Below are 115343 nucleotides of genomic sequence, written 5' to 3' on the forward strand. Positions count from 1 at the left end.
CGATCGACGGAGGGGTACCGGCAGCGTTTAGCAGATAAGAGAGAAAGAAGCGGGACGGGAGATGAGGAATATGAAAGACCTGGCCTATACCATTTTTGAGCAGCAGCAGCAAGCTCGCGGCATCGATCTGGAGCAGGTGAAGACGAAGCTCAAAGCGCTCCAGATCGAGACTCCCTCCTGGGGATACGGGGACTCCGGGACGCGATTCAAAGTGTTTCAAAAGGTCGGCGTGCCGCGCAATCCCTATGAAAAGCTGGAGGATGCAGCCCAAGTCCATCGTCTGACTGGGCTGTGCCCTTCCGTCGCCATTCATATCCCTTGGGATAAAGTAGACGATTATGGCAAATTGAAAGCGCATGCAGAAAATCTCGGGTTGAAAATCGGTGCGGTTAACCCCAACCTGTTTCAGGATGAGGATTACATGCTTGGCAGTGTGTGCAATGCAGACGCGGCTATCCGCCAAAAGGCAACGGAGCATCTGCTCGAATGCGTAGACATCGCCAAGGAGACGGGCTCACGCGACTTGAGCCTGTGGATCGCGGACGGTACAAACTATCCGGGGCAGGCTGATCTGCGCAAACGGAAAGGCTGGCTGCTGGAAGCGTTCCAAGCGATGTACAAAGCCATGACGCCGCAGATGCGCATGCTGATTGAGTACAAATGTTTCGAACCCGCATTTTATCATACCGATCTGGCGGACTGGGGGATGGCCTTCAATCTGGCGAACAAGCTGGGGCCGCAGGCGCAAGTGCTGGTCGATACCGGGCATCATGCTCCCGGTACGAACGTCGAGCATATCGTCGCCTATCTGATTGATGAACAGAAGCTGGGCGGTTTCCACTTCAACAGCCGCAAGTATGCCGATGACGACTTGATCGTTGGCGCGATCAATCCGTATGAGCTGTTTCTCATCTTCTACCAGATCATCAGCGCATCGGAGGATCAGGTGGAGGGCGTGCGTGAGACGGTACGAAATATCGCCTACATGATCGACCAATCGCACAATATCGAGCCGAAAATCCCAGCGATGATCCGCTCGGTGCTGAATGTCCAGACCCAGTATGCCAAAGCGCTGCTGATCAATCTGGAAGAGGTGGCGGCTGCGCAGGAAGCACAGGATGTGCTGGCGGCGGAAGATGCGGTGCGACGGGCGTTTGAGTGTGATGTGACGCCGCTGCTCCATGCCGTTCGTGAAGAGCAGGGCCTGCCGCTCGATCCGATGAAGGCGTATCTGGACAGCAGCTATCCGCAGGAGATTCTTGCGCGGGGCAAGGGTGGTGCCAGCTGGTGACAAGCGTGCTTGCATTCGATCTGGGAGCAAGCAGCGGGAGAGCCTTGATCGGGACGCTGCAGGGTCGACACCTGGTGGTCGAGGAGATTCACCGTTTTGCAAATGAGCCGGTGCAGGTCGGCAATCGCCTGCATTGGGATATCCTGCGCCTGTACCATTCCCTCAAGCAGGGGATCCTCAAAGCCAAGCACCTCGGCTACACGCCTGCCAGCATCGGAATCGATTCGTGGGCGGTTGATTACGGTCTTTTGGACAGCAGCGGGGAGCTTTTGGGCAATCCTTATCATTACCGCGATACACGGACGGATGGTGTCATGGAGCAAGTGCTTTCGCTCCTCCCACGTGAAGAGATTTTTCAGCATACCGGCATTCAGTTTTTGCCGTTCAATACGCTCTATCAGCTCGTGGCGGAGAAACAGCATAATCCGCAAAGACTTGCCCAGGCACAGCATCTGTTGATGATCCCGGATTTGCTGCGCTACTTTTTGACGGGTGAGATCAAAAGCGAATTTACCAACGCCACGACGACGCAGCTGTACAATCCTGCTCTGGGAGATTGGGATCCTCACCTGTTGACGAAGCTGGGGCTTCCCCGGCATCTATTCGCAGAAATTGTGCAGCCCGGTACGATTGTAGGCCGGCTGCAAGCACCCATCTGCGCAGAACTGGAAGTGCCAAGCGTGCCGGTCATTGCCGTGGCTGAACACGATACGGGTTCGGCAGTCGCTGCCATACCTGCCGATAACGATGATTTTGTCTATTTAATCTGCGGGACCTGGTCTTTGCTGGGCACGGAAATCCGGGATGCATTGACCCATGAGCAGGTGCTGCAAGAGAATTTTACAAATGAAGGCGGAGTGGATGGCACCTACCGTCTGCTGAAAAACATCATGGGTTTGTGGATCGTGCAGGAATGCCGCAGCCATTGGGAAAAGCGGGGAGTTACCCTGTCCTTTGAACAGATGGTCCAAGAAGCAAGCAGCGCAAGCGGATTCGTCAGCTTTATCGACCCGGATCATTTGATGTTTCTCCACCCCTCTGATATGCCAGCCCTCGTACAAGCGTACTGCTCGCAAACAGGGCAACCGGTGCCGCAGGAGCGAGGAGAGATATTGCGCTGTGTATTTGAAAGTCTCGCTTTGAAATACCGCTATGTGTACGAACGGATAGAAGCCCTGTCGGGGAAACGTTTTTCCGGCATGCACATGGCAGGAGGCGGGATTCATAACCGGTTGCTGTGCCAGTTCACCGCCAATGCCCTTTCCCGACCGGTATGGGCTGGTCCGAGTGAAGCAAGCGCGATTGGCAATATCTTGGTACAATATAGGACGCTGGGCCAGATCGCAGGAATCGGCGAAGCAAGGCAAATCGTTCGCGAGTCCTTTCCGCTGGAGACGTATGTTCCCGAGGAGCAGGGGCAATGGACAGAGGCGTATAAACGATTCCTGCAGGTGACGGGTCTGGGAAAACGATGAGAGCAAGGGAATGAGAAAAAAGATGCTAGTAATCGAGCGGCATGAAATGATCGTACGACTCGTGAATGAAAAAGGGAGCATGCGTGTATCGGAGCTTAGCGAGATCTGCAATGTGACGGAAGAGACGATCCGCCGCGATCTGGATCGGCTGGAGCAGGCGGGCCGCTTGCTGCGAAGCCATGGCGGCGCCGTCAGCGTGGCGGAGCAGCAGCCCGAGGATCCATATATGGAGCGGGAAATCACCCGTATGGAGGAGAAGAAGCGGATCGCGCAGGAGGCTATCAAGTACATCGAACCGCGGGATCGGATCATCCTGGACGCGAGCACGACGGCATGGTATATGGCTTCCATCCTGCCTGATATTCCGTTGACGGTCCTGACCAATTCGCTCAAAGTCGCGATGGAGCTGAGCACCAAGGAAAAAATCGAGGTCATATCGACAGGCGGGATCATGTCGGCGCGCTCCCTTTCCTTTGTCGGGCCAAGTGCGGAGCGGTCGCTGGATGCTTATCATGTCAACAAGGCGTTCCTCTCCTGCAAAGGGGTTCATCTCGGCAGGGGAATCAGTGAATCCAATGAAATGCAAGCGCTGGTTAAGCGAAAAATGATCAGTATCGCTGACCGTGTCCTGCTGCTGGCCGATCATAGCAAATTTGGGGTGCAGGCATTTACCTATTTCGCGGAGCTTAGCCAAATCGACGAGATCATTACCGATGACAAGATTGATCCGCAATATGTACAGCAGCTCGAGGAAATGGCTGTTAAACTGACGGTCGCCCTCGCGTAGCCGAACTCGAGTGGACAGTGTATCCGCAGGCACGCATCTCCAGCGTGTCTGGGTAACCGCAAACAGCAATGTCAGAATCATGGGAATTTTCCATTACGATACGGATGGGAGCAGGCGTATGTCTGAGTATGTACTGGAGTTAAGAGGAATTACGAAGACCTTTCCCGGCGTAAGGGCCCTTGACCACGTCCATTTCCAGCTGAAAAAAGGGCAAATCCATGCCTTGATGGGGGAAAACGGCGCGGGAAAATCGACGTTCATCAAGATCATCACCGGTGTCCATCGTCCTGACGAGGGAGAGATCTATTTTCAAGGCGAACGCGTGGACATCAATCATCCGAAAGACGCTCAGCAGCTCGGGATCGCGGCCATTTATCAGCATGTTACCTGCTTTCCGGATCTGAGCGTCACGGAAAACATTTTCATGGGGCATGAAAAGATTGATAAGGGGACAAAGCGTCTCCTCTGGAAGCAGATGCACCAAGAAGCCCAAGTGTTATTGACCGAGCTGGGGGCTGATTTTGATCCGAAAACGCAAATGGGCGCATTGAGCGTGGCCCAGCAGCAGATCGTGGAAATTGCCAAGGCGCTGTCCACCAATGCCAAAATCATCATCATGGACGAACCGACCGCCGCCTTGACGAAGCGAGAAAGCGAGGAGCTGTACAGGATCACCGAGCAATTGCGCGACAGAGGCGTGTCAGTCATTTTCATCTCCCACCGCTTTGAAGATATGTACCGCCTGGCCAGTCAAGTGACGGTCTTTCGCGACTCCCGTTATATCGGCTCGTGGGCGATCAATGAGATTTCACAGGAAGATTTGATCGTAGCGATGGTGGGGCGTGAAATCACCCAGCTGTTTCCGAAAAAAGCGGCGCAGATCGGGGAAGAAGTGCTGCGCGTCGATGGATTGGGAAGAACGGGTTATTTCAAGAATGTTTCCTTCACGCTGCATCGCGGGGAGATTTTAGGGCTGACCGGCCTTGTTGGAGCGGGCAGAAGCGAAGTGTGCCAGGCCATTTTCGGTTTGGATGCGCTTGATGCAGGCAAGGTGTTTCTAAAAGGAAAAGAGATTCACATCGACAATCCGCTGCAAGCGATGGAGCTGGGGATCGGCTATTTGCCCGAAGATAGGCAGAAGCAGGGCTTGGTCCTGCCTTGGAGCATCTCCAGCAATATTACGCTGCCGGCGATCGGCAAGTATGCGAAAAAGGGTTGGCTGAGCAGGCATAAAGAAGATGAGGCGGCGAAAACATTGGCCCAGAAGCTGCAGGTGAAAGCACGCAGCATCTATGATCCTGTCAGCTCCTTATCCGGCGGGAATCAGCAGAAAGTCGTATTCGCCAAGCTGCTGACCGCCCAATTGGATGTGATTATCCTCGACGAGCCGACCAAAGGGGTGGATGTAGGGGCGAAGTCAGCCATTTACGAAATTATCAGTGATCTGGCCAGCCAAGGATACGGCATTTTGCTCGTTTCTTCAGAGATGCCGGAAGTGATCGGGATGAGCGACCGGATCGTGGTCATGCGCGAGGGGCGGGTAACCGCAGTGCTTGATCGCGAGGAGGCGACGCAGGAAGCGATCCTGGAAGCGTCCATGGTCAGCATCTCCCCAAGGAACAGAGAACAAATCGCGGAGGCTCGTATGATATGACGCAAAAGGATCGAAACTCATCGACGTGGAGTGCGAAGATAGCCAGATTCAGGGAGGCAGGACTGCTTGGTTTTATTCTTGTGCTGTCTGTCATCGTACAGTTTCGCAATCCCAGCTTTTTGACCATTGAAAACATTTCGGACATGGTGACGAATACGGCCATTCTCAGCATCCTTGCTGTAGGGATGATGCTGGTGATCGTGACCAGGGGCATTGATCTTTCCATCGGGGCCACGCTGGCCTTGTCGGGGATGATCGCGGCACAGACAGTCGTCGCCAATCCAGAGCTTCATCCTGTACTTGCGATCCTTTTGGGCACGTGCATCGGTCTGATCTGCGGCATGGTCCTGGGCTGGCTGGTGGCACGCTTTGGCATTCTGCCGATCATCGCCTCCCTGGGCATGATGAACGTGTTTCGCGGGTTGACTTTTATGGTGAGCGATGGGAAATGGGTGAGCGCCCACCAGATGCCGGCCAGCTTCAAGGCCATCGCGACCAGCTCCTTACTGGGGATCAATACGCTGATCATGATCGCGATCATCATCTATGTCGTATCCTACTATTTCATCAACCATACACGTACCGGCCGACAGATCTATGCGGTAGGCAGCAATCCGGACTCTGCACAGATCAGCGGGATCAACAATGGACGGATTCTTTGGCTGGTCTATTCCATCATGGGCGGATTGTCCGGGTTGTCAGGAGTCCTCTGGGTTTCCAAGTTCGCCTCGGCGCAAGGAGATACCGCGATGGGCTATGAGCTGAGCGTCATCGCTGCCTGCGTACTTGGCGGGGTCAGCATTGCCGGCGGCTCGGGGAAAATCTCCGGCGTCATTCTTGGGTCCATCCTGCTAGGCATTCTGAACAATGCGCTTCCCCTCATCAATGTGTCGCCCTTTTGGCAGATGGGCATCCAAGGCGGCATTATTCTAATCGCCGTGCTCATTAATGCGGTCGTCAAAAGAGGCGTCGACCGGAATCATCTCATGAGGAGGAATGTGTAGCTTATGGATCTGCTTAGGCGAGACAACGAAAAAGGCTTCTCCTGGAAAGGTTTTTTCCTGCAATGGGAATGGATGCTGATCCTGATCTTCCTTCTTGTAACCGCTATCAATAGCTATTTGTCCCCTTATTACTTGAACTACGATAATCTTCGTGACGCCACGATGACGTTTCTCGACAAGGCCTTTATTGTGCTCCCCATGGTCTTGATCATCATCTTGGCCGATATCGATATCTCCGTTGCTTCTACGGTTGCCTTATCGGCTGTCGTCATGGCCGATCTGTATGCCATGGGCGTACCGATGGAGGTGGCCATCCTCATCTGTCTGGCAGTCGGTGCCTTATGCGGGTTCATCAATGGTTGGCTGATCGTCCGGTTCAAGGAATTGTCTGCGGTGATCGTGACGTTGGCGACAATGATCATTTATCGCGGCATCGCCTATATGATGCTGGAGGATCAGGCGGTCGGCCAATTTCCCGAATGGTTCAAGTTTCTGGGTTGGGGCTATGTGTTCGGCATTCCGTTCATCCTGATCGCGTTTGTGGTCTGTGCGATTGCCTTTGCGCTGCTGCTGCACAAGACGACTTTTGGCCGACGCATTTACGCCATTGGCAATAACCCTACAGCCAGCCGCTTTTCGGGTGTGCAGGTGGACCGGATCAAGATCATCGTCTTTACTCTGGCAGGGTTGATGGCGGCGGTAACGGCACTCTTTCTTACCTCGCGGATGGGGAGCACACGCCCGAATGTCGCGACTGGCTATGAGCTGGATGTGATCGCGATGGTGGTCTTGGGCGGAATCAGTACGGCTGGAGGAAAAGGCAGGATGATCGGGGCCGTGATCGCTGTCTTTTTGATCGGGTATTTGCGGTATGGCTTGGGGCTGATCAATATCCCGGCACAGGCGCTGCTCATCATCATCGGCCTGCTGCTCATCGGAGCGGTCATGGTGCCCAAGCTGAAAATCCGGGGGAGCGGCTGGCGAAAAGCGAAGCCTGCCGACGCACCGGTCAAACGCGCCTTGTAGATACTCGACAGTCTTGGACTGTTTGGTATAGATGAAAAATAGTAGGGGGAGGTCAACTCAATGAGAAAATGGTTCATGTCATGTTTCTCTCTTTTTCTGGTCTTTACCATGCTGGTCGGCTGCAGCATGCAGGCTCCCACTTCATCGTCAGACAATACAGGCAACGCAGGCAATGCCCAAAGCGGCGGCAAGAAACGATTCGCTATCATTTTTAAAAACACAGGCAATCCGTATGGAGAAAAACAGATGGAGGGCTTTAAAATCGCGATCGAGGAGCTGGGCGGTGAAGCGATCCTGAAAGCGCCAGACCAGCCGACTGCCGAAGCGCAAATCCAAATGATTGAAGAGCTGATCTCGCAAAAGGTCGATGCGATCGCGATCGTCGGCAATGATCCGGATGCCCTCCAACCCGCGTTGAAAAAGGCGATGGATGCAGGCATCAAGGTGCTTTCGCTGGATTCCGCAGTGAACGCGCAAAGCCGGATGGTCCACGTGAACCAGGCAGATCCCGAGCGAATCGGCCGGGTGCAGGTACAGGCGATCACCGAAATGATTGGAGGAAGCGGGGAGATTGCAGTGTTGAGCGCCACCTCGCAAGCGACCAACCAGAACACATGGATCGAGTGGATGAAAAAAGAGCTGGAAGATCCGAAGTATAAGGATGTTAAGCTGGTGAAGGTAGCTTATGGCGACGATTTGCGCGACAAGAGCGTATCCGAGACGGAAGCTTTGCTCAAATCGTACCCCAATCTGAAGGGGATTATCGCGCCCACCACTGTCGGGATTGCGGCAGCTGGCAAGGTACTGACAGACAAGGGCTTGAAAGGAAAAGTACAGCTCACTGGGCTTGGTCTGCCAAGCGAGATGGCTGAATATATCGAAAGCGGCGTATCCCCGTGGATGTACCTGTGGAACCCGGTCGATGTCGGCTATTTGGCTGGCTACGCAGCAGATGCTCTCGTCAAAGGGACGATCACCGGAAAAGTCGGCGACAAATTCACTGCTGGCAGACTAGGCGAAAAAGAAGTGATTCAGGATGGAGACGGCACCCAGATCATGCTGGGCGATCCGTTCAAATTTGACCCAAGCAATATCGGGGAATGGAAGACGGTTTACTAGAAACGGCTGAAGGCTCCTTCGATCATATGAAAATGGTCGGAGGGTCTTTTGTGTGGAGGGGCTGCGGTGGGGAGAGCATGTTTCGAAACTCCGCTTCATTCCACGCCCTGCTGTTTTTTTTTGCCCGACTGAAGCAACTGCCACGTGAAGAAGGGAAGAGAGGGACGGGCGGAGTCTTTGTCACACCGACCAAGGTGGAGCTTCCAAAAACGGGACACGCTTGTCGCGCAACCTCTACGTATGAATACGCTTCCTCGAACCTTTTGCGTGACGTACCGTTTTTGGAAGCGGAACCGGCCAGTCTCCACTTCCTTGCGGGTGTGGCAAGAACGCAGCACGCCCTCTCTTCCCTTCCCCCACCACAATGTAGGCACAAACTCTTAAACAAAACTGGAGGAATAGTCATGGAAAAAAGCAATAAATTCGCCTGGACCTGGACGATTAAACCGGAATGCCTGGAGGAGTATGTACAAATGCATCTGGAGCCGTGGGCCGATGTGTTGGAGGAGCATAGGAGGGCGGGTATTCGCAATTACTCGATCTTCCAAAACGGTACGCAATTTTTCTACTGCTTTGAATGTGACGATGTAGAGGCAGCTTGTGCCTATATTGACAAGAGTGAAGCGTGCAATCGCTGGAATGCGATCACCTCAAAGATGGTAGAAGGATCTTTTGATTTTGGGGAAGCGCAGCCGATCAAGCCGATGCGTGAGGTGTTTTATCTGAAATAATGGCATAAATAACCGGTTCGCCTCGGAGCTTCATGAAGGTCCGTTTATTTCATTTTGGAAAGCAAATCCGTCAGTTTATTCTCAATCCTAGTCAGTTTACGGTCATAGTGCTTATATGTTTTGTATCCAATATAGGCCTGGATGGCAAAAAACAAGACGCCTCCGATGGTAAGGAGCAAGTAATCGTGAGAAAGATCATAAAAAAAATGATTTAATTTTTCCCATTTCGGACCCATTTTTTCACCTCATTACAGGTATCTGTGGCTTATATTCCCATATTGTGAGTGACTCTATTCCAGATTTTGAAGGGGCCCAGCCAACGGAAGACCAGATGGAGAAGTCTGGCGCATGGCAAGCAGCTGCTTTGCGTGTGCCGACGAACGAGGGTATTCATGCTTCGGCCGCAAACGAAATATTTCTCGCTTATACTGAGGGGGAATCAGGGATGACTTGAATCTTTCGCAGGATAAAGGAGGAATTTATGAAGCCGTTGCTATTTGGCTTGCTTGTGGTATTGACTACCTCGCTGATGGGCTCTTCGTTTGCCATTGGAAAAATGGGACTCTCCTATTTTTCACCGCTTTTATTGGTTGGCTTGCGTTTTACGATTGCCGGGATTCTCATGACCGCCTGGGTCTGGATGAAGAAAGAGCCGCTGCCGGCTTCGAGGCAGGAGTGGGGAAGAATCGGGCTCGTCGGTCTTTTTCAAACGGCAGGTGTCATGGGGTGCATATTTCTCAGCCTGCGCACGATATCTGCGGGCGAGACCTCGATCCTGACCTTTGTCAATCCACTTTTGGTCGTGATCCTGGGTACGATATTCCTCAGAATGCGGTATAAGCTCACCCAATGGCTCGGTGTCTTGGCCGGATTTCTCGGGGTGGCGATCACGCTTGGGTATCACATGCAGTGGAAGGCAGGTACGGCGTTTGGGTTCGCATCGGCTGTCAGCTGGGCCATTGCGACCTTATTGGTGAAAAGGTGGGGCAAAGGGTACTCGGTATGGGTGATGACAGCTTTCCAGATGCTGGTTGGCGGGCTGCTTTTGCTCGGAATGAGCGTTATGCTGGAGACTCCCCGAATAATCCTCAATCCTGCCTCGGTGTGTATCGTGTTGTGGCTGGCTGTGATGGCCTCCATCGTACAGTTCGCCTCGTGGTTTTATTTGCTGAACCAAGGAGATCCGGGAAAAACGAGCGCGTTTTTGTTTTTGGCCCCGTTCTTTGGCGTGTTAACAGGCTGGCTGATGCTGGGTGAGAGGGTCGACTGGTATGTCTATGGAGGGGGAGTGCTTATTTTTATCGGAATCTTCCTCGTGAATTGGAGCCCAGCTGGCAGGAAAGAGAAGCTCGGGGTACAAAACGTGAAAGCATAAAAAAGAAGACCAGATGGCGAAAATCTGGTCTTCTTTTCGTGTGCAGTTTTGGCTTTCCGTGATTAGTCGCGGGAAACCGAGATGACTGCTTCGTTGCCGCGGCTGCTTACTTTTTCTACCTCGATTTTGAGGCCGTATTGAGGCAGGATTTTTCCGCTGTCCGGCAGGTAATCCTTCGCGGAATAATCTTCTTCGTCGGAGAAGGTGTCAATGCCTGGCAATCCCTCGTACTTCATTGCGAAGTCAGGATAGATGACTTCCAGATCGGAGGTTTCGTTCTTTTTCAGGTTGAAGGCAGCGTCCACCAATTGATAACGCGTGCTTGCTACCGCTCCGTCATCCCAGAAATGGCCGCGTTGGTGAGCGTCCACTACGCCAAGGAAGCCGTGGCCTGGATGCAGACCTGTCCAGTTGTCTTCGCCCCATTGAGCATCATAGAACCAGACGAGCATACCTGGATCGTAGGAGAGGAGGCTGTTGTTGCGACGGTAGTGAGCCAATGCTTGGTCCACACCGTTGTGAGTGCGCCATTCGACCAGGTAGTATTGCGGGTAAGGGATCTTGGAACCATCGAACAATTCAAAGCCTTTCAGCTCGAATTTTGGCTCTTCTTCCGCATTGTCAAAGAAGACCACATTACCGTCTGCACGCACTTCGATGTTGTCTACGTAGAAGGCGTTCATTGCCAAGCCTACGTCTGTTTTGTAATTGAATTCCACTACGATTTTTTGACCAGCGAATTGGCTCAAATCGATATCGCTGTGTTTCCATTCGCCTTCCGTCGTATCGGTGAAGGTTTCTACGGTCACAGGCTCGCTGCTGCCGTTTGCATAGACGTTGACATAAAGATAGTCGTAGTCTGTTTCGATTTCGCGCCACGATTCGAAGCTGAGGGACGCGCTGCTTGCAGTTGTCAAATCAATTTCCTCGGAAATCAATTTGGTATTGAGGCTGTTGCCCTTCGTAGAGAAGTAGGAATGCTCCTCAATCGGTTGGGTTGGCGGTGCAACCTGCACTTCAGGGAGATTGATCTTCAGCAGCTTGTTGCGGCTGGTATTCGCTACTGCCTCTTTCAAAGGATAGTTGTACTTTCTTCCATCTTTCAATTTATCGATGTCGATTTCTTCCGGGATCGGCCAAGTGCCGCCATAGGTTTCTTGGAAGAAGAGCTTCGCCCATGGGCTGAATCCAGTAGGCTCGGTTCCAGGGATTTTTCCTGCCCAGCTGCCGCCGGACATGATGGACCATACTTCTACAGGTGAACCACCGCCGGAATAGAGCGTATCGTATTCATCCGGCAAGCCGAGGTTGTGGCCGTACTCGTGGGCAAACACGCCAGCAGCGCCTTCTTCGCCTTGAATGATGTAGTCATACGCTTTCAGGCTGGTGCCCGGGATACGGGTTGGTTCTTTCAACGTGCTGCGGTGTGCCCAGATCGCATCATCCCCGAGAGGGCCGCCGCCGGAATCTTCACCAACACCTGCGTGAGCAACGAAGAGGTTGTCCAACAAGCCGTCCGGCTCCATGATATTGCCGTCCATATCGAGATCGTATGGGTCGCGTTGGTCATATTTTTCTTCATTGCCTTCGATTTGATCACCGATCGTTTCCAGTGTTTCTTCGACGAGCTTGTCCGGATTGGCGTCATTTGCGCCGCCTTCATGTCTGCCGTAGTATGCGGCATCATGCTCAGCTTCAATCCAAGGGGTAACCGTTCCATCTACAGCCCAGCTGCCAGCGGATTGCTGCTTGTAGAATTGGTTCAGGGTCAGCAGTTTTTTGCCTTCTGGCGTTTTGTACTCATCCTTGCCGAACAACAGTTTTTCGTAGTGCTCTTCATTGAAATCGGCTGTCCAGAGATATTCGTCATTCTCCGGTTTTTCGATCTCATTGTGCTTCAGGTCTGGAAACTCGATCAACGCGAGTACGGCGTTGTCCGTAAAGGTTTTACTAGCGGACATGGTTTTCATTTTTCGTGCGCCTTTTTCGCCGTTAATCAGAGCGGCGGTGTTTTGCTGCAGTCCTTTGCGCGCTTTGTACGCTTTTTTCCCGAACTTGCTGGACGTATCGATACCTTCTGTGTCACTGCCCGGATTGGTCCCGCGCGTTACATACTTCTGTACCGCTTTTTCCATCGTTTTGGGAGAGGCGTCCTCGTCCAGTTCGCCTTGTTCGATCAAGGCTTGGATGATGCGGTCCTGGTTCACTACCCCCCAATCAATATGCTTGGCATCTTGATCATTTTTGGATTTTGCCTTGGCTTCTCCCGTAAGCGGTGCGCCTACAATTGCCCCCATCAAGAGAGCGGAAGAGAGAAGACTAGCCATGACCTTGCTTACTCTCAAGTGACTCATCCTTTCTTAAATGGAAAATTTATAAAATTCATGAAACGTAAGACAAGTGTAATCAATCAGACTTGGAAAATGTTGTCGGAAGGCGCAAAAAATATTGTCGGAATAAATTTTTTTTGCGGAGAAATGGTGAGAAAAATGAGAACAGAATCAAAGGAGAATGGGGGATAAAGGAACTAACGAAACGTTTTTCTAAGAAATCCTAACTTGGCCTGCTAGTTCAAAATAACTAGTAAGTTTGCAAGTAAAGATTGTCAATTCCCTACTTTTCTTATAAAATCCATTTATATGATGATTTTCAGTCGTATACGCTCAGGTCTTTATGCCTGCTCAAATCGAATAGAGAATGAAAAAGGTAAACCCATTGAAAGGTGGGGACACAAAGCTGCGGGCCTAAGGTTGAAGCGATTCAACTATGGCAGCCGGGTTGCCATGAGTATGAAAGGGAAACTCTGCTTTTGGCATTCCAGTCCGAAGCAGGGTTTTTTTAATGAATGGACTGTTTGGAGGGTGTAATGGATCGTGCGGAAATAGCTTTGATGGCGATCGCTTTCATATCATGTACATTGCTAATCCTGGGAATAGCCCTGATCGTGATGTATGTTGAACGGAAGAAGGCCTATCAACAAGCGAAACGAAACTTCAATCAATATCGTTCGTTATTCGCGTACAATCCGGACATCGTGCTGCAGCTGGATCGTACAGGAATGATCATCGAAGCGAATCTTGCCTATGAAAAAATAACCGGATGGTCACAAAACTTGAAAAAGTCAATTATCGACTTTTTGCCGGCCCACGATGCGAAAATTGTCGAAAATCACTTGGCAGCTGTATCCCAGGGAGAGGTGCGTCATTATGAAACGGTGTTGATCGGAGAAGGAAGCCGGCATATCCATGTGCAAGTTTCGAATGTTCCGATCATGCTGGAAAAGGAGATCACCGGCATTTATTGGATCGCATCAGATATCACGGAACGCAAGAAAGCGGAAGAAACCATTCAGCATATGGCGTACCATGATGAGCTGACAGGGATCCCCAACCCCCGGATGTTTCAAAAGCGTCTCGAGGAGGCACTGGCCGAGGCGAAAGAGAAGCAAACCGAGCTGGCCATCTTTTTTATCGATTTGGATCGATTCACGATGATCAATGATCGTTTCGGGCATATTTTTGGCGACCGGGTCATCAAAGTGCTCTCGAAGCGCTTGCAGGCATGCCTGGCGGAAGGAGAACTGATCGCACGTCTTGGCGGCGATGAATTTGCCTTTTTGCTGCCAACGGTTACGGATCATAGCCAAATCTCTGCTTTTTCGGAAAAAGTCCTGAAACAATTTGAACAGGCGTTGATCGTGGATGAGATGGAATTTCATCTGACGCCCACGATGGGGATAGCCGTATTCCCGCAGGATGGGGAAGACGTCGAATCGCTGACCAAACATGCGGATAAAGCGATGTTTCGTGCCAAGGAATTAGGGAATGAGCGGGTGCAATTTTTCAACCGGGAGATGGAGGATGACGGGTTCCAGCAGTTCCAGCTGGAAAATGCCCTGCGAAAGGCGCTGGAGCATAAGGAATTGGTGAACTACTATCAGCCAAAGGTCGATATCCATACCAATCAGATCGTGGGCATGGAAGCCTTGATTCGTTGGATCAAGCCCGATGGCACCATGGTTTCACCGGCTGATTTCATTCCTGTGGCGGAGGAGACGGGTTTGATCCTGCCCATTGGCAAGCACGTACTGCGCGAAGCGTGCATGCAAAATAAAAAATGGCATGATGAAGGAAAGCCGCCGTTGATTGTATCAGTCAATATCTCCTACGTGCAATTCAGGCAGCCGGATTTTTTGGATACGATCCGGGAAGTACTGGAGGAAAGCAAGCTGCCGCCGCAGTATCTGGAGCTGGAGATTACCGAAGGCATCGCGATGTATGATATCCCTTCGGTGATTCAGACCTTGCGAGAGCTGCAGCAGCTCGGGATCAAAATTTCGATCGATGATTTTGGCACAGGTTATTCTTCGCTAGCGTACTTGAGCCAATTTCCGATTCAAGCCTTGAAGATCGACAAGACGTTCATTCAAGGAGCGGAAAACAATCCGACCAACCAGGCGATTATTTTGGCAATCATGGCGATGGCCAAAAGCTTGGGGATCAATATCATTGCGGAAGGCGTTGAAGAAAGCAAGCAGCTTTCCTTTTTGCGCGAGCATGGCTGCCATGTCGTGCAAGGCTATTATTTTAGTCCGCCGATTTCCCCACAAAAATTTGAAGACTTCCTGGCCACTTTTTTGGCTGGGTATCATAGATGAAAGTAAAAGCCCCCATGCAGCCATGGGGGCTTTGTCGTCGTGCGTGTCAAGAAAAGTCAAGCGGATCGCTATCCCGCGATTGTTTCACCAGGCGCTTGGCCTCATTGCGGTCGACCACCTGCAGCTTGTTTAAAATGGTGGACACATAGTTGGCGACCGTTTTCGTGCTGAGATGGAGCCGGGTCGCGATTCTGGCGTTGCTATCGCCTTCCGCGATGAGCTCCAGAATCTCCCGTTCGCGCTTCGTCAGCTCCGAGAGGGTATCATCGAGCATGGGTTCGGATGGAGTGGAAGCTTTGAAATAATGAATCATCCGTGAGGCGATATCAGAGCCGAAGACAGCGCCGCCGCTGCCAACCATGCGGATGGATTGCAGCAGCTCGGCTTCATCGGCGTCCTTCAATATATAGCCGCGTGCACCTACGCGCATGGCGGTAAATACAGATTGATCGTCTTTAAACATCGTCAATATGACAATCTGAATATGCGGATGCTTTTCCTTGATCATCCGGGTGGCTTCAATTCCATTCAGTCCAGGCATGCGAATATCCATCAAAATGAGGTCAGGCTGCAGGCGGGAAGCAAGCTCGATCGCTTCCTCTCCCGTCGAGGCTTCCCCGACGATGCGCAAATCCTCTGTCGTGCACAGCAGATTGCGGACGCCGCTGCGAAAAAGCGGGTGATCATCAGCAACAACAATATTCATAGGGTTCGCTCCTTTTCGAATGCTTGTGTAGTGGTAAAGGGCAAGAGGGCGGTGACACGAGTGCCGGCTCCCTCGATACGTTCAATGGAGCATTGGCCGCCGAGTTCGGCAGCTCTCTCCCGGATGGACACCAGGCCGATCCCGCCTTTTTTGGAAGGGGTCGGGACGGGCATGATTCCTTTGCCGTTGTCGGTAACCGTGATGCAAAGCAGGTCGGAAGAGGCCAGTTCCAGATTGACCAGACAATAGGAGGCTTTTGCATGCCTGACCACATTGACGAGCGATTCCGTAATAATCCGAAAAGCGGCTACCTCGACTGCTGCCGGCAAGGGTGGCAGCCGCTCAGGCGCTACCAGCTCGATGCGCAGCAGCTGGATGTCGTCCGCATGAGAAGCCGGGATGATCGCTTGTGTAAGCTCGCGGATGCGTTCCCGGACCGCACCGATCAGCCCCAGCTCATCCAGGGTAGGCGGCCGCAGATCATGGACGAGGGTGCGAATTTCATCGACCGTCGAGCGGATCACCTTGCGAAAATCGGAAAGGATCCCCACCGCCAGATCCGGATCCTGTTTGACATACTTCTCGGCGGCCGCCGCATTCAATGCAAGCGCAGCCAAGCGGGGGGCCAGATCATCATGCAGATTGTGGCGAATTTGCCGTCGCTCTTCTTCGCGGGCGAGCACCAATTTTTCCCTCGATTCCTGGAGATCATCAGCGAGCAGGCGCATCCCGAACGTCATATGTACGTTCTGCACAATCGGTCCAGCCTGCTGAAGGAGTATGGATAATAATTTCAAATCCTCGGCGCTGAAGGCTTCGCCGGGGGAACGCGGACTGACATACAAGGTGCCAAGCGTTTCCCCTTTATGAATGATCGGAAAGGACAATGCTTCCTCGACCGATTCGCCCGATACCGTCGCCAGCTTGTCACGACCATTAATCTCAATGGAGATGCCAGCATATGGCAAACGCAAAGCATCCTTGATCGTCTGTACGACCACATACAGCATGGCATCCGGCTCGATCGGTTTGACCAATTGGTTTCCCAGCTCGGATAAGATGGCGTAGGGATCGTCGTGTCTTCCCTTCATGACCCGGTTGACCTGGCGCTGCAGCCATTCTTTTAAGGGAGAAAAGATCACTGCCACAAAGGAGGTGGCGACGAGTGAAATGAAAAAGTTGTCTTTTGTCTGAAACAGACGGCTCAAATACCATACCGTCAATGTATAGACGGCGACAATCGCAGCGGAAAGTCCGAGATAGACCAGTGTGCGATTGACGATCGGATCGATATCCCAGAGTCGGTGCCGCAGGATCGCCATGGTCAATGTGAGCGGGATCATCAGCATAAAGACATGCAAGATGGCATTGATATAAACGTACCATAAGGGCCCGTGAGAAAATGGAGGTTCATAGATCGCACTGATCCCGACCAACCCCGCCAAGGCGATGGTGACTCCATAGACAACCCATTTGGTCTGCTGTTTCTCCTCTGGTGTTGAAATTTTTCGATAACGATAAATTTGCGTAACGATCATCAGCGCCAAAGGAATGACCAATAAGATCAGTTGCAGGATGATCGGCCATTCATTTTTGTTGTTGTCGTAGGGAACAATGTGCACAACGACATAAAGCAGGCAGGACAGATAGGTAAGCTTCGCCAACTTTTTCGAGATCAGCCGACCATTGGGGAACAGGAAAAAGAATAAGAAAAAAGTAGTCCAGCCCACCACGCTCTCCACACTCGTCCATGTTTCCAAAAAGGGATGTCCCTCAGAGCCGAGCGGAAAGAGGGAAGGGAACACGGTACCGAATGAGACCAGCATGAGGGCCGCCAAAAGCCCCAGCGGTTCCCGGAAGCACTTGATCAGGATGAGTAACGCTGCGAGATAGTACAAAAAGATTAGCGTGCAATCAATGATGACGAACAACATGGCAAACGACTGCGGGGTAAATCCATAAATGGCTAATTCGGCCTCCGAAACAGGGGGGGAAGGCCCCATGTAACAAGGCTCTGCAAGGCATCGTTCCGTAATCGTGTGATAGTAGAGCGGGATGCAGCTGATGAGAATGACCACCGTCAACATGCTGAAGAGAATGACTAAGCCTTGGAAAAAAATAAGATTCCGATAAATGAATTGGCGAAACAAAGGAGGAGAATGGGATTTCCCCGGTTCCGGACCTGCCATACGCTAGACCGCCTTTCTGGCTGCAGGGTGATTGCGTAACTCATTATAGCAAGCTTGTAAATATTTGAATATTGGTTGTCATGATGATTCCTAAGGAAACGGTTCATTTCCCGAATCATCCCGGATGCCATTCCTGGAAAAGCAGGAACCCCATGCCCTACTCCGTGGGAACCGATGCTTGGTACGATACAGCCAAGAATGAAATCAACCGACAGGAGAGGTTCAAACATGGAATGGAAAACGGTAGTAAGAGGGCTGGGGATGATCTGCCTGTTGGCAGGAGTCGCGCGGATGGGCATGACGCCGAGCGCGCTGATTTGGGGGACGGACAGCGATCAGGAATTGACATTTGGCTTTATCGCTTGTGTCCTGATGTCCGTGGGAACGATCGGGACGTATATGGTGCAGTCTCGCGAGACAGGAATCTTGGGATATATGGCGACGCTGTTGGTCACAGTGGGCAATATCATCATCACCTGCTTGGTATGGAGCATATTCGCCTTGGGGGATACGGTGACGGAGCACACAGGTTTATTCATCACCATTACACGGATGATCGGGATGTATGGCACCATGCTGGGCTCATTGCTGTTTGCGATTGTCACGTTTCGTGCGAGGGTATTTCCGCGATGGATCGTTGTCCTTCAAGTCTTGATGATGGTCTCGATTGTCCTGGATGAATGGTTTGCCTTTTTCTGGGGATTGTCGTACGTATGCATGGGTTACCTGATCTGGACCGGCAAGTATGCGCAGCCTTCAGCCATTCATCGAAAGGCGGAGGTATTCGGCATCAACAGCCGCTTGTGATCACCCTTTGAAACGCAGCGGCTGCTCAATCGTATAGATAACCAGGAAATGGTTACAGGAGATGATGGAATGGTGGCAGCCGCGGAAACAAGAGCGTTTTACCTGCAGGAATTGAAAAAGCAGGAGAAGTGGGAGGCGGAGCAAAAGGATCTCTGGTTTTGGGAAAAGCTCGGACGCTTGCCCTTTGTCCTGCTGGATAAGCTGACCCCTGCTTTTATCCAAGAAAAATTAGCCGTGGCGATCAATGAATTGGGCAGCTACATTCAAAGCGGCGGACAGTATTTGATCTCGGACAAAGAGATCCTGCAACGATTTCAGGCGCAGGGAACGGTAGTCGAAGAAGGACAAGAGATGACGGTGGCGCAGATCAAGGAGCTTCCGCTGCTGAAAATGGATGAGGTCGCCACGGAGATTCGCTCTTCCCGGGTCAATTTCGCCACCTTCCAAGGAGCGACGACGGGAATTGGCGGGATTTTCACGCTGGCGATCGATGTGCCGATGCTGTTGGGGTTGTCTTTGAAGGTGCTGCAGGAGATCGCCCTATGCTATGGCTATGACCCGCGAGACAAAGCAGAACGGATATTTATCGTGAAATGCCTGCAATTCTCCTCCTCGGATATTGTCGGGAAGAAAGCGATTCTCGACGAGCTGACGGCCTTTCAGGACCAAGCCTCGAGCAATCAGATGATCTCCCAGCTGCAAGGATGGCGCGAAGTCGTCGTGACCTATCGGGATAATTTTGGCTGGAAGAAGCTGTTTCAAATCATTCCGGTCGCGGGCATGCTCTTTGGCGCCTGGCTGAATCGCTCGACCGTGGAGGATGTCGCGGAAGCAGGGATGATGCTGTACCGGAAAAGACGGATATTGGAACGGCTGAAGGAAGAGCCCCGTGAATAAGCGGGATGACTTTTGCCATGCATGGCATTTGGAGGGATATGAGCGAGATCGTTGGAGACGATAAGAAAGATTTCTTTTCCGAGGAGTTGTCACCAACGATGCAAACGACCAAAGAACGCTACGCCAATATTATCCCGATGAAGGAAATGGATACGCGGGAAAAGCGGCTCCTGCCCTTTCCGATCTATGATGAGCTGCGCAGCAAGAGCCCGGTACGCTACGATGCGGATCGGGAATGTTGGGATTTGTTCCGTTATGAGGATGTTCACTATGTCTTGAAAAATCCGACCCTGTTTTCCTCGCGCAGAATGATGGGAGTCGGTGATCGGGTGGAAAACCTGTTGGTCATGGACCCGCCAAAGCACACACAGATGCGCAATCTGGTGAATAAAGCCTTTACACCGAAAGCGATCAATGATCTGGCTCCGCACATCAAGGAGATTACCGAATCCTTGCTGGCCGAGGCGAAAAACAGCGGCAGGATCGACATCGTGCATGATCTGGCTACTCCCTTGCCTGTCATTGTCATTGCCGAGCTGTTGGGCGTTCCTGCCGAAGACCGCCAATTATTCAAAGAGTGGTCCGATGTGCTGGTGAAGGGACCGGCCAATAACTCGGATGAGGCTTATGCGGCGGTGATCGCGGAAAGGGAGCAGGTAGTCGGCAAGCTGACGCATTATTTTGCAGACATCCTGAAAGTGCGCAGTCAAAAGCGGGAAAATGATCTGGTCTCGCTTTTGCTGGATGCGGAGATTGAGGGGGACAAGCTGTCTGCGGATGATGTCATCAGCTTTTGCATCTTGCTGTTGGTCGCAGGGAATGAAACCACGACCAATCTGATCGCCAATGGCGTGCGCCTGCTGATCGAGGATCCGCAACGGCAAGAGGTGCTGCGTGCCCACCGGGAGTGGATGCCGGAAGCCGTAGAGGAGGTTCTGCGCTTTTATCCGCCGATCCAGGCCATCGGGCGCATCGCCGTCAACGATATCGAGATCGGAGGCCAAAAAATCGCAGCGGGCTCACAGATAGTCAGCTGGGTCGCCTCCGCGAACCGGGACGAACAGAAATTTGAGCAACCATCGACGTTCATTCCCAATCGGAAGCCGAATCCGCATCTTTCCTTTGGCTTTGGCATTCACTTTTGCCTCGGCGCACCGCTGGCTCGGCTGGAAGGGCGGATCGCTTTTGAAACCCTGCTCGACACATTCCGCTCCATGCAAAAAGACGGGGATTATGGGGACCCGATTCAAAGTCCCTTCGTCTTTGGCATCAAGAAGCTCCCCATCCAGGTACAGTAAGGCGGGAATTCAAGATGCACTGGCGGATATCTTTATTCCTCGTCGTCCTTCTTGGGCTTTCTGCACCCATGGCTGCGGCGGACGCAACCCCCGATCCGGTGAACAAGCCCAAAGGAGAAGTAGCGATTCTGGTTGATCCGGTAAGGAATGAATTGATCGTCCTGATCAACCAGAAACCATACAAGAAATACCCGATCGCTCTAGGCAAGCCGCAAACCCCGACCCCTGTAGGAGAATTGCATGTGATTAACAAATACAAGAACTGGGGACGAGGCTTCGGGACCAGATGGATCGGCCTGAATGTCCCGTGGGGAACTTACGGGATCCACGGGACGAACCGACCGCATTCCATCGGAAAAGATGTCAGCCATGGCTGTATCCGCATGCTAAACCGGCACGTGGAAGAAATCTATGAGCTGGTCGATGTGGGCACAAAAGTAATGATTCGCGGGCATGTGCTGGGCGAACCCCAGCTTTCCCCACGCCGGCTCGCGAAAGGCGACAGCGGCGGCGATGTGCAATTGGTGCAATACCGGTTGAAGAGCGCCGGGTACTTCCATGGGGAATGCAACGGGCGTTTTGGCAATCTCACCGAGCAGGCGTTGAAGGCATATGAGCGGGCAAATCAGCTGCCTGTGGATGGGGTGCTTAGTATCCATGATTATATTTCGCTCGGCTTGGTGGAGTAGGGAAGATTTGCGAACATAGTTAGAGGATGGGAAGACTGCCTTTGCGGGCGGTCTTTTTTAAATATAATTAATCATTAATCACACAAGGGTTGGTGGAGGGTAAATTAAATAATAAGAGAATCGAATCATTTAAATTAGATATTTCTTCGCCGAGATTCAAGACGTACATTTTCATTTTTATTGATGCGTTTGGCTATGAATTTGAAGTAGAAACAAAGGATAAAAGTACATTTAAGAAAATACACGAAGGTGATGAGGGTTACTTAACGTATTCAGAAAATCATTTCATTTCTTTTAATAAGGTTGAAAACTATGATATGAAGTAGCAACGATTTATGTGTGAATGTATTTTCCTTAATTGACTAAACACCCTTCGACTACGGATTCTTTTCTTTTGGGAGACAAATTTTATGGATGGTGACCACATGGATGTATCAGACGATTCAATCAAAACAAGAGACTATAATCTAATAGGTGGATGGCTAATCTTATTTGGATTGAGCTTATTATTCTCTATTTTAAGTTCTATTGGATATATAAAATCGACTGCTTTACTTTTGATATTTGGAGAGTTACTAAAATATAAATCTGAACATAGCTTATATGTGAGAGAAATGATGATTTATGAATCCATACTACATCTAGTGAATATTTCATTTATTATTTCGATTATTATTAATTGGGTTAAGCGAAAAAGAAAAATGAAAAAAATAGCAATATACTATATACTTTTTGCAATTTTCTTTGCTTTGTCCGAATTAGTGTATTCAATAATAATTGACTTAATAAGTGTAAATTATCTCCTTTCAACCCTATTTCAGGTTATTTTAATGACCATTTGGATAATATACTTTGCTAGGTCTAAACGAGTTAATGGGACATTTGTAAATTAGCGGCCCATTCGAAAGAAGTTGCTAAAACTTTATACACTTGGGATAAATTCACTTACGGATATTCATGATAAGACTTTAAAAAGCTATGAAGAAATACATGAAGGCTTGAAATCTTGAACTTTCATAAAATTGTTTCACCAAAACCCCAAACGGGTATCAACTACTCGTATGGGGTTTTTTGTATTTATTACGCAACTATCTCTGATCATGATATAATTTTCAATGTTATTTTACCAATTACATTCTATGTGAAATTTAGTGAAGTACACCGATACATGTAAGGTAGAGTATTGGTTTGAAAAGTTAATGAGCCTAAAGTCCTATATGTAATGTGACTAAAGCACCATATATAATAGAGTGAGAAGCTTACAACCAAGAAAATGACACATCAAGAGCTTAGGAGAAATCGGTATGAGAAAAAGAAAAGCTCCGATTCATGCTGATGAATCTTCCATTTTACGGGGAAAAGTAGAGGCGGTGCTTCAGCGCTTCCAAGACGATGCTTTCCTGTCGGACCGAAGCAATCGTGAAGCGTTATATCATCTGCTGAAGCAAGTGCGAGATTGGAGTATCGTGTTCGGCCGTAAAGACGTATACGGGTTCACGCTTCTCCTGCTGAGGCAGTTTCTTACCGACGATACGGAATACACAGTCGTTGTGGCGAACGCCATGATCATTCGCTCGCTTTTGGAGGGGTTGCTCCGTGCCATGCGCGGTGTCGTGACGGCAAATCCGGAGGTAGCGGCGACGGTCGAGTCCTCCGTCTCAAGTGTATCCACACGGACGAAAGCGATCGTATTGGACGAGGGTTGGTTTGATGTCGAAGCAGTGTTCGGAGAGCTGACGCATTACACGGCAACCACGATTCCCGCTGAGGATCTGGACAGCAGCGTGAGCCGGGAGATCCTGTCGGAAAGAGAGTTTGTCCTGATCGTGAACCTGGCGCCGGGTGCCCATGGGGAGCAGGCTGTTCGAGAGCTGAAGGCCAGTGAGTGGGGGCGGGAGGTTCTCGTCATCGGGATCGTTCCGGGAACGGAAGCGCGCTTGTGGAATGACCGGGCGGTGAGCGAGGCGGATCTGGTGCTGGCCGATCCATTCGCCCCGCATCAATTGGATGCAGCCATCCGGCAATTGCTGGCTCGAAAACGGAAAGTGGCTACCGTGAGCCGGGATGTCGAGCGGGAAGAAATGATCAAGCTTCTGCAAAAGGAATGGCTCCGTTTTGTGCGATTTGAGACACACTTTTCTTTGGTGTATATCATGCTGGACCAATTTACTCATCTGGTCCAATCGTTAGGCAGCAAAGAAGTTTTGGCTTTCTACGAGAATATGTACGGTTTATGCCAGCGGACGATCCGCAACTATGATGAAATCAAGCGCTGGAAGGCCAATGCGTTTGTCATCATGCTGCCGATGTCCAAGAGCGCGGGTGCGTTGATGGCGGTGGAGCGAATGCTCGGGATGATGGCGAGCACGGCGAAAGCGGAGCATTTCCTGCCGTTCGTCAAGATTGGTGTCCTGGAAAGCGAGCACGGCTACACCAGTGCGGAGGAATTGCTAGTCAGACTGGAGGAGCAGCTCGCGGCCGCTCCGCCCAATGCCCGGGTTTTCCAGATTCCGCCCCTTCATGAAGCGTCCAAGCGGCAATCCAGCCGCATCAAGCTGCTGATCGTGGATGATGATCTGGCGGCACCTACGATTATCAACAACCATTTGAGCGCGGATGAATGGGAAGTCGAAATCTGCTCGGATGGAGCGGAAGCGTTGGAGCGTGCAGCAGCATTCCGGCCGGATGTCATCCTGTCGGAGACCAGCAGTTCAGGGATGAACGGTTTTGCGTTTTGCCTGAACGTACGCCAGGTCTTAAGCGCCAAGCAGACGGCCTTTCTATTTTTATCCAAGCAAGGAACCTCCAGCAACATCTTGCGGGGGCTGCAGGTAGGGGCGGACGATTATATCACGAAGCCTTTTTCCGTTGCCGTGCTGGAGGCGAAAATGCGCAGACTCGTTCACTTGCGGTCTTAAAGGGAAAGAGAGGGGAGAGATAGGATGTCGACCATTTTTATCATTTATATGCTGACCTTGCTGTTTTCCTTGTTTCTGGCAGGTCTCTTCCTCTTTCTCCTTGTGCGGAAACTCGTTTTGCTCTATGTCGAATCGCGGGACAAGTCTTACGAGGACCACATCTTTCCGAAGCTCTGCCGTTTTGTGACACAGGAAGACAACCAGCAGCAGCGGCTGTTTCGTCACGCCAAATCGTGGCAGCGTCGGATCGTCCTGCGCCTCTTGGTGGATATCGCTGCAAACGCGAAGGATCAAAGTGAGTGGGAGCAAATCAGGGCCGTTTGCGAGCAAATTGAACTAGGCAAACGACTCGCCGCGTCATTGCAGGACAAGCGGTGGTGGAAGGTAGCCGAGGCGATCCGCTACGTCGGGATCCTCAGGCTTGATGAGTTTGCATCGATCGTCGCCAAGCATCTCGATGCGGAGGAGTACGATGTGTGGACGGCGGCGGCCAGGACCTTGACCCGATTGGGACGAAATGAAGTGCTGATCCAATACTTGATCGATCATCACGAAAAGCTGAAACGGGAAGCCGTGATTCGGATCGTGGACATGCTGCGCAATATCACGGACAGCGATGTAGAAAAAATGATGGCGCATTTCGAGCAAGTGCCGCCATTGCTGCAGGGTCTGTTCTTCGATCTTTTCGGCCAAGCCAAGGCAATCAAGGCGCTCCCGGTGCTGGAAGAATATCTAACGTCTGCAGACGGAGAGCATCGCGTCAAAGCCATGAAAGCGATCGCGGACATCGGGATCACATCCAAGCAAGACGAAGTGCTCACCGGCTTTCAGAGCCAGAACTGGGTCGAGCGCATGCAGACGATTCGGATCGTTCGCGCTTGCTCGATGCATATTGCGATTCCCCATCTTGTAGATGCGCTGGCTGACCCGGAGTGGTGGGTACGGTACCACGCGGCAGAAACGCTTCACAGCTTTGGGACCATTGGCAAGGAACGACTCCGCGAGGCGAGACTTCATCATCAGGATTCCTATGCGAGAGATATGGCTGCACAAATTTTAAGCAGATGGAGCGCGTAAACGAAAGGGGGAACGTCGGGTGGAAAGCTTCCAAACCATTTTTACGTTGTTTAATGGATTTATCATGTTTTATGTGGTGCTAATCAATTGTTTTTACTTGACGTTGTTTCTCCTTTCGTTTGGCAAGATTAGGGATTATATGAAGCGGAGCAGATACGGCGAGTACCTGGAGATCAACTCCTCCGATCTGACGCCGCCGGTATCGGTCCTTGTCCCGGCGTACAACGAGGAACTGACGCTTCGGGACAGCCTGGAATCCTTGCTGCAGCTGAATTATCCGGAATACGAGATCATCGTTGTAAACGACGGCAGCAAGGACCGTACCTTGGAAGTGCTGCAGGAGCATTTTCATTTGGTGGAAATGACCCAGATCGTCCGCTACCAAATCCCCACAAAGAAAATCAAAGGGCTGTACCGCTCGACGCTGTACCCCAATCTGATCGTCGTGGACAAAGAAAATGGCGGGAAGGCCGATGCTTTGAACACGGGCATCAATATCTCGAGTTATCCGTATTTTTGCGGGATCGACGCAGATTCCTTGCTTGAACGCGACGCCCTGATCAAGGCGATGCGCCCCTTTGTCGAGGGACACGACGAAATCGTCGCATGCGGCGGCATTATTCGGATCGCAAACGGCTGCAAAATCAGAAACGGCAGAGTGGAAGAGGTCAATATCCCGAAAAACATCCTTGCTTTGCATCAGGTGATTGAGTATTTGCGTTCATTCCTCATGGGGCGCATCGGCATGAGCAGCTTGAACAGCCTGTTGATCATTTCCGGGGCGTTCGGGATTTTCCGCAAGCGGGATGTGATCCAGATCGGCGGATACGATACCGGGACTGTCGGGGAGGATATGGAGCTTGTCATCCGATTGCAGAAGCATATGTATGAGACCAAAAGCAGCGGGAAAGTGCTGTTCGTGCCGGATCCTGTCTGCTGGACGGAAGCACCCGAGAACATTTCTGTACTGCGCAAGCAGCGGACACGCTGGGCGCTTGGCCTGATCGAAAGCATGTATAAGCATCGGAAGATCATCTTCAATCCGCAATACCGCACGATGGGACTGTTTACGATGCCCTATTTTTTTCTGGTGGAGATGCTGGGACCGCCCATTGAGCTGCTGGGCCTGATCCTGTTCGGCTTCGGATTGGCGTATGGGCTGGTCAGCATCCATTTTGCGATGCTGTTCTTGATCGCGACACTGGTATTCGGGATCTTCTTGTCCATGACGGCAGTGCTTTTGGAAGAATACAGCTTCCGCAAATATACGAAGGTGAGTCATTTCATCAAGCTTTTTCTCTTCAGCATCGTCGAAAATTTTTGGTATCGGCAAGTCAATGCCGTATGGAGAACGTATGCCTTCCTGCGCTTTTTCCGCAAGGACCATAACTGGGGAGCCATGGAGCGGAAAGGCTTGACTGGCAGCAACAATGTCCCCACTGTTCCGAAAGATACGGCAGGGTTGTGATGCCCTGCAGCGAAAGGGGGTAGCTCGTAATGGTATACCGAATTGTATTTCGATTTCTCTTATTGGTCGCGGTACTGATTATCGCCTGGCCCTTTCTATCCTGGCAATGGAAAGAAGAAAGACAGCTTGATGTCGCAGTGATTGATAAAACGGTGCCCGTGGAAGATTACCGCGAACATCTGGGCTTGTTCTGGATCTTGGAGAACGCCAAGATCGCGAAGCCCGATGGCGAATGGTATCGGGCGGAAGCCGACTACTACGGCAACCATCCGGTAGAAGGGGTGGCGGAGCGAAACCTGTCGCTCAACCGGCAGCCGGATCTCATCTACATCACGGATACGTATGGTGTTTATCGAGCGGATCTGGGGGAAAAGCAGACAGGGGAGCGTTCCGAGATGCTCTACGGAGGTTTGACGTCGTACGAATGGGAGCAGCTGATGGGCGCCAAGGGGGAGCGGACTTCGTTGATTCTGGAGTTCAACTCGATCGCCTCTCCGACGTCCAATAGCGTCAGACGCAGTGTCGAGAAGAGCATGGGCTTCGCGTGGACGGGGTGGATCGGACGTCATTTCCCCGATTTGCAGAGCGAGGAAGTCCCGGTATGGCTGCAGAAAAATTACGAAGCCCAGACAGGGAAGCCATGGACAATGGAAGGCGAAGGGATTGCCTTTGTGGATGAGGCTGACCAGGTGATCCTGCTGCAGCCAGGCGACTACGAAGGGCAGGTACGCTTCGAGCTGACGGAAGAGGGAAGACGGCAGTACCCGACTGCCGCAGACAGCGAGTACGGGTATTGGTTCGACGTGATGATCCCCGATGAAAAGCTTGCGATCGATGCTACCTACAAGCTCGATTTATCGGAAAAAGGGAAGACGAAGCTTCGCGAAAACGGCATCCCGGATGAGTTTCCTGCCGTCCTGCGCGACCCTGACCAGCATACCTATTATTTCTCCGGGGATTACGCGGATATCGGGGTGAAATATTTCGGCAAAATGGACCCGCCGGAATCGTATTATGACGTTTTGGCTTTGATCCGCGAAGACGAACGCTTTTATTGGCAGAGCTATGTACCGATGATAAGGCATATTTTGGACCGAATCGAAGAAGGGAAACGCTAGAAAAAAGCGGCCTTGCAACCCGATGGATGATCGACGGGTGCAAGGCCGCTTTTGTCATATGTGCTTACGGAAGTGGCGCCTCGTAGGTTTTATAGACTTTTTGAATCTCCGTAAAGCCTAGCTTTTTTCGCTCGTGATAATGCGGGGATGTCCAGTTATCCCATTGATAGGTGAGCGATTGGACAGGCGCGTTCGCTTCCTGAGGAGTGAGGATCGGCATGACGCCGATGTGATCGATGGAGACTTCCTCGAAGCGTCCTGCTTTGTACAGGTAGTTCCATACTTTTTTGCTGCTAGGGTCGGTAAAGCCGAGCAGCATCCACGGGATGCGAATCTCCAAGACGTTCCCTTTCGCATACCAATCCGCCAGGGAGTTGAAAGACGGGTGCTTCGGATCCGCGATGCCGTTGATCATTTTTCCGACTTCAACAGCGTGGAACGGCTTTTTCTCTTTTGTTTGCGGCAGATAGAAGCCCAGATCGGTTGGAAGCCGCCATGACAGCATGAAGCCAGCCGAATCGTTTGCATACCGGGGATCGACATCAATCAGGCGATTGTTGACACCGTATGTCCATGTGAGCAGATCATATGCACTGTTGATCCGTATTTCCGCTTCCCCGTTTTGGAGGAGGAACATCGTCTCGGCGCCAGCTGGGAACTTGCTGCCTTTGTTGGCATCGGTTGATTGGGCGCCGCCTGCAATCGTATCGAAGCCGATCAACAGGTTGTCCTTCTTCAGATCCCAATCTCCCGCTTTTTTCTCCAGGATCAGGTGCAGGTCCGATTCATCATGGGAGACCTTGATGCTGTAGTCATTCTTGGTTAATGCAGCAACGTGATCCTGCTGGTCCCAATCCCCTTTTTCCCCGTCGACGATGAGCGCTTCGCCTTTCCATGGAGAAGGCTCTACCGCGATCACGCCAAAATGCTCTTCATTGGTCAGGCGGTTTCGCCACATGGCCCGATTGGTTTCCATATCGTAGGTGTTCCAAGTGAACTTGAACCATTCATCGTGCCATTCAAACAGCATGGCGCCGTCCAGCTCTTCGTCATGGATGCTTTGGAGAAGATCGACGAGCATGCGCCCTTGCTCTTGCTCCGTATGCATCCCTTGGTTATATCCGTTTGGCGCAAAGTGCGCGATGCCGCGAGAGCTGGGCAAGCCAAACTCGGCTACGATCAGCGGAATTCCTTTGTGATGCTCACGCAGATCATGCAAATACCCTGCGTATGGATTCTTGTTCCCGTGCTTGTCCACGTAGTTCAGGTATTCCGGTTGAAAGCGCAGGAAATCAGGGTAGTACGGATAGACGTGATAGGCCGCGAAATATCCGGCTTTCCAGGCATCTGTCGGTTCGACATGCATCGGGTCTACTGAGACGAGGTCCTCTTGCTCGAGAGGCTCGTTCGGGTGGTGCAGCGGGTCGGTCGTGAGCCAGTTCGTAAAGGATACCGGGCGCTGCCAGCCGTATTTCATTTCCTCTTGGGCAACGGTGTCCAGCATCCGGGCCAGCCAATTTTCAAACGGTGTGGCAGAGGCATTTCCGCGGAAATAAGTGCCTTGATAAGCGGGCATATTGGCATGGGCTTGGTCCGTTACCTGCACCGCCAAAGGGAACCATTCCGTACCTACCACCCAACCCAAGACGTAGGGGGAGATATCGGCGGTATAGGTCCCGGATGCATGTCCCGGTTTCGGCTCGATCGTCATTTTTCCGTGAATCGCACCTACAGCACGGTGGATTTCCGATTCGAAGGCGGCTGTGATGTCTTTGTTGTAGGCGTCTCTTCCAAGGGAATCGGCTCCGATCAATTCCTCTTCAGGAGACCAGATTCCATGAAGCACCATGAGCGGCTTCGTTTGGCGGGCATTGAATTCGGCCAACGCCTCATAGAAGTAGGGAGGCATGATCGTATAAATCCGGATCACGCGGTTATTCATCTCGACCATTTGCTCAAACCAGCGCAGATAGTCTTCCCGCGTCGGGGAAAGCTCGCCGGGGAAATGGCCGGGAGTCGTAGATCCGAGGTTCACGCCGGCCCAGAAAAAGCGATCCCACCCTTTTCCGTTGTAGACAGCAAGCTTCTGGTCGACGACGGTAGATACTTGGGAAAACCCTTGCGGATCGTGATAAACCGCGACAGGCGTAGTAGCTTTCGCGGGAGTACCGGCACCTCGCGGGAACCATTGAAAATAAGCGATGATGGCGGCACAAACGACGATGAGTAAGATACCGATGGATAGATAACGGTTACGCATGAAACCTCCCAGGAAGATCTAAGTTGTCAACCATACTAGTGTACTAATTTTTTGGGGTTATTCCTAGCTGGGAATCCCTAGTTTTCGTCACTTTTTCTAGTTACATCAAGAAAGGAGGGAAAGGGTCACAATAAGGGAAAAGAGGTGAGGATATGGTAGATGTATTCACAGAAACGATCATTCACCGTCCGCGTGACATCGTTTCTGATTACGCTGCGAACCCTGATAACGCGCCTGAATGGTACGCAAATATTCAATCCGCAGATTGGCGAACGCCAAAACCGCTAGCTGTCGGGTCGCGAATCGCGTTTGTCGCACAGTTTTTAGGAAGAGAGCTTGCTTACGTATACGAAATCGTTTCCTATTCACCGGGGCAACAGCTTGTGATGCGCACGGTTGACGGTCCTTTTCCTATGGAAACCATCTACACGTGGGAATCGGTAGGGGGCCACTCAACCCGAATGACATTGCGTAACAAGGGCAACCCGACCGGTTTTTCCAAGTGGCTGACTCCATTCATGTCCGCAGCGATGAAAAGAGCGAATCAGAAAGATTTGAAAAAAATAAAGGACATCCTTGAAAATACGTAGCATCCGCTCTTGCATGAAAGCCTGAAAGAAGACAAGAAAAAGCGCGGCCTTGACTATCCAGACCGCGCGGATTTGGTGAGGGGAAAACGACTTGTGATGTCCAGCTTGCTTCCTCCCGGTTACTGGCAAGTATGCCGGGCTTGCGATACTGCCACGTTCCCATCATTTGTTTTTACGAAAATGCTCCATCACAAACGACTTAAAATGCAAGGCTGCCGGCGACAAGTACCGTTCCTCGATAAAAGCCATCCCGATCACACGGGAGCACTTTGGGTGCTGCAGATGGATCTGTACGGTTTTCGTCTTATCCAATCCCACATCGGGGAGGAGCGATACACCCAGTCCAGCGGCTACCAGCCCGGCTGCCGTCGCGACTTCCTCGCCCTCAAACGTGATTTTCGGGGTAATTCCCAACTGCCGGAAAGCGCGGTCCGTTGTCTCACGCAGCGCATATCCCTTCTTTAAACAGATGAAGGATTCATCCGCGATATGCTCCAGCATGATGCTTTCAGATCCGGCCAGAGGATGCCAAGGGGGGAGTACGGCAAAGATCTCTTCACTCCACAGGGGGAGCCATTGGATTTGCATTTTGGTTTCTGTCGGCTCAGCAATCAGACAAAGATCTAACTCTCCCGCGTGCAAATGCTCCAATAGCGAATAACTGTGATTTTGACTGAGCTGAAAGCGGATATTCGGAGAAATCGCACGAAAAGTGCCAATCAAATCAGGGATGATGCTGGTGCCCAGTGTATGCAAGAATCCTAAGGCTACCTCTCCGTGTTCCGGGTGGACGAGATCGTGAAGCTCTTGTGTTCCATTATGAAATTCGCTCAATATTCTCTCTACTCTTTGCAAAAATAGCTGGCCATAACGGTTCAGTATAATCGTGCGGCCTTGGCGATGAAAGAGCGGGACACCCAGCTCTTCTTCCAGTCTGGCGATAGAACGACTTAAAGCGGGTTGGGAAATAGACAGGAACTCAGCCGCACGCGTGACGTGCTGCAGACGTGCCAGGGTTTGAAAGTATTCAAGCTGCTGCCACTCCATGGAAGAACCCTCCGACCTTTGTATCATCCGATCATTCATTACCGTTGTGCATGAAAAACATACTTATAATCAATTATACATCATGAAAAGCCGGTGATAGTATGAGAGTGTGAATGAAGCGTACGGGAGGTTCCGTCAACATGGGGTATATCAAACAAGGTTCACTCGCTTTTCGGAAATCAAATGTAGCCTTCTTTGCAGCGGGGTTCAACACGTTTGCCATTTTGTACAGTACACAACCGCTAATGCCGGAATTTACGGATGAATTCCACATTTCACCGACAGCGGCAAGCCTGTCACTCTCCATGACCACCATCTCGCTTGCAATCAGTATGCTGCTGTTCAGTTCCGTATCCGAAATATGGGGCCGCAAACCAGTCATGATGATTTCCATGATGGCCGCCTCGGTCTTGTCCATTTTGACGGCATGCAGCACTACGTATGAATTCATGCTGGTTTTCCGAGTCATTCAGGGATTTGCCTTGGGCGGACTTCCTTCCATTGCGATGGCGTATCTCAGTGAGGAAATGGAGCCAGACAGTCTAGGGATGGCGATGGGGCTCTATATTAGTGGCAATTCTCTTGGAGCCGTATCGGGCCGAATCATTTCCGGTGTGCTGACGGACATGTTCAACTGGCACGCTGCCTTGGGCACGATTAGCTTCATCAGCATACTGGCATGCCTGATATTTTTTGTCAATTTGCCGAATTCCAAAAATTTCGTTCCTCGTTCTCCGAAGATTGGCTTGCTGTTTACATCCTTGGTCAGTCACTTGAAGGATCCTGTACTGCTGATCTTGTTTAGTCTGGGCTTTCTCCTCCTGGGCAGCAATGTTGCTTTGTTTAATTACGTGGGGTATGTATTCATCGCTCCGCCGTACTCACTCAGTCAGACCCTAGTAGGCTGGATCTTCCTTGTATACCTGGTGGGGATGTACAGTTCGGTATGGGTTGCGAAAATGGCAAAGAAACATGGACAGCAAAAAGTATTGATACTTTCTCTGCTCATTACGTTGGCAGGCGCCTGTCTGACGCTGGAATCCAATCTATGGATTAAGATATTGGGGCTGCCGTTGGCGACATTTGGCTTCTTCGGGGGTCATTCCATCGCCAGCGGCTGGGTGGGTCGACGCGCGCTTCAAAACAAGGCGCAGGCCTCCTCGCTCTATCTTTTCTTTTACTATGCGGGCTCCAGCATTGGCGGAACCACAGCTGGCGTGTTTTGGTCATCGCTTGGCTGGGGCGGCGTCGTGGGAATCATCGCCGGATTTTTAGGGATCGCATTATTCCTCGCGTTGCTTTTGGGCAAATGGGGCACTGTCCATCAGCCAAGCTCAGCTGCAGTAGGCAAATAAAGCGCGCGATTGATTCGAGCGGGGAGCGATTGACTGGCATGCCTTCGATACAGGGGCGTCTTCGGCAATCATGCGCTGAATCATGCGTAAATCGGCTAACGAGATCAAGAGAAGCACACTTTGCCACGTGGCGGCAGGTGTGTTTTTTTCATCGATAAGAATGTATTAAATTCTCATCGACATAAGGGCAACTAGGCTACGCCAAAGACTTGACTTGGCACAGCCTAGTTTATCCAATTGTTCCCGCAAGCAAATGCAAGAACATTCGGAAGCGTTTTCATCATCGGCACGATCTGTGCGTAAAGATATGGTATGTACACCATCAAAAACGGAAATGGGGAGTATGCGTGAAAAAACTGGTGAATCATCCGGAAGCAGTCGTGAGGGAAATGCTGGAAGGAATGGTGTTGGCGCATCCGCACATCGTCAAACAGGTGGAAGGAACGACGGTACTCGTCCGCACCCATGCCCCGATTCAGGGGAAAGTAGGGTTGGTCAGCGGAGGCGGAAGCGGACACGAGCCTTCTCACGCTGGCTTCGTAGGAACCGGGATGCTGGATGGGGCAGTGGCTGGCGAAGTATTCACCTCGCCTACACCCGATCAAGTATTGGAAGCCATCAAAGCGGTCAATGGCGGCAAAGGCGTCCTGCTGATCATCAAAAACTATTCCGGTGATCTGATGAACTTCGAGATGGCGGGAGAGTTGGCGGAAGCGGAAGGAATTCCTGTGCGAAAAGTGATTGTCAACGATGATGTAGCCGTGGAAGACAGCCTCTATACGACGGGGCGCCGCGGGATCGCAGGGACCATTTTTGTACACAAGATCGCGGGCGCATTGGCCGAAAGCGGAGCGTCCCTTGAAGAAGTCGAGCGGGTAGCAAACAAGGTGATTCAGCAGGTCAGAAGCATGGGGATGGCCCTTACGCCTTGCACCATTCCCGCAGCAGGAACACCTGGATTCTCTATCGGTGAAAACGAAATGGAGATCGGCATGGGCATTCATGGCGAACCGGGCATCGAGCGTATCGCGATTGCGCCCGCAGATGATGTTGCCACAACGCTAGTCAACCATGTGCTCGAGGATATGAAGCTGACATCCGGGGATCGCGTCGCAGTCCTCATTAACGGTTTGGGCGGGACGCCGCTGATGGAGCTGTACATTGTGAATCGGAAGGTAGCGGCCCTCCTGCAGGATCAAGGCATCCAGATTCATGATACATATGTTGGCGAGTATATGACGTCTCTGGAAATGGCTGGTTGCTCGGTGACTTTGTTAAAACTGGATGACGAACTGACGGAGCTGTTGGATGCACCCGCACAAACCATCGCGTGGAAAAAGGAGAGGAGGAATCCGAGTGGGGATACACGTGAATGATGTGAAGCAGTGGCTTTTCAAAACAAATAGTCGCATGCAAGAGGAAAAAGCGTACTTGACGGCTTTGGATCAGGCGATTGGCGATGGAGACCACGGCATCAACATGGCCCGTGGCTTTCAGGAAGTGGCGATCAAACTGGAGAAAACAGCCTATACAGATATCGGTTCTCTTCTCCAGGATACCGGAATGGTGCTGCTATCGAAGGTCGGCGGGGCGTCCGGTCCTCTATTCGGCACAGCTTTTATGAAAGCAGCAATGGTATGCAAAGGGAAAACGGAAGCGACCACAGCCGATTTGGGCGCTGCTTTGCAAGAGGCGGTCAACGGGATCAAACTTCGGGGGAAGGCGGAAGTCGGCAGCAAGACGATGCTCGATGTGTGGGAGCCGGTTGCGCAATACGTCCAGGAGCACGCGGAGCAGCTATCCTGGTCTGCGCTAAACGACCTCGCCCGACTCAGCATGGAAAAGACGAAAGAGATGGAAGCCAAAAAAGGCAGAGCGGCATATCTGGGACCACGGTCGGTAGGACACTTGGATCCGGGATCGGTTTCTACCTATTACTTGATGGAAGCCCTCTGCACAACCATGAATAGAAGCGGGGAACCAGCATGAACAATGTCGGAATCGTCTTGGTCTCTCACAGCAAAGAGCTGGTCAGCGGCTTGCTTGCTGTGCTCAAACAGGTGCAGCCTCATGTTCCCATTGCCATAGCCGGGGGAACGGATGACGATGAGATCGGAACCAGCGCGCAAAAAATCCGGCAAGCGATCGAATCCGTGTACTCGGATGCCGGTGTTGTCCTCTTTTTTGACCTTGGCAGCGCTCTGATGAATACAGAGCTGGCGATGGAATGGTTGGAAGGCATGGACAAGATCAGAATTGCAGACGCTCCATTGGTGGAAGGCTCTTATGCAGCCGTCGTGGAATCCGGCTGCGGAAGTACACTAGATGAAGTGGTAAAAACGGCGGAAGATGCCAAGCTGATCGAAAAACGATAATGGGAGCGGCTTGCTTATGCGGATCGAAAAGGAGTTAATCGTACATCGCGCAGATGGCTTGCATGCGAGGCCAGCCGGGGAAATAGCGAAAACGATGAGAACATTTCAGAGCAGTGTAGAGATGGAATATGGCGGCAAAACGATCAATGCAAAAAGCATCGTCAGCCTGATGACACTGGTCGCCAAGCAAGGAGCGATGCTGCGGGTGATCATTGATGGGGAGGACGCGCAAGAAGCTTTGGTAGCACTGGAGCTCATGTTGCGTTAGTTCAATAAAAAAGCAGCGGTAGGCTAGGACGTGATAGCTTGTCCCAGGTTACCGCTGACTCATTTTTGCGTTGCTTTTTTCTGAGTTTCTGATTCGCAAAGCTGCGTAGGATGAACACCGCCAGGAGTCAAAAGGGCATCCGTCCTTTTGAGCGTTTGGGTTAGCGATGTTGCTCGTACCGGTTCGCTTTGCTGAAGCTGCGGATCGCCGCAATTTCTTCCTTGGTCAACGGTGGTACGTTCGCCGCCTCGATATTTTGCAGGAGCTGCTCTCGGGAGCTGGCTCCGGGAATAACGGTCGCGACTGCAGGATGGCTAAGCGAATAACGGATAGCCAGCTGCGACATGCTGCGCGTATTGTCCACCATCGATGCCAGCTTCTCTCGAACAGCTGCGATCTCTTCCACACTGTGGTCCAAGTATCCTTTTGTCACATTCTTATTCTCCGCCAGCGCTCCGCTGGCCACCGGCCCTCGAGCAATGACACTGATGCCCTGTTCCAGGAGCAATGGCAGCACTTCCTCTTCTGCACGGCGGTCCAGGATGCTGTACTGGTTCATCACGCTGACGATGGAGGAGCGTGCCGCATATTCCCGGATCACGTTGGGGCGGATGGAAGAGATGCCGTAATGCCGGATCACCCCTTCGCGCTTCAGCTGCTCGAACGCTTCAATCGTCTCGTCAATCGGATCATCCAAGGTTCCCCCATGCAGCTGATAGAGGTCGATGTAATCCGTCTGAAGTCTTCTCAAGCTGTCCTTCACCGCGGATAAAATGTACGCTTTCGACGGATCCCACACCCAGCCTTCCTGCCCGGGAATGCGCCGGTTGCCCACTTTGGTCGCCAGAATGACTTTGTCACGGCGCCCCTGAATCGCTTTTCCTACCAGTTCCTCATTACGTCCCGCATCATATAAATCGGAAGTATCCAAAAAATTAATGCCTAGATCTAACGCCTCTTGAATGAGAGGGACAGCTTTCGCCTCATCCGTCCCTACGGTCATACATCCGAAGCCGATTTCAGTGACCATGAGATCGGAAGCACCTAAACGGTTGGTTTGCAATGGAAATTCCGCTCCTTTCGGTGGTATGATGACATTGATTATACAGATCCCATCCAATGAAATCCAAGGGGGTATTTTTCATGAGCAACTCAATCTTGAGCACCATGAACATCGCTCGCCAAATGACGCTCGGCAAAATCGTCAGTATCAGTGAAGATCTGTTCTCCGTTCAGCCGCAGCCATTCAACAACACGATTGCCTGGAACCTGGGGCATATCGCTGCGACGTTCGACGGATTGGTTTTTCGGGCGATAACCGGCAGCAACAGACTTCCCCAAGATTTTATCGCCATGTTCAAAGGCGGAACCCGCCCCTCCGATTGGACACAGACTCCGCCATCGAAGGCCGAGCTGGTAGATATCCTGAAGCAGCAGATGAACGAAGCCAATGAATATTTCGCGGGGAACATGGACCAGGTACTGGAGAAGCCTTTGCAAATCCGCGACTTCAAGCTAGAAACCGCCGGCGATGTCATCGGCTTCGCCGCAATCCACGAAATGATGCATAACACGACGATTCTCGATCTGGTGAAAGTGATTCAGCATCAGAACAGCTGATACATACAAATACAAACATACTAAGAAAAGACGATGAAGGGGAAAAGCTTCATCGTCTTTTTGTCAGGCACTTGTCCTTAATCGGAAGAGGGTTTCGCAGGATAAGCTTCTCATTAGAATAAGATCGAATGAGGGGATTTTTTATGTAAGCCGGGAGAAGAAGTGAAAAATGAAACGAAAAGGCCGGGACAAACGTAAAAGGTATCATGAAGAATTACTTGTTCCAAAGTGAAAGATCATGTACATGGGGGATGATATTGTGATGAAACAATGGTTCGGCAAAATTGCAATTTTGCTAGGGATGGTTCTCTTGGTTGCGAAATACTATTTTTTTCAAACATCTGAATACAGCTATATTCTGACAGGTCTTGTGGTTGTTCTTTGCCTGATGGGCGGCTTTTTGGCTTCGGGTGATTCTCCCAAGAAGGCGTCATAGTGGAGCAGTATGGCTTGGAAATGGGGCTGATAACCCAACAGCAAAGGGATTGCAGGAAAATTACCACCCAATTGTTGACGACACTGTCATCATGAATGCTTGCGTATCCATAGACGGATGTGAATAGACGGGTGGCACAAGCAGAAGAATATGTGTGGAAAATTAACAAATTGGCAGTTGACTTGTTCTTTTGTTGTAAGTATTATAATTACAACGAGAGGGTGGTCAGTTGAAAATCAGTAGCCGGTTCACAATCGCTGTACATATGGTATCGTTAATTCACGTTCGAACCGATCATTTAACGTCTGAGCAAATTGCGGATAGCGTGAATACGAATCCGGTATTCATTCGGCAAATCAGCAGCTTGCTAAAAAAAGCGGGGATAATCGGGGTGAAACGTGGTTCAGGTGGAGCTTATTTATTGAAGGATCCTTCAGAGATTACATTATACGATATCTATCTAGCCGTAGATGTTGTTGGAGACAATGGATTATTTCACTCCCACGAAAATCCGAATCCCAATTGTTGGATCGGAGCAAATATCCATGAGATTCTAGGGTTTTTTTTAGTAAAGGCACAACAGGCTATGGAAGGTGTTTTGCGTGAAGTTTCCATTCAGGAACTCATTCATCTCATCGCTGAAAAAAAGAATGCTTCTTCGGGAGCATAATTTTTTTGGGACTGTTGTAATTGGTTTACTTACAACAATTCTCCACTCTCTCCCTCTCGTTGAAAAAATGTTGTCATATTTAAGGAGGATTTTACATGACTGTTGATTTTGAATCTGAAATAAAAGAACTTCATTGGGACCGAGAGATAAACTCATATGTTCAGCTAATACCTAATCTGATCTATTCCCAAAAAGCCAATAACCCGTTAGCACTTAACTTATTGGTGTATCGAAACCCGATGGATGCTTTATTCAATAGAGAGGGTAACAAAGAAGTGTATCCACTCATTATTTACCTGCAAGGGTGCGGGTGGGGATGGAGCGAACAGGATATATTCGCTTTTATCCCACAGCTATCTGAATTTGCGAAAAACGGGTTCGTCGTTGCCAGTGTGCAATACCGTCTAACATCAGAAGCCATTTTTCCTGCTCAACTGGAAGACGTGAAGGACGCGATACACTTCCTTAAAACGAATGCTTCAAACTATAATATAGATCCGAACAAAGTAGGTCTATGGGGAGATTCCTCTGGTGCGCATTTAGCTCTATTGGCAGGCTTGGAAGCATTGGGGGCTGGGGGAAATCCGTGTGATGTGCAAGCAGTTGTGGATTGGTTTGGGCCAACCGAATTATTGTCGATGAGCAAATATCCTTCTGTATTTGATCACGATTCTCCTCATTCGCCGGAGTCCAAACTAGTTGGAGGTGCGATCCAAGAGAACAAATCCAGGGCAAAAGAAGCCAGTCCCATCGAGTATGTTCGTCCTGGTGCTCCCCCTATCTTGATCATGCACGGCGATGCAGATGATGTTGTTCCCTATGAGCAAAGCGTTGAATTTTTTCGTGCACTGCGCGAAGCAGGAAACGACGCAAGCATGTACAGAATAAAAGGAGCAGGACACGACGCCTTTACGCAGCGTCAAACGATGGATGTTGTTAAAGCATTTTTCAATCTCCATTTAAAATAAACGTAACAGAGGTAGTGGAACAATCAAGGAGCAGCATGCTGCGGCTACTGTTCGGTAACGATAGTTGGAACCATGGAGCAGCTGCAATTGGCAGCTGCTCCATCAGTCATTACGCGCTATCGGGCAGTCTAGGTTTTTTTCGGGTCCATGGCTGCCGCACAGCTAACCGACTTGAACCGATGGTTACCTTTGGTCGGATTGATACTTCGAGTTATCGGCATCGCTGTTTTCACCGGAATCATTTGCATGTTTCGCAAGATTGTTTGCTGCTATGTCGCCAAGTGGATTGGAAGAGGAACCTAGCGCAGCATCGGCTATTCCGCTGCCCATAGTCCCTACGACTTCACCGGAGTTGCCGTCATCCGTGATGTTCCGATTGCGATTGTTGTTTTGATCCAATTCACTCTCGCTCCCTCACTTCGTCATTGGCAAGCGCTGCAATTCACTCACCACGAATATTGTACCCGACTGAGATGGAGGGATTCAGGAACAGCAAAAGTCCGTTTTTTACATGTCAGGCCAAGCCGAAAGCCAGTGCCAGCAAGGCGGCCGATGCGCCTCCAGCAAGCGAGCCGGCGACATTGACGGCATCGTTGTTCCAGCCTGAGCGGCCGCGGACCCGCACGGCTGATCTGCCGCAGTGGCGGGCCTGCTCGATTTCCCGACCGCAAGTGTCACATCGGTACATTTGCTGCCATGTGGCACCGAGCCACGAATCCGCCAGCGACCCTATGATGCCGGCCAGACCGGCTATTCCGATCCAGGCGGCAGGTCTGAGCGTAGCAGCGGCTTGGCCGGGCACTGCAAGCAGCATCCATGCGATGGCGCCGATAAATAGTCCGCCGGCTAGCGAAGCGGCCATGCCGATGCTAGAGACACCTCCGGACGTGCCAGGGGGAACACGCTTGCCCGTCTTGATCGATCTCGGTGGCGTCCGGCTCAAGCCGCCAATTTCCGTAGCCCACGTATCGGCTGTGACCGCCGCCATGACGCCGAGGAAGGCATACCACCAGAGCGGATGTGGAAATGCCCAATTCCCCACGCATAACAGCAGCCCCAGTCCTCCGTTAGCGAAAACCTGGCCGGCATCACGTCTCCCGGTTTTCTCATAACCGCTCTCTGCCTCTTCTTTTGCATGCTTTTTCCATTTTGACCACAAGGTCGACGAAACAAAAAAAGCGATGAGGGAGCCGAACCAGACCGCGCTTCCGAGCGCGTACATCACGGTACCCAGCATCACCGCTGCCAGAAAGCCGGAACCGGACAGAGACCGTTTTACATAAGCCGCCCCGGCAATCCCAACGCTGCAGGCCAGACCTATCCACCACTCCACCGCTTTTTCGCCCCCTTTGTTTTTGAACTATTATACCTCTTTCGAAAATGAAAAGGGAATGATTATGCGATGGCCAGGACGTCACTGTGATCCGGTTAAAAGGAGGGGGGATCACTCACTGGAATTGCGACAAACAAGGGTGGCAATTTGCCACCCTTCGATAACCACCAAGGTATTCATGAACTGTAACCAGGAGGAACGTAAAAGGGGGGAATCCGAATCCAACCGCGTTTGCGCATCGAGTGTTTCAATTTCGTTGCAAATGCTAATTTTTCGCTCTGGAACTGAGTGAACATTATGCCGACATCTACACGGATTGATTCGGCTGCAATCCCGGCAGCCCGTATGATCAAACTGTATATTTTTAACGATAATTCGTTGGCGAGTACATCATCCGTTAATTTCGTTCCAGGCGGAATACTGTGCGGATCCGATTTAGGCATATCTTCGGAAGCCCGCGGCATGGAAATGCCCTCCTTACTCATGAATTCATAGAGCCTCTTCCGCTGGCTCGTTCCCAGCGCCAAATCTTCTAGAAGCAATTCTTTTAATTCGTGATCGGTCGTAGTATTGATGGCTGACTGAACGGTTGATTTGGCTAATTCAAGACCTGCCAAGTACATCCAACATCCCATTACCTCTCCGACATGCAGAGGTTGGTCTTCATCTTGATCTATCATTGATTTGATGGTATCTATGGTCGATTCCAAGATGTTTACCATGTAGTGTATCCTCCTCGTTAAATAACAACATGATTATTGTTTGAAACAGGCGGATACCTTATTCAAATTTTGGCAATGGGATTATGTCCGCTTCCAATCATATGGGAAAACGCTCACTTCCGAAGCTGCTCGCCAATTAATCGGATCACATGCTGATAGTAGGAACCATCATGGGTCACAAAGCTATTTTTCCCCACATAGGTATCGACCCAGGTTTTCTCCTCGTACGCATTGATTGTAAAACCGGTAACCCTAATCTCTTCTTTCGTTCCCAGCCAAAGCTCACAAAAGTCATCAAACGTAGCGCGCATCATTCCTGCTACCTCTTCTTTCTGCAAGCGAAAATCATTAAACGTACCATCATATTCATAGAGGAAAATATGAGCAAATTCTTTGTCGATCATCTTTTCGTTGACGATGCAGTAATCAAGAATGCCCAATGGCACTACCTCCTCAAAAGCCACTTCGATTCCCACCTCCTCCTGAATCTCTCTTACTCCATCCTGCACGGTTTCATCAGCCAGCAGATGTCCCGCAGCCGTGATGTCCAACAGGTTGGGATAATCTTTCTTCCGCTCGCTGCGCAGCTGCAGATAAATAAAGTCCCTGCCTTCCTCTCTGCTCACAAACCAGCAATGAAAGACTTCGTGCCAATGCCCGATGCGATGCACCTCTTCGCGGGTCGCTACGCCTACTTGTTTCTTATTCTCATCAAAAATATTGAGCAGTTCCGCTTCCATGATGGCTCCATCCTTCCTTGTGCTCAGTGCTTGTCTTTCGTTTCGCTCCTGCGCCGTCCCGAGCTGATCAGCGCCAGTTGGCTCGCCATGAACTTCGGGGTGTAGGGAAGATCATTTTCCAGCCACCAGTAGATGACGCCCAAATAAGCGCTGGTCGTGTAGCTGAGGATGATTTCTTCGGGCACTTGCAATTGATGGCCTTGCTTTTTGACATTATCCAGCGCCTGCTGAAAAGCTCCCTTTAGCGCATGGATCATCCGAGTGCCGAAGCCGGGAATTCCTTTGCTTCCCATCATCGTACGGAAGAATTCGGCGTTTTCGGCTACGTGCTCAAAAAAGGCGACCAAGCCAGGAGGGGGCTCACTGGGATCAGCTGGGCGTTCGTAGTTGGCAGACGGTGTAATTTTCGCGGACATTTCTTCGATGACCTCATGGATGCTTTGCTCGAGCAGGTCGTACTTGTCGCGATAGTGCAGGTAAAAGGTAGCGCGATTCAAGTTGGCCTTGTCGGTCAAATCCTGGATGGTGATGGCATCAAAGCCTTTTTCCTTGATCAACGAAATAAGTGCGTCACGCAAAGATTGCCTGGTTCGTTGGATGCGGCGATCCAGATTTTTTGGTTTAGTCGACATGTTGTGCCTCCGTGTTGATTATTGTAAGTTTGCGCATCAAAATCGATGGTTTTGTTGTATTGTCAACATCCTCGTCATTCTTGTTCATTGAGTATACGGTGCATCTGCTTATAATATTAATATGCAAACTGTCTATTTAACAACAGTTTGTCGTTTTATTTTTATCGTGGTTCATCATACAGAAAGTTGAGGAGAGATCATGAAGAGAAAAGCCATATTATATCTGATCCTGGGCGTGCTTGTGCTGGGAGGCGGCGGGGTCGGCTCCTATTACTGGTACATGGGTCAGCACTATGTATCCACTGAGGATGCGAGAGTGATGGGAGATATCTACCGCGTCATGCCACGCATCTCCGGGAAGCTAACCTCGATCACAATCGAAGAGGGCGACCAGGTCATGGCCGACCAGATCGTCGGGAAGGAAGATACAACCAATCTGGCCGGCTATCAGCTGGACAATGCCACCCTTCGTTCCCCGATTTCCGGACGAGTCATCAAGGTCAACTCCAAAGAGGGGGAAGTGGTTTCGGCAGGTCAGGCAGTTGCGCAGGTGGTTGATGAAAGCAAGCTGTATATCCAGGCAAATATTGAGGAAACCGAAATTGGCCGCATCAAGGTAGGTCAGCCCGTTACATTCACCGTGGATGCTTTCTCCGGGAAGAAGTTTACCGGTACGGTCACCGAGATCGGTCAGGCAACCAACTCCACGTTTGCTTTGCTTCCTGCTACCAGCAGCAGCGGCAACTTTACCAAGGTCACGCAGCGGATTCCGATCAAGATCGCGATCGACCAAACAGATACGCCTTTGTTCGCAGGGGCTAACGCAGTGATTTCCATCCAAGTGAAAGGAATATGAGGTGTGACTCGATGAAAAAGAAAACATCAATGATCGTAGGAAGCTTGCTGCTGGCCACAGCAGCGCTGTCGGCGGTCGGCTGCAGCAATGTTTCCAGTGCGGATGTAACGGCAACCATGCCAGCAGTCCGTATCATGACGCTCGCTCAAGCTGCAGAGGCAGGAACGATGGCCAGCGGGAAAGTCGTGCCAGATCAGGAGATTCAGATCGTTTCCAAGATTTCGGGCAAAGTGGCGCAAGTACTGGTCAAAGAAGGGGCACAGGTGAAAAAAGGCGAGCGACTGGTGCAGCTGGAAGCCAATGATTATCAGCAGCAGGTCCAACAGGCGGCTGCAAGTCTGGATGCCAGTCAGGCACAGCTGTCCGATCTGAAGGCGGGGGCACGCACCCAGCAAATCACCGTGCAGGAAAGCGCGTTGGAACAGGCAAAGGCGACTTATGAGACTGCACAAAGAACCTATGAACGGACACAAGCGTTGTTTACCTCCGGCGCTGTATCCCAATCCGATCTGGATAAAATATCGCTGGAGCTGGAAAAGGCGAAGTCCGCTTATGAGCAAGCGAATGCGCAGCTTGATCTGACCAAAGCGGGCGCTACCGCTTACTCGGTAGAGGCCAAGGCTGCTGACGTGGACCGTTCCCGTGCAGCGTTGTCACTCGCGCAGAATACGCTCGCCAATACCTCGATCGTTTCTCCGATCGACGGGGTAGTGGCCAGCCGTTCCATTGATCCCGGCGAGATGGCGCAAGCGGGGACTCCCTTACTGACTGTCGTCAATATGGAACAGGTAAAAGTAGAGGCAAGCGTCGGACAGGATGTCGTCAACCAGCTGAAAGCCGGGGCAAACGTAGAGGTGAGGGTCGACGGCATCCAGGAGCAGAGCTTCAAGGGAACCGTAGACTTCATCAGTCCGATTTCGGATCCCAACAACAATACGTTCCCTGTAAAAATCACCGTGCAAAATCCGGATCATCTCCTAAAGGCCGGGATGATCGCTCAGGTGTACTTTAACGGCGAGCGACAAGTGCAGGGATTCGAGGTGCCTGCATCCGCATTAATGAAATAGGATGACAAAACCTATGTGTTCAAAGCGGAGGGCAACGTCGTTCATCAAGTGGAAGTGAAAACAGCCGAGAAAAACAAGGACTGGGTCTATGCGCTTCAAGGCATCAACGCAAATGATTCCATCGTGATCAATCCTGACGGGAAGCTGAAGGATGGAGATCGCGTCCGCATAGAATAGGAGGCCATCTTGTGTCAGAAGAAATGAAACAAACAAATGAGAGTGGCGCCTATAAATGGTTTGCCCTGGTAGCGATCGTCATCGGGACGTTTGCGGCTGTGTTGAACAGCAGTCTGCTGAACGTCGCGCTGCCGAAGCTGATCGCCGTCATGGGATCGACGCAGGATACGATGCAGTGGATCTTGACGGGGTATATGCTCGCTTCGGCGGTTGTGATCCCGTTTAGCGGTTATTTGGGAGATAAGTTTGGTTACAAAACGGTATTTACCGTATCGTTGATCGGTTTTACGGTAGGAACCTTTTTATGCGGCATGGCTTGGAGCGACAGCAGCCTGATCGCCTTCCGGATCTTCCAGGGGCTGGCCGGGGGCTTGATCATGCCGATCGGGATGACGATTATTTACAGTCTGATCCCGCGCAATCAGATCGGGACCGCGCTTGGGCTATGGGGGATTGCGGCCATGAGTGCGCCGGCGATCGGCCCTACGCTTAGCGGGTACATCGTGGAGCATTACAGCTGGCGTGTCCTGTTTTTCTTGAATGTGCCTGTGGGAATCCTGGCCGTAATGATGGGGATGATTCTGTTAAAAGAAACGCCGAAGAAGCCAGGCGCTACGCTGGATAAGGCAGGGGCGGTCCTGAGTGTGATTGCCTTTGGCACGCTGCTTTTGGCATTGAGCAAGGGGCAAGCGGAGGGGTGGACCTCACTTTATATCGTCAGCTTGTTTTTTATCGCTTTTTTCAGCCTTGTGCTTTTGATCTGGGTGGAGCTTGGACAAAAGCAGCCTGTGTTGGAAGTGCGGCTATTTGCCAATCCGATTTTTACACTCAGTGTATTGACCTCCAGTCTCGTCACGATCGGGATGTTCGGGGGGATCTTCCTGCTGCCGATTTACCTGCAAAATATCCAGGGATTATCCCCGGTCCAGACGGGTATCTTGATGCTGCCGCAATCGATCGTGATGGCCTTGATGATGCCGATCAGCGGGCGGTTGTTTGACAAGATCGGGATTGTGCCGATTGGTCTGGTCGGTCTGAGTCTGGTCGGGATCACTACCTTTGAGCTGCACAGGCTCGCCATTGATACGCCGAACCATTGGTTGAATGTGATGCTGACCATCCGGGGGATTGGGATCGGGCTTTGCATGCAGCCATTATCCACGGTGGGGATGAATGCTGTGCCGCCGCAATTGATCGGGCGAGCCTCGCCGCTTTCCAATGTGACGAGACAGGTCATGGGTTCGATGGCCATCGCGGTCTTTACCATGATCATGTCGCAGCGCAGCACCATTCATACCGGCATCATCAATGACACGGTCTCTGTCACCAATACGGAAGCGAGTCAGACCATGTCTGCGCTGACGGGTGTATTTGCCCAAGGCGGGCTTGATGCAGCCTCTGCGCAGGCCATGGCTGCCAGCACTTTGGGCGGCTTGATCGCCAAAGAAGCGACGGTCCGGGCGATTGGCGATACGTTTCTGCTTGCGTCCATTCCGATCTTCATCTGTATTCCGCTGGTGCTGCTTTTTGCGAAAAGAAAGAAAAAAGAAGTGCCTCCTGCGAAGCCGGCCGCGCAGACCGATGAACAGCCGGTGAAGGCAGGCGTGCAGCCGGAGCCGGTTCTTAGCCGCTAAGGCTCGATCAACTCGAATTGCTCATTGCATTTGTTGACAAAGGAAGAGCAGTGGATGGATGCCAGATCAGCCGTATAGATCCATTTGGCGTCCGGCGACCAGCCGATAAAGGGTTTGTTGTCATGTGCTTTGTAATAGATGCCGGGATCCTCAATGGTCATTGGGGGAACATTCCTTTTCGAACCTTCGTGCTGATAGCGGAGCCAGACGTAGGCATCCATCCCATTGGAGCCGCCGCGGAATTCTTCTCCTACAAACGCATGGCCGACAGGAGCCCAATGAACGCCGGAAAGCAGGTCTCCTTCCAACTGGCCAGGAGCACTTCCAAGCGGAAGCTTTCTGCCAGTCGGCAGGTGGGTCAGGACAGCGCCTTTTTCGGTTCGATCATAGGCATAGGTCATATCGGCTGAGTACGAAGGCAGTTCCTTTCGCGTATGGACGCTGATGTGTCCGGTAGCCAGATCCCATTCCTTGATGCCTGTGCTGGTCTGATAGAACAGTTTTCGCCCGTTTGGCTGCCACCTGATTCGCGTGGCAAATCGGTCAGGCTCTACCATCATCGCGATCGTATCCGCCCCCAGTATTTTTGAGGTGGCAAGGTCTTGCAAGATCAGCTTGCCGTTCTTATAAAGGTTCGAATTGGTACGGTCGATCTGGATGTAGGCCAGATAGAGTTCGTTGGGCGAGACAGCTTGCGTCACGATGGGGCGGATTGCATCGCCAGGCGCGATCAGCTTCTTTTGCTGGCCGACAGGATCAAAGGAAACCAGGTTGCCTTTTTCGTTTATCAAAAGCTTGTCGCTTTTCGGATACCAAGCCGCGTATCCGCTTAAAGGGGCAAGCTTTTTTGTTTTTCGTTCATAGAGGTAATAGGTTGTCGGGTCTGTGGCTGTTCTGCCGATTTTTTCGGTGTACAGGTATGCGGTGCTCGGTGAAAGAGAAGCACGATGCATGAGGGGAAGCGATGCGATCCGCTCTTTTTTCAGGTTGGGAACGGAATAGCGATCGATCACCGTCGTTTCCGTTAGTGAAGAAACCGATGCTTCACTTTTGGCAGGAGATAAGGAACCGAGCAAGCTTATGATCGCAAAGGATAGACAGGCAAGAGAGAATAAACGTTTTTTCATGATAACCTCCTCACAGCGCTACAGGTAAGACGTACCAATGATGGGAAAGTTTCATGGCTCGCTTCCAACTCCGCCGCACACTTTAGGCGTTTTCACCATAGGCTGTTGGAGGGTGGAGATCACGATGAAAATTCCCAAAAATTTGCCTGATTTTGTAGGCGCTGTGCTGTCAATTGTCTTAGGGGTTGTGGTCAGTATCGAGGGCTTCCGCATTCGTTCGCATGCCGTCTCCCAATATACCTTGGACCACACGTTGCCTGCCATTCTTGGAGTCTTATTTATTGTGCTGGGGACAATGCTGATGATCAGTACGATGCGGGATCAGGAACATGAACAGGACAAACGAAGGACGCTTCCGTCTCCTTATCAAAATCGAATGATTCTCTCGCTCTCAACGCTGGGGCTTTATTTCCTGATGCTCAATATCATGGGCTATCTTTTGGCGACCCTGATCGCATCAGTCCTGTTATTCCGCATTGTCGGAACGTACCGGTGGGCGCGTTCTGTCGCATGTGCGCTTGTCCTCACAGGAAGCTTGTACCTGGTATTCATCAAGTGGCTGCAGATTTCGTTTCCAGCCGGAATCTTTTTCTGAAAGGGAGCTGCATATGGAGACTTTACAAATGCTCATGGCCGGTTTCTCAGAAGCGATTACGCCTGGAAATCTGTTGATGGCTGCTCTCGGGGCACTAGTCGGCACCTTTGTCGGCGTCTTGCCGGGATTGGGGCCAACCTCTGCGATTGCCATCCTGCTGCCTGTCACGGCAGTGCTGGAACCGACGCAAGGCATCATCATGCTGGCAGGGATCTACTATGGAGCCATGTACGGCGGCTCTACGACAGCGATCTTGTTGAACATTCCGGGTGAAATTTCCTCCGTTCCTACCTGTCTGGATGGGTATCCGCTGGCGAAAAAGGGGAAAGGGGGACCGGCATTAGGCATTTCGGCGATCGCTTCCTTTGGCGCAGGGATCCTTGGTGTGATCGGGCTGGTCTTTTTTGCTCCCGTGCTGGCGGATCAGGCCTTGAAATTTGGCCCGCCCGAGTATTTCGCCCTGATGATTTTCGCGCTTACCCTGATGGTCAGCCTGTCAGGCACTTCGCTGCTGAAGGCGTTGCTAATGGGGGGACTGGGCTATACGCTCGCGTTGATCGGGCTGGGACCCTCTTCAGGCATGCCGCGTTTCGACTACGGCAGTTCTACGCTTGCGGGAGGCCTGGATATGATCAGCATCATCATCGGGTTGTTTGCCATTGCGGAGGTGCTCAAGGGAATCGAGGAAAAGCGGTTGACCACGGTGATCGGGAAGACAGGGCGTGTCTATCCGTCGAAGGCCGATTTGAAGAAGTCCTTTGCTCCCATGCTGCGCGGCGGAATCATCGGCTTTTTTCTCGGATTGCTTCCTGGCTGTTCGGCTGCGATTTCTTCCTTTCTGGCCTATGACATGGAAAAAAAGGCCTCAAAGGAGCCGGAGCAATTCGGCAAAGGGGCGATCGAAGGAGTGGCTGCACCAGAAGCAGCCAATAACGCGACAAGCAGCGCAGGATTCATCCCGCTGTTTTCCCTCGGGATCCCTTCATCACCGCCCCTGGCGATTTTGCTGGCGGGGCTGATGATCTACGGACTCACACCCGGCCCTGTTTTGTTCGAACAGAATGGCCCGTTTGTCTGGACCGTGATCGCCTCGATGTTTATCGGCAATGCGATGCTCTTGTTCTTGAATCTGCCGATGGTCTGGTTATGGGTAAAGCTGACGAAGGTGCCCTACGGGATCATGGCCCCGACGATCCTGATGCTCTGCACGATCGGCGCCTACAGTGTTCGCAACAGCTTGTTTGATGTGCTGGTCGCCTTTTTCTTCGGCGGATTGGGCTATTTGTTTCAACGGTATCAATGGCCGATCGTTCCGCTTATCCTCTGCTTCATTTTGGGCCCTTTGCTGGAGGAATCGTTCATTCAGACGATGGCGATGTCTTCCGGTGATTTGACGATTTTGCTGGAGCGTCCCATTTCTTTCGCGATCCTGGTTGGAGCGGCGATTTTCCTGACCATTTCGATGGGACTGAACAGACGCACACAAAAGCGTGTAAAAGAAGAAAAGCAGCGCGGCATCGATGTCGCTTAGCTGTTTGCATGTACAGGAGGAAGACAGATGAAGGTTTGGCGGAGATGGGCAAATCTGTCCGTCAGTGTTTTGATCGCAATGGCGGTGACTGCTTGCGGCACGAACCAAGCAGCTGCTCCGGTGGCGCCCGCAACGTCGGGTACGTCTCAAAAAACGGAGACTGCTGGGGAAGTTGAGTATCCGACCAAGCAGATCGAGTACATTGTTCCCTACTCGGCTGGGGGTGGGGTCGATCTGGTCGCTCGGGCAACGGCGGATTACTTGAGCAAGGAATGGAGGCAGCCGATCGTGGTTGTCAACAAACCCGGAGGAGGGGGAACGGTCGGCGCGGAGTACGCGCTGAAGCAAGCGAAAAATGACGGGTATACGGCGCTTGCGGTGAACGTTTCCAATACCTCGATGCTTACCGCAGGCATGACCAATGCGATCATCAAGAATGAAGACCAGATCTATACCGCACGTATCGGTGAAGGGACATTGGCCTTCGTGGTCAAAGCAGATGCGCCTTGGAATACGTTTGCGGAATTTTCGGAATGGGTGAAGGCCAATCCCGAGCAGCTCACCTGGACGTCCGTAGGGCCAGCAGGGTTTTCGGCGTTTGGCGTAGCGGAATGGTTGCAGGCGATCGGGGCCGATTTTTCGAAAACGCGGATGATCGTGACCAAAGGAGCATCTGATTCACTGCCGAAAGTAGCGGGCGGGCATGCCGTGCTGGCTGTGCATACCATCGGGGAAAGCAATCCGATGCTGCAAGCGAAAAAGGTCAAGATTCTCGCAGTCTCGGGCAGTGAGCGCAGTCCTTTTCTGCCGGATGTGCCTACTGCGGAGGAACAAGGGATAAAAGGCCTGAGCGTCTTCTGGTGGACCGGTGTATCGTTTGCGAAAGGCACGCCGGAGCCGATCATTCATAAGTGGGAGCAAGTGGTGGAGAAGATGACAAAAGACTCCGCTTTCGTGAAAAAGCTGCAGGAGATTCAGGTAGAGCCAAACTATGCCAACTCGGCCGATTTTACCAAAGCGGTGCAAACGGAGACCGAATATTACATCGACCTGGCGACAAAAGCGAACATGCGCCAATAAGCGGAGGACCGGACTGTTGTTCTGCATAAGGACAACAGTCTTTTTTATTTTTATAAATTTACCAGTTTTGCAGATGAAAGCAGCGGGAAAGCATTGTTAGATCATCTATTCGGTTGAGGAGGAAAAACAATGCATTTCAAAAGCGTAAAAACCAGAACGCTTGCCATCATGCTGCCTGTAATCATCGTAACGCTGCTGGCGATCCTGTTTTTTTCATATACGTATGCGAGCGGGATTATTCGGGAACAGATTAGCAATTCGATGGACAACGGGTTGTACAGAGTGACAGGTATGATCGATACGAAGCTGACTGCCCATTCAAAAGTGGCAGAAACGCTGGCCCGAAATGTGGAAGGCAATGCAAAGAATTTGGATCTCGCACGCTATCAGGGCATCCTGTCGAGCGTGGTGGGCATCAATAAGGAAACCTTTGGCATGGGGATCTTCTTTAAGCCGTATACCTACAAAAAAGAGACGCAGTTCTTCTCTACATACGTGTATAAAGAAGGCGACCAGGTAAAAACGACGGAAGATTACAATGATCCTTCCTACAACTATCCAAGCTGGGAATGGTACAAAGCTGCCGAAAACACGTCAGAAAAAGTGGTGTATACCAAACCTTATTTTGATCAAGTGTTGAACAAGACGTTAGTGACGGCAAGTGTGCCGATGTATGACCAACAAAAGCAATTTATGTCAGTCTTGACGGGTGATATCGATCTCTCCAGTTTGCAAACGATGATCGCCGAAATGGTTGTAGGAGAGACGGGCTGGGCATTCCTGATTGACAGTGATGGCAATTATCTCGGCCATCCGAAGCAGGATAAAGTCATGAAAGTCAAAATCACCGAAGAAAGCAATGCCACGATCGCTGACTTGGGCAAACGGATGCTTGCCGAACCAAAAGGGGTAGGAGAATTTACAGACGAGACTGGTCTCAATCATGTCTACTATCAAAAAGTAGCGATGACGAACTGGACGCTTGCCCTGGTCATGCCAGACGCGGAGATTCAGAAACCGATTGTCAGCTTATTGGAGAAACTGGCGCTGATCAGCTTGGCCGGTGTAGTGATCATGGCGGGCTTGATCTATTGGTACAGCCAGTCCATGACCCGTCAAATCAAGCAAGCCAACGAGCTTTCTTTTGCGCTGGCTGAAGGCGATTTTACCAAAGAGCTGGAGATCAACACAGCAGATGAGTTCGGACAGATGGCGAAAAACTTCAATCGCATGACGGAACAGCTCAAGGAAGCGATGGGCAAAATCGTGATGAACTCCCAGATCGTCGCTTCTACCTCGGAGCAATTGACAGCAAGCGCAGAACAGACAAGCAAGGCGACGGAGCATATCGCAGAAGCGATTTCGGAAATCGCGATAGGTGCGGGCGAACAGGTAAGCTCGACAGCGAAGAGCTCTGAAATCGTAGCGGACATGTCTCATGAGATCGATGAGATCACCCAACGCATTCAATCGGTCACACGCTCCTCCGTGGATGCCCAACAGAAAGCAGCTGACGGCAATCAGGTGGTTCAGACCGCAATGGGGCAAATGAATCTGATCCATGACCAAATGGGCGTGACCGCGGAGATCGTGAACCAGCTGGGAGCAAAATCGAAACAGATCGATAACATTATCTCGCTGATTACCTCCATCTCCAGTCAAACCAATCTGCTGGCACTTAATGCGGCCATTGAAGCGGCACGGGCAGGTGAGCACGGCAGAGGCTTTGCAGTCGTAGCGGATGAGGTGCGAAAGCTGGCTGAGCAGTCCAACGATGCGGCTGAGCAGGTAAGGGCAATCATTAATGAAATCCAACGCGATACAGAACAAGCGATGAACGCGATGGGGGATGGCACCAGCGTATTGCAGGACGGGATTCGTTTGGTGAATCAGACAGGCACGACGTTCACAGACATTCTCCGGGCCATCGAGCATCTCACCAGCCAGACGAGTGAAGTAGCAAACAAAGTGGAAGATGTAAATGGCGGCATGCAGCATATGGTACAGACCATCGAAGCCGTGTCCCACATTGCTGCACAGGCGGCCGATCATACCCAAATGGTAGCAGCCTCCGCAGAACAGCAAAACGCTTCGATGGAAGAGGTATCCGCAGCATCTACCATGCTGGCAAAAATGGCGGAGGAATTGCAGGAATCGCTGAGAATGTTCAAGCTGTCGAAATAAAGGCTGAATGGATAAAGCTGCGCTCAACCTGTTTGGCGCAGCTTTTTTGAATGAATAGCATGAAAAAAGTTTTTAGTAATGTTTAAACTTATTTTTGCAAGGGTAAACACTCTGTGGGGTACCAATAGTGAATTGGACAACGGGAGGTCCATATGACGATCAGAAAAAAAGTGTTAGCCGGATTTATTACATTAATCGCATTCTTGCTTGTACTCGGAACAGTGTCGATCATTCAAATGAACCGCATGGGCAATCAGGCGAAAGAGGTAAAAGAAGTCTGGGTCGTTGGTCTTTCCTACATGGGGACGCTAAATGGACTTACGTCTGACAACCTCCGCCTGGTTAATCAGCTTGGTCTTGAAACCAGCCAAGAAGAAATCCGTAAATTGGAAGCGGCGATTCAGGACAACATCAAAACGATTGATGAATTCAACGACAAGTATGAGACGTCAATCGTGCTGGATGAGGATCGCCGATTGTTTGGGCTTTATCATGATGAATGGGAGGAGTATAAAAAAGAACTCCCGCAGGTGCTGGCGGTAGCGAGAGGAACAGACGTAAACAAAACCATGAATGAAATCAAAAGGGTTATTGCCGTCTGGAATGAATTGAATGATAACCAGCAAAAAGTCATCAATTTCAATGAAAGATCCGCATTTGATGTCGCAGAAAAATCAGCTGCCACCGCCACTACTGCATTTTATCTGGCGCTGATCTGTGTGGTGGTCGCGCTGGTCATCGGAATCGGCTTGGCATGGTTCATCAACCGTGATGTGAAAAAAGTATCCTCCCAGATCAGTCTTTCCGCGGATACGGTGGCAAGCTCGTCGGAAGAAATTACAGCGAGCGTGGACGAAATTTCCCGCGGAAGTCAGTATCAGGCAAACACGGTTTCCAATGTCACCATGATGATTGAGCAAATGAACCAAGCGATCACTTCGATTTCCCATAATATTGAGCAGACCAGCGAGTTCGTCGGTCAGGCCACTTCTGTAGCACAGCAAGGCGGACGTCTGATGGGCAATGCTTCCGCCGGCATGAATGAAATCACGGCGAAGGTGGACGAGCTCTTGGGCCATTCGCGAAAAATCGATGAAATCATCGGGGCGATTCAAGACATTTCCGAACAAACCAAGCTGTTGGCGCTCAATGCATCGATCGAAGCGGCAAGGGCAGGGGAGCACGGCAGAGGCTTTGCGGTCGTGGCCGATGCAGTCGGAAAATTGGCCAACCAAAGCTACGCGGCATCAAAGGAAATCACCACCCTGGTGCAAACCATCCAAGATAGCACCCGATCTACAGCTGAAACCGTAAAAGAAGGAAATGTGCTGGTCGGACAAGCCGAGGAAGCATTCCATGAGATTATTCGCTACGTACAGGAATCCGCGACAAAAGTAGTGGAGATCGCGGCAAGCTGTGAGGAACAATCTGCCCAGACCTCTGAGGTGCTGCAATCCGCGCAAAACATCGCCGCTGTAACCGAAGAGTCCTTGGCTAGCACCGAGGAAACGGCAGCGGCTACACAAGAGCTGGCGAGAATGGCAGAGCAAATGAATCAAATGGTTGCCAAATTATAACATCGAAAAACAGCGCTCTCAGTTCATATCTGAAGCGTTGTTTTTTCTTTTCAACACGCTTAATAAGGTATAGTAGAGAGAAAGGAAAATGTGAACGACTGGGGGAAGAAGCATGTTTCAGATCAGGGAGTACGAGGACAAGTACCGCATTTACGAGCTCATCGATGAGTCAACCGGGTCTTGGGTCAAAGTGGCTCCTGAACGCGGTGGCATCATTATTGGTTTCGGCGTGAATGGCAAAGAGCTTTTATATTTGGACAAGGATACCTTCTATGATGAGGCGGCAAACATTCGCGGCGGTATCCCGATCCTTTTTCCCATTTGCGGGGCATTGAGCGGAGGTACGTATCAATGGAACGGTCAGTTCTATGAAATGAAAGGGCATGGCTTTGCCCGCAACCTTTCCTGGGAGGTCATCTCCACAGAGGCTGCTGCTGGAGAGGCTTCTATCACTATGCGATTGCAAAGTACGGAAGACACGAAGAAAGTATACCCGTTTGATTTTGAAGTGATCTACCGCTATACCTTAAAAGGGAATCAGCTGGATATCCATCAGGAATATGCAAATCGTTCTGCCCAAGAGATGCCGTTTTATGCGGGGCTTCATCCCTACTTTCTTACCGCAGAAAAGGAGCTTCCGTACGAGACGGATGCGACACAGTATTACGATTACAACGACGGCCAAGTCAAAAGCTACGAGGGCCGAATCGATCTGAACAAATTTGTGGAATCCGCCATGTTTCTGGAGGCGAAGACGCCGGCAATCTCCTTCCCCTTGCCCGAGGCGGGGAAACAGATCGTGATGGAATATGGGCAAGTGTTTCGCTACATTGTCCTATGGTCGGTGGCCGGAAAAGACTTCGTCTGTGTAGAACCGTGGATGGGCCGAAAAGACGAAATGAATCGCAAGGAAGAGCTGCAGCTGGTCGCCCCAGGCCAGACGCTGCGGACGCATGTCAGCATTCGGGCCATCTGACAGGAAATGAAAGGAAGATTGAAAGGCGGGTGTTACTCACCTGCTTGTTTCATGGATCCATCCATTTTTCTGAGTCAAAAGTAATAGGTGCATATTCGCTTAGTAGGAGAGATTGACATTCAATAATAGTTCTTATAACCTAATAGAACTTACTGCCAATCATATGCGAAAACATAATGATCACATTTTGCTGGAAAAGGTAAACCTATTCGAAAGGTAGGGGCACAAAGCCACGGGCCTAATGCGTCATGCGAAGGCAGCCGGGTTGCCAAGGGCATGGACGGGCACTTTTCTACGGCTGATAAACAGTTTCGAGGGAAGGTGCTTTTTGTTTCGATGTGAATATCAAGGGAGAGAAAATCGACATGACTAACTTGCAAGGACTCTTGGACAATCTTGATATTATTCAGAAAAGTTATGCAGAAGATGCCTGCCTGATCCTGACCAACATGGAGGAAGTGATTGCCTACCGTGCAGGGAAAAAGCTGGATATGCAGATCGAGCTCGGCACGGCGCTTGCTGCTTTGGAAGGCACGGTTACCTGGAAGGCATGGCAGCATAAAAACATGTACGTAGAAGACCGCGGGCCCGAACGGTTTGGGTTTTCTTATACCTCGAACGCCCAACCGATCTTCGAAAATGGACAAATGGTCGGCGTTTTCACGGTAGTCACCTCCAATGACAAGGCGGACAGCCTTGCACAAGGAGCTACGCAATTGGCCGAATCGATCCATCAGCTGGCTGCCGCTTCCAACCAGATCAACCAAGCCTCGGAGGAGATGACGACGCGGCTGCAGCAATTGACCAATGAGGCAGACATTGCTTCCTCCAATATTACCCATATTTTCTCTGTATTGCGCATGGTGCATGACATTGCGACACAATCCCATCTGCTAGGCTTGAATGCGGCGATTGAAGCGGCGCGTGCCGGCGAGCATGGCCGCGGCTTTTCTATCGTGGCCAATGAAATCCGTAAAATGGCCGAAACCAGCAAGCAATCCGTGGCAAATATTCAAGCCCAGCTGAACACGATCCAAAATTCGATGAAACAGATCAGCACATCAGTCACAGATTTTGCAGCAATCACCGAAGAGCATGTAGCCAGCATTGAAGAGATGGATGCAGCGCTGGCACAGATTGACCAGACTGCTGAATTTTTGAAGCAGGCGGCGATCAGTGAGCAGCGATAAGAAGATCGACAGGAAAAAAAGGAACCTGGAATAAAAGCATCCCGTCCCACCATTGCTGTGGAACGGGATGTATTTGTATATGATGGTACATGATTTACTCAGGACGACTTTCCGTTCACGGCTCTCGGTTCCATTCCGCCTGCAGCAAGGCATACTCTTCCGGCGAAAATACCCGGGAGCGTGTCAGGAAACGGACCCCTTCAGGCCCTTCCAGTGAAAACATGCCCCCGCGGCCAGGAACCACATCGATTACCAGTTGGGTATGTTTCCAATAGTCATACTGAGCGCGGCTCATATAAAAGGGGGTTTCGCCGATTTCGCCGAGCAACACGTCCTGGTCGCCAATCAAGAACTCACCCGCCGGATAGCACATGGGCGAGCTGCCATCGCAGCAGCCGCCTGATTGATGGAACATGAGCGGCCCGTATTTGGAGCGCAGGCGCTCAAGCAGAGCAAGGGCGGCATCCGTTGCCAATACTTTTTGTACGCTGCTCATGGCAATCGCTTAGAAAAAGCCCAAGGCATTCGTGCTGTAGCTGACCAGCAGGTTCTTGGTTTGCTGATAGTGATCGAGCATCATTTTATGTGTCTCGCGCCCAATGCCGGACATCTTGTACCCGCCGAATGCGGCATGTGCCGGATAAGCATGGTAGCAGTTAGTCCAGACACGGCCTGCCTGCAGGTTGCGTCCCATGCGGTAGGCGGTGTTCATGTCGCGCGTCCATACGCCTGCGCCGAGTCCGTATAACGTATCATTGGCGATCTCGATCGCTTCCTCCTGAGACGAGAAAGTCGTGACAGAGACGACAGGGCCAAAAATCTCTTCCTGGAAGATGCGCATTTTATTGTTTCCTTTAAAGACAGTTGGTTTTACATAAAAGCCCTGCTCCAAACCATCCTCAAGATGATTGCGCTCGCCGCCAGTCAGCACCTGTGCGCCTTCCTGTTTGCCGATTTCGATATAGGAAAGGATTTTTTCCAATTGCTCCGAGGATGCCTGTGCACCGATCATCGTGGCCGTATCCAGCGGATTCCCCTGCTTAATCTGGCTGACACGAGCCAACGCACGCTCGATAAATTGGTCATAAATCGACTCCTGGATCAGTGCGCGGGATGGGCATGTGCATACTTCCCCTTGATTGAGGGCGAACAGGACAAAGCCTTCGATCGCTTTATCGAGGAATGCATCATCCTTGGACAGCACATCTTCAAAGAAGACGTTGGCTGATTTGCCGCCCAGCTCCAGGGTTACCGGAATGATATTTTGTGAAGCGTATTGCATGATTAAACGGCCAGTGGTGGTTTCACCTGTGAAGGCGATTTTCGCGATGCGGTTGCTGCTGGCAAGCGGTTTTCCTGCTTCCAGTCCGAAGCCGTTGACCACATTGAGCACCCCGGGAGGCAGCAGATCGCCAATCAGCTCGAGCAGCACGAGGATCGAGGCAGGCGTCTGCTCGGCGGGCTTCAAGACCACGCAGTTACCGGCTGCCAGCGCGGGAGCCAGCTTCCATGTCGCCATCAAGAGCGGGAAGTTCCAAGGAATGATTTGACCGACAACTCCAAGCGGCTCATGGAAATGATAGGCGACCGTGTCGTGGTCAATCTCCCCCAAGGAGCCTTCTTGTGCGCGGATGCAGCCGGCAAAATAACGGAAATGATCGACGGCGAGAGGCATGTCTGCCGCCAATGTCTCGCGAACGGGTTTTCCGTTGTCCCACGTTTCCGCTACAGCCAAAAGCTCCAGGTTTTGTTCGATCCGATCTGCAATCTGCAGCAGGATGCGGGAGCGTTCCGCTACGGATGTATTGCCCCATGCCTCTTTGGCCGCGTGGGCAGCGTCGAGAGCAAGCTCGATATCTTCGGAAGTGGAGCGTGGCACCTCACAAAAGACAGCGCCGTTGACTGGAGAGATGTTTTCAAAATACTCTCCTTTTACCGGGGGAACCCAATTGCCTCCGATATAATTCTCATACCGCTTCTTGAACGTCACTTTTGCACCGTCTTGACCGGGCTGGGCATAAATCATCCTCATACTCCTCCTTACACGATAGGGGTGATATGCCATTTCTCTTATGCAAATCGGATGCCAATCACGGGAGGTCGGTGTGTACGCCTTGTTTCCAGACGCAATCCATTTGAAGTGTTCCACTTTGGGACAGAGGATGGATCAAAATGGAACAAGTTGTATGGGGGACAAGAAAAGCTTTTATTATATTCTGTAAATTGGGATAATAGAATGGTAATGAGTCATAGGAAGGAGGCCCACCTATGTCATTTCAAAGTTCTTTATCCGCATCCACATACGCGAATCTGATTGAGCATTCTTGGAAGCGCTGTCATCAGGTCGGCATGAAGCCTGAGCAGCAGGCAGATGACCAAATGATTACCGGAGCCCTGCTGAAAGAGTTGAAGGAACAGCACCGCTTTTTACTGGTGCAGGCGGAAGCCGCTTTTCAAAAGTTTGCCCCCTTTCTGCACCATGCAGGATGCGTCTTGATCGTCACGGATCGAGAGGGAACGATTCTGTTTGCCAGTGGCGATACCGACTTCGCGACCCGGGCAGCCCAGGTGCAATTGCAGGTAGGGGCGAATTGGCATGAATCGCGAAAAGGCACGAATGCCATCGGGGTTGCCCTTCATGAGCAAGCAGTCAATCTTGTACGGGGAGACGAGCATTTTTACATCGAGAATCGTTTTCTCACCTGCGCCTCAGCCCCGTTGTTCTCTCCTCAGGGCGAGCTTCTCGGCGTCGTCAACATCAGCGGACACAAGGACCGCTTTTTGCCTACATATGCTGTTTTCGCGCAATTGGCCGCAGAGCTCTTGCAAAATAGCCTGCTGTTGAATCAGCTGCAAAAGGAGCAGCTCATCACTCTCCGGCAGCTGGACATCGTCTCCGCTCATCATCCGCAGCCATTGTTGACATTGGATACAGATCGACGCATCACGGGAGCCAATCAGGCTGCGATACGGAGCCTCGGCAATTGTCTGGGAAAGGAATTTGCCCCTGATGGCGCGTATCAGGTAATCCCGCTGACTGATGACGACAATCGCCTGTACCGCTCGGTCGCCATCAAGAAACCGCAAATGGTCGCGATCCCCACCACTTCCACCAGCGAGGTCACCTATTGCTTTTCCGATATCATCGGCAGCTGTCCGACGCTGCTGCGGGCCAAAGAGGTTGCGCGAAAAGCGGCATACAGCTCGCTTCCGGTCTTTATCTCCGGAGAGAGCGGCACCGGCAAGGAGCTTTTTGCACAAGCGATTCACGGGGAAAGCGGACGTGGCCCCTTTGTCGCGGTGAACTGCAGCGCGATCCCGGATTCCCTGATCGAAAGCGAGCTGTTCGGCTATGAGAAGGGAGCCTTTACCGGAGCGAATCGGGAAGGCAGCAAAGGGAAATTCATGGCGGCTCACGGCGGCACCCTTTTTCTCGATGAAATCGGGGATATGTCGCTGCGTGCCCAAGCAGCCTTACTGCGCGTATTGCAGGAAAAAACAGTGACCCCTGTGGGCGGAATCACTCCCAAAAAGGTGGATGTCCGCATCATTGCCGCCACCCACCGCAATCTGTTGCAGGAGATAGAAGCGGGACGGTTTCGGGCCGATCTGTATTACCGGTTAAAAGGGATTATCATCCAGCTGCCCGCTTTGCGGGAACGTAGCGACCTGCCTCAGTTGGCCGAGCATCTGCTGCTCCGGCATGCCGATCATGAAGTGAGATTGTCGCCAGAAGCGCTGGCAGTCTTGAAGCGATATGCCTGGCCGGGAAATATCCGCGAGCTGCTGTCGGTGCTGCTGCAGGCTTCCTTTCTCGCAGAGGGCGATCAAATCAGGCCGGAGCATCTGGTGCTGGATCATCCGATCTCGGAACAGGAGGAGCAGGGGTATTCCTTGCGGGAGAGTGAACGTTCCGTTATTTTGGAAGTGTTGAGGGAGACGCAGGGCAATATCTCGAAGACAGCGCGATTGCTGAACATCGGAAGAAATACACTGTACCGCAAGATAAAAGGGTATGGCATCGAGCTTTGAGCAGACAGAAAAAACGCTCACTTGCGGGTACGTTCATGGATAGTTCCTTTCACCAGAGCGCACATTATGGAAGAACGTTCACGAGCTGGAAACTGGTTGAAAGGATGGAATGAACGATGATTCCTGACGAGATTAAAAGGCTCCTCCACGACATTCGACTGATTGGCGGAGGAATCAAGAAATACGAAAGCGGCGATGACATGGTGCTGATGCGCAATCTCATAGGAGAAGGGATCAATGTAGACCTGATGGATGCCACCCCGGAAAACTGGGATCGGGTGAAAGCCGCTCTCGAACAGGAGAAAAGCAAGGCGCAAGAGATCATGGATGCACGCTATAACCACGGCTTGACTCGATATAACCCTTTTTCGTGACCACTGCCAGTGCGGCGTGGTTTTTTTGTTGGACATTTTCCTTTCGGAGCAATGGCCATCCATTTGCAATTTGCAGGAGGCAGAAAATGGGAATTTGTGGTATTGTGGAGGGGCAGCATAAAGAGGAGAGGTGTAGCCAATGAAACTCAATCATCTCAATCTCACTGTTACCGATGTGAAGGCGGCAAGAGAGTTTTTGGAAAAGTATTTCCATTTGAAAATTGGGCATTTGCGTGGTGATTCTTTCGCAGTTCTTTTTGACGATGACGGGGCTGTCATCACATTGATGAAAGGTACTCAGGTCAGCTATCCGAAGACGTTTCATATCGGCTTCATTCAGGAGAGTGAAGAAAAAGTGAACCAGATCAATCAGCGCTTGAAGGATGATGGGTTTGATGTAGAGCCGCCACAAAGATTGCATGGATGGACATTTTACGTGAATGCTCCAGGCGGATTTACCGTGGAAGTCCTCTGTTAAGAGCAGGGGAGCGAAAAGAAAGACCGGAGTGCGTGAGAAAGGCTTCATCGCTTTTGGGATGGAGCCTTTATTTATTGGAGTAGGACAAATAAGAGCAAAACAAAATTGGATATTTACACCATCTTACATAGGTCGTATAATTATGAAAAGTTAGATTTTTCCCAATTGCACTACCTCATCTATATAACGTCATATGACGTCGTATGCAGCTGCTGGCAAGGATGGAGAATTCGGGGGGAAAGAAGTGATGGTATCGCTTTTGCTCTAATCAATATGATGTCATATGACGTCATTGGATTCGGGGCAAATCTTTGACTCTATCCGATTGACCGCTGACGTAGAACACACTGGAGGGATCATCTCGTAAAAAATTAACAATCTGCTTTGTCGATAGCCTGCTCTTAGAAAAACAAAGTTCAAACGGAGGACAATCAAATGTTGAACCAACGAACGATTAACCCAGGTGTGCAGAAAGTATTACATGAAGTGGGGCAACGATCCATTACGAACATCTTTTTGGTTGCTTGCGGCGGTTCGCTGGCAGTCATGGTTCCCAATAAGTACTTTATCGATCGAGAAGCAGATCAATTGGTTGCGCATATGTATAACGCCGCTGAATTCACACTTTTAAGCCCAAAAACACTTTCGGAGCATTCATTGGTCATTCTGCTCTCCCTGACTGGCACCACTCCGGAAACCACAAAAGCGGCCGAGTTTGCGAGGGAGAAGGGTGCATTAACCGTGGGGGTTACGTGTGATGTGGAGTCCCCGCTTGGCAAAGCAGTCGAGCACGCGATCTTTTATGAGAACGCATTCGCAGGGAAAGAGATCGATCCATTTGAAGGCAACTTCTCCATCATGTATCAGCTGGCCGCAGGTGTTTTGGATGTAGTGGAAGAGAAAAGCATTCTCCCTGACATGCTTCGCAGCCTTTCAGACTTGCAAACGATCATTGAACGATCCAAAGCGCAATATGAGGAGTTTCTCAATCGGTATGCGGTGGCGTTTCAGGATGAAAAAGTGATCTATACCATGGCAAGCGGCGCAAATTATGGGCCAGCCTATTCCCATGCGATATGCAACCTCATGGAGATGCAGTGGATCCATTCCCATGCGATTCATGCGGGCGAGTTTTTCCACGGGCCCTTTGAAATCCTGGATAAAGAGGTTCCCTTCATCCTTTTGAAAGGTCTAGATCATACCAGACCGCTTGAAGAGCGAGCGCATGCTTTCTTGCAGCGGTTTGGCGAAAAAACGATGGTGGTCGATGCGAAGGAGATCGATTTCCACGGCGTAGAAGAAAAAATGCGGGGCTATCTTGTTCCGATCATCTTCAATAACCTGATGTGGAGGTTCATTACCATTATGGCAGAGCTTCGCCATCATCCGGTCTTTACGGCCAGAAGATACATGAAAAAAGTAGACTATTAAAACAAGGAAAAAGACAGAGGGGGTCAATATGATGAAAAAATCGTTTGCGGTATCCATCTGTATCATCCTCATCCTTTTGCTGGTGGTCGGCTGCGGCCAGCAAACACCGGCAAACACCGAGAATGCCAGCGAAGGCAATGAGGTGACGCTAACCTTATTCCACCGATGGCCGAATGAACCGTTCAAAGGGTATTTTGATGGGGTCATCCAGGAATTTGAAAAGCAAAATCCGGGAGTAAAGATTAAAGTGGTAACCGCTTTGAACGAAGAGTACAAACAAAAAATCAATGTCGTCTTGGGAAATGACAATTCACCGGACATTTATTTCACATGGGTGGGGGAATATGCGAACAAATTTGTACGGGGAGGCAAAGCGCTCGATCTGACCAAATATGTCGAGGAAGATAAAGCGTGGTCCGATCAAATCATCCCCTCTACGCTAAAGCCTTTTACCCTGGATAACAAGGTTTACGGCGTTCCTGTGCTGATGGACGTGAGGATGATGGCCTATAATAAAGAAATATTCAATCAATTGGGTCTTGAGCCGCCGAGTACATGGAATGAGTTTATTCAAGTGCTGGACAAGCTGAAGGCAAGCGGTGCCATTCCGTTAGGGTTTGGCAACAAAGAGCCATGGAACGGCGGCCTCTATATCACGACCCTGAATCAGCGATTGGTGAGTGCGGATGTCCTGGCAAAAGACAACAACCGGGAAACGGGCGAATTTACCGATCCGGGCTATGTGGTAGCCCTGCAAAAACTCCAACAGCTCATCCCGTATGTGAATGAAAATCCCAATGCTTTCAGCCGTGAAGAGGAAAGAAATATGTTCGCCAATGGAAAGATCGCGATGATGCCTCTGCACACGATTGAGTTTCCCTACATCAAAGACGCCAAGTTCGAATGGGGAACATTCAATTTCCCGTCTATCGAAGAAGGCAAGGGAGATCCATCCGTCATCACCGGCGCCCCTGAGGGATTTATGATCTCCGCTCAAACCAAACATCCGGATGAGGCGGTGAAGTTCCTGAAGTTTCTGACATCCAAGCCGATGGCGGAAAAATGGGTGAAGGAAACCAATGTCATCAGCACGGTCAAAGGCGCCGTCAACAGCAGCAATTCCACTCCTTTGATGGTGGAAACGATCGGACAAGTGGAGAAAGCAAGTGACATGGCGATATGGATCGATACCATCCTGGACGGGCGGATCTTTAATCCGTATCTGGCGGGGATTCAGCAATTGCTGAATGGTGAAAAAACACCGGAGCAAATCATGCAAGAAGTCCAGGAGGCAGCCAAGCAGGTAAAGGAATCGGCAAAGTAAGCTGACACCACCGGGTACAGCGGAGCAAGCTTCTTCACTGTACCCGATCCTGTATTCCAGTAAGGGGGGAAACAATGAAAATCAGGAACATCGCTCCTTATCTATACGTAGCTCCGAGTCTGATCATCGCGTTCATTTTTATCTATTATCCTGTCATGGAAAACGTGCAGTCGAGCTTTTTCAGCTGGTCGCCTTTTTCTGATACGAAGGAATTCGTCGCTTTGCAAAATTATACCCGTCTGTTTGACGATTCTGTTTTTCTGGTGGCCCTCAAAAACAATCTGATCCATCTGGTGATTTCATTGGCCGTACAGGTAGTGGGCGGTCTGGTCCTCGCTGCCATTCTCGAAGATGTGGTATTCAGGAGGGTGGCACCCGTTCTGCGCACGGTGTATTTCCTGCCGGTGCTCATCTCGATTTCCGTCATCGGTTTGCTTTTCAGCTTTATTTATAACCCGGATATCGGTCTTTTGAACAAGTTTTTGGCCATGGTTGGGCTGGAGGAGTATGCGAGAGGCTGGCTCGGAGACAGTGACACTGCTTTTCCTGCAATCATCGCCATGGGGCAGTGGCAGGGGATCGGTTATATCACGATGCTTTATATAGTGGCCATTCAAAAAATTCCGCCTGATCTCTACGAAGCGGCTGAAATGGATGGGGCGGGGAAGATACGCAAATTCCTGCATATCACGGTGCCGCAGGTGAAGGAGATCTCCTTCGTTACCATCATTTATACCGTAAGCCAATCCATCCTTACGTTTAGCGACGTGTATGTATTGACCAAAGGGGGGCCGGGAAACTCGTCCCAAGTCCTGAGCACGTATTTGTACCAGAAAGCATTCGTCGACAGCGAGATGGGATACGCATCGACCATTGCCAATGTCATCTTGGGCATTACGGTAGTCGTCTACCTGATTCAAGCAAAAGTATTTAAAAACGGGCAGGAGGGATAAACGTGAAATTGACCGTTGAGACTGGCCGGAACCCGTACGTCGCTGCCAAACAAAAACGAAGGCGATCTCTGGGGTCCATGATTGTGATTTCATTGACGTTCCTGCTTCTTTCTGCCTTATTTCTCGCCATTGCCTATCCGCTGCTGTGGATGGTGATCAACTCCTTCAAAACGACGGAAGAGATTTTTAGCAACAGCTGGGCTTTGCCTGTGCAATGGCTGTTCTCCAATTACGCCGAGGCTTGGAACAAAGGGGTATCCAAGTATTTTTTGAACAGTGTGTTCGTTACGGCTGTGACCGTGTTCCTTACCTTGCTGTTCAGCGTACTGAGCGCTTATGGCCTGACGAGGTATTCGTTTCGCGGAAAATATCTGGTGCTTGCCCTCTTGTCTGCCGGCATCATGTTCTCCCCGCAGGTCAGCCTGATCCCGCTCTATAAAATGGTGCAGGCGCTGGGGATTCATGATACGCATTGGGCATTGATTTTGCCGTATGTTGCCTTTCGCACCTCATTGATCGTCTTGCTGGTGCGCTCCTTCTTCCTGTCCATTCCCAAAGAGCTTGTGGAAGCCGCTTACATGGACGGTTGTACAGGCATCGGCATCTTATTCCGCATCTACCTTCCGCTCAGCATGCCGATTCTCTTTACATCGGGGCTGCTTACCGCCTATTGGGCGTGGAATGAATTTTTGTTTGCGGTCATTTTCATTGACAGCGACTCGCTTAAGACGATTACATCCGGTCTATTGGCTTTCCGGGACGCGATGTACACGGATTGGGCTGTATTGATGGCAGGGCTTGTCATATCGGCGATCCCGCTTGTCCTCTTGTTTATTTTCATGCAAAAGTCCTTCATCCGGGGGTTAGCGGAAGGGGGCGTAAAAGGATGACAGAGACAACCAGAAAGGGTGGGAGTATCGAATGAAGCTGTTAGGCATCGGGGATAGCGTCGTAGACTTTTACAAGGATCAAGGCAAGATTTATCCCGGGGGAAGCGCATTGAACGTGGCTGTGATCGCAAAACGAAATGGAGCGGAGCAGAGCTCTTATATGGGGATACTGGGGCTCGATGAAGCTGGCAACCACGTGATGAATTGCTTGCGGGCAGAAGGAATCGACATCAGTCGGGTACGACGGGTCGAGGGGCCTACAGGAGAGGCGGTTGTGACGTTGAACGAAGCGGGGGATCGCATCTTTGTCGGCACCAATAAGGAGAAGCGGGTGCAATCGCTGGTGGCCCTTCATTTCAATCAGGACGATCTGGATTATATCGGGGAACATGACCTAGTTCACACCTGCATCAGCATTACCAGAGGATTGGAAATGGAACTCCCGAAAATCGCGGACCAGACCATCTCCTTTGACTTCTCCAGCCCGGAATACTGGACCAAAGAATATCTGGAGTTCGTCAGCCCCTATTTGTCGTATGCCTTTTTTTCCGGAAGCGAGCTAGCGGATTCGTATATCGATGAATTGATTGAGTACGTGCATAAGCGCGGTGTTCCGGTAGTGGGCGTGACCCGCGGAGATCGCCCGGCCATTTTTTCGGAAAAAGGCAAGAGGGTGGAGCAATCGGTCATTCCAACAAATGTGGTAGATACGATGGGGGCGGGCGATTCCTTTATCGCTGCCTTTTTAACGAATTATCATCGAAGCGGTGATCTGCCAGGCTCGTTGCAGACAGCCGCCGAGTGTGCAGCGAAGGTATGCGGCTACTACGGAGCATTTGGCTACGGCATCGAAAAAAGCTGGTGAGGAGGAGCAGCATGTATACATATGCCAATATGAATCTGGCCTACCAACGCTATTCCTTTGACTATTTTTTGGATTCAACGATACGGCTGGGACTTTCCGCGATCGAACTGTGGGGAGGTGAACCCCATCTGTATGTGGAGGATATGTCTCATCAGGACGGAAAGGCGATACTGGACTCGATTAAACGAAGAGACTTGGAACTGGTCTGCTTTACACCCGAGCAATGCGCATATCCCGTCAATTTGTCAGCGCCGGACGCAGCCAGCCGAAAAAGAAGCATGGCCTATTTCAAGAAAAGCATCAAGCTTGCCAATACGTTGGAATGTCCGTATCTTTTGGTTTCCGCAGGCTATGGCCTGTTTAACGAACCGATGGAAGACGCTTGGCAACGGGGCGTGGAATCGCTTCGAGAGCTTGCACGGGATGCGGAATCCGCAGGGGTGGTCTTGGTGCTGGAGCCGTTCTTTTATCCGTATTCCAATGTCGTGATCGACCTGGAAACGACCAAACGCATGATAACGGAAATTCAGTCTCCCCACCTGAAAGCGATGCTGGACACCGCGTGCATGGTGATGGCGAAAGACACGATGGATGATTACGCTGCCGCTTTTGGGGAGGATTTGGTACACATTCACTTTGTCGACGGAACCGATCAATCATCAGCACACCTTGCGTGGGGGGAAGGCAATTTTCCCTTGCCATCTTTCAAAAAAAGTCTTGCGGATATGAAATATGGTGGTCATTTGACGCTGGAGCTGTTCGGGACCCAATACCATGCGGAACCGGAAAAAGCCATGCGAAAAAGTTTGGAATACTTAGCAAACACTATTTGAACGAAAATGAAGATGATATGATAGGAGTAATCGTCGATCTCTTACCATTCATAGGAGAAATGCAATGAAATTAAATAAAACAAGCGTAAAGCCTTTATATGAGCAGTTGATGGATGAAATCAAAAAAGACATCCATGAAGGAATATACAGCATCGGGGCCCAATTGCCCGCAGAAAATGAGCTGTGCCAAAAGTATGGGGTCAGCCGAATTACGACAAGAAGGGCGATCACCGAGCTCGTCGAGCAGGGAATCCTTCGCAAGCTGCATGGAAAAGGGACATTCGTTACCAACAACAAATTGAAGCGCGAACTGATTGCAGTGAACGGATTTACGGATTTTCTCCTGCAGTCCGGCAAGGAACCGCATATACGCATCTTGTCCAAAAAAGTGGTCCCCGCATCCTGGCGGCAGGCGGAAGCTTTGCAAGTGGAGCGTGAAGAACCGCTTTTCGAGCTGAAGCGCCTCCACCTCATCAAAGACGAACCGATTCATAGCGAGACGAGCTACTACTCCCTGAAAAGATTTCCCGATCTGGAGAAGCATATTGGGGAATCGCATTCCACGTACCAGGTGCTGAAAGAGATTTATCAGGTTCAAGCCGTTCGCAACACAAAGACGATCAGCTTCGTGAATGCTACCACCGAGCAAGCAAAATTTTTACATTGCACAGAGGATGTACCTTTGTTCGAGGTTGAAAAAATCGCCTATGACGATAACGGCATTCCGATCCACTTTTCTTTGTCCTTCCTGCCTTCAAACAAGGTGTCTTTCACCATTTCGACGGACATCACCCAACATTCTCAGGGGTAAAAGGGAAAGGAAGCCATTTGTCATGTTTCCATGGGGGAATCTTGTTGTATAATGATGAGTAACCTTTCCTCAAGGAGATGATCAAGCATGGCAAGTAAAGCGAAGCGATTGCGGCAAAAGCTGGTACGTGAAGGGAAAATGGATCCGATCGTAATGAGGGGATCATGGCACGGAGTCAATCCGGTGGAACGCAAGCCTGAACGGCCCCAGATCGAAATGCGCAGAAAAGAAGAGAAATACCGAGGGCGTCTGATTCGTAAACACGAATGGGACGCCTTTTCTTTTTCCGCATTTCCCCTGATGAAAACGCGGATACATCGTTAACTGAGCATGAGTAGAATATAGTAAATTTTTGCCTAGGGGGTTAAAGATGGCGGCCAAATCGAAACATCGTCTGCGCAAATTCGCAAGGCGTCGTACGAGTTTGCCCTCAAAACGCAGACGAACCAGTCGCACTCGTGAAAATAGCTTTGTTGCAAGAGAGGAAGGAAATTTCGAATATGTGACTCCACCCAATCCTGTCGTAAACGTAAACCCGATCTTTCATGTATCACTCTCAAATGGAACCAGCTCCATCCGAACCTCAGGTCTAATGTTTCGAAATCCCAACACGGAATTGCTGCTTGTTTCGCTTTTTAACCAAGACCCCGCCAGCTCCCATACCGTCACCCTCTCCATCTTGGATTGGCAAAACCCAAGCGATCCTTCGGAATATGCCAAGTTCGCTTTCTTGGGTGGAGAGTTATTGAATCCTCCAGAAGAGGAAAACCAAGGAGGTACCCTCGGAGAGCATGTCACAAGCGAGGACATATCAGGAGAGAGCATGCAAGGAGAGGCAAACGAAGAGAGCTTAGAAGGAGTGGAAGCTGTAGGAGAGGAATACACCGGAGAGCACATGCAGGGAGAGGAATACACAGAAGCGTATATCCAGAGAGAAACAGCGGAAGAAAACAGCCACGCAGCAGATACCCCGGAAGAAGGAACTGATCGCAATGGCGAAGAGACTGGCTCTGGAACGGTATCTCCCATTACAACTCCCTTTACCTTCACGATCCCCCCTCGCCAGCTTCTGCTCATTCATGCCCATCCGCCGATGATGGAAGTCCCTTCAGCTCCTATGTATGAAATTCTCTTTACACTTCCGGTTGATTCGACGGTCTCCCCCATTCTCGTAAATGCTTGGGGCATCAATGAGAATGGTCGGATCCAAGAAGGGAATACCGTGCTGCATCAACAGTTCGCCCCTGCATTTCCCCCGCCTTAGTCATGGCAAAAAGGAGCTATCCCCAGACCGGGACAGCCCCTGCTACATAGAAAACGACATGGCCACCTATGCTACTGGCCGATCGCAGCGATTACGGCGTATGGACTTGCATCTCATCCAGACTTTTAAATTCATATCCTTGCTTGCGGGCATCGTCAATAATCTGACCCATCGCATCCGCATTATCCTTCGATACGGCGTGGAGCAGAATCACCGCGCCGGGATGCAGCTGTGCCATTACTTTATCATGGGCATACTTCCAGCCTTTTTGCGCATTGATGTTCCAGTCGTTATAGGCGACTGACCAAAACACATGTGTATAGCCGAGCGCTTTGCTGGCCGCTAGCGTTCGATCGCTGAAGATCCCGCGCGGAGGACGCAGGTAACGCATTTGCTGCTGGCCGGTAACTTGGGCAACCTGTTCTTTTACTCGGTCCAGCTCGTCCCGGATCTTCTCATTGGACACACGGGTCATGTCCGGATGGCTCCAGGAGTGATTGCCGATCAGGTGGCCCTCGGCCGTCATCCGTTTTAACAGCTCCGGCTGATCCTTTACATAATGTCCGGTAACAAAAAAGATGGCGGGCACCTTTTTCGCTTTTAGGATATCCAGAATCTTGGCGGTATACCCATTTTCGTACCCATTATCGAAGGTCAGGTAGAGGTCTTTTTTACTCGGATCGCCTGTAAATATCGCGCCATGCTTTACTAAGATGTCCTTGAAGCCCTCCTGATCAATCGAGGCAGGTTGTCCATTTTTACTCTTTTTAAACCCGAAGTGGTAAGGCTTGTCCGCAGCGTCTGTGAGCGAGGCACAGAGCGGCAGAAGTGCCAGCAGGAAAATGATGCTGCAAACGTAGCTGATGCGTTTCAAGGACGATTACGCTCCCTTCTTGATGTAAGTGGTCCTACGCGATACTGTTCCACCAAAAACGGGAGTTATGAGTGAGGACGATTTTTCTGTACATTTGCACCAGTAAGAAAAACTTCCGCTAAAGAAGCTCTCTCGAAGAAGTCGACAAGTTCTTCTATAGCGGAAGTTTTTCATGCTGTATCAGGTAGATTGGTCGTGAAGTTTATGCTTTCTGATACAGTAAACATCAGGGCAGCCATGCAAGCTGCCCCGTTCCACGTCTATTAGTCTTCTTCTGCACCGATAATCGTCAGCAAAATGAACAACACCAGAATCAGCATGATACCATCTCCGCCAAAGAACCCTTTTGACATGCTGCAGCCTCCTTTTTTGTCAGGCAAGAATATTTCGGCACTGGCTAACAGCATATGCCTAAAACAGGGATGGTGTCTGGGCGATTATCCTTGGTACGGCAAATAGTTGGAAGCATCTGTTTCTTTTCGTGCCGAGTGCGAACGCGTGATCCAATGGATGACCAGCTGATGCGCTACCATTCCTGCACCGAGCAATAATGCACAAAGGGTAAACAGCGCCTGGCCTCCGGAGTGTGTCAGCATCCATCCTCCTAGGACGGGGCCAACCGTGCGAGAAATGTCCCAATGCATGCCATAAAGCGAGAAATACAGCCCGCGTTTTTCCGGTGGTGCCAATGCGGCGACATAGTTGAGCAAGTGGGTGAGGCCGATCACCTCTCCGATGGTCATGGCGAATTGAGCCGCGAGGAGAAGCGCAAAGGAGTGGGCAAAACCCAGCAGAAGCGCAGCAGTGAAGTAGGATATTCCCGCGATCAGGAGAATTCGCTTGATTGGGAATGATTCTGTGCGTTTGACCAGCCAGATTTGCAGCAGGATGATCATGATGGCATGGGCGGTAGCCAGGCTTGCGATGATGGTGAGATAATCCGGGAATGTCCGCTGCAGGTGGATGCGCAGGTTTGTCTCGGTTTGTGCATAAAAAAAGCTGATCGGCAAGGTGGAGACCATCAAGGCCAGCACAGCCCGGTTCTCTCGCAAAAAGCGGGAGAGGGAAAAGGCGGGACGTGCTGCGCTTGCAGCTCGTGACGCAGCAGAGCTGAGAGGCAGGCTTTCCGTGCCCTTCCACCAAAAAAGCAGCAGATAGACGGTTAACGATAAGGCTTCCAGAGCGAAAACAGCGGCGGAATGGAAGTGGAAGAGCAATAGGCCCAGAATCGGTCCGGCGATCTGTCCCGCATAGCCGATCGTCGAGAGTATACTGAATACTTCCACCCGCTGTTTTTCATCAACTAGATCGGCAATTTGTGCCCGCTGTGCCGGGATATAGAGCGAGCGGCCAGCGCCATTGAGCATATACAGCAGGGCAAAAGCCCATACCGATTCGGCAGCGATAAATCCGCTGATCGCCACGATTTGCAGCAGCAGCGCAAAGAGGATCACGGGCCTTCTCCCGATGCGATCGGCGATCCCCCCGCTGATCATCGTAATGAAAATGTCGGTCAGCGGCTGCAAGCCGACGATCAACATCGGCAGCATGACGGAGCCGCCCAGTTTGTCATGCAAATACAGAAGCAGGAACGGCGCGAGCATGGAGCCGGTCACACTCGTTAATAACTCCCCCGCAAAACGGATTTGAATGGTAGGATGATAACGATGAGTATAAGCGTGGATGATGTGCTTCATTGTATTCCCCCTTTGCTGTGAAAACATTCTAAAACGCAGAGCATGAGGGAAAAAGGGCAGAAATCCACCCGTCAAACTTTCATCTTTTCGGGGGAATGAATAGTGTCTGCTATCGATGATTATATAAGGCTTCATCAGCATGCGGGAGTCAGAGCAGGAGAGGTAGAAATCTCCTTGGAGGAAATCTCCCACATCCTCTGCTGCACCCCGCGTAATAGCAAGCTGATCATTAAAAAGCTGGCCGAGCAGCATTGGCTGATCTGGAAACCGGGACGCGGGCGCGGCAATCGCTCGCAGCTGCGCTTTTTGACAGAGCCTGCCGAGCTCCTATTTGGACAAGCCAAGGAGTTGGTGGTAAAAGGGAAGATCAACGAAGCGCTGACCCTGTGTCAGGCATACCAAAGCATCGCACCGGATCTTCCGGCATCGTTTCAAGCCTGGCTGCGCAGCCGTTTTGGGTTTCACCTTGAAAAACAGGAGGAACGCCTGATTGATACGCTGCGGATGCGTTTGAATCATACGATCAGTTCCCTTGATCCCGCCTTCGCCTCTTACCGTTCGGAAAGCCATCTGATCAAGCAGATCTATGATTCGCTGGTTCGGTATAACCCTGAGACCCAGCGGATGGAACCGCATCTGGCTCACGCTTGGGAGCATAATGAACGCGGGGATGAGTGGACTTTTTATCTGCGAAAAGGGGTGCTTTTTCATCACGGGCAACTGCTGACCGCCGATGACGTGGCGTTTTCCCTGGAGCGGATTCGCTGCCCGCAGACGATGTCACCTTATCGCTGGATGCTGGATGTCGTCAGCGAGATTCGAGCGGTGCATGACTACAAGCTGACGATCAAGCTGGAGCGTCCCCACTTCATGCTGCCGGAGCTTCTCGGCAGTGAGCAGCTGTCCATTTTGTGCAAAACATATGTTGATAGACACGGAGAGGCGGCCTTGAAGAATCCCGTAGGCACTGGGCCGTTTAAGCTGATGCGCTGTGATGATTCGATGGTGGTGCTGTCAGCGTTCGATGCTTATTTTCGCGAGCGGGCCCATCTGGATCGGATCGAGCTGCTGATCGTCCCGGATGGGTGGTTCGAGGAGGAAACGGCGAATGCGACATCCTCTTATGGGATTTTGTATGCCGATGATGATGGGCAAGTGGAACGGAAGCAGCAGTCTCATGCGGAAAGCTTGACGTGGAGACAGACGGAGCGGACAGTCTGGAGCGTGCAATACGTCACGTTCAATACGCGCAAAAAAGGCCCCATGGCCAATCAGCGCTTTCGGGAAGCGTTGAGACTGATCCTGCAGCCTGCAGATTTGCTCAGAGAAAGAAAGGGAGGACTTCATCAAGTGGCCGCCGGTTTTTTGCCGGATCCGATTGGCACTACGATATCAACCACGTCCGAGCAGCCGGAGCGCAATCCGTTCGAGCTCTTGCAGGAGCTGGGACAGCAGGAGTGGAATCTGCGGCTTCATACGTATCCTGATCAGGACCATCGGGAGGACTCGGCTTGGATCACCGAGCGATGTGCGCAGTACGGCATCACCGTCACCACGCAATTTTTTGCCCACCCGGATTTGCTGCAGGATGCGGTGGTGGAGGAAGCAGATCTGATCCATGACAGCGCGACGATTGACGAGCGTGTGGAACTATCCTTCCTGAACATTTGCTTGATGGGAGACAGCTTTATCAGAAGGTATATGGATGCGGAGCTGATGGAACAGATTCGCTGGGAAGCGGCGGTTCTCTTTCAAAGCACTTTGCAAGAAAGGCGGACGATTTTGCAGCGGATCGAGCGGCTGCTGCTGGAGAGCGGCTTCATTCTCCCTTTATACCGCGAGCATCTCCACATTAGGTCACGGCCTGAGCTGCAAGGAGTGGAGATGAATGCCCAAGGGTGGATCGAGTATCGTCCCTTGTGGGTCAAGCGGTGACAAAACGGATGAAACTTTTTCCAATCCAAAACCGTAGTACACGTAAGAACATAGAGAATCGTCTATGCAGGATTGCAGCGGACGATCACATGCAGATGGGAGTGTCGAAGGATGTCTCGGAAGGGTTGGGCGTGGACGATTATCGGCGTCATGTTCGCCGTACTGGTCGTCATACTGGTTGTCAATGCGGATGACCTTACAGATGAATCCGCGAATCGCGTATGGGAAGAAAAAGAAGTAGAAGGAACGGGAGAAGCCAAGATCGTACAGCTGTTTGTGGATGGTGCGATCGCAGAAAGCGCAGGCTTTGGCAGCTCCTTCAACTCGCCTGATTTTTTGGAGCAGCTGGATCAGGCCGTAGAAGACGATGATGTCAAAGGGATCGTTCTCCGTGTGAATAGTCCTGGCGGCGAGGTTGTCGCTTCCGATGAAATTCACAACAAGATTCTGGAGATGAAAAAGAAAGGGAAAAAAGTGATCGTGAGCATGGGGGCCATGGCGGCTTCGGGCGGGTATTACATCTCAGCGCCAGCCGACTACATCTTTGCCAATCCCGCCACGTTGACGGGTAGCCTCGGCGTCATTTTTTCCATCCCGAATTATAAAGAGCTGGCCGATTGGGCGGGCTACAAGGAAAATGTCATCAAAAGCGGAGCCTTCAAGGATATTGGCAATCCGCTGCGGGATATGACTCCCGCTGAACAGCAGGTTTTCACCCAATTGGTTGACGAGAGCTATCAGCGGTTCGTCGATGTCATTGCCAATGGCAGAAAGATCCCCCGCGAACAGGTCTTGAAAATCGCGGATGGCCGCATCTATTCCGGCCAACAGGCAAAAGCGTTGAAGCTGATCGACGAATATGGCTCGCTGGAGGATGCGACTCGGTATGCGGTGAAAGCCAGCGGTCTGACGGAAGCCAGAATCGTCCGCTATGAGGTGCCGGAAAGCTTGACATCGATCCTGTTAGGGGGCATGAGCACCCAATCAGAGACGTCAGTGGCGAGCGTTGTAGAAAAGGTCGTGCCGCATTTTACGCAAAAAACGGGCCTTTATTATCTGTATCAGCCTTGATCGATGAAAGTATGAAGGAGGAGCGAAAATGGAGCTGAATGGGGAACTGACACCGGAGCAGGAACAAATCGTGCCGACGGAGTATCGGTACGCAGGATTCTGGATCCGTTTTGTGGCAAGCCTGCTCGATGGCATTGTGATGATGGCCCTTCAATTCCTGATTTACTTTATAGCCGGCGTTGATATGCTGGAACCGCCAGCTCTGCTGAATCTGGCGTTAACCATCGTCAGCATCGCTTATTACGTCATCATGACGGTGCTGCTCGGGCAGACACTGGGGAAAATGGCGCTGGGGATCCGCGTGGTCCGCAAAGATGGCGGTCCAAACGGCTGGGGCTGGATCCTGCTGCGTGAGACGATCGGGAAGTTTGTCTCCGCGCTGATTTTGATGATCGGGTACATCATGGCCGGCTTTGACAGCAAAAAGCGATCGCTGCACGATCGTATGAGCAGGACTTATGTTGTAAAAGCATAACTTGGGCATGTATAAAAAACAGTCAAAAGGTTCATACTGGTAGCATAAGTAGGGTACGGCAATCGAAACGATGAGGAACGGGAATGAGTTGTTTCCAAAGCCAGAGGTAGATTCAATTAACCCGATAGAGCTTTGTGAGCACTTGGCATTCCGAAATGAATGAATGGATTGTAGGTTTCCCTAGCAAAAGGATTCTGCGCACAGCAGGATCCTTTTTTCGTCCTATCGACATAAGAGCAACCAAGCTCGGCCAAAGACTTGGTACTGCAAAATTTCTCGAAATGCCCGGCATTGATCCCGGACAACTTCCCGAAAAGGCGGGAGCGGATTCCCTTGTTCCCGGGAATTCCCCGCGAGTATAGTGGAACCATTCCAAATTGATCAACTTGTTAAGGAGCGGTTTACGATGAAGTGGGAGAAAGTAAGAAAAGCGCTGCTGGTTTCCGTTTGCGCCTTGCAAATCGGCTTGGTGGGAAGCATTGCGAATGCGGAGGAACAGTCAGCAGCTTCGGACGTTACCATCACAGCATTTTCTTTGCTGGAGAAAAAATTCGATAAGACCGGCAGTGCAGAATTCAAGCCGGATGGCAGCAGGGATGGGCATTTTCAAGCAAGCATCCATTTTGCGCAGAAAACGGTCGTGAATGCGGTCATCTTGCGTTCCACCGATGTTTTCGGGAAAGAGAATTATCATGGTATTTGGAGAACCAATCGCGTAGGCGTCGGATGGCTGCTCGGAATCGTCCAGGGGGAAAAGGTCATCACGCCAGCCTTCCGCCCCAGTCCAAAAGATCCCGTGGGGACGTTCGAAGGGGATGTCACCTTCGATCTGTATGCCAATGACAATGGGGACATCGAGGAAGGGCAGTATTTTGTGCTGGAAATCGAGACGCCTAATGACACGATCTATTCAGAACCGATCACGTTTGGCGAACCGATGAATGGGGGGGCAGGAGGTGGAACTGGTGGTGGAACCACAACCGATCCGAATCCGAATCCGACCCCCAATCCGACCCCCAATCCAGTTCCTAATCCTGTTCCCGTGACCGAACTGACGATAAAAGGTGGCCAGGGAGTAATTAGCGTCCAGGGGGCAACACCAGGTGCGATGATCACGTTGTTTCATAAAAGTTCTTCTTCTTATGGTGTTACATGGATTGAGAATTACGGCACGAAGAATGCGGATAGCAAAGGCAGCACTTCCTTTGCGAAACTGCCAAGTGGTGAGCAGTTTTATGTAATTGAAACGGTGAATGGTCAAAAAAGCAGAACATCGGGTGACGCATCGGTAACGGATGAGAAGACGGCCGATTTGTTAAAAACAGATTCGATTGGAGCGTACTATTTAGTTGTGAAGGGGAAACCAATCACACAAGTCGAACTGGGTGTGTATGGCTCTGTGACCGACACGAGTATTAAAACGGTGGATGTGTCGTTCGCCGGAGTATCGACTTCCGTGCCTGTGGATGGAAAAGGTAGATACAACTTGAAAAGAATCTACGATATATACTCACCGATGGATATCGTCTCGGTGACAGCCGTATCCAATGGGAAAAAGCATGTCATTCACCGCAAGCTTGGCTTTGACTTGTTTGACGATACCTCGGTAAAGGCCGAACGGGAAGGCAATCATTTGAAAATCAGCGCAAACAAGGGAACCATTCAATCAGGAGATTTCCAAGTTTTCATTCTGGATGGCAACAAGCTGGTCCCTATACCTGGAGAGATTGGCCGTTTAGAAGGCAACACCTGGACCGCTCTCAATTTTAAAGGTGTGCTTGCAACCGATAAAGCTCCTCAAGACATTCGTCTATTTGTTTTATTCGACACCTTGGCGGAAGTTGTACCTATCATGCCTTAAAATGCCGCTACATTTCGCATTTGATTGCAAAAAAACGTTGGCTCGATAAAGAGAAAAACAGGAAAAGAGGTACCCTTTTGGAGGATACCTTTTTTGCTGTTCCGATATGTCATTGTTCTACACCAGGAAAATCAGGTTATTACATCCCGTGAGTAAAGATTAGAAGTCTGCTTGAACTGCGTCGGCGTAATCCCGACATACCGGCGAAAGACACGGATAAAATAGCCGGTTTCCAACCCGATGCGCGTCGCTACCTCCTGGATGGACATATCGGGATTGTCGTGCAACAAGCAGCGGGCCTTCTCCAGGCGGATTTCCTGCAGATACCGATGGAGATTCATCCCGAATTCCTTTTTGAAAAGACGATTGAGATGCTGCTGGGTGTACCCCATCGATTTGGCGAGCTCCGACATGATGATGGGGCAGCTGAAGTTCTCTTTCAAATAATCCGCGACACGGACAAGGGCGGTCTCGCGGGGATTCCACGAATAGAACGTACCATTCCTTTTGCCGGGGGTCAGTGTCAGGCGGTAGAACTCAAGCAGCAGGGCATACAATTGTTTCGCAGCCGTCCACATGGCTTCTTCTTCTTTCTGAATCGTCAAGGCCCACAGCTCCTCGATGATCGAAAAGAAAGGCGTCAAAGACTCCGCTTTGGTCAGCAGAAAATCCGGGAATTGGTACAGATCAAGGAATGCATCGCCGTGAAAGGAGACAAATGCCGTTTCCCATGGTTCCTCCGACACTGGGTAGTATTCATGAGGGACTTTCGCCCGCAGAAACATCACGTTTCCTGGTGCGAACTCCTGCTCCTCCATGCCCTGCACGCGCAGGCGGCCTTTTCCGTTTAGGGTAATGAGAAGTTGCGAGGCAGAGTAGCCTTCGGGGCGGATGATGTGATTTTCTTGATGATAGCCGACGGTGTATGGGCGCAGAGGAAGGTTGAAGTAATCATCTTGCCAGGGGAAAAAGCGGATCGGCAGCAGCATGGTTTCTCCTCCTCATCCATGTTCAAAATGTCCCATTCATGTTCGATTTCGCTTATGGTCTCAGCTTCCAGTTGATACTATTATAGGGAGTAAGCAAAACTTAATAAAGATAATTTAGTTAGTCGGATAGGGGGAAAAGCAACGGTTGTCGATCTTGTTTTCGTAAAATTCGGTATTTTGAAAGCGCATTCTTTTTGTTGGCCAAAGGAGGAAATGGTATGAGACGAGCAGCATGGGTTCGCCGTGGGTTCATTTTCTTTACGATACTCTCTTTGCTTGCAGGATGTTCATCGCCAACCAGCGAGAACCAAGGGAATACAGCAACGCCGCAATCTGCTGGCGGAAGCGGAGCGGGATTGTCTGGAGAAATCAAGGTGGCAGCGTGGAATGATGCGGCGGATGCCTTGGAAGCGGAAATCCCCGGCTTCAATCAAAAATATCCGAATGTAAAGGTCACGATCCAGCGGGTGACCAACAATTACGAGCAAATCATTCCCCCGTTGACTGCAGGGATGGGGGCGCCGGATATCATCCAGACGCAAAATCGGGACTTCCAAAGCTTTCTGCAAAAGTTCCCCGACCAGTTCGTCGATCTGACCGATAAGCTGCAAAGCCATAAAGATGAGTTCGCAAAAACAGCATGGGCAGGCGTAGAAAAAGACGGCAAAGCCTACGCTGTTCCGTGGGATCTGGGGCCGGCTGGCGTCTGGTATCGCAAGGATTATTTTGAGCAGGCGGGCATTGATCCCAAAACATTGACGACGTGGGACAAATTCATCGAGGCTGGCAAGCAGCTGCAAAGCAAGCTCGGCGGCAAAGTTAAAATGACGACGCTTGATCATACGGCTACGGGCGACATGGATATTTGGCTGATGCTGATGAATCAACTGGGCGGCTCTTTTGTCAATGCCAGTGGAGAAATCGACTTTACCCAGGTAGCCAACCTCAAAGCGATGGAAATGACGAAGCGCTTCAAGGACGAAGGCATTACCGTCAATACGCCGACCTGGGATGAGCGCATCCGTGCCGTCGTAAATGGGGAGACAGCGACCGTCATCTTCCCGGTGTGGTATGCGGGCACCATCCGCCATCAGGCGAAGGACCAGCAGGGCAAGTGGGGTGTGATGCCGCTGCCTGCCTTTACAGAGGGCGGACCCAATCAAGCCAACCTGGGCGGCTCGATCCTCGCCGTTACCACCCAATCCAAGAATCAGGAAGCCGCCTGGGCGTTTATTGAATACTCGCTATTGACCAACGAAGGGGAGGACGTCCAGATGAAATACGGATTGTTCCCATCCTGGACGCCATACTATCAATCGGAAAACTTCAAGAAAAACGATGAATTTTTCGGCTTTCCGCTGGCAGAGTTCTTCGGTGAAGTCTCGACCAATATTCCCGAGCTGAAATTCCCGCCCGAATTCATGGATTTGTCGAAGCCCATCCAGGATGCCAACGGCGCGGTTCTCAGCGGGAAAGCGGGGGTTGAGGAAGCATTCAAGCAAGCGGAAGAACAAGCCTCGAAGGCATCCGGTCTGAAAATTGCCCCATGAGCAGCAGAAGCGAGGTGACTACAGTGATCCAACCTGCAAGCGAGCAACCCGCGGCTGACAAGGCAGCGCAGCAGCCGCGGGTTCACCTGCAGCGAAAGCACGGCTTTTCCGGAAAAAGGGCTGGCGTAACCCCTTACTTGTTCGTTTTGCCCTTCTTCCTTCTCTTTCTCGCTTTTATCCTGTATCCCCTGATCTATTCCTTTGTCCTGAGCTTCAGCAAATGGAAGTCGGGAAACATGGATTTCGTCGGTCTGGATAATTACATTCATCTGTTTACCGATCCGTTGTTTGGCAAGTCATTGCTCAATACGGGGATGATCCTGCTTGTGCAAGTGCCCGTCATGCTGATTCTGGCCACATGCATCGCGGCACTGCTCAATTCCGAGCGGTTAAAATTCCGCGGGCTGCTGCAGGTCGCGTTTTTTCTCCCAGCGATCATTGACCTTGTCACGTATTCGTTGGTGTTTTCGATGTTTTTCAATGAATCATCGGGGATGGTCAATCAGCTGCTGCAATGGCTCGGCTTGGAGCCGGTGGCCTGGCGCACAGACGGTTTTTGGGCGAAGATCCTGATCATTTGCGCCTTGACGTGGCGGTGGACAGGGTACAACAGCGTGATCATTCTATCCGGCCTGCAAATGATTCCCAAAGAGCTGTATGAGGCAGCGAGCATCGATGGGGCGGGGAGTGTCAGGAGCTTTTTTGCCATCACCGTGCCGCAATTGAAGCCCGTACTCTTGTTTTGCATGATCCTGTCGACGATCGGGACGCTGCAGATCTTCACCGAGCCCTATGTCTTGACAAGCGGAGGGCCGAACAATGAGACGCTGTCGGCCATCCAGTACTTGTACCAGGCAGCCTTCAAGACCTTTAACTTCGGGCTTGCCTCTGCCGGGGCGTATATCATCATGACGATTATCGCGATATTGTCCTATATCCAGCTTCGCCTATCCAAAGGAGGGGAGATCTGATGGGAAAAGGATTGCGCCAGGATGCGGGGATGCTGCTTGTCTACGTGCTGCTCGGCATCGGTGCGCTCATATCGATCTATCCCTTCTACTGGATGTTTACCGCATCTACGCTGACGGAGGGAGATATTTTTAAAACGTCGTCTGCGTGGCTGCCGGGAGGAAATTTTCTCGAAAATCTGCGCGGATTGGAAAGCAGCATGCCTGTCTGGAGAGCGTTGCTGAACAGTCTGATCGTTTCCGGTGTTACCACGATCAGTACGGTGTTCCTATCTGCTCTTGCCGGCTATGCGTTCGCCAAGTTTTCTTTTAAAGGCAGGGAGATCCTGTTTTTCCTCGTGCTGATGACGATGATGATTCCGGCGCAGGTGACGTTGGTTCCTTTGTTTATCATCATGATGAAACTGGAGTGGATCAACACTTATTACGCACTGATCTTGCCGAATATGGTCACGGGCTTTGGCGTATTTTTGATGCGCCAGCAGATGATGGGCTTTCCCGATGAGCTGATTGAATCCGCCCGGATGGATGGATCGAGCGAATTCGGGACGTTTCTGCGCATTGTGCTGCCCACCATGAAGCCGGCATGCGCTGCGCTGGGCATCGTCACCTTCATGAACCAGTGGGGAAACTTTCTCTGGCCGCTGGTAGCCGTCAATGACAAGGAGATGCTGACACTGCCGCTCATGCTCTCAATGATGGTGGCGCCCGGCAATGTGGTGAAGTACGGAGAGGTGATGGCCGGTTCGGTCATTGGCTTGGTTCCCATCATCATCCTCTTTTTGTTCTTCCGCAAATACTTTGTGTCAGGTGCATTCAGCGGATCAGTCAAAGGGTGACGGCAGTTAGACAGTAAGATCGAGACAGTAATGATAGGGGAGGAGTACGAGCATGGATCAATTGTTATCTACAGAGGCTTCGGCCATTCCACAGGTCTCCAAGCTGATTCCGCATATGAGCTACGGGGGCGACTATAATCCGGAGCAATGGAACGAGAACATCTGGCTGGAAGATGCGCGACTGATGAAGGAGGCAGGTGTGAATCTGGTATCGCTCGGGATCTTCAGCTGGGTAAAGATTGAACCGCGGGATGGCGAGTACGATTTTTCTTGGCTGGACAGAGTGATCGACATCCTGCATGCGCATGACATCGGGATCAATCTGGCGACGGCAACAGCTTCCACACCGGCATGGTTCGTGCGCAAATATCCGGATTCACTTCCGGTCGAGGCGGACGGGACGCGCCTGTCCTTTGGCAGCCGCCAGCATTATTGCCCCAATCACAAGCCGCTCTTGGCCTATACCGAAAAGCTGGTGCGCACCATCGCGACGCGGTACAAAGACCATCCGGCGCTCAAGATGTGGCATATCAACAACGAATACGGCTGCCACGTGTCCCGCTGCTACTGCGACAACTGTGCGGCGGCCTTCCGCACATGGCTTCAGGAGCGCTACGGCACGATCGAGGAGCTGAATGCCCGCTGGGGAACGCGATTCTGGAGCCAGCAGTACGGAGAATGGGAGGAGATTCAGCCGCCGCGCAAGGCGCCGACCTTTTGCAATCCCGGTCAGCAGCTTGACTACTTCCGTTTTATGAATGATTCCCTGCTGAATCTGTACCTGACGGAAAAACGGATCCTGCGCGAGATCACGCCAGCCGTGCCGATCTCCACCAATTTCATGGACTTTTTCAAGCCGCTGGATTACTTCCGCTGGGCGAAAGAGGTGGATGTAGCCACCTGGGATTCCTATCCCGACCCGAGGGAGGGACAGCCGGTCAGGGCTGCGATGATGCATGATTTGATGCGAAGCTTGCGCAAAGGGCAGCCGTTTTTTCTCATGGAGCAGGTCACCAGCCAAGTGAACTGGCGCGATATCAATGTAAATAAGGCTCCGGGTGTCATGCGTCTATGGAGCTATTCCGCCATCGGTCATGGCGGAGACGGCATTCTGTTCTTCCAATGGAGGCAAAGCAGAGCCGGTGCTGAAAAGTTTCACGGTGGCATGATCCCGCATTCCAATGATGAAAACAGCCGTATCTATCGGGAAGTGAAAGCGCTGGGGCAAGAGCTGAAAAAGCTGAATGGACTGATCGGTGCCCGCACGCCTGCCAAGGTCGCGATCATTTTCGACTGGGAAAATTGGTGGGCGGTGGAGCTGGATTCCAAGCCGCATAATGACTTGCCGTATGTGCAGCGGGTAGCGGCTTATTACAACGAATGCTTCAAGCGCAATATCGCGGTTGATTTTGTACAGCCATCCGATGATCTCACAGCTTACGACATCGTGATTGCGCCGATGCTGTACATGGTCAAACCGGGGGAAGCGGAGAATCTGGAAGGCTATGTGTCGGGAGGCGGCACATTGATCGTCTCGTATTTCAGCGGCATCGTGGATGAAAATGACCGTTTTTATCCAGGGGAGTTTCCTGCTCCTCTGCGCAAGCTGCTGGGGATTCAAGTGGAGGAGTTTGATCCGTATCCGCAGGGGCATGCCAATACGGTGACGTACCGAGGGCAAGCGTATGGCTGCTCGCTCTGGAGCGATGTGATCCAGCTGGAAGGAGCGGAGGCAGTCGCGACATATACAGGCCACTGGTACGCCGGGCGCCCTGCAGTGACGAGCCACTCCTCTGGCAGCGGGAATGCGGTCTATATCGGAACCGAGCTCGATGCGGATTGCTTGGGCGCCTTGCTGGGAGAAATGCTGACGACGAAAGGGATCTCGGCACCGTTGTCTGCGCCGGAACAGGTAGAGGTGCTGCAAAGGGATACCGAGCAAAATAAGCATTTGCTCATCATTAATTACAATCAGGAAGAGGTCTGCTTGGATCTGCCAGAGAATGAGGACTATGTCAATCTGCTTACGGGAGAGCGGGTCAGCGGCTCCATTACCGTGAGCGGAATTGATGTGGCGGTCCTGCAATATTGATGTAGATGGAATGGCTGCGAAAGGCTCCGCCAAAGAATGGCGGAGCCCGTTATCATTTTGTATGGAATCGAGCGATATTCGTTCAGCCGCTGCTGCCGGGTGCTGCCTGCAAGGCCGCGTGGTGGAAATGAACCTGCTCCAGCCACAGCTGGAACTGTCGCATGGCCAACCCTTGCTCGAGGGCATGCTGCGCCTTCAGCAGGCCTTCTTCCACAGTCGCGCAGGTCCCGGTGACCCACAGCCGCAGAGCGCTGTTCAAGAGCACCATATTGCGATAGGGCAATGCCGCTTCCTCTTTCAATACCGCTATTGCCGTATCCAGCTGCAGACGCGGTGTCCATTCGGTTTCAGGCAGTTCGGCTTTCAACCCGAGTGCTTCGGGATCGATCAGCAAAGGCTCGTAGGCATCGCCCTGAATCAGCAGGGTTCGGGTAGGCTTCTGGACGGATACGTCTTCAGAGCCTTCCAACCCCTGCACGACAATTCCTTTTTTGATTCCCTGCTTGACCAGAAGCTGGGCCACTTTTTCAAACACGGTGCCATGGTAGACGCCGATCGCCATGAAAGGAGCATCCGAAAAGCGCATCAGCTTTTCCACCGTGTTAAATACCGTGCGTACCCCGATTTCGAGACGCAGCAGGCGCAGCGCCTGCAGATCCGGATGCCATAGTTCGGTTGCAGCAAAAAGGAATCCGCTCGCTTTTGCCGCCTGTGTATAGACTTCACGGGCCTCCTGCTGCAGGGGAAGCCCCAGCTCCCGGATCAAGTCGATGAGGGCAATGCCCCATTTTGGCGGCAAAGTCGGACTGCTGTGCAGGGTGACAGGCAATCCGCAAGCAGCCAGGACAAAGGCAACCGGAAAAGTCGCATAAAAGGACGTTCGTCTTCCATCATAAGGACCGGCGCAATCCAAACTGTTGGGAATCGTCACGGGGGAAATCGCCTGGCGATAATGATCGATGAATGCCAGAATTTCTTCCATGGATTCCGTTTTGATCCGTTCTGCCATCAGAAAAGCGCCGATTTGCGCAGGAGTCGCTTTTCCCGTGCGAATCATTTCAGCCGCTTGCAGGGCCTGTTCATAGGTAAGATCTTTTGCTCCCCGTTTTCCGCGGCCAACCTCTTTTAACAGTTCCAGCATGGTTATCCCCCCCAGACTACGCTTAACCGTGAATCAACCGATAGACATTTACAATGGAACGGGCAACGTCGACCATTTTCTTGCGCTCATTCATCGCTTGCTGCCGCAGGAATTGATATGCCTGTTCCTCGGATATTTTTTTCAGCTCACACAGAATGCCTTTCGCTTGTTCGATCCATTTCCGCTCCTCCAACCGGTGCAGCAGGGCTTCTTTTTCCCGCGTGAGCTCCAGGCGTTTGGCATGTTGGCTGGCGGCTATATGAATGGACCACTGTATTTGCTGGGCGGACATGGAGGAAAACAAGATGCCGTCCGGCTGGATCTCTTTGGGAGCGGGGAGCGGATTGTTGGCTTCCTCGCACCACCAGATTACCGGCAGCACAGAGACGGCGAGCTGCTCCCAGGACCAGTTCTTCAGCGAAAGAAAGGAGACCGGCAAGATGACGGCGTGTGTGGCTGGCCGCAGCGGATGCACATCGGCGATCGAGGGAGCCAGCTTCACGTCATAACCGGCTTGGGATAAGAGCGCAGCTGCGGGGTGGGATGGATGCGGGCCCGCAATTAAGGAAAGGGACTCGATCATGACAGAATGCCTCCCGTTTTTCTGATTTTTCAAAAATAATAATGTAAGATAATATAACATAAAACTTTGGTGATGTCTGGATGTTTTTGGTTATTTTTTTGATAAACGCTTTTTTAATGTTAAATTTCATAACATGTAATTGACAAATGTATTTCCATGTCATACACTGTTCCCAATAAAAAACGTGCGCGATACAACGGTGTATCGCAATTGGCAATGAGGCCTATCCATGAACGCAATGGATAGGCTTTTTTTGGTTTCATACAAAGAGGAGGGAAGTCCAATGAAAAAAGGTTTTTGGAAAGAGGGGCATTGGCCGACGCTGCTAGGCTCTTTGCTTTACTTTGATGTCAGCTTCATGCTCTGGGTCATGCTGGGAGCGACAAGCGTGTTCATTACACAGGAGATTCCGATGACGCCGTCGCAGAAAGGCTTGATGGTTGCCATCCCGATTCTCGGCGGCTCCATCTTCCGCATTCTGATGGGGGTGCTGACCGATACGATCGGCGGCAGAAAAACGGCGATCCTGGGCATGTGTCTGACGATGATTCCGCTCGCAGCTTTATGGTTATTTGCCGGTTCGATTCCTGAGCTTTATGCATACGGGTTTTTGCTAGGGATTGCCGGAGCCAGCTTCGCGGCCGCTCTGCCGTTGGCCAGCCGCTGGTATCCTCCGCATTATCAAGGGCTCGTGATGGGAATAGCCGGAGCGGGGAATAGCGGTACGCTGTTTGCGACCTTGTTCGCCCCGCGATTGGCCAATTACTTCGGCGATTGGCATCCGGTGTTCGGTTTGGCGATGATTCCGCTGTTCGTGGTTATTGTGACGTTTGTGTTGATCGCGAAGGATTCCCCGAATCAACCAGCTCCGAAAAAAGCGACTGAATATATGCAAGTGCTGAAAGAGAAGGATGCATGGCTGTTTAACTTTTTCTACTTCATCACCTTTGGCGGTTTTGTCGGCATGACCAGTTTTCTGCCCATCTTCATCCATGACCAGTATGGATTGGATTCGGTGCGTACCGGGGATTTCGTGACGATGTGCGTGGTGGCCGGCAGCATATGCCGTCCGATCGGCGGATGGCTGGCAGACCGGGTCGGCGGCGTGGCAGTGCTCAAAGTATTGTTTTTCCTGATCGCGATCTTGCTCAGTGTCTCGTCCCAGCTGCTCCCTTTCTGGCTGCAAATGACGGTGCTGTTCCTGATCATGATGGGATACGGCATGGGAAATGGCGCTGTATTTCAGCTGGTGCCGCTGCGTTTCCAACAGGAAATTGGCGTCGTTACAGGGATTGTAGGCGCTGCAGGCGGTATCGGCGGTTTCTTCCTGCCGACCATCCTCGGGTTCTTCAAGGAATTGACGGGTACCTATACGGCTGGGTTGTTGTTTTTGACGATTATCGTATCGATTGCAGCCTGGATGATGCTGGCTGTGGGAGGGAGGTTCGCCTATGCGAGAAGAGAGCGGGTTGCAGAGCAACTTCCTTGACCATTTCCGCGACCTGGCCAGCAAGTATTCGCGTACCGAAACCGCTCTGTCCCAATGCCCGTACTGCAGCATGCAATGCAGCATGCAGGTGCATAAAGAACACTCCTACTATTCATCTCGTCATGTCATCACACCGCATAAAGCCGATCCCGTCAATCAAGGCAGAATGTGCGTAAAAGGGATGGAGTCCCATACTCCGGCATTGGATAAAGGCCGATTGCAGACGCCGCTCCTGCGCCGCAACGGCAAGCATGTGCCCGTCTCATGGAAGACAGCGATGGATTGGTTTGGACGAAAAATCAAAATGCTGCAAAGACAGTATGGCAAGGATGCCGTCAGCGTCTATGGCGGCGGCTCCTTGACCAATGAGGAGAGCTATTTGCTCGGGAAATTTGCCCGTGTCGCCCTGCAGACCAGACATATCGACTACAATGGCCGCTTTTGCATGTCGTCGGCTGCATCCGCGAGCAATCAAGTGTTCGGCATCGACCGGGGCATGACCAATCCGCTTTCGGACCTGCTGCTAACCAAATGCGTCATCCTGGCAGGCACGAACATCGCGGACTGCCAGCCGACGATGATGGCCTATCTGCGCAAAGCGAAGGCCAATGGCGCAGTGATCATCGCGATTGATCCGCGGGTCACCGGCACGACCAAAATCGCCGATCTGCATTTGCAATTGAAGCCGGGAACAGATGCGATTCTGGCAAGCGGTCTGTTGAAGGTGATCGTGGATGAAGGTTTTGTAAACGAGACCTTTGTCCAGCAACATACGACAGGTGCGGAGGAACTGCTCGAGCACCTGCGCAGCATCGATCTGCAGCAGGTGGCCGCCATTACCGGTGTTCCTGTCGATATGATCGGCTTGGCCGCCCGCGCTTACGGAAAAGCGGAAAGCGGCATGCTTTTCACGGCGCGAGGGGTCGAACAGCATGCCACGGGTGTGAAAAATGTATGCAGCTATCTCAATATGGTCCTGTTGACGGGCAAAATCGGCTCACCGGGCAATGGCTATGGCGCTGTCACGGGTCAGGCCAACGGGCAAGGCGGACGTGAGCATGGCCAGAAGGCGGATCAGCTGCCGGGCTATCGCTTGATCGAGAATCCGGAGCATCGCCGCCACATCGCACAGGTGTGGGGGATCAAAGAGAGCAAGCTCCCGCGTAAAGGGATTCCGGCTTACGAGCTGTTTCCCGCGATCATGCGGGGCGACATCCGCAGTATGATCGTGCTCTCCTCCAATCCGGTCGTGTCCAACCCGAATGCCCACCTGGTGGAGGAAGCCTTGAAAAGGCTGGATGCTTTGATTGTCATCGACTTGTATTATTCGGAGACCGCCAAGCTGGCCGACCTGATCCTGCCCGGTTCCTCCCATCTGGAGGACGAAGGGACGATGACGACATTGGAAGGCAGGGTCACGCTGCGCAGGGCCGTCAGTCCGCTTCCTGGCAAGGCGAGGCTGGATTGGCAGATCCTGTGCGACATGGCGGTGGCCCTCGGAAAAAGAAAAGGGTTCTCCTACGCATCGGCAGAGGAGATTTTCGAGGAGCTGCGGATCGCCAGCAAGGGAGGAATCGCCGACTATTCCGGCATCACCTATGCACGGATGGAGCAGGAAAACGGGGTATTCTGGCCGTGCAAAAGGGAAGAGGAGGCGGGAGTGGTCCGGCTGTTTGAGGATGGGCGGTTCTATCATGCGGATGGCAAAGCCCGCCTCATCGCCGTATCCCGGACGCTTCCCGCAGAGCCTACGGATGACAAATTCCCGATCATTCTTACTACGGGCCGCGTCATGCAGCATTACCTCAGCGGGGTCCAGACCAGGCGGACACCGGCACTACGGGAAAAAGTGCCCGAGCCATTTGTGCAGATTCATCCCGACACCGCGAGGAAGTGCGGGCTGCAGGAGGGAGAGCGGGCAAGGCTAGTATCCAGACGGGGAGAAATTCAGCTGGCGGTCCGGTTTTCAGCCGACATTCGCACCGATACGGTTTTCGTTCCGTTTCACTGGGGAGATGAGCAGTGCATCAATCGTTTGACACTGCCGACGATGGATCCGCAGAGCGGCATGCCATCCTTCAAGGCATGTGCAGTGCGCGTAGAGCCGATTCACGCGACCATTCAAGGAGAGGAGCAGATGGAAGATGAAAAAGAAAAAGTTGTTGCTTATCGGTAATGGGATGGCGGGGGTCAACGTCATTGAGCACATCCTGAAGCTGGCCGACGATCGATTTGAGATCACCATTTTTGGCAAAGAACCGCATCCCAACTACAATCGGATCCTGCTTTCCTCCGTCCTGGCGGGAGAAGCGCAGATGCAGGAGATCGTCCTGAACGACTGGGAGTGGTATGGAGAGCGGGGCATCCGGCTGCATACGGGAATCGAAGTCACACAGATTGATACCGATGCCAAAAAAGTGTACACGGACGCTGGCATGGAAGCGGATTATGACGAGCTGATCATCGCGACAGGCTCCCTTCCTTTCATGCTGCCGGTGCCGGGGGCAGATAAAGAAGGGGTCATTGCCTTTCGGGATATCAAGGATACCGAGACGATGATCGAGACAGCGAAGCACTATCGGAATGCCGTCGTGATCGGGGGAGGTCTGCTCGGTCTGGAGGCAGCCCGTGGATTATTGCATTTGAATATGAACGTGTCTGTCGTCCATCTCATGGATACGTTGATGGAGAGACAGCTGGACCCGACCGCTGCCAAAATGCTGCAAGCGGAGCTGGAGCAGCAAGGGATGAAGTTCCTTCTGGAAAAACAGACAGCCGAGTTGCTTGGGGAAGAGCGGGTCACGGCCGTGCAATTCAAGGACGGCACGACAGCTCCTGCTGATCTGGTAGTGATGGCGGTTGGGATTCGTCCCAATGTCGGGTTGGCCAAAGCTAGCGGCATCGAGGTCAATCGGGGGATCGTCGTCAATGACTGGATGGAAACGAGCGTCCCGCATGTCTATGCTGTCGGCGAGTGTGCAGAGCACCAAGGCATCGTCTATGGCCTGGTGGCGCCGCTGTGGGAGCAAGGAGCCGTGCTTGCGAAGCACCTGTGCGGTGTCGAAACCGCTCCTTACAAAGGCTCGGTCGTCTCCACAAAATTAAAGATTTCCGGGGTCGATGTCTTTTCCGCCGGTGATTTTACCGATCGCCCGGACCGCCGCGCGATTCGTGTCCATGATGAGTGGACGGGGATCTACAAAAAGCTGGTGATTCAGGATGGCAAGATTGTAGGCAGCGTCCTCTTCGGGGACACCTCGGACAGCTCGCGCGTGTTCAAATGGGTACGGGAGCAGGCGGAATTAACTCCCGAGATCCATGGCCTCTTTACGGGGGTGGGCGCTCAAAAGGAAACAGGGAACGGGGGCTCCGTCGTAGCCTCGATGGCGGACGACGAGCTCATTTGCGGATGCAATGGGGTCACGAAAGGAGCGATTGTCACTGCGATCAAGGACAAAAATCTCTCGACGGTAGACGAGATCAAAGGATGCACGGGAGCTTCCCGTTCTTGCGGGGGCTGCAAGCCGCTCGTCGCGCAGCTGCTCCAGCATGTGAAGGGCGAAGAGTATGCAGCTGATCAGGCGCCGGAGGAAGCGGTCTGCTCTTGCACGACGCTTACCCGCGATCAGGTGGTGCAGGCGATCCGCGAACAGCACCTGACCCACACGCGCGAAGTGATGCATGTGCTGGGATGGAAAAATGAAGAAGGCTGCTCCAAATGCCGCCCTGCGCTGAACTATTACATCGGCATGGTCTGGCCCGAGGAGCACGAGGATGAGCGGACATCTCGCTTTGTGAATGAGCGGATGCATGCCAATATTCAAAATGACGGGACCTACTCGGTCGTACCGCGGATGTATGGCGGTGTATCCACGCCCGAGGAGCTGCGCCGGATTGCCGATGTGGCTGAAAAATACAAGGTGCGCATGGTCAAATTGACTGGCGGACAGCGAATTGACCTGCTGGGTGTGAAAAAGGAAGACCTGCCTGCCATCTGGAGCGAGCTGGGCATGCCTTCTGGGTACGCGTACGGCAAGGCGGTGCGAACCGTCAAAACATGTGTCGGAGAAAGCTTCTGCCGCTTCGGTACGCAAAACTCCATTCAAATGGGGATTGACATCGAAAAACGGTTTGAACGGCTGCAGACCCCGGCAAAAGTCAAAATGGCCGTATCGGCTTGCCCGCGCAACTGTGCGGAATCGGGCATCAAGGATCTCGGAGTCGTGGGTGTTGACGGCGGCTGGGAGCTGTATGTAGGCGGCAATGGCGGCGTCAAGCTGCGGGCCGGCGATCTGCTGTGCAAGGTGAAGACCTCTGAGGAGGTGTTGGAAATCACCGGGGCATATCTCCAATATTATCGGGAAACCGGGCGTTACGGAGAACGGACTTCCGAATGGGTGGAACGGTTAGGCCTCACCGCGATTCGCCAAGCGGTCGTGGAAGACCGGGAATATCGCCGGGAGCTGCTGGCACGGGTCGACGTGGCATTGGCTCAGCTCTCCGATCCATGGCAGGAGGTCACGCAAAATGAACGACTGCGCAAAACCATGTACGAAGAGATACACGTCTCGCCATAAGAGTGGCAAAGAAGGGAGAGGGGCAGCTTGAAACAAGTAATCGTGGGAAATCTCGGAGAAATTCCGCCAGCCAGCGGCAAGGTCGTTCACATAGGGGATCAGGAAATCGTCATTTTCCGATTGTCAACCGGGGAGTATCGGGCGGTGGAAAACCGTTGTCCACATAAAGGCGGGCCGCTGGCGGAAGGGATCATCAGCGGGAAGTTTGTCTATTGTCCGCTGCATGATTGGAAAGTAAGTCTGGAGGATGGAAAGGTACAAGCGCCGGATCATGGATGTGTCCAAACGTATCCGATCCGGTTGCGGGATGGCATGCTGTGCATCGAGATGGTTGAGCAGCTGCAATAGCGTCAGATGGAAGAAAAGCTCCGTCAAAGCTTTGGCGGAGCTTTTTGGAATGGCAAATCACAAGTAGCCCCTCCCAGACAAGCGAATGGCGCTTGCCCAAAGAGGGGCTGTTCGACCAACTATTTTCAATTCTGCTGATAGAGGGGGAGACATACACGAAAAGTAGTGCCGAGACCCAGCTTGCTGTGAACGTCGATCGTTCCTTCAAAGTGGTCAACCAATTGTTTTACCATAAACAAACCGATGCCTTGACCGCTTTGTTCCTGATTGATCTTTTCGTACTTATGGTACAGCTTGGCAATCTGTTCTTCGGACATGCCGACTCCCGTATCTGAGATTTCAATGACCAAGGAGCCTGCTTCTGCGCGTACCTCGACTGCTACGGTTTCTCCTTCGTAGCTGTACTTGATCGCATTGCTTAACAGATTCGAGACGATCATTTTATAGCCCATCAGGTTGCTGGACAACGTTTCATTGCCGGTGAGCTGGATATCAGTCCTTAGCGTTATGTTTTGCGTCTGGGCCTTGATGTTCATGATATCGATCACGTCATTCGTTGCAGGGCCGGCCAGGATCCGCTTTTTTTGCCAAAGCGCATCAGTGGACAGCATTTGTTCTGTATGGATAATGTGCGAGATTTCGTTATCAATGACGACGGCATAGTTTTTGATGGCTTCCAGCTTTTGACGCCGCTGTTCATCCTGCTCCTCTTCACGCAACATGCTGGCGTAGGCCTTGATCACCGTCAACGGATTCCTCACTTCATGGGAGACGACATGCACGAAGTCCAGCTTTTGCTTGTATAAATCCATTTCCGAGTCGATCGTTTTTTGGATGGACAGAGACGGAAAAGAGATGGGGGGGTGCTGGTCGGATGATTTGTAAAGCGAGCTTTGGACGAGTTGGTCATCCGTCATGACATATTCATGGCATTTCGACATCTCGATCAAAATGGTGGCTGGAACTGAGTTGCTGTTATAGGCACATACAGTGGTGTAGCCGACATCGGAAATGGTGATATCGCAGCTGCATTCATACTTGTGCAATTTGCTCATGATGTCTTCTTGCTCCATCCAGTCAACATGACCCCATATGCGGACTGTAAGCTCTTGCTGCAAAAATGGGTCAATCACTTTGTGAAAGTTCAACAGTATGCGATTGAAATGGAAGTCCTGATACATCTCATAAAATTCATAATTGTCAATATAATGAATGCGGCTATGATCAACGGAGCCCAGCCTGTCCGTCACAAGCTGCCAGCGTTCGCGTGAATCGATGAAATTAATGTGGTGACCAAGCTCCAGTCCTGACGTGATATAGGAGATCGCATTCTCGATGTATCCTTCTATGGAATGATAAAAATAGAGGATATGGGAGCCTTGGTTTACATGCAAGAAACTGGTCAGCGGCACTAATGTATTCATGGAATCCTCCTGTGTCTAGAGCTGCATCACAGTACATGTTCGATTCCCCCAACAAAGTTCCTTCTTTCCAGTCATGAATCGTTTACTTCTATCCAACAAAAAAACCGATTCGACAACAACTGCTGTCAATCGGTTTCCCTTGCGTATTCAGCTTTCTTTTCGACTGTCGGCATAGCTTGCGATCAGCAGGACAGCCGTCTCATCACCGACATTTTTGACGATATGGGGAGAACAGGCCTTCCAGGAAAAAGTGTCTCCTTCCTCCAACACCGCCATATCCTCGCCTTGCTGTGCAAGCACTTTTCCTTTCAGCACATAGTGAACCTCTTCGCCATCATGCACGTTTGTTTCTTCGTTTTGGGGATAACCCGGCGGAATTTCGATTAATAATAGTTGTAATCCCCCTTCTTTTCCCAGCGTTTCCACACGGATATTATCTTTTCCGTACAAGCTGACTTTCCGTTCGTCTTTTTTGACGATTTTCATCCGCTCCTCTTTCTTCAAGAGAAAATAGGGAAGCGGCACCTGCAAATATTCCGCAATGCTTTCCAATGTGGCGATCGAAGGGGATGTTTTGTTATTTTCAATCAGGCTCATAAACCCTTTGGACAGCCCTGTTCCTTCACAGATCTGTGCGATGGTGATCCCGCGTTTTTTGCGGATGCTGCGAATCGCTGAACCGATATCCATGACTCTCACCTTTTCGTTTTCATTTAAAAAACTAATATTTATATTAACAAAAAAATCATTGACAGTCTATGCGGGATGGTGGTAACTTATTTACGCAGTATCATATGAATAATAGTTTTGTATTTAAAAACCTTTGGGAGGAATAGAAAATGAGCAAGAAGTTGATTCATACGTTGATTCGAGTTGGTTTTGGGGTCATTTTTATGGTGCATGGGATTGCCAAACTGCAGATGGGATTGGATAATGTCGCCGGATTTTTCGGCAGCCTGGGTCTTCCAGGATTCTTGGGGTATGTTGTTGCCTATCTTGAACTGATCGGCGGTATCGCGGTCATCCTGGGTGTGGGAACACGCGTGTTTGCAGTTCTTTTCGCCTTGCTGATGGCCGGTGCTACGCTCAAGGTGAAACTCAGCGGGGGACTGTTGGGGAACGGCCAGGGAGCAGGCTATGAGCTGGATCTGGCGCTTCTGTTGATCGCTCTGCACCTGATCATTTCCGATCAAAGCTACGCTCTGTCCAATCTGTGGAGCAAAAAAGAGTCGACGCGTAACATCCTGTCCTAAGACGCGCAAAGCGCAATTGCTGCATCAGGGAATACTAGTCTGCATGCATGGAATTTTGCCTGACAGACAGATAGAGCTGGACAAAGAATGACATTTCTTGGATGATAAAAAGGGTCGTTTCTTTCCGTAGGGAAGGAAAACGATCCTTGTTTTCGTATGGTGAAAATCGAAAGGAGTGTCTCCTATGCACATCATGAGCGCTTGTCTGGCAGGCTGCCATTGCCGATATGACGGAAAAGCAGTGCAAGAGGACCATCAGGATCTATTGAAAAAAGGAGAGGCGATCCCTGCTTGTCCCGAACAGTTGGGCGGACTGTCGACACCGCGAAATCCAGCGGAAATCGTTGGTGGCGATGGCTTTGACGTGCTGGATGGAAAAGCCCGGGTGATGGACAATCAAGGGAATGATGTAACCGAGCAATTTATCGCGGGTGCCCAGCAGGCGCTGCGGCTGGCGAAAAAGGCAGGGGTGACAAAAGCGATCCTCAAAGAAAACAGCCCTTCCTGTGGCAGCACATACCTGTATGATGGCAGCTTTACAGGCAAAAAGGTAAAGGGAATGGGCGTCACGGCTGCGTTGTTTGCGCGCAATGGAATTGAGGTCTCCTCCGAGCATTCTTTATAAAATTTTACTTGCATCCATTTTACATGTTCAGGTATGATTGGAATAATTCTACAAGGAAGGGTGACCTTTGGGCCGATGATCTACTAATCCGATTTTCCAAAAAGCATTCGTAGTCGATTTTTACGAACTTTTTCTGGATGGGATTAGTATGAGCATTTTTCATTGGCACAAAAGGCTGTACCCATGACCCTTGGTACTGCGTTTCTTTGTGTTCGCTCTGCCTCCTGTCCAGATGAACTGGGTAAGGAGGTTTTTTGTTTTGGAAAATAATCAAATGAAGCATGAAGAGAATTCGCTGCCCAAAGTGTCGATGATGGATTTGTTTCATAATCGCGTGGTGCGCACGATCTTGCTTTCTGCTCTTTTTCTCCAAATTGGCATTTGGGTACGGAATTACTCCATCTTGCTCTACGTGATGGAAAAGACGAACGAAGACCCTGTGGCTGTCTCGCTGATATCGGTGGCGGAGTTTGCCCCGATCTTTCTCTTCTCCTTTATCGGCGGGACCTTTGCAGATCGCTGGCGTCCCAAGCTGACGATGGTTTGGTGTGATGTGCTGAGCGCTGTGTCCATTTTTGTGGTGCTGCTCGCGCTTGTATTTGGAGGCTGGAAAGCGATCTTCTTTGCGACGCTTGTCTCTTCCATCCTTTCGCAGTTTTCCCAGCCTGCAGGGATGAAGCTGTTTAAACTGCACGTCCCGGAAGCGTTGATCCAGATGGGGATGTCGATGTATCAGACGCTCTTTGCATTGTTTATGATTCTCGGCCCTGTCCTCGGCACGTTTGTGTATCAGCACTACGGCATCAATACGGCGATTGGGATTATGGGTGTCGCATTCCTGCTGTCCGCTGCGGTTCTTGTCATGCTGCCTCCCGATCATGAGCCGGAGAAGAAGGAAGAGGCGACCTCGATTTGGCAGGAGATGAAAGCTGGTTTCCGCTATGTGCTGGACAATCAGGCACTGACCCGACTTGGCGGCTGTTTTGCTGCTGCCGGGTTTGCGATTGGCTTTACCCAGCCGTTGGCAATCTTTCTCGTGACAGAGCGTCTCGGTTTGCCGAAGGAGCAGCTGCAATGGTTGATGGCGGCGCATGGGATTGCGATGATCGTAGGCGGAGGCTTGCTGATGGGGCTGGTCAAAAATGCGAATCCGCTGAAGCTGTTGATCTTTGGGATGGCGGTGAGCTCCTGTGGCATTTTTATCATGGGGTTGTCAACCGAGATGTGGCTGACACTGGCGGCTGAATTCCTCGTCGGACTGGTCATGCCTTGCGTCCACATTGGGATCAATACCATGATTTTGCAGAATACAGAGGCTGCCTTTGTCGGGCGCGTAAACGGGATCTTGAACCCGCTTTTCATGGGGGCGATGGTCCTGACGATGGCGCTCGCAGGCAAGCTGAAAGAAGTGTTTTCGCTCGTATCCATCTTTGGCGTGTCTACCGTATTGTTCGTACTTGGAATCATTGTCCTGGTGCCGTTGTTGAAGCGAACGGTTTCTCCGCAAAGGATGGCAGAGGGAAATGAATAATAGCTGAATACGGGAAAGGGATATGGCTGCGGTCGTATCCCTTTTTTTTGGTGGAAAAAGTTCCTATCCTCATCAGTGCAGCCAGGCTCCGCCAAAGCCTTGCGAAGCCAAGTTTTCAACTTTCCAAGCGCCCATTTTGCGAAGCAGCGGATGTACCTAGTCACCCGCACAGTGGCACAGGAATAGAGTTAAATAGGCGAATGGATCGAGAAAATAGTGAAAATTGGAGGAAAAGAAGAATATTCATACTTGACTGATCGGAATTATTGGATTAAACTCAATCCCAAGGTTTGGTAATCTCGACCCTGAATCCTTACTAAATCACTCAAGATGATCGAGTTGGGGGAAGGCGCATGAAAATCTCGAGCAAAGGCGAATATGCATTGCGTGCTCTGTTGGTGCTGGGTCAGCATGAGGGGAAGGTCCTGTCCATTGCAGACATCTCCGATAAAACCTTGGTCCCCATCAGCTACTTGGAGCAGATCCTCCTTCAATTGAAAATGCTCGGGCACGTCAAAAGCAAACGCGGATCCAGAGGAGGCTACTCCCTGCGGACGAACCCCGCCGATGTCAATATCGGCGATGTCATTCGCCGGCTGGAAGGCCCCTTGGCACCGATGGGTTGTGCAAGCATTACCTCTTATGAGCCGTGTATTTTGGAGCCGACGTGTTTGTTGAAACCGCTGTGGACACGAATACGTGACACAGTCGCGCAAATCCTGGAGGAGACGACACTGGCTGACTTATTGGATAGAAGGTTTAGTCGATGATAGGAGGAGAACAGGATGTCATTGTCTAACGCTCGGGACACTCGTGAGGAATGGCTGCAGCGCATTGTGCGTGCGCTGGAAGGGCTGGAATACGGCTCGGTGCAGATCGTGGTGCACGATTCGCAGATCACCCAGATTGAACGGCTGGAGAAGCATCGGTTTCCGTTGGAGAAAGCACAGACCGCGGCAAAACCGAGTTATACGAAAAAATAGAGAAAAGCGCAGCTGATCGGACAACCGAAGGCTCCCGGACACGTGTACATGCACGGGTCTGCGGAGCCTTTTTCCCTTTATTTCATTCTTAAGTGGGTCTATCGAAAAAGGAGAGAAGAAAGATGAACATGCAAAAGTACCTTTCATTCATGCTGGCGGGAACTCTGTTCCTCGGCCTTGCAGGCTGCGGAGGAGGTGGTGCGGCGACGGTGGCTGGCACTAACAGCGCAGCTAGCGGGCAAGAACCAAAGCAAGCCGCATCTCTTCCCGCCGTTGAATTGCTGAACGTTTCCTATGATCCGACGCGGGAGCTGTATGAGTCGTTTAACAAAAGCTTCGCTGCGCACTGGAAGCAAACAAAAGGGCAGGATGTAACGATCAAGCAGTCCCACGGCGGCTCGGGGAAACAGTCTCGCTCGGTTATCGATGGGTTGGAAGCGGACGTCGTGACGCTCGCACTGGCGTATGATATCGATGCCTTGACAGCGCCCGGCCTGATTCCTGCAAATTGGCAGGAGCGGTTACCGGACAACAGCTCTCCGTATACATCCACGATTGTCTTTCTGGTGCGCAAGGGAAACCCAAAGCAAATCAAAGACTGGGATGATCTGGTGAAGCCAGGGGTGCAGGTCATCACGCCCAACCCCAAGACGTCCGGGGGCGCCCGCTGGAACCATCTGGCGGCATGGGGCTTCGCCTTGAAGAAGTATGGCGGAGATGAGGCAAAAGCGAGCGAATTTTTAAAGCAGCTCTATAAAAACGTTCCGGTGCTGGACTCCGGCGCTCGAGGCGCTACGACAACCTTTGTCGAGCGAGGTATTGGCGATGTGCTCTTGGCCTGGGAAAACGAAGCGTTCCTGGCCGTGAACGAGCTGGGAAAAGACAAAGTCGAGATCGTCGCTCCGCCGACCAGCATTTTGGCTGAGCCGCCCGTCGCCGTAGTGGATAAAGTCGTCGATAAAAAGGGAACGCGTGAAGTCGCAGAGGCGTATTTGAAATATTTGTACACCGAGGAAGGACAAAAAATAGCCGCGGAAAATTTCTATCGCCCGCGTCTGGAAGCGGTAGCGAAGCAATACGAAGACAAGTTCCCGAAAATCGAGCTGTTCACGATCAAGGATGTGGCGGGCGACTGGAAAAACGCACAGGAGAAGCATTTCGCGGATGGCGCTCTCTTTGATCAGATTTACCAACCATAACGCTCAGGGAAAGGTGCTGGGGAGACGAACATGGGGAAACAACGAAGAGTGATCCCGGGCTTTGGGCTTACTTTGGGATACACGGTTATTTATCTGAGTTTGCTGGTCTTGATACCACTCGGGGTGCTCCTGCTGAAAACCACCTCGCTCAGCTTCGAGCAGTTTTGGCAAATCGCCACGGCGGATCGGGTGTTGGCTTCCTACCGGGTCAGCTTTTTCTCCGCCTTGAGTGCGGCGCTGATCAACAGTGTCTTCGGGCTCGTCGTCGCGTGGGTGCTGGTGCGCTTTTCCTTTCCGGGGAAAAGGGTGCTGGATATGCTGGTCGATCTTCCGTTTGCGTTGCCGACAGCGGTGGCGGGCATCTCCCTGACTGCGGTGTTTGCTCAAAACGGCTGGATCGGCCAGTATCTGGAGGCATGGGGCATCAAGGTGGCCTTTACCCCGTTAGGTGTGGTCGTCGCCTTGATTTTTATCGGCATTCCCTTCGTAGTTCGGACCGTCCAGCCGGTTTTGGCGGAGATCGACAAGCAGGTGGAGGAAGCGGCCGCCACGCTGGGCGCCAGTGCCTGGCAAACGTTTCGGCGCGTGATCTTTCCACAGCTGTTTCCGGCGCTGCTGACAGGTTTTTCGCTCGCGTTTGCCCGATCGCTGGGAGAGTATGGCTCCGTCGTCTTTATTTCCGGCAATATGCCGATGAAAACGGAAATCACACCCCTCATCATCATGACGAAGCTGGAGCAGTTCGACTACACCGGGGCGACGGCGATTGCGACCGTCATGCTGGCCGCCTCCTTTGTCCTGCTGCTGTTCATCAATCTCCTGCAGTGGAGATGTAGCAAGCATCAACTGCCGTACTAACGAAGGGAGATGTACCTTGTGACAACAGGAAATCGCAAAGCAAAAGATCGCTGGGTGCGGGCAGGGTTGCTGCTGATCGCCGTGCTGTTCCTCGGGATCTTTTTGATTGTGCCGCTCGTCGCTGTATTCGCGAAAGCGCTGGAGGAGGGGGTATCCGTCTATGCAGCTGCCGTGGCGGAATCCGATGCATTGGCGGCAATCAAGCTGACGCTGCTAATCACAGGGATTGTCGTACCGCTCAATTTGATTTTCGGGCTGGCAGCCGGCTGGTGCATCGCGAAGTTTTCCTTTCCTGGAAAAAGCTTTTTGCTTACGCTGATCGATCTGCCATTTGCCGTTTCTCCTGTGATTTCCGGCTTGATTTTTGTCTTGGTGTTCGGAGCGCAGGGACTTCTGGGACCTTGGCTGGATCAATACAATGTGAAGATCATCTTTGCGGTGCCGGGGATCGCGCTGGCGACGGCGTTCGTCACGTTTCCGTTTGTGGCCAGAGAGCTGATCCCGATCATGCAGTCCCAAGGGAAGGAAGAAGAGGAAGCTGCGCTCACCTTGGGGGCGAATGGCTGGAAAACCTTTTGGCGGATCACCATTCCCAATATCAAATGGGGGCTGCTGTATGGCGTCATCCTCTGCAGCGCCCGGGCGATCGGGGAGTTTGGAGCCGTTTCGGTCGTATCGGGCCATATCCGGGGGATGACGAACACCGTTCCCTTGCATGTGGAGATTTTGTACAACGAGTATCAGTTTGTTGCATCCTTTGCGGTAGCGTCGATTCTGACCTTGCTCGCTATCGCCACCCTGATTGCGAAAAGCATCATCGAAGAGAGGAGCCACGTCCATTGAGCATAGAGGTACGCAATCTTTCAAAGGATTATGGACAGCAAGCCGCTGTCACCCACATCAATCTGCAGATCAATACGGGGGAAATGGTCGCATTTCTAGGGCCATCCGGTTCGGGGAAAACGACGCTGCTGCGTCTGATTGCCGGCCTGGAAGAGGCAAAGGAAGGGCAAATCCTTGTCGATGGGATCGATACCCAGGAGCAAACCATCCAGGAACGAAAGGTCGGCTTCGTGTTTCAGCATTATGCCCTTTTTCGCCATATGAGCGTGTTCGACAACATCGCGTTTGGCCTGGAGGTCCGTTCCCGCAAAACGAGGCCGTCCAAACCAGAGATCAAAAGGCGCGTAGAGGAACTGCTGCGTCTCATCCAGCTGGAGGGGATGGGAGACCGGCTCCCCGCGCAGCTGTCCGGCGGGCAAAGACAAAGGGTGGCGCTGGCCAGAGCGCTTGCGATCGAGCCGAGGGTGCTGCTCCTCGACGAGCCGTTTGGAGCGCTGGATGCCAAGGTGCGGCATGAGCTGCGCGATTGGCTGCGTCAGCTGCAGAAGAAGCTGAGCATCACCACGATTTTCGTCACGCATGACCAGGAGGAAGCACTCGCCATAGCCGATCGGGTGGTCGTGATGAATCAAGGGAAGATCGAGCAGTTTGGGACGGCGGAGGAAGTGTATCAGCGCCCGGCTACGCCGTTTGTCCGCAGTTTTTTGGAGCGCAGCGGTGTAAGGCGAGGAGTAGAGGAAGTCGCAGTTCAGGCAGGGGTCATATAGGGCGATGATCAATCCATTTTGAGAAAAGAAGCGCTGGATTGCGATCATCAAAATTCCCATCGATTTGACAAATGTTAAGAATCGTTTATAATAGTGACTAAGCTTAATTTCCGATCACGACAATCGGAATACGGGGGAACCACCTTTGGGGCGAATCAATCTCCGGTTAAGGAGAAAGTAGGGAACCATCTTTCCCGAGTCCGTCAGCTAACCTCGTCAGCGTAAAGATGGGTCAAAATGCAACTTATCATGTTTTTCACCATTTAAACATGTCTATTTGACCCTATATGCATAGGGTCTTTTTGCGTTTTTTTGAGGCCCTTGCTGACTGAGGGTCTATTTTGTTATGCGAAAATTCCGAATAGAAAATCTATTCGCGGGAGATGAGATGGCATCTTTACACAAAAAACGAGGGGGAATGACAAATGGGAAATGCCATTGTATTTGACAACGTTCGTAAGAGCTACGGACAGAAGGCGGTGATCCCTAATTTGAACCTATCGATTGCAGAGGGGACGATCACGGTGCTCGTCGGACCTTCTGGCTGTGGAAAGACCACGACGATGAAAATGATCAATCAGTTGATCCAGCCGAGCTCCGGAAAAATTTACGTAAACGGCTCCAACGCGCTGGACATCAGTCCGGTAGAGCTGCGGCGCAATATCGGCTATGTCATTCAGCAGGTAGGATTGTTTCCGCATATGACGATCGAGGAGAATGTTACCTTGGTGCCGCGTTTGAAAAAACAGGCAGGCGAGGTGAACCGAGAACAAGTGGACCGCATGCTGCAGCTTGTAGGGTTGAACCCGGATGAGTATCGGCACCGTTATCCACGGGAGCTGTCGGGTGGACAACAGCAGCGGGTCGGGGTAGCACGGGCGCTGATGAGCGATCCCCCCATCGTGCTGATGGATGAGCCGTTTTCCGCGCTGGACCCGATCACCCGCGAGCAGCTGCAGGATGAGTTGATCCGGTTGAATCAGGAGCTGAACAAGACGATTGTCTTTGTCACGCATGATATGGACGAAGCGTTGAAAATTGCCGATCAAATCATTGTCATGCAGGACGGACACGTGATACAGCAGAGTACGCCCGAGCAGATACTCCGTCACCCGGCGAATGAGTTTGTCCGCGGGTTTATCGGTGAAAAGCGTCTCACCTCTCATCTGACGCAGTCGGTCGATGAAGTGATGGTCAAACATCCAGTCACCATCGCTCCGCAAAAGGGATTGGCCGAGGCCGTGAAAATGATGGTGCGAAAACGCGTAACCGGGCTGATCGTGGTTGACAAAGACGGTACCTACTTGGGGTTGGCGGACAGCGCTGATATCCATGCGCGCTATCCGGAGGAATCCCTGTCGATCCGCGATGTGATGCGTGCGGATGCGGCTGTGGTAAACGTGTCGACCCCTTTGGCGGAGACGATACCGCTTGTCCAGCAAGCTCCTTATGGGTATGTACCGGTTGTGGATGACCTGGGAAGATTGCGGGGCCTCTTGACCCGAGCCAGTCTGGTGGATGTCTTGGCCAGACCGTATTTGGAAGGAGGTGAAGAACATGAGTGAAATCCTGAATGTGATCATTGATCGCTGGCCGAATATTGTGGATGCCACCTGGCAGCATATCGTGCTGTCGATCGTAGCCTTGTTCTGGGCGATTGTGCTCGCGGTACCGACGGGCATCTTGCTCACGCGGTTTCGCAAGCTGGCCACTCCGGTGCTCGGTTTCATCTCGGTGCTCCAGACGATTCCTAGCCTTGCTTTGCTTGGATTCATGATTCCCTTGTTCGGGATTGGAGCGACGCCTGCGGTGATTGCGATGGTCGTGTATGCACTGCTGCCGATTGCGCGTAATACGTACACCGGAATCCTCGATGTGGACCCAGCGCTGCTGGAAGCGGCACGAGGAATGGGCATGACCAAGGGGCAGATGCTGCGGATGGTGGAGCTTCCTCTGGCACGCTCCGTGATTTTTGCCGGGATCCGTACCGCGACTGTTATGACGATTGGGGTGGCGACTCTCGCGTCCTTTATTGGGGCAGGCGGTCTGGGGGATTTGATCCTGCGCGGGATTGCGATGGTGGATACCGGCATCATTCTGGCGGGCGCTGTGCCAGCTGCGATTTTGGCGATTTTGTTTGACATGCTGCTGGCGTGGACAGATTGGCGCATTACACCAAAGGGTCTGCGCATCCAGAATCGTACGTAGGGGAAGTGACGGTTTGTCCGGGAATAGGTTTGCTATATTGAAAGGAGAGGGTTTCGTGAAGAAGGGATGGCTTAGGAAAGTTGGGATGTTGGCATTGACGCTGACAATGACAGTGTTGGCGGGGTGCTCAGTCTTAACTGGTACGAAAGCGTCTGACAGTGTGACGGTGGTAGGGAAAAACTTCTCAGAGCAAGACATTATGGCGTATTTGGTCGGAACGATGCTGGAAAAAAATACGGATTTACAGGTTACAGTCAAGCCGTTTTTGGGGGGGACCGATGTCGCTTTCCAGTCAGTGAAGAGCGGCAATGCGGATCTCTATGTGGAGTATACAGGGACGGGACTGGTCAATATCTTGGGCGAAGAGGTGCAGACCGATCCGCAGCAAGTGTATGACCGGGTGAAAACCGCCTTTCTGGAGAAGTATCAATTGGAATGGCTAGAGCCGCTCGGATTTAATAACACGTATGCGATCGCTGTGCCAAAAGAGATCGCTGAAAAGTATTCCCTGAAGACCATTTCCGATCTGCAAAAGCATGCAGGGGAGCTCGTCCTGGGGACCGAGCAGGAATTTATGGAACGTCCGGATGGTTTGAAAGGACTGACCGCGCTCTACCAGATGCAATTTAAAGATGTGAAAGCAATGGACCACGGTCTAAAATATAAAGCAATTGCGGAGGGAAGCATCCAAGCGATCGACGCGTATACCACGGACGGTCAGCTGGCGAAGCAAGATCTCGTCATCTTGGAGGACGACAAGCATTTCTTCCCGCCGTATTTTGCGGCACCGCTTGTGCGAAGCGAGACATTGAAGGCGCATCCTGAGATTAAGGAAGTGCTGAACAAACTGGCTGGAAAGCTTGATGATAAGAAGATGGCGGAGATGAATGCACAGGTCGATGTGGACAAGAAGCAAGCGAAAGATGTAGCAGAGGCATGGTTGAAGGAGAATGGGTTGATTCAGTAATGTCTTCTGTAGTGTTGTGAGCAAGTTTTTGACGCGCCAATTCATGCTGCGACAAGGGATACGCAGGCGCTCTGTTTACGCTCGATTGCATGTGACAACCTTTTTCATAACCGAAAAATAAGATACGACAGGTACGGACTGTTCAAGTCCAATGCCTGTCGTTTTTTTCTGGCTGCATTACCTTGAAAATTCCTCTTCCATCAATTCCGTGTTGATGGTGATCGCGGCCATGCTGCCGGATGCCGCGGCTGAGATTAGCTGCGAGGGGGCTCCGGTATTGGCTTCTCCTGCCGCAAACAAGCCGGGCACGGAGCTTTTCCCTACAGCATCGGTAAGAATTCCCCCCGCCTCATTTCCTTCATACCCGAGGCTTTCGCGGAAATCCACGTGCGGCTGCCACTGCGGTGTGATAAAACCACCTGTCCGGTCCATCCGCATTCCATCAGTGAACTCCACCTGCTGCAGCTTGCCCTCGCTGCCGTGGAATGCCGCTACGGTTTGTTCCGTCACGATGATATGACGAGCGGAGAGCACCTGCTTTTCTTCATCTGTCAGCACACGTTGGCCATTTGTGCAGATCACGAGGTCGCGGCTCCATTGGTAAAGCAGTTTAGCCATGTGGTACAACCTCGGATGCTCTGACACAACGATTAACGGCTGATCACGGAGCTCCCAACCGTCGCAGTATGGGCAATGGAAAAGGCTTTTTCCATACATTTCCTTGAGGCCGGGAATGGCTGGATATACTTCCTTCAGACCTGTGGCGATCAGCAGCTTGCGGGCTTGGATCGTTTCAGTGCCATTCGCCATGATCTGAAATCCATGTGGAAGCTTGCGGGCATCGGTTACTTTGGCGGAATAACGCTCCACCGAAGGGTAACGCAGGACCTCTTCGTAGGCGATACGGCGAAACTCGGCTGGTGTCACGCCGTCTCGGGTAAGAAACCCGTGGGAAGCGTGTGTAACCGCATTGCGCGGCTGATTGTGATCAAATAGCGCCACGCTTCTGCGCGCTCGCCCCAGTACGAGTGCTGCATTTAGCCCCGCAGGACCTCCGCCGATAATAGCAACGTCATAAATCATATGAATCCTCCTTCCGCAGTGCGGTCATTTGTTATATTGGCGATATTAAAGATACCTTATATCTATAATTAATGAAAAAAACGCGTGCGTTCACCTCCCTTTGAAATGTTCGGCCAGTTCGGAGATTTTCTTATTTTGCAGATACTGCTCCATTTGCCTTTCTGCGTCGAGAACAACCTTTTGAATCACGCATTCGTTGTCATGGTTCAGGCTGCATTCAAAGAACGAGGCAGTCCCTTCTATGGCATGGATGATATCCAAAAAGGAAATGTCCTCCTGCTTCCGTCTGAGCCGATAACCGCCGTTTGCCCCTGGTGCGGATTGGATTAATCCCGCTTTGACCAGCTTTGTCATCATTTTCGACAGATAGGTTTGCGAGACACCCAGCTTTTCCGCCAAAAGCTGTACGCCGACAGGTTTGTCTGGTGCGGCAGCTACTAAATAAAGCATCGCATGAAGTGCATAGTCGGTCGCTTGTGAGTATTTCATGAGGTCAACTCCATTACAGACTTTATGAGTCCATAATAACTTTGTTTTGCGTTTGAAGCAAGGGCTCTTGCCGTTATTCATTTCTTGAAAGTGTGGATCATTCCTCACCTTCAAGACTTGCTGTCCCTGGATAAAGCCGCAGCAATTCCTCCGCAAGCCTGCTTATTCTCTCGCGCAAAGCATGCGGCTTTAGAACCTCGATTTTGCTGCCAAACCCCATGAGAAACGCGCACGCCTCGTGCTCGATTTGGAATTGTAGGGAAAGGGTCAGCCAGCCGGTTTCATCTCTTTCCTCGACCAAAGTGATCAGAGGATAACGCCCTGCGTACGAAAGCTGATCGATGATCGAATCCTGTACACGCGCCACCACATGATACTGGGGCAAGCGCTCCACGAATTGGCGGGAGGAATCCTCCCAATACGCGCGCAGGTCAAAAGCTTCTGGTCGCACAAAGCGTTCGTCGAGCAGCTTTGCGTCCGTTATGCGGTTGACACGGTAGGTGCGTACATCGTTTTCCGCCATCGCGATCAGGTACCAGACGTTTCCTTTGGCGACGAGCCCCAGCGGAGAGACGATGCGTTCCCTTTGCTCACGATCCGCCCTTGCATAGTGGATCACCAGGAGACGTTCTTCCCAAATCGCAGTCTGCAGCAACGGAAGGCGGGAAAGATCCTCTTCCTTGGCATGCCAGTTTCCGGTGTCAATATAGATTCGCTGATGTATCGATTCAGCATTGCTGCGCTGTTTTTCCGGCAGTGTCTCGAGCAATTTGAGCCGGGCAAGCTGAACGTCCTTTTCCATCCCCAAATCGCGAAGCAAAGGAAGCGGTATCGGCAGGAATAAAGCGGGCAATTCATCCATGCCAAGCAAAGTCAGCTTGGTCTGATATTGCTCGAGCAGCCGCCAACCGCCGAGTTTCCCGCGCTCGGCATAAATGGGAAACCCGGCTGAGCTCAATGCTTCCAGATCGCGGTGCATGGTGCGAACAGAGACTTCAAGCTGCGCAGCCAACTGGCTGGTCGTCATTTGACCGTGTTTTTGCAATAACAGCAGGATGGATAGCAGCCGATCGGCACGCATTCAGACACACTCCTTTGACGGGATCATGCTTTCATTATGCACGCTTTATATGACAGAAGATGACATATTAACTGATTATACTGGTCCTATCCAAGCAGATAAAGGAGGTACTTACATGAAATTGCAAGGAAAAGTGGCTGTGGTGACAGGTGCCAGCCGGGGAGCAGGGAGAGGAATCGCATTGGCGCTGGGGGAGCAGGGAGTAACCGTTTATGTGACAGGAAGAAGCACGTCCGGGGGAGCACGGACGGAGAACCGACCAGAGACCATTGAGGAAACGGCGGCATTGGTCAGCGCGCGTGGGGGAGTCGGTATTCCGGTTCGCGTCGATCATACGGATGAGCAGGAGGTGCAAGCTTTGTTTGCACGCGTCCAGGCAGAGCAAGGAAAGCTCGATTTGCTTGTGAACAACGCGTGGGGCGGCAATGAGCTGCCGATCGCAATTGAACCATTTTGGGAGCTGACAACCAAGCATTGGGAGAATATGTTCTATGCAGGTGTTCGCTGCGGTATTCTAGCTTCCAAGTATGGAGTGCCGTTGATGTTGTCCAAGCAAAGCGGATTGATCATTCATACCACCTCGTATGATCAAGGGAAGTACATTGGTCATTTTTATTACGATCTCGCGAAAAATGCATTGAATCGGATGGCTTTCGGAATGGGGACAGAGTTGAAGCGTCACGGAATTACTGTGCTGGCGCTCTCTCCTGGCTGGATGCGGACGGAGAGAGTCCTGGAATCGGTGAAGAACGAAGAGGTACGACAGCAAATGCTCGAGCAGACAGAAACAACCGAGTATATTGGACGGGCGGTATGTGCGCTTGCCTCTGACCCCGATCCGCTGCGGATGAGCGGATCGATCCAAATGGTAGGAGAATTGGCGGAAATCTATGGCTTTACAGATGTTGATGGGAGGGTCATTCCCCCGTTTGTGATTCCCGATATGGCGTAATCGAAAAGAAAGGATGCCCCGCTCGATAAGGAAGGGCATCCTTTTGCAGTTTCACATGCTAGCGGAGCCGGGCAGTCCCCGCTCCCCAGAGGGTGTGGCAAGAACGCAGCCCCGCCCGGCCTTCCCTTCCCTCATCACTATGTTTGCACAACCCATGAGCAAGTTTGCCTGACGTGTGTATTTTTCCATAGGAAAACGGACCTTTTTCGACTACAATGAAGAGATATGGAAACGAAACAGGAGGAACCAACTACATGAGTGTACTAATCGTCGAAAATTTGTCCCATGCGTTTGCAGACCGCGTGTTGTTTCGCGATGTGTCGTTCCGTTTACAGCCGGGCGACCGTGTCGGTCTGGTAGGGGCAAATGGAACCGGAAAATCGACCATGATGGGGATCATTACCGGACAGACCATGCCGGACTCGGGAAAAGTGGAATGGATGCCCAAAGTCCAATATGGCTATTTGGATCAACATACAAAGCTGCAACCCGGAAAAACGATCCGCGATGTCTTGAAGGATGCCTTTTTGCCATTGTTTGAACTGGAAAAGGAGAACATGGAAATCGCCAATAAAATGGCAGAAGCTTCTCCAGAGGAGCTGGAAGAGCTGCTGGAGCGCATGGGTGAGATCCAGGATCGCTTGGAACACAGCGGTTTTTACCTGATCGATGCCAAGGTAGAAGAGATTTCCAATGCACTCGGGATCAGCGCGATCGGTCTGGATCGGGACGTTGCCTCCCTTTCTGGCGGACAGCGTACCAAAGTCCTTTTGGCCAAGCTGCTTCTTGAGCAACCGTCCGTACTGCTTTTGGACGAGCCGACCAACTACCTGGACGAAGAGCACATTGACTGGCTGAAAACCTATTTGAAGGAATATCCGTATTCGTTCATGCTGATCTCCCATGACACGTTCTTCATGAATGAAGTCGTGAACGTCATTTATCATTTGGAATTTACCAAGCTGAATCGTTATACAGGCAACTACGACTCCTTCCTGGCCCAGTCCGAGATGAAGCGTTCACAGCATTTCGACGCGTATGAAAAGCAGCAGGAAGAGATCAACAAGATGGAAGACTTTATCGCGCGCAATAAAGCACGTGCGTCCACTTCTGGCCGTGCCAAGAGCCGCCAGAAGCAGCTTGAGCGAATGGATCGCATCGACAAACCGGAAACAGCTGCGAAACCGACGTTCCAATTCAAAGAATCGCGTGCGTCGGGGCGTTATGTCGTGGAAGCGGTTGATCTGGAAGTCGGCTATACCCATCCGCTGATGCCAAAGCTGACACTTTCCTTGGAGCGTGGCGAGAAAGTCGCGATTGTCGGGATGAACGGCGTGGGGAAATCGACGCTGTTGAAGACGCTCTTGGGTGTCATCCCGCCGCTGGGCGGCAAGCTGGAGCGTGGTGATTTCCTGTATCCGGCGTACTTTGAGCAGGAAGTCAAGCCGAAAAACGTGACGGCTCTGGAAGAAGTATGGAATGAATATCCGGCGATGAATAACCATGAGGTTCGCGGCGCATTGGCCCGCTGTGGCTTGAAAAACGAGCATATCAACCGCCAGATGAGCGCGTTGTCCGGGGGCGAGCAGGCAAAAGTGCGCCTGTGCAAGCTGCTGCAGCGTGAGAGCAACTGGCTGTTGTTCGACGAGCCGACCAACCACTTGGACGTCGTGGCAAAAGAAGAATTGAAACGTGCCATGAAAGAATATAAAGGAACGATTTTGCTCGTGTCCCACGAACCGGAGTTCTATGAAGATTGGATCACCAAAGTATGGAACGTGGAAGAATGGGTGACCAAGCAAACGAAATAAGCAACGCTTTCGCTTCAAAAAAGGAGAGCCACTGGAATTCGCTTACGAATCCAGTGGCTTCTTTTTAGGCTCGGGATTCTTGACGATCCAGCGTACCCTCCGCTTCTCCAGATAGGAACAGAGTCTGGCTAAAAGGTACGTGGAGAAGACGGAAAAGATGACGATGCCATAAAAGCCTGCTCCAATGCCAATCCCCACCCCGCCTGCGAAAAACAGCATCGCCGCTGACGTCAGTCCTTTAATATTCACCCCATCCTTGATAATCATGCCGGCGCCAAGAAACCCGAGACCTGTCACGATCTGGGCAGTCAGCCGCATTGGATCCATCATCGTACCGCTATTTGGGCTGCTTAAGGACTTGACGGAATAGATGGAGATCAAGGTGATGAGTGTGCAAGAAACGGCTACGTAGGTGTAGGTTTTCAGTCCGGCAGGCTTGTTGCGAAACGAGCGGTCCCATCCGATAAACAGACCGAGCAGGGCGCTGATCACGACGCGAAAATACATCTCCCAATCCGTGCCCATATGCCCGATCAGGGTAAGATGCAAATCAGCCATTCGTATCACTCCCGAAATATCCGAATCGTTATATCCATTAGCCTATGCGCCAGCCTGCAAAGATATGGTGAGAAAATACCGGATGCGGGAAGGGGATATAGAGGAAATGGAGAGTGGCGCGGCTAATATAATATAGAAGGAAGATCATTTCATGCCATGCAGGGGGAATGAGACATGAACGAGATTAAGGCTTTACACATGACGCTGACCGATATGCTTGAGGAAACGTGTAAGCGCTTTCCTGAGCGAAAAGCTGTCTATTTCAAGGGATACGAGATGGATTACCAGACGCTACGCACCCAAGTGAGACGGTTTGCCGCGGGGCTAAAACGCAGCGGGATTGGCAAAGGAGATCGCGTCGCCATCATGCTGCCCAACTGTCCGCAATATGTAATCGCTTATTATGGGATCCTGCAGCTTGGCGGGATTGTGGTGCAGGTTAGCCCCATGTCGGTAGCAGGAGAATTGGAGCATTTTCTAAGCGATTCCGGGGCCAAGGGAATTGTGCTGTACGCACCGCTTACGGCTATGTTGGACAGCGTGCGGGCTGCGGAAGGCTTGCAAGCCAAAATCGTAGTGGAGCTCATTCCGACGGAAAACGAATACGGGAATAATTATGTGAAATTTCAGTCAGTTTTTGCCGATGAAGAATGTGAAGATTCTGCAGCGGTTACGCCGGAGGATATCGCTGTGCTGCAATATACCGGGGGGACGACGGGGCGCTCCAAAGGGGCTATGCTGAGCCATCGCAATCTCGTGGCGAATGCGTATCAGACCTTTATCATCATGGGGGAAGAGCAGAGGGAGCCGGACCGGATTCTCACCGTGATCCCGTTGTTTCACGTCTATGCGATGACGGTCTGCATGAACCTGGCTATTTGGGGCGGCTCGCAAATGATACTGCTGCCTCGCTTTGATACCAACGAGGTGCTGGAAACCATTCGGGATACAAAGCCGACTCTGTTCCCAGGCGTGCCCACGATGTATGTAGCGGTGAACGCGCATCCGCAGGCGGAAGAGTATGGCATCTCCTCCATCCGGCTTTGTGTCAGCGGATCGGCTCCTTTGCCCGTAGAGGTGATCAAAGCGTTTGAAGCCAAGACCAAAGGAATGATCATTGAAGGATTCGGGTTGTCGGAAGCATCTCCCGTGACTCATTTCAATCCAATGGATAAACGCAAGGCAGGCTCGGTAGGCAAACCGATTCCGTTAACGGAGGCCAAAATCGTCAGCCTGCAGGATGGCACAGAGCTGGGTGCCAACGAATACGGAGAACTGATCGTGCGGGGCCCGCAAGTGATGAGCGGCTATTGGGGAATGGCGGAGGAAACGGCGTCGACCATCCAGGGCGGCTGGTTGTACACCGGGGATATCGCGGCCAAAGATGAAGACGGTTATTATTATATCGTGGATCGGAAAAAAGATCTGATCATTGCCGGGGGCTACAACGTCTATCCGCGGGAAGTGGAAGAAGTGCTCTACCAGCATCCGGGTATCCAGGAAGCCGTCGTGATCGGCGTACCGGATGCTTACCGGGGGGAAACGGTCAAGGCGGTGATCGTCGCAAAGCAGGATGCCAGTCTGACCGAGGAAGAAGTGGACGCCTATTGCCGGAAGCACATGGCCGCATACAAGGTCCCCCGCATCATCGAGTTTCGCGATGCCTTGCCGAAGACGGCTGTTGGCAAGATCCTGCGACGCTTGCTGCGTGAAGCATAGCAGCAGCTGCCAGTCAACTGAAAACGAAGTGGACACCATCTCCCTGATCCCAAGGGCGATGGTGTTTTTTGCTTTCCGCCGCATGTTTTACCGCGACCAGAAACGGGTAGTGAATAAGATCAGAAAAAGCATGAGTGACGGAGGAGCGTATATGGTCATCCACAACGACCGGTCAAGGTTAATGGTTTCCGCTTTGGGGTGGGCCATTTTAACGATATTATTTATTGGATCGGCCGAATGGAAAGTGCCGTTTATTTTCGGTGCAAGTTTAACGCTAGCCGGAGTATTTGGTTATACCATTGCAGGCATCTACGGATGGCGCGGGATGCTGCCGACGGTTGCGGTCTTTCTGGCAGTCGATTCCATAATGGGAGAAATAACGCTGCTGGACGCCATGCGGACGATCGAATATTTATGCATTTCTTTCTTGCTTCCCTTTCGCAATATTCATTCAGTTGTATGGGCCTTGTTTTTTTGGCTGATTGCCAGTGGTCCGTTATATGCGTATACCCTTTCACAGGGAGAGGCCGTGACTTCCTTGCCCCATCATGCCTATATGCCGATTTTGATGCTTGCGTCCAATGGGATCACCGGAGCTTTGATCGCGGACATCCTCTTGACGCTGCGAGTATGGGCGGGGAAAAAGGGAGCGGCCATACACAGGAACAAGACCGTGTCGATCGGTTCCATTTTGTTTTTGCTGATCACCTTGGCAGTTGTGGGCCCTTTTCTCTTTGTCATGATGATTGACGGGCTCTCGATGGAGCGTGATGTTGAGAATCGAGCATACCAAATGGCTGCCTCGCAAACCGGTCATATTGTGGAATACCTAAAAAAGCAGGAGGGCAAGGAAATGCGCGGACTATTGCTGCATTCCATGCTGGAGCAAGGGAAATTGCGCGAGTTTCTGAAGACGAGCAATTTCGAAGAGCTGATGGAAATCACCGTTACTGGTCCATATGACGATGTGATCGCCAGCACGGTCACCCACTATCCGCATGACGCGTACGCAAGCTGGCGCAAGGGAGGGAACGTGACAGAAATAGAGGAAGGCTTTTATCGTTGGTTGCCTGATAATCGACGCTATACCTTTGATATGATGCGCTGGCGGGAGGGCTTTTTCGTATATGAGCAAAAGGTTCGGGATCGCCCTTTTACGGTGATCGCCAAGGTGCCGATTCAACGATACCAGGAACAGATCAGTAAAGATTTCGCGAACCGTTTTCTGTTCATGATACTGTTTTGTCTGCTGTCATTGGGGCTCTCTGCCCTGATCATCCGCATCATCATGAAATATTTATCCAAGCTGGCTGAGCTTACAACGAATCTTCCGGACAAATTGGCGAACCATGAAACACTGGAATGGAAGCCTTCTCCCGTCAAGGAGTTCATGTCTCTTTCACAAAATTTCCGAATGATGGCGGAGCGGGTTGCCGAGATGTTTGCCAAGCTGGAAGGGACCAACCAGGAGCTGAATGAGAAGACACAAATGCTGCAGCAATCAGAAGAGCGGTTAAATCAGCTTGCGTTTTACGACACATTGACGGGCTTGCCGAATCGCCATGCGTTTACCTCCCATCTGCAGGAAAAGCTCGCGGAGCTGAAGCGGGATGAGAAGCTCGCCATCATGTTTCTTGATCTCGACCGCTTCAAGCAAGTGAATGATACGTTGGGACATGAGTCCGGGGATCTGCTGCTGCAAGAGGCCAGCAAACGAATTCAAGCCGTTATCCCGGATATACCTGGCGCGATGGCTGCCCGTCTGGGTGGGGACGAGTTTGTGATCGTCTTGCCGATTCGCAAAGAGACAGAGGCATCTGCGGTCGCCACGCGGGTCATCTCTGCGCTGACCAGCTCCATTATGCTGGATAGGCAAGAGGTCTATGTGGGAACCAGCATCGGGATCAGCTTGGCCCCGGACAATGGCTGTGATCTGACGGATATCCTGAAAA

General features: G+C 51.5%; 106 protein-coding genes, 1 pseudogene and 3 riboswitches (2 of these 110 cut by a window edge). Of the genes and pseudogenes, 81 read left to right on the forward strand and 26 right to left on the reverse strand.

The features are described 5' to 3' along the window. From EIZ37_RS00825 to EIZ37_RS00870, 10 genes are all read left to right on the forward strand, one after another. A protein-coding gene (locus EIZ37_RS00825; protein WP_134682650.1) for a bifunctional aldolase/short-chain dehydrogenase crosses the window boundary here: on the forward strand, window positions 1-38 show its 3' end. Its footprint begins 2032 nt before the window's first position; only the last 38 of its 2070 coding nucleotides appear in the window; its start codon lies beyond the left edge, outside the window; it ends in the stop codon at window positions 36-38. 32 nt (window positions 39-70) lie between these two features. After that, window positions 71-1291, forward strand: coding sequence for an L-rhamnose isomerase (gene rhaI / locus EIZ37_RS00830; RefSeq protein WP_134682651.1), 1221 nt, complete (start codon window positions 71-73; stop codon window positions 1289-1291). Further along, window positions 1288-2766 carry a rhamnulokinase gene (gene rhaB / locus EIZ37_RS00835; RefSeq protein WP_134682652.1) on the forward strand — a complete coding sequence of 493 codons (1479 nt, stop codon included), beginning with the start codon at window positions 1288-1290 and terminating at the stop codon, window positions 2764-2766. The genes rhaI and rhaB overlap by 4 nt, the downstream gene beginning before the upstream one ends. A gap of 22 nt (window positions 2767-2788) precedes the next feature. Further along, window positions 2789-3553, forward strand: coding sequence for a DeoR/GlpR family DNA-binding transcription regulator (locus EIZ37_RS00840; RefSeq protein ID WP_134682882.1), 765 nt, complete (start codon window positions 2789-2791; stop codon window positions 3551-3553). A 118-nt stretch (window positions 3554-3671) separates the two neighbouring features. Further along, window positions 3672-5207 (forward strand): sugar ABC transporter ATP-binding protein, encoded by a 1536-nt coding sequence (locus EIZ37_RS00845; RefSeq protein WP_134682653.1) that lies wholly within the window; start codon window positions 3672-3674, stop codon window positions 5205-5207. Further along, the gene (locus tag EIZ37_RS00850; RefSeq protein ID WP_134682654.1) at window positions 5204-6211 is read left to right on the forward strand and encodes an ABC transporter permease; all 1008 of its coding nucleotides are present in this window, start codon (window positions 5204-5206) and stop codon (window positions 6209-6211) included. Before EIZ37_RS00845 ends, EIZ37_RS00850 begins: the two co-directional genes overlap by 4 nt. A 3-nt stretch (window positions 6212-6214) precedes the next feature. Further along, complete coding sequence (locus tag EIZ37_RS00855; RefSeq protein ID WP_134682655.1) at window positions 6215-7237, forward strand: ABC transporter permease; 1023 nt, start codon at window positions 6215-6217, stop codon at window positions 7235-7237. A gap of 60 nt (window positions 7238-7297) precedes the next feature. Beyond that, window positions 7298-8356, forward strand: a complete 1059-nt coding sequence (gene rhaS, locus EIZ37_RS00860; protein WP_134682656.1) for a rhamnose ABC transporter substrate-binding protein — start codon at window positions 7298-7300, stop codon at window positions 8354-8356. 404 nt (window positions 8357-8760) lie between these two features. Beyond that, window positions 8761-9087 carry an L-rhamnose mutarotase gene (locus tag EIZ37_RS00865; RefSeq protein ID WP_134682657.1) on the forward strand — a complete coding sequence of 109 codons (327 nt, stop codon included), beginning with the start codon at window positions 8761-8763 and terminating at the stop codon, window positions 9085-9087. A gap of 481 nt (window positions 9088-9568) precedes the next feature. Further along, window positions 9569-10462: a DMT family transporter gene (locus EIZ37_RS00870; RefSeq protein ID WP_134682658.1), complete on the forward strand. Its 894-nt coding sequence runs from the start codon at window positions 9569-9571 to the stop codon at window positions 10460-10462. Between the two features lie 62 nt (window positions 10463-10524). Here the strand turns inward: EIZ37_RS00870 and EIZ37_RS00875 are convergent, their stop codons facing one another. Next, entirely contained in the window at window positions 10525-12807 is a 2283-nt protein-coding gene (locus tag EIZ37_RS00875; RefSeq protein ID WP_235827847.1) for an immune inhibitor A domain-containing protein, read from the reverse strand. Between the two features lie 350 nt (window positions 12808-13157). Beyond that, window positions 13158-13248: riboswitch (cyclic di-GMP riboswitch) on the forward strand. A gap of 80 nt (window positions 13249-13328) precedes the next feature. Here EIZ37_RS00875 and EIZ37_RS00880 point away from each other — a divergent pair. Continuing rightward, complete coding sequence (locus EIZ37_RS00880) at window positions 13329-15119, forward strand: putative bifunctional diguanylate cyclase/phosphodiesterase (protein ID WP_167568572.1); 1791 nt, start codon at window positions 13329-13331, stop codon at window positions 15117-15119. A 46-nt stretch (window positions 15120-15165) separates the two neighbouring features. On the opposite strand, the gene EIZ37_RS00885 is transcribed toward EIZ37_RS00880, so the two are convergent. Together EIZ37_RS00885 and EIZ37_RS00890 are read right to left on the reverse strand one after the other, a co-directional pair. Then, window positions 15166-15825: a response regulator gene (locus tag EIZ37_RS00885; protein WP_134682661.1), complete on the reverse strand. Its 660-nt coding sequence runs from the start codon at window positions 15823-15825 to the stop codon at window positions 15166-15168. After that, window positions 15822-18014, reverse strand: a complete 2193-nt coding sequence (locus EIZ37_RS00890; RefSeq protein ID WP_134682662.1) for a GAF domain-containing sensor histidine kinase — start codon at window positions 18012-18014, stop codon at window positions 15822-15824. The genes EIZ37_RS00885 and EIZ37_RS00890 overlap by 4 nt, the downstream gene beginning before the upstream one ends. A 228-nt stretch (window positions 18015-18242) precedes the next feature. Between EIZ37_RS00890 and EIZ37_RS00895 the strand changes: the two genes are divergently transcribed. The 9 genes from EIZ37_RS00895 to EIZ37_RS00935 all read left to right on the forward strand — a co-directional run bounded on the left by EIZ37_RS00895 (window position 18243) and on the right by EIZ37_RS00935 (window position 28286). Continuing rightward, complete coding sequence (locus tag EIZ37_RS00895) at window positions 18243-18821, forward strand: hypothetical protein (RefSeq protein ID WP_134682663.1); 579 nt, start codon at window positions 18243-18245, stop codon at window positions 18819-18821. A 69-nt stretch (window positions 18822-18890) separates the two neighbouring features. Next, window positions 18891-19718 carry an EcsC family protein gene (locus tag EIZ37_RS00900; protein ID WP_235827848.1) on the forward strand — a complete coding sequence of 276 codons (828 nt, stop codon included), beginning with the start codon at window positions 18891-18893 and terminating at the stop codon, window positions 19716-19718. A 98-nt stretch (window positions 19719-19816) separates the two neighbouring features. After that, complete coding sequence (locus EIZ37_RS00905) at window positions 19817-21016, forward strand: cytochrome P450 (protein ID WP_134682883.1); 1200 nt, start codon at window positions 19817-19819, stop codon at window positions 21014-21016. Window positions 21017-21030: 14 nt separating this feature from the next. Continuing rightward, entirely contained in the window at window positions 21031-21705 is a 675-nt protein-coding gene (locus tag EIZ37_RS00910) for a L,D-transpeptidase family protein (protein WP_134682665.1), read from the forward strand. A gap of 410 nt (window positions 21706-22115) precedes the next feature. Further along, window positions 22116-22598 carry a DUF2569 family protein gene (locus EIZ37_RS00915; protein ID WP_134682666.1) on the forward strand — a complete coding sequence of 161 codons (483 nt, stop codon included), beginning with the start codon at window positions 22116-22118 and terminating at the stop codon, window positions 22596-22598. A 411-nt stretch (window positions 22599-23009) separates the two neighbouring features. After that, entirely contained in the window at window positions 23010-24623 is a 1614-nt protein-coding gene (locus EIZ37_RS00920; RefSeq protein ID WP_134682667.1) for a response regulator, read from the forward strand. A gap of 24 nt (window positions 24624-24647) precedes the next feature. After that, complete coding sequence (locus tag EIZ37_RS00925) at window positions 24648-25700, forward strand: HEAT repeat domain-containing protein (RefSeq protein WP_134682668.1); 1053 nt, start codon at window positions 24648-24650, stop codon at window positions 25698-25700. Window positions 25701-25719: 19 nt separating this feature from the next. Then, entirely contained in the window at window positions 25720-27168 is a 1449-nt protein-coding gene (locus EIZ37_RS00930; protein WP_235827849.1) for a glycosyltransferase family 2 protein, read from the forward strand. 29 nt (window positions 27169-27197) lie between these two features. Then, on the forward strand, window positions 27198-28286 hold the full coding sequence (locus EIZ37_RS00935) for a hypothetical protein (protein WP_134682669.1): 1089 nt from the start codon (window positions 27198-27200) through the stop codon (window positions 28284-28286). Between the two features lie 64 nt (window positions 28287-28350). On the opposite strand, the gene EIZ37_RS00940 is transcribed toward EIZ37_RS00935, so the two are convergent. Further along, the gene (locus tag EIZ37_RS00940; protein ID WP_134682670.1) at window positions 28351-30546 is read right to left on the reverse strand and encodes a hypothetical protein; all 2196 of its coding nucleotides are present in this window, start codon (window positions 30544-30546) and stop codon (window positions 28351-28353) included. Between the two features lie 152 nt (window positions 30547-30698). Here EIZ37_RS00940 and EIZ37_RS00945 point away from each other — a divergent pair, with 152 nt between their 5' ends. Next, window positions 30699-31136: an SRPBCC family protein gene (locus EIZ37_RS00945; RefSeq protein WP_134682671.1), complete on the forward strand. Its 438-nt coding sequence runs from the start codon at window positions 30699-30701 to the stop codon at window positions 31134-31136. 162 nt (window positions 31137-31298) lie between these two features. Here the strand turns inward: EIZ37_RS00945 and EIZ37_RS00950 are convergent, their stop codons facing one another. Next, entirely contained in the window at window positions 31299-32183 is an 885-nt protein-coding gene (locus EIZ37_RS00950) for a LysR family transcriptional regulator (protein ID WP_134682672.1), read from the reverse strand. A 140-nt stretch (window positions 32184-32323) separates the two neighbouring features. Between EIZ37_RS00950 and EIZ37_RS00955 the strand changes: the two genes are divergently transcribed. The 5 genes from EIZ37_RS00955 (at window position 32324) to EIZ37_RS00975 (ending at window position 36181) form a co-directional block, all read left to right on the forward strand. Further along, a complete protein-coding gene (locus EIZ37_RS00955) occupies window positions 32324-33538 on the forward strand; it encodes an MFS transporter (RefSeq protein WP_134682673.1) in 1215 nt (404 codons plus the stop codon). Between the two features lie 347 nt (window positions 33539-33885). Next, window positions 33886-34914, forward strand: coding sequence for a dihydroxyacetone kinase subunit DhaK (gene dhaK / locus EIZ37_RS00960; protein ID WP_134682674.1), 1029 nt, complete (start codon window positions 33886-33888; stop codon window positions 34912-34914). Continuing rightward, a complete protein-coding gene (gene dhaL / locus EIZ37_RS00965) occupies window positions 34895-35527 on the forward strand; it encodes a dihydroxyacetone kinase subunit DhaL (protein ID WP_268898729.1) in 633 nt (210 codons plus the stop codon). Before dhaK ends, dhaL begins: the two co-directional genes overlap by 20 nt. Beyond that, entirely contained in the window at window positions 35524-35913 is a 390-nt protein-coding gene (gene dhaM, locus EIZ37_RS00970) for a dihydroxyacetone kinase phosphoryl donor subunit DhaM (RefSeq protein WP_134682676.1), read from the forward strand. Before dhaL ends, dhaM begins: the two co-directional genes overlap by 4 nt. A gap of 16 nt (window positions 35914-35929) precedes the next feature. Further along, on the forward strand, window positions 35930-36181 hold the full coding sequence (locus EIZ37_RS00975; protein WP_134682677.1) for an HPr family phosphocarrier protein: 252 nt from the start codon (window positions 35930-35932) through the stop codon (window positions 36179-36181). A 160-nt stretch (window positions 36182-36341) separates the two neighbouring features. Here the strand turns inward: EIZ37_RS00975 and EIZ37_RS00980 are convergent, their stop codons facing one another. Continuing rightward, window positions 36342-37244, reverse strand: coding sequence for an aldo/keto reductase (locus EIZ37_RS00980; protein WP_134682678.1), 903 nt, complete (start codon window positions 37242-37244; stop codon window positions 36342-36344). 80 nt (window positions 37245-37324) lie between these two features. On the opposite strand from EIZ37_RS00980, the gene EIZ37_RS00985 reads away from it, so the two are divergent. From EIZ37_RS00985 to EIZ37_RS00995, 4 genes are all read left to right on the forward strand, one after another. After that, complete coding sequence (locus tag EIZ37_RS00985; RefSeq protein ID WP_167568574.1) at window positions 37325-37801, forward strand: DinB family protein; 477 nt, start codon at window positions 37325-37327, stop codon at window positions 37799-37801. A 259-nt stretch (window positions 37802-38060) separates the two neighbouring features. After that, entirely contained in the window at window positions 38061-38237 is a 177-nt protein-coding gene (locus tag EIZ37_RS25815) for a hypothetical protein (RefSeq protein ID WP_167568576.1), read from the forward strand. Window positions 38238-38466: 229 nt separating this feature from the next. Continuing rightward, the gene (locus EIZ37_RS00990; RefSeq protein ID WP_134682680.1) at window positions 38467-38907 is read left to right on the forward strand and encodes an Rrf2 family transcriptional regulator; all 441 of its coding nucleotides are present in this window, start codon (window positions 38467-38469) and stop codon (window positions 38905-38907) included. Between the two features lie 95 nt (window positions 38908-39002). After that, window positions 39003-39875, forward strand: coding sequence for an alpha/beta hydrolase (locus tag EIZ37_RS00995; RefSeq protein WP_134682681.1), 873 nt, complete (start codon window positions 39003-39005; stop codon window positions 39873-39875). A gap of 183 nt (window positions 39876-40058) precedes the next feature. Here the strand turns inward: EIZ37_RS00995 and EIZ37_RS01000 are convergent, their stop codons facing one another. The 5 genes from EIZ37_RS01000 to EIZ37_RS01020 form a co-directional block, all read right to left on the reverse strand. Continuing rightward, window positions 40059-40274: a hypothetical protein gene (locus EIZ37_RS01000; RefSeq protein WP_134682682.1), complete on the reverse strand. Its 216-nt coding sequence runs from the start codon at window positions 40272-40274 to the stop codon at window positions 40059-40061. A gap of 115 nt (window positions 40275-40389) precedes the next feature. Then, complete coding sequence (locus tag EIZ37_RS01005; RefSeq protein WP_134682683.1) at window positions 40390-41208, reverse strand: DUF92 domain-containing protein; 819 nt, start codon at window positions 41206-41208, stop codon at window positions 40390-40392. A gap of 176 nt (window positions 41209-41384) precedes the next feature. Continuing rightward, a complete protein-coding gene (locus tag EIZ37_RS01010) occupies window positions 41385-41930 on the reverse strand; it encodes a DUF3231 family protein (RefSeq protein WP_134682684.1) in 546 nt (181 codons plus the stop codon). A gap of 113 nt (window positions 41931-42043) precedes the next feature. Beyond that, window positions 42044-42670: an NUDIX hydrolase gene (locus EIZ37_RS01015; protein WP_134682685.1), complete on the reverse strand. Its 627-nt coding sequence runs from the start codon at window positions 42668-42670 to the stop codon at window positions 42044-42046. Window positions 42671-42693: 23 nt separating this feature from the next. Then, the gene (locus EIZ37_RS01020) at window positions 42694-43302 is read right to left on the reverse strand and encodes a TetR/AcrR family transcriptional regulator (RefSeq protein ID WP_134682686.1); all 609 of its coding nucleotides are present in this window, start codon (window positions 43300-43302) and stop codon (window positions 42694-42696) included. Window positions 43303-43501: 199 nt separating this feature from the next. On the opposite strand from EIZ37_RS01020, the gene EIZ37_RS01025 reads away from it, so the two are divergent. The 4 genes from EIZ37_RS01025 to EIZ37_RS01035 are packed head-to-tail and all read left to right on the forward strand — an operon-like array spanning window position 43502 to window position 47036. After that, window positions 43502-44158 (forward strand): HlyD family secretion protein, encoded by a 657-nt coding sequence (locus EIZ37_RS01025; protein WP_134682687.1) that lies wholly within the window; start codon window positions 43502-43504, stop codon window positions 44156-44158. An 11-nt stretch (window positions 44159-44169) separates the two neighbouring features. Beyond that, a complete protein-coding gene (locus EIZ37_RS01030; protein ID WP_167568578.1) occupies window positions 44170-45225 on the forward strand; it encodes an efflux RND transporter periplasmic adaptor subunit in 1056 nt (351 codons plus the stop codon). 15 nt (window positions 45226-45240) lie between these two features. After that, a complete protein-coding gene (locus tag EIZ37_RS25820) occupies window positions 45241-45402 on the forward strand; it encodes a hypothetical protein (RefSeq protein ID WP_167568580.1) in 162 nt (53 codons plus the stop codon). Window positions 45403-45425: 23 nt separating this feature from the next. Then, complete coding sequence (locus tag EIZ37_RS01035; protein ID WP_134682885.1) at window positions 45426-47036, forward strand: DHA2 family efflux MFS transporter permease subunit; 1611 nt, start codon at window positions 45426-45428, stop codon at window positions 47034-47036. On the opposite strand, the gene EIZ37_RS01040 is transcribed toward EIZ37_RS01035, so the two are convergent. Next, a complete protein-coding gene (locus EIZ37_RS01040) occupies window positions 47033-48163 on the reverse strand; it encodes a hypothetical protein (RefSeq protein WP_134682689.1) in 1131 nt (376 codons plus the stop codon). The genes EIZ37_RS01035 and EIZ37_RS01040 overlap by 4 nt on opposite strands. Before the next feature lie 124 nt (window positions 48164-48287). Here EIZ37_RS01040 and EIZ37_RS01045 point away from each other — a divergent pair, with 124 nt between their 5' ends. The 7 genes from EIZ37_RS01045 to EIZ37_RS26290 all read left to right on the forward strand — a co-directional run bounded on the left by EIZ37_RS01045 (window position 48288) and on the right by EIZ37_RS26290 (window position 57296). Next, complete coding sequence (locus EIZ37_RS01045) at window positions 48288-48758, forward strand: tripartite tricarboxylate transporter TctB family protein (RefSeq protein ID WP_167568582.1); 471 nt, start codon at window positions 48288-48290, stop codon at window positions 48756-48758. 13 nt (window positions 48759-48771) lie between these two features. Then, window positions 48772-50289, forward strand: coding sequence for a tripartite tricarboxylate transporter permease (locus EIZ37_RS01050; RefSeq protein WP_134682691.1), 1518 nt, complete (start codon window positions 48772-48774; stop codon window positions 50287-50289). Between the two features lie 27 nt (window positions 50290-50316). After that, on the forward strand, window positions 50317-51369 hold the full coding sequence (locus EIZ37_RS01055) for a tripartite tricarboxylate transporter substrate binding protein (protein ID WP_134682692.1): 1053 nt from the start codon (window positions 50317-50319) through the stop codon (window positions 51367-51369). Between the two features lie 129 nt (window positions 51370-51498). Next, complete coding sequence (locus EIZ37_RS01060; protein WP_134682693.1) at window positions 51499-53553, forward strand: methyl-accepting chemotaxis protein; 2055 nt, start codon at window positions 51499-51501, stop codon at window positions 53551-53553. A 152-nt stretch (window positions 53554-53705) separates the two neighbouring features. Then, a complete protein-coding gene (locus EIZ37_RS01065) occupies window positions 53706-55130 on the forward strand; it encodes a HAMP domain-containing methyl-accepting chemotaxis protein (RefSeq protein ID WP_134682694.1) in 1425 nt (474 codons plus the stop codon). A gap of 112 nt (window positions 55131-55242) precedes the next feature. Then, window positions 55243-56106 carry an aldose epimerase family protein gene (locus EIZ37_RS01070; protein WP_134682695.1) on the forward strand — a complete coding sequence of 288 codons (864 nt, stop codon included), beginning with the start codon at window positions 55243-55245 and terminating at the stop codon, window positions 56104-56106. A 188-nt stretch (window positions 56107-56294) separates the two neighbouring features. Then, window positions 56295-56379, forward strand: a riboswitch (cyclic di-GMP riboswitch). 92 nt (window positions 56380-56471) lie between these two features. Next, window positions 56472-57296 carry a methyl-accepting chemotaxis protein gene (locus EIZ37_RS26290; protein ID WP_134682696.1) on the forward strand — a complete coding sequence of 275 codons (825 nt, stop codon included), beginning with the start codon at window positions 56472-56474 and terminating at the stop codon, window positions 57294-57296. A 115-nt stretch (window positions 57297-57411) separates the two neighbouring features. On the opposite strand, the gene EIZ37_RS01080 is transcribed toward EIZ37_RS26290, so the two are convergent. Further along, window positions 57412-57792, reverse strand: a complete 381-nt coding sequence (locus EIZ37_RS01080; protein ID WP_134682697.1) for a DUF779 domain-containing protein — start codon at window positions 57790-57792, stop codon at window positions 57412-57414. 9 nt (window positions 57793-57801) lie between these two features. Then, window positions 57802-59322: an aldehyde dehydrogenase gene (adh, locus tag EIZ37_RS01085; protein ID WP_134682698.1), complete on the reverse strand. Its 1521-nt coding sequence runs from the start codon at window positions 59320-59322 to the stop codon at window positions 57802-57804. 242 nt (window positions 59323-59564) lie between these two features. Between adh and EIZ37_RS01090 the strand changes: the two genes are divergently transcribed. The 12 genes from EIZ37_RS01090 to EIZ37_RS01145 all read left to right on the forward strand — a co-directional run bounded on the left by EIZ37_RS01090 (window position 59565) and on the right by EIZ37_RS01145 (window position 70551). Further along, entirely contained in the window at window positions 59565-61328 is a 1764-nt protein-coding gene (locus EIZ37_RS01090; protein WP_134682699.1) for a sigma-54-dependent Fis family transcriptional regulator, read from the forward strand. A gap of 116 nt (window positions 61329-61444) precedes the next feature. Then, window positions 61445-61702, forward strand: coding sequence for a hypothetical protein (locus EIZ37_RS01095; protein WP_134682700.1), 258 nt, complete (start codon window positions 61445-61447; stop codon window positions 61700-61702). Between the two features lie 139 nt (window positions 61703-61841). Then, window positions 61842-62180: a VOC family protein gene (locus EIZ37_RS01100; protein ID WP_134682701.1), complete on the forward strand. Its 339-nt coding sequence runs from the start codon at window positions 61842-61844 to the stop codon at window positions 62178-62180. A gap of 435 nt (window positions 62181-62615) precedes the next feature. Continuing rightward, window positions 62616-63611: an SIS domain-containing protein gene (locus tag EIZ37_RS01105; RefSeq protein ID WP_134682702.1), complete on the forward strand. Its 996-nt coding sequence runs from the start codon at window positions 62616-62618 to the stop codon at window positions 63609-63611. 28 nt (window positions 63612-63639) lie between these two features. Continuing rightward, window positions 63640-64935, forward strand: a complete 1296-nt coding sequence (locus tag EIZ37_RS01110; RefSeq protein ID WP_134682703.1) for an ABC transporter substrate-binding protein — start codon at window positions 63640-63642, stop codon at window positions 64933-64935. Between the two features lie 74 nt (window positions 64936-65009). Further along, the gene (locus tag EIZ37_RS01115) at window positions 65010-65888 is read left to right on the forward strand and encodes a carbohydrate ABC transporter permease (protein WP_134682704.1); all 879 of its coding nucleotides are present in this window, start codon (window positions 65010-65012) and stop codon (window positions 65886-65888) included. 77 nt (window positions 65889-65965) lie between these two features. Continuing rightward, complete coding sequence (locus EIZ37_RS01120; protein ID WP_134682886.1) at window positions 65966-66778, forward strand: carbohydrate ABC transporter permease; 813 nt, start codon at window positions 65966-65968, stop codon at window positions 66776-66778. Between the two features lie 31 nt (window positions 66779-66809). Next, window positions 66810-67643, forward strand: a complete 834-nt coding sequence (locus EIZ37_RS01125; protein WP_134682705.1) for a PfkB family carbohydrate kinase — start codon at window positions 66810-66812, stop codon at window positions 67641-67643. Between the two features lie 11 nt (window positions 67644-67654). Next, complete coding sequence (locus tag EIZ37_RS01130; RefSeq protein WP_134682706.1) at window positions 67655-68476, forward strand: sugar phosphate isomerase/epimerase family protein; 822 nt, start codon at window positions 67655-67657, stop codon at window positions 68474-68476. A 64-nt stretch (window positions 68477-68540) separates the two neighbouring features. Further along, a complete protein-coding gene (locus tag EIZ37_RS01135; RefSeq protein WP_134682707.1) occupies window positions 68541-69287 on the forward strand; it encodes a UTRA domain-containing protein in 747 nt (248 codons plus the stop codon). 87 nt (window positions 69288-69374) lie between these two features. Beyond that, window positions 69375-69611, forward strand: a complete 237-nt coding sequence (locus EIZ37_RS01140) for a hypothetical protein (RefSeq protein ID WP_134682708.1) — start codon at window positions 69375-69377, stop codon at window positions 69609-69611. Window positions 69612-69657: 46 nt separating this feature from the next. After that, complete coding sequence (locus tag EIZ37_RS01145) at window positions 69658-70551, forward strand: hypothetical protein (RefSeq protein ID WP_134682709.1); 894 nt, start codon at window positions 69658-69660, stop codon at window positions 70549-70551. A 91-nt stretch (window positions 70552-70642) separates the two neighbouring features. Here the strand turns inward: EIZ37_RS01145 and pdaA are convergent, their stop codons facing one another. From pdaA to EIZ37_RS01160, 3 genes are all read right to left on the reverse strand, one after another. Continuing rightward, on the reverse strand, window positions 70643-71398 hold the full coding sequence (gene pdaA, locus EIZ37_RS01150; protein WP_407921104.1) for a delta-lactam-biosynthetic de-N-acetylase: 756 nt from the start codon (window positions 71396-71398) through the stop codon (window positions 70643-70645). A gap of 290 nt (window positions 71399-71688) precedes the next feature. Further along, window positions 71689-71778, reverse strand: a complete 90-nt coding sequence (locus EIZ37_RS01155) for a YjcZ family sporulation protein (RefSeq protein ID WP_134682711.1) — start codon at window positions 71776-71778, stop codon at window positions 71689-71691. Between the two features lie 84 nt (window positions 71779-71862). Beyond that, window positions 71863-73122: an MDR family MFS transporter gene (locus EIZ37_RS01160; RefSeq protein ID WP_167568584.1), complete on the reverse strand. Its 1260-nt coding sequence runs from the start codon at window positions 73120-73122 to the stop codon at window positions 71863-71865. A gap of 102 nt (window positions 73123-73224) precedes the next feature. Here EIZ37_RS01160 and EIZ37_RS01165 point away from each other — a divergent pair, with 102 nt between their 5' ends. The 4 genes from EIZ37_RS01165 to EIZ37_RS01180 all read left to right on the forward strand — a co-directional run bounded on the left by EIZ37_RS01165 (window position 73225) and on the right by EIZ37_RS01180 (window position 78464). Continuing rightward, on the forward strand, window positions 73225-75057 hold the full coding sequence (locus EIZ37_RS01165) for an ABC transporter substrate-binding protein (RefSeq protein ID WP_167568586.1): 1833 nt from the start codon (window positions 73225-73227) through the stop codon (window positions 75055-75057). A 111-nt stretch (window positions 75058-75168) separates the two neighbouring features. Beyond that, the gene (gene sppA, locus EIZ37_RS01170) at window positions 75169-76128 is read left to right on the forward strand and encodes a signal peptide peptidase SppA (protein WP_134682714.1); all 960 of its coding nucleotides are present in this window, start codon (window positions 75169-75171) and stop codon (window positions 76126-76128) included. A gap of 28 nt (window positions 76129-76156) precedes the next feature. Continuing rightward, on the forward strand, window positions 76157-76603 hold the full coding sequence (locus EIZ37_RS01175) for an RDD family protein (protein ID WP_134682715.1): 447 nt from the start codon (window positions 76157-76159) through the stop codon (window positions 76601-76603). 406 nt (window positions 76604-77009) lie between these two features. Then, window positions 77010-78464: a hypothetical protein gene (locus tag EIZ37_RS01180; protein ID WP_134682716.1), complete on the forward strand. Its 1455-nt coding sequence runs from the start codon at window positions 77010-77012 to the stop codon at window positions 78462-78464. A gap of 131 nt (window positions 78465-78595) precedes the next feature. On the opposite strand, the gene EIZ37_RS01185 is transcribed toward EIZ37_RS01180, so the two are convergent. Further along, window positions 78596-79453, reverse strand: a complete 858-nt coding sequence (locus EIZ37_RS01185; protein WP_134682717.1) for an AraC family transcriptional regulator — start codon at window positions 79451-79453, stop codon at window positions 78596-78598. Window positions 79454-79671: 218 nt separating this feature from the next. On the opposite strand from EIZ37_RS01185, the gene EIZ37_RS01190 reads away from it, so the two are divergent. From EIZ37_RS01190 to EIZ37_RS01205, 4 genes are read left to right on the forward strand one after another with little or no spacing between them, the layout of a single operon-like run. After that, window positions 79672-81003 carry an ABC transporter substrate-binding protein gene (locus EIZ37_RS01190; RefSeq protein WP_134682718.1) on the forward strand — a complete coding sequence of 444 codons (1332 nt, stop codon included), beginning with the start codon at window positions 79672-79674 and terminating at the stop codon, window positions 81001-81003. A gap of 14 nt (window positions 81004-81017) precedes the next feature. Continuing rightward, window positions 81018-81974 carry a carbohydrate ABC transporter permease gene (locus tag EIZ37_RS01195; protein WP_235827851.1) on the forward strand — a complete coding sequence of 319 codons (957 nt, stop codon included), beginning with the start codon at window positions 81018-81020 and terminating at the stop codon, window positions 81972-81974. After that, entirely contained in the window at window positions 81974-82810 is an 837-nt protein-coding gene (locus EIZ37_RS01200) for a carbohydrate ABC transporter permease (RefSeq protein WP_134682720.1), read from the forward strand. Before EIZ37_RS01195 ends, EIZ37_RS01200 begins: the two co-directional genes overlap by 1 nt. Before the next feature lie 52 nt (window positions 82811-82862). Further along, the gene (locus EIZ37_RS01205; RefSeq protein ID WP_134682721.1) at window positions 82863-84902 is read left to right on the forward strand and encodes a beta-galactosidase; all 2040 of its coding nucleotides are present in this window, start codon (window positions 82863-82865) and stop codon (window positions 84900-84902) included. Window positions 84903-84984: 82 nt separating this feature from the next. Here EIZ37_RS01205 and EIZ37_RS01210 read toward each other — a convergent pair whose 3' ends face one another. Together EIZ37_RS01210 and EIZ37_RS01215 are read right to left on the reverse strand one after the other, a co-directional pair. Next, window positions 84985-86043, reverse strand: coding sequence for an anthranilate phosphoribosyltransferase (locus EIZ37_RS01210; protein WP_134682722.1), 1059 nt, complete (start codon window positions 86041-86043; stop codon window positions 84985-84987). 22 nt (window positions 86044-86065) lie between these two features. Then, window positions 86066-86626: an ANTAR domain-containing response regulator gene (locus EIZ37_RS01215; protein WP_167568588.1), complete on the reverse strand. Its 561-nt coding sequence runs from the start codon at window positions 86624-86626 to the stop codon at window positions 86066-86068. A gap of 283 nt (window positions 86627-86909) precedes the next feature. On the opposite strand from EIZ37_RS01215, the gene EIZ37_RS01220 reads away from it, so the two are divergent. From EIZ37_RS01220 to nirD, 4 genes are read left to right on the forward strand one after another with little or no spacing between them, the layout of a single operon-like run. Continuing rightward, window positions 86910-88115 (forward strand): nitrate/nitrite transporter, encoded by a 1206-nt coding sequence (locus EIZ37_RS01220; protein ID WP_134682724.1) that lies wholly within the window; start codon window positions 86910-86912, stop codon window positions 88113-88115. Beyond that, window positions 88096-90291: an assimilatory nitrate reductase catalytic subunit NasC gene (gene nasC, locus EIZ37_RS01225; RefSeq protein ID WP_407921105.1), complete on the forward strand. Its 2196-nt coding sequence runs from the start codon at window positions 88096-88098 to the stop codon at window positions 90289-90291. The genes EIZ37_RS01220 and nasC overlap by 20 nt, the downstream gene beginning before the upstream one ends. Then, window positions 90260-92692, forward strand: a complete 2433-nt coding sequence (gene nirB, locus EIZ37_RS01230) for a nitrite reductase large subunit NirB (protein ID WP_134682726.1) — start codon at window positions 90260-90262, stop codon at window positions 92690-92692. Before nasC ends, nirB begins: the two co-directional genes overlap by 32 nt. A gap of 27 nt (window positions 92693-92719) precedes the next feature. Then, window positions 92720-93040, forward strand: a complete 321-nt coding sequence (gene nirD / locus EIZ37_RS01235; protein WP_134682727.1) for a nitrite reductase small subunit NirD — start codon at window positions 92720-92722, stop codon at window positions 93038-93040. Window positions 93041-93165: 125 nt separating this feature from the next. Here nirD and EIZ37_RS01240 read toward each other — a convergent pair whose 3' ends face one another. Both EIZ37_RS01240 and EIZ37_RS01245 read right to left on the reverse strand, forming a co-directional pair. Beyond that, window positions 93166-94464 carry an MEDS domain-containing protein gene (locus tag EIZ37_RS01240; protein ID WP_134682728.1) on the reverse strand — a complete coding sequence of 433 codons (1299 nt, stop codon included), beginning with the start codon at window positions 94462-94464 and terminating at the stop codon, window positions 93166-93168. A 147-nt stretch (window positions 94465-94611) separates the two neighbouring features. Continuing rightward, complete coding sequence (locus tag EIZ37_RS01245; RefSeq protein WP_134682729.1) at window positions 94612-95154, reverse strand: helix-turn-helix domain-containing protein; 543 nt, start codon at window positions 95152-95154, stop codon at window positions 94612-94614. A gap of 149 nt (window positions 95155-95303) precedes the next feature. On the opposite strand from EIZ37_RS01245, the gene EIZ37_RS01250 reads away from it, so the two are divergent. The 12 genes and pseudogenes from EIZ37_RS01250 (at window position 95304) to EIZ37_RS01305 (ending at window position 105698) form a co-directional block, all read left to right on the forward strand. Continuing rightward, entirely contained in the window at window positions 95304-95717 is a 414-nt protein-coding gene (locus EIZ37_RS01250) for a DoxX family protein (RefSeq protein ID WP_134682730.1), read from the forward strand. 184 nt (window positions 95718-95901) lie between these two features. Then, window positions 95902-96342 carry a DUF523 domain-containing protein gene (locus tag EIZ37_RS01255; protein WP_134682731.1) on the forward strand — a complete coding sequence of 147 codons (441 nt, stop codon included), beginning with the start codon at window positions 95902-95904 and terminating at the stop codon, window positions 96340-96342. A gap of 274 nt (window positions 96343-96616) precedes the next feature. Further along, window positions 96617-97873 (forward strand): MFS transporter, encoded by a 1257-nt coding sequence (locus EIZ37_RS01260; RefSeq protein ID WP_235827867.1) that lies wholly within the window; start codon window positions 96617-96619, stop codon window positions 97871-97873. A gap of 353 nt (window positions 97874-98226) precedes the next feature. Continuing rightward, a complete protein-coding gene (locus EIZ37_RS01265) occupies window positions 98227-98643 on the forward strand; it encodes an RrF2 family transcriptional regulator (protein WP_134682732.1) in 417 nt (138 codons plus the stop codon). A 15-nt stretch (window positions 98644-98658) separates the two neighbouring features. Beyond that, window positions 98659-98856, forward strand: coding sequence for a YezD family protein (locus EIZ37_RS01270; protein ID WP_134682733.1), 198 nt, complete (start codon window positions 98659-98661; stop codon window positions 98854-98856). A 122-nt stretch (window positions 98857-98978) separates the two neighbouring features. Beyond that, the gene (locus tag EIZ37_RS01275) at window positions 98979-100055 is read left to right on the forward strand and encodes a sulfate ABC transporter substrate-binding protein (RefSeq protein ID WP_235827852.1); all 1077 of its coding nucleotides are present in this window, start codon (window positions 98979-98981) and stop codon (window positions 100053-100055) included. 30 nt (window positions 100056-100085) lie between these two features. Beyond that, window positions 100086-100913 (forward strand): sulfate ABC transporter permease subunit CysT, encoded by an 828-nt coding sequence (gene cysT / locus EIZ37_RS01280; RefSeq protein WP_134682734.1) that lies wholly within the window; start codon window positions 100086-100088, stop codon window positions 100911-100913. A gap of 9 nt (window positions 100914-100922) precedes the next feature. After that, the gene (cysW, locus tag EIZ37_RS01285; protein WP_134682735.1) at window positions 100923-101756 is read left to right on the forward strand and encodes a sulfate ABC transporter permease subunit CysW; all 834 of its coding nucleotides are present in this window, start codon (window positions 100923-100925) and stop codon (window positions 101754-101756) included. Further along, a pseudogene (locus tag EIZ37_RS01290) lies at window positions 101753-102487 on the forward strand (sulfate/molybdate ABC transporter ATP-binding protein); the annotation flags it as partial. The gene cysW and the pseudogene EIZ37_RS01290, both read left to right, overlap by 4 nt. 126 nt (window positions 102488-102613) lie before the next feature. Then, a riboswitch (cyclic di-AMP (ydaO/yuaA leader) is annotated at window positions 102614-102759 on the forward strand. Between the two features lie 189 nt (window positions 102760-102948). After that, the gene (locus tag EIZ37_RS01295; RefSeq protein ID WP_134682737.1) at window positions 102949-104088 is read left to right on the forward strand and encodes an ABC transporter ATP-binding protein; all 1140 of its coding nucleotides are present in this window, start codon (window positions 102949-102951) and stop codon (window positions 104086-104088) included. Beyond that, complete coding sequence (locus EIZ37_RS01300) at window positions 104081-104731, forward strand: ABC transporter permease (protein ID WP_134682738.1); 651 nt, start codon at window positions 104081-104083, stop codon at window positions 104729-104731. Before EIZ37_RS01295 ends, EIZ37_RS01300 begins: the two co-directional genes overlap by 8 nt. Window positions 104732-104786: 55 nt before the next feature. Beyond that, window positions 104787-105698, forward strand: a complete 912-nt coding sequence (locus tag EIZ37_RS01305) for an ABC transporter substrate-binding protein (RefSeq protein ID WP_235827853.1) — start codon at window positions 104787-104789, stop codon at window positions 105696-105698. A 177-nt stretch (window positions 105699-105875) separates the two neighbouring features. On the opposite strand, the gene EIZ37_RS01310 is transcribed toward EIZ37_RS01305, so the two are convergent. From EIZ37_RS01310 to EIZ37_RS01320, 3 genes are all read right to left on the reverse strand, one after another. After that, entirely contained in the window at window positions 105876-106781 is a 906-nt protein-coding gene (locus EIZ37_RS01310) for an NAD(P)/FAD-dependent oxidoreductase (protein WP_134682739.1), read from the reverse strand. Window positions 106782-106871: 90 nt separating this feature from the next. Further along, window positions 106872-107270 (reverse strand): RrF2 family transcriptional regulator, encoded by a 399-nt coding sequence (locus EIZ37_RS01315; protein WP_134682740.1) that lies wholly within the window; start codon window positions 107268-107270, stop codon window positions 106872-106874. Window positions 107271-107367: 97 nt separating this feature from the next. Continuing rightward, a complete protein-coding gene (locus EIZ37_RS01320; RefSeq protein WP_134682741.1) occupies window positions 107368-108351 on the reverse strand; it encodes a helix-turn-helix transcriptional regulator in 984 nt (327 codons plus the stop codon). Between the two features lie 115 nt (window positions 108352-108466). Between EIZ37_RS01320 and EIZ37_RS01325 the strand changes: the two genes are divergently transcribed. Together EIZ37_RS01325 and EIZ37_RS01330 are read left to right on the forward strand one after the other, a co-directional pair. Then, entirely contained in the window at window positions 108467-109303 is an 837-nt protein-coding gene (locus EIZ37_RS01325) for an SDR family NAD(P)-dependent oxidoreductase (RefSeq protein WP_134682742.1), read from the forward strand. A gap of 254 nt (window positions 109304-109557) precedes the next feature. Next, window positions 109558-111114: an ABC-F family ATP-binding cassette domain-containing protein gene (locus EIZ37_RS01330; RefSeq protein ID WP_134682743.1), complete on the forward strand. Its 1557-nt coding sequence runs from the start codon at window positions 109558-109560 to the stop codon at window positions 111112-111114. A 42-nt stretch (window positions 111115-111156) separates the two neighbouring features. Here EIZ37_RS01330 and EIZ37_RS01335 read toward each other — a convergent pair whose 3' ends face one another. Next, complete coding sequence (locus EIZ37_RS01335) at window positions 111157-111672, reverse strand: MgtC/SapB family protein (RefSeq protein ID WP_134682744.1); 516 nt, start codon at window positions 111670-111672, stop codon at window positions 111157-111159. Between the two features lie 174 nt (window positions 111673-111846). Between EIZ37_RS01335 and EIZ37_RS01340 the strand changes: the two genes are divergently transcribed. Continuing rightward, entirely contained in the window at window positions 111847-113391 is a 1545-nt protein-coding gene (locus EIZ37_RS01340; RefSeq protein ID WP_134682745.1) for a long-chain-fatty-acid--CoA ligase, read from the forward strand. Continuing rightward, window positions 113381-115343, forward strand: partial view of a putative bifunctional diguanylate cyclase/phosphodiesterase gene (locus EIZ37_RS01345; RefSeq protein WP_167568590.1) — the 5' portion only. 869 nt of this gene lie beyond the right edge of the window; only the first 1963 of its 2832 coding nucleotides appear in the window; its start codon is at window positions 113381-113383; the stop codon falls past the right edge of the window. Before EIZ37_RS01340 ends, EIZ37_RS01345 begins: the two co-directional genes overlap by 11 nt.

Origin of the sequence: Brevibacillus migulae (genome assembly GCF_004521915.1) — a bacterium.
GTDB classification, from domain to species: domain Bacteria; phylum Bacillota; class Bacilli; order Brevibacillales; family Brevibacillaceae; genus Brevibacillus_F; species Brevibacillus_F migulae.

Bases quoted from the DNA above. Each gene is read 5' to 3' on its own strand.
- EIZ37_RS01160 (WP_167568584.1), bottom strand. From the start codon at position 73,122: ATGAAGCACATCATCCACGCTTATACTCATCGTTATCATCCTACCATT.
- EIZ37_RS00905 (WP_134682883.1), top strand. From the start codon at position 19,817: ATGCAAACGACCAAAGAACGCTACGCCAATATTATCCCGATGAAGGAA.
- EIZ37_RS01260 (WP_235827867.1), top strand. From the start codon at position 96,617: ATGAAGCATGAAGAGAATTCGCTGCCCAAAGTGTCGATGATGGATTTG.
- EIZ37_RS01140 (WP_134682708.1), top strand. From the start codon at position 69,375: ATGGCAAGTAAAGCGAAGCGATTGCGGCAAAAGCTGGTACGTGAAGGG.
- EIZ37_RS00880 (WP_167568572.1), top strand. From the start codon at position 13,329: ATGGATCGTGCGGAAATAGCTTTGATGGCGATCGCTTTCATATCATGT.
- EIZ37_RS01040 (WP_134682689.1), bottom strand. From the start codon at position 48,163: ATGAAAAAACGTTTATTCTCTCTTGCCTGTCTATCCTTTGCGATCATA.
- EIZ37_RS00840 (WP_134682882.1), top strand. From the start codon at position 2,789: ATGCTAGTAATCGAGCGGCATGAAATGATCGTACGACTCGTGAATGAA.
- EIZ37_RS01020 (WP_134682686.1), bottom strand. From the start codon at position 43,302: ATGTCGACTAAACCAAAAAATCTGGATCGCCGCATCCAACGAACCAGG.
- EIZ37_RS00870 (WP_134682658.1), top strand. From the start codon at position 9,569: ATGAAGCCGTTGCTATTTGGCTTGCTTGTGGTATTGACTACCTCGCTG.
- EIZ37_RS01125 (WP_134682705.1), top strand. From the start codon at position 66,810: ATGAAGCTGTTAGGCATCGGGGATAGCGTCGTAGACTTTTACAAGGAT.
- EIZ37_RS01270 (WP_134682733.1), top strand. From the start codon at position 98,659: ATGTCATTGTCTAACGCTCGGGACACTCGTGAGGAATGGCTGCAGCGC.
- cysT (WP_134682734.1), top strand. From the start codon at position 100,086: ATGGGGAAACAACGAAGAGTGATCCCGGGCTTTGGGCTTACTTTGGGA.
- EIZ37_RS01010 (WP_134682684.1), bottom strand. From the start codon at position 41,930: ATGGTAAACATCTTGGAATCGACCATAGATACCATCAAATCAATGATA.
- EIZ37_RS01265 (WP_134682732.1), top strand. From the start codon at position 98,227: ATGAAAATCTCGAGCAAAGGCGAATATGCATTGCGTGCTCTGTTGGTG.
- EIZ37_RS01080 (WP_134682697.1), bottom strand. From the start codon at position 57,792: ATGAGCAGCGTACAAAAAGTATTGGCAACGGATGCCGCCCTTGCTCTG.
- EIZ37_RS01015 (WP_134682685.1), bottom strand. From the start codon at position 42,670: ATGGAAGCGGAACTGCTCAATATTTTTGATGAGAATAAGAAACAAGTA.
- EIZ37_RS00850 (WP_134682654.1), top strand. From the start codon at position 5,204: ATGACGCAAAAGGATCGAAACTCATCGACGTGGAGTGCGAAGATAGCC.
- cysW (WP_134682735.1), top strand. From the start codon at position 100,923: ATGTACCTTGTGACAACAGGAAATCGCAAAGCAAAAGATCGCTGGGTG.
- EIZ37_RS01120 (WP_134682886.1), top strand. From the start codon at position 65,966: ATGATTGTGATTTCATTGACGTTCCTGCTTCTTTCTGCCTTATTTCTC.
- EIZ37_RS00950 (WP_134682672.1), bottom strand. From the start codon at position 32,183: ATGGAGTGGCAGCAGCTTGAATACTTTCAAACCCTGGCACGTCTGCAG.
- EIZ37_RS01030 (WP_167568578.1), top strand. From the start codon at position 44,170: ATGAAAAAGAAAACATCAATGATCGTAGGAAGCTTGCTGCTGGCCACA.
- EIZ37_RS00995 (WP_134682681.1), top strand. From the start codon at position 39,003: ATGACTGTTGATTTTGAATCTGAAATAAAAGAACTTCATTGGGACCGA.
- EIZ37_RS00895 (WP_134682663.1), top strand. From the start codon at position 18,243: ATGGAATGGAAAACGGTAGTAAGAGGGCTGGGGATGATCTGCCTGTTG.
- EIZ37_RS01200 (WP_134682720.1), top strand. From the start codon at position 81,974: ATGGGAAAAGGATTGCGCCAGGATGCGGGGATGCTGCTTGTCTACGTG.
- EIZ37_RS00910 (WP_134682665.1), top strand. From the start codon at position 21,031: ATGCACTGGCGGATATCTTTATTCCTCGTCGTCCTTCTTGGGCTTTCT.
- EIZ37_RS00890 (WP_134682662.1), bottom strand. From the start codon at position 18,014: ATGGCAGGTCCGGAACCGGGGAAATCCCATTCTCCTCCTTTGTTTCGC.
- sppA (WP_134682714.1), top strand. From the start codon at position 75,169: ATGTCTCGGAAGGGTTGGGCGTGGACGATTATCGGCGTCATGTTCGCC.
- EIZ37_RS01250 (WP_134682730.1), top strand. From the start codon at position 95,304: ATGAGCAAGAAGTTGATTCATACGTTGATTCGAGTTGGTTTTGGGGTC.
- EIZ37_RS01210 (WP_134682722.1), bottom strand. From the start codon at position 86,043: ATGCTGGAACTGTTAAAAGAGGTTGGCCGCGGAAAACGGGGAGCAAAA.
- EIZ37_RS01240 (WP_134682728.1), bottom strand. From the start codon at position 94,464: ATGAATACATTAGTGCCGCTGACCAGTTTCTTGCATGTAAACCAAGGC.
- EIZ37_RS01025 (WP_134682687.1), top strand. From the start codon at position 43,502: ATGAAGAGAAAAGCCATATTATATCTGATCCTGGGCGTGCTTGTGCTG.
- EIZ37_RS01255 (WP_134682731.1), top strand. From the start codon at position 95,902: ATGCACATCATGAGCGCTTGTCTGGCAGGCTGCCATTGCCGATATGAC.
- EIZ37_RS01190 (WP_134682718.1), top strand. From the start codon at position 79,672: ATGAGACGAGCAGCATGGGTTCGCCGTGGGTTCATTTTCTTTACGATA.
- EIZ37_RS01275 (WP_235827852.1), top strand. From the start codon at position 98,979: ATGAACATGCAAAAGTACCTTTCATTCATGCTGGCGGGAACTCTGTTC.
- EIZ37_RS01115 (WP_134682704.1), top strand. From the start codon at position 65,010: ATGAAAATCAGGAACATCGCTCCTTATCTATACGTAGCTCCGAGTCTG.
- EIZ37_RS01070 (WP_134682695.1), top strand. From the start codon at position 55,243: ATGTTTCAGATCAGGGAGTACGAGGACAAGTACCGCATTTACGAGCTC.
- rhaI (WP_134682651.1), top strand. From the start codon at position 71: ATGAAAGACCTGGCCTATACCATTTTTGAGCAGCAGCAGCAAGCTCGC.
- EIZ37_RS00935 (WP_134682669.1), top strand. From the start codon at position 27,198: ATGGTATACCGAATTGTATTTCGATTTCTCTTATTGGTCGCGGTACTG.
- EIZ37_RS01110 (WP_134682703.1), top strand. From the start codon at position 63,640: ATGATGAAAAAATCGTTTGCGGTATCCATCTGTATCATCCTCATCCTT.
- EIZ37_RS01090 (WP_134682699.1), top strand. From the start codon at position 59,565: ATGTCATTTCAAAGTTCTTTATCCGCATCCACATACGCGAATCTGATT.
- EIZ37_RS01035 (WP_134682885.1), top strand. From the start codon at position 45,426: ATGAAACAAACAAATGAGAGTGGCGCCTATAAATGGTTTGCCCTGGTA.
- EIZ37_RS00985 (WP_167568574.1), top strand. From the start codon at position 37,325: ATGAGCAACTCAATCTTGAGCACCATGAACATCGCTCGCCAAATGACG.
- EIZ37_RS01050 (WP_134682691.1), top strand. From the start codon at position 48,772: ATGGAGACTTTACAAATGCTCATGGCCGGTTTCTCAGAAGCGATTACG.
- EIZ37_RS00920 (WP_134682667.1), top strand. From the start codon at position 23,010: ATGAGAAAAAGAAAAGCTCCGATTCATGCTGATGAATCTTCCATTTTA.
- EIZ37_RS01325 (WP_134682742.1), top strand. From the start codon at position 108,467: ATGAAATTGCAAGGAAAAGTGGCTGTGGTGACAGGTGCCAGCCGGGGA.
- EIZ37_RS01055 (WP_134682692.1), top strand. From the start codon at position 50,317: ATGAAGGTTTGGCGGAGATGGGCAAATCTGTCCGTCAGTGTTTTGATC.
- EIZ37_RS01215 (WP_167568588.1), bottom strand. From the start codon at position 86,626: ATGATCGAGTCCCTTTCCTTAATTGCGGGCCCGCATCCATCCCACCCC.
- EIZ37_RS26290 (WP_134682696.1), top strand. From the start codon at position 56,472: ATGACTAACTTGCAAGGACTCTTGGACAATCTTGATATTATTCAGAAA.
- dhaM (WP_134682676.1), top strand. From the start codon at position 35,524: ATGAACAATGTCGGAATCGTCTTGGTCTCTCACAGCAAAGAGCTGGTC.
- EIZ37_RS01315 (WP_134682740.1), bottom strand. From the start codon at position 107,270: ATGAAATACTCACAAGCGACCGACTATGCACTTCATGCGATGCTTTAT.
- EIZ37_RS00885 (WP_134682661.1), bottom strand. From the start codon at position 15,825: ATGAATATTGTTGTTGCTGATGATCACCCGCTTTTTCGCAGCGGCGTC.
- EIZ37_RS01145 (WP_134682709.1), top strand. From the start codon at position 69,658: ATGGCGGCCAAATCGAAACATCGTCTGCGCAAATTCGCAAGGCGTCGT.
- EIZ37_RS01295 (WP_134682737.1), top strand. From the start codon at position 102,949: ATGGGAAATGCCATTGTATTTGACAACGTTCGTAAGAGCTACGGACAG.
- EIZ37_RS01300 (WP_134682738.1), top strand. From the start codon at position 104,081: ATGAGTGAAATCCTGAATGTGATCATTGATCGCTGGCCGAATATTGTG.
- EIZ37_RS01310 (WP_134682739.1), bottom strand. From the start codon at position 106,781: ATGATTTATGACGTTGCTATTATCGGCGGAGGTCCTGCGGGGCTAAAT.
- rhaS (WP_134682656.1), top strand. From the start codon at position 7,298: ATGAGAAAATGGTTCATGTCATGTTTCTCTCTTTTTCTGGTCTTTACC.
- EIZ37_RS01095 (WP_134682700.1), top strand. From the start codon at position 61,445: ATGATTCCTGACGAGATTAAAAGGCTCCTCCACGACATTCGACTGATT.
- EIZ37_RS00955 (WP_134682673.1), top strand. From the start codon at position 32,324: ATGGGGTATATCAAACAAGGTTCACTCGCTTTTCGGAAATCAAATGTA.
- adh (WP_134682698.1), bottom strand. From the start codon at position 59,322: ATGATTTATGCCCAGCCCGGTCAAGACGGTGCAAAAGTGACGTTCAAG.
- EIZ37_RS01100 (WP_134682701.1), top strand. From the start codon at position 61,842: ATGAAACTCAATCATCTCAATCTCACTGTTACCGATGTGAAGGCGGCA.
- EIZ37_RS01105 (WP_134682702.1), top strand. From the start codon at position 62,616: ATGTTGAACCAACGAACGATTAACCCAGGTGTGCAGAAAGTATTACAT.
- EIZ37_RS00945 (WP_134682671.1), top strand. From the start codon at position 30,699: ATGGTAGATGTATTCACAGAAACGATCATTCACCGTCCGCGTGACATC.
- EIZ37_RS01175 (WP_134682715.1), top strand. From the start codon at position 76,157: ATGGAGCTGAATGGGGAACTGACACCGGAGCAGGAACAAATCGTGCCG.
- EIZ37_RS01205 (WP_134682721.1), top strand. From the start codon at position 82,863: ATGGATCAATTGTTATCTACAGAGGCTTCGGCCATTCCACAGGTCTCC.
- EIZ37_RS01060 (WP_134682693.1), top strand. From the start codon at position 51,499: ATGCATTTCAAAAGCGTAAAAACCAGAACGCTTGCCATCATGCTGCCT.
- EIZ37_RS00865 (WP_134682657.1), top strand. From the start codon at position 8,761: ATGGAAAAAAGCAATAAATTCGCCTGGACCTGGACGATTAAACCGGAA.
- EIZ37_RS01065 (WP_134682694.1), top strand. From the start codon at position 53,706: ATGACGATCAGAAAAAAAGTGTTAGCCGGATTTATTACATTAATCGCA.
- EIZ37_RS01180 (WP_134682716.1), top strand. From the start codon at position 77,010: ATGAAGTGGGAGAAAGTAAGAAAAGCGCTGCTGGTTTCCGTTTGCGCC.
- EIZ37_RS01245 (WP_134682729.1), bottom strand. From the start codon at position 95,154: ATGGATATCGGTTCAGCGATTCGCAGCATCCGCAAAAAACGCGGGATC.
- EIZ37_RS00845 (WP_134682653.1), top strand. From the start codon at position 3,672: ATGTCTGAGTATGTACTGGAGTTAAGAGGAATTACGAAGACCTTTCCC.
- EIZ37_RS01335 (WP_134682744.1), bottom strand. From the start codon at position 111,672: ATGGCTGATTTGCATCTTACCCTGATCGGGCATATGGGCACGGATTGG.
- EIZ37_RS00900 (WP_235827848.1), top strand. From the start codon at position 18,891: ATGGTGGCAGCCGCGGAAACAAGAGCGTTTTACCTGCAGGAATTGAAA.
- EIZ37_RS01130 (WP_134682706.1), top strand. From the start codon at position 67,655: ATGTATACATATGCCAATATGAATCTGGCCTACCAACGCTATTCCTTT.
- EIZ37_RS01135 (WP_134682707.1), top strand. From the start codon at position 68,541: ATGAAATTAAATAAAACAAGCGTAAAGCCTTTATATGAGCAGTTGATG.
- EIZ37_RS01330 (WP_134682743.1), top strand. From the start codon at position 109,558: ATGAGTGTACTAATCGTCGAAAATTTGTCCCATGCGTTTGCAGACCGC.
- EIZ37_RS00940 (WP_134682670.1), bottom strand. From the start codon at position 30,546: ATGCGTAACCGTTATCTATCCATCGGTATCTTACTCATCGTCGTTTGT.
- EIZ37_RS00855 (WP_134682655.1), top strand. From the start codon at position 6,215: ATGGATCTGCTTAGGCGAGACAACGAAAAAGGCTTCTCCTGGAAAGGT.
- EIZ37_RS00925 (WP_134682668.1), top strand. From the start codon at position 24,648: ATGTCGACCATTTTTATCATTTATATGCTGACCTTGCTGTTTTCCTTG.
- EIZ37_RS01320 (WP_134682741.1), bottom strand. From the start codon at position 108,351: ATGCGTGCCGATCGGCTGCTATCCATCCTGCTGTTATTGCAAAAACAC.
- EIZ37_RS01155 (WP_134682711.1), bottom strand. From the start codon at position 71,778: ATGTCAAAAGGGTTCTTTGGCGGAGATGGTATCATGCTGATTCTGGTG.
- EIZ37_RS01185 (WP_134682717.1), bottom strand. From the start codon at position 79,453: ATGCTGCTGCCGATCCGCTTTTTCCCCTGGCAAGATGATTACTTCAAC.
- EIZ37_RS01340 (WP_134682745.1), top strand. From the start codon at position 111,847: ATGAACGAGATTAAGGCTTTACACATGACGCTGACCGATATGCTTGAG.
- EIZ37_RS01220 (WP_134682724.1), top strand. From the start codon at position 86,910: ATGAAAAAAGGTTTTTGGAAAGAGGGGCATTGGCCGACGCTGCTAGGC.
- EIZ37_RS00915 (WP_134682666.1), top strand. From the start codon at position 22,116: ATGGATGGTGACCACATGGATGTATCAGACGATTCAATCAAAACAAGA.
- nirB (WP_134682726.1), top strand. From the start codon at position 90,260: ATGAAAAAGAAAAAGTTGTTGCTTATCGGTAATGGGATGGCGGGGGTC.
- EIZ37_RS01045 (WP_167568582.1), top strand. From the start codon at position 48,288: ATGAAAATTCCCAAAAATTTGCCTGATTTTGTAGGCGCTGTGCTGTCA.
- EIZ37_RS00975 (WP_134682677.1), top strand. From the start codon at position 35,930: ATGCGGATCGAAAAGGAGTTAATCGTACATCGCGCAGATGGCTTGCAT.